The sequence below is a fragment of the Streptomyces melanosporofaciens genome (assembly GCF_900105695.1).
Taxonomy (GTDB): domain Bacteria; phylum Actinomycetota; class Actinomycetes; order Streptomycetales; family Streptomycetaceae; genus Streptomyces; species Streptomyces antimycoticus.
The window spans coordinates 3715280-3829791 of the sequence record NZ_FNST01000002.1 but is presented as its reverse complement, the minus strand read 5'-3'; the positions used below and the strand labels follow the sequence as shown (position 1 = coordinate 3829791).

Here is a 114512-nt window from a genome sequence, read left to right as displayed (position 1 = left end):
GACGCTGCACCTAAATGCATTTCGGGGAGAACCAGCTATCACGGAGTTTGATTGGCCTTTCACCCCTAACCACAGGTCATCCCCCAGGTTTTCAACCCTGGTGGGTTCGGTCCTCCACGAAGTCTTACCTCCGCTTCAACCTGCCCATGGCTAGATCACTCCGCTTCGGGTCTTGAGCGCGCTACTAAACCGCCCTATTCGGACTCGCTTTCGCTACGGCTTCCCCACACGGGTTAACCTCGCAACACACCGCAAACTCGCAGGCTCATTCTTCAAAAGGCACGCAGTCACGACCGTGCTCCGAAGAACACGGCGACGCTCCCACGGCTTGTAGGCACACGGTTTCAGGTACTATTTCACTCCGCTCCCGCGGTACTTTTCACCATTCCCTCACGGTACTATCCGCTATCGGTCACCAGGGAATATTTAGGCTTAGCGGGTGGTCCCGCCAGATTCACACGGGATTTCTCGGGCCCCGTGCTACTTGGGAAATGAACAAGCAAGCCACAACGATTTCAGCTACGGGGGTCTTACCCTCTACGCCGGACCTTTCGCATGTCCTTCGCCTATCGCAATGGTTTCTGACTCACCCAGCCGCCGGCAGACGACTGAAGTCCACTCCCACAACCCCGTATGCGCAACCCCTGCCGGGTATCACACACATACGGTTTAGCCTCATCCAGTTTCGCTCGCCACTACTCCCGGAATCACGGTTGTTTTCTCTTCCTGCGGGTACTGAGATGTTTCACTTCCCCGCGTTCCCTCCACATACCCTATGTGTTCAGGTATGGGTGACAGCCCATGACGACTGCCGGGTTTCCCCATTCGGACACCCCCGGATCAAAGCTCGGTTGACAGCTCCCCGGGGCCTATCGCGGCCTCCCACGTCCTTCATCGGTTCCTGGTGCCAAGGCATCCACCGTGCGCCCTTAAAAACTTGGCCACAGATGCTCGCGTCCACTGTGCAGTTCTCAAACAACGACCCGTACCCCGTCACCCACACCTTGCGATGCAGTACACCGGGACCGGCCGAAGGAACAAGCAAAAATTGCCCGTGCCCTCAGACACCCAACAGCGTGCCCGACACCGTCCCCCTGCTCCGAGCCGCGTTCCACGCCCCGAAGGGCAGTACTAGCAGTCATCACACGAAGGACTGTGCCGAATAGTCAACGTTCCACCCATGAGCAAACCGTGCGAGACATGCGCTCGCAGTCGGCTATGCGCTCCTTAGAAAGGAGGTGATCCAGCCGCACCTTCCGGTACGGCTACCTTGTTACGACTTCGTCCCAATCGCCAGTCCCACCTTCGACGGCTCCCCCCACAAGGGTTGGGCCACCGGCTTCGGGTGTTACCGACTTTCGTGACGTGACGGGCGGTGTGTACAAGGCCCGGGAACGTATTCACCGCAGCAATGCTGATCTGCGATTACTAGCGACTCCGACTTCATGGGGTCGAGTTGCAGACCCCAATCCGAACTGAGACCGGCTTTTTGAGATTCGCTCCACCTCACGGCTTCGCAGCTCATTGTACCGGCCATTGTAGCACGTGTGCAGCCCAAGACATAAGGGGCATGATGACTTGACGTCGTCCCCACCTTCCTCCGAGTTGACCCCGGCAGTCTCCTGTGAGTCCCCATCACCCCGAAAGGCATGCTGGCAACACAGAACAAGGGTTGCGCTCGTTGCGGGACTTAACCCAACATCTCACGACACGAGCTGACGACAGCCATGCACCACCTGTACACCGACCACAAGGGGGCCCCTGTCTCCAGAGGTTTCCGGTGTATGTCAAGCCTTGGTAAGGTTCTTCGCGTTGCGTCGAATTAAGCCACATGCTCCGCCGCTTGTGCGGGCCCCCGTCAATTCCTTTGAGTTTTAGCCTTGCGGCCGTACTCCCCAGGCGGGGAACTTAATGCGTTAGCTGCGGCGCGGACGACGTGGAATGTCGCCCACACCTAGTTCCCAACGTTTACGGCGTGGACTACCAGGGTATCTAATCCTGTTCGCTCCCCACGCTTTCGCTCCTCAGCGTCAGTATCGGCCCAGAGATCCGCCTTCGCCACCGGTGTTCCTCCTGATATCTGCGCATTTCACCGCTACACCAGGAATTCCGATCTCCCCTACCGAACTCTAGCCTGCCCGTATCGAATGCAGACCCGGAGTTAAGCCCCGGGCTTTCACATCCGACGCGACAAGCCGCCTACGAGCTCTTTACGCCCAATAATTCCGGACAACGCTTGCGCCCTACGTATTACCGCGGCTGCTGGCACGTAGTTAGCCGGCGCTTCTTCTGCAGGTACCGTCACTCTCGCTTCTTCCCTGCTGAAAGAGGTTTACAACCCGAAGGCCGTCATCCCTCACGCGGCGTCGCTGCATCAGGCTTTCGCCCATTGTGCAATATTCCCCACTGCTGCCTCCCGTAGGAGTCTGGGCCGTGTCTCAGTCCCAGTGTGGCCGGTCGCCCTCTCAGGCCGGCTACCCGTCGTCGCCTTGGTAGGCCATCACCCCACCAACAAGCTGATAGGCCGCGGGCTCATCCTGCACCGCCGGAGCTTTCCACACGCATCCCATGCGGGAGCGTGTCATATCCGGTATTAGACCCCGTTTCCAGGGCTTGTCCCAGAGTGCAGGGCAGATTGCCCACGTGTTACTCACCCGTTCGCCACTAATCCCCGGCCGAAACCGGTTCATCGTTCGACTTGCATGTGTTAAGCACGCCGCCAGCGTTCGTCCTGAGCCAGGATCAAACTCTCCGTGAATGCTTCCGGGATATCCCGGTCACACAGTCACGAGAGCGGAGCAGACCGGAGGAATAATCCAGTCCGCTCACAGCGTCCTCGCTGTGTATTTTTCCAAAGGAACCTCGTCCGAGATGGACGGGGTATCAACATATCTGGCGTTGACTTTTGGCACGCTGTTGAGTTCTCAAGGAACGGACGCTTCCTTCGAAACCGTTTCACCGGTTTCTCCGGGCGCTTCCCTTCGGTGTTTCCAACCTTACCAGATCCGTTTTCCGTTCCGTTTCCGGTCCGAATTCCGTTTCCGGCCCCCTGCTGGAGCGGGGTCTTTCGCGCCTTCCGGCGTGATCACTACTTTAGCGGATTCCCTCGGATGCTCATAATCGAGCTTCCCGATCCGAATTCCGGCATGCCGAAATCCATCCCGATGAGGGGCCGTGCAGAAGTGGTTTGCCGCCGGTGCGGCTCGAGTGGCTGCCGCGTTTCCCCGCAGGGCTCCGTGGCAACTCGGTGAACAGTACACGACGCCCCGAGGACCATCAAACTCATGGCCGGACGCCCCGTCAGGGCGTACCGTCTAAGGCATGACGAGCGCATGTGTACACCCACGGTGGTGGGCCGCCTGACGGCGGCCGCCTCTATCAACACATGCGCAACCACGGCCGCCGCTCCGGCGGCCGTTCGCGTATCTCCTCCCCGCGAAGCCCGGCCGGCCGGGTCGGCGGTCCCGACACAGCGGGAGATGGCAAAGAGATGACGGAGACGAAGACGGCACGGCGTCGGATCTTCAGTGGGATCAAACCGAGTGGACATCTGACCCTCGGCAACTACCTCGGGGCCGTACGCCGGTGGGTTCAGGAGGATCAGCACCGTGCCGACGCGCTGTTCTGCGTCGTCGATCTGCACGCGCTCACGGTCGAACACGACCCGGCGCGGGTGCGGCGGCTCACCCGGCAGGCCGCCACGCTGCTGCTGGCCTCGGGGCTCGACCCCGAGCAGTGCACGCTGTTCGTCCAGAGCCAGGTGGATGAGCACGCACGGCTGTCCTATCTCATGGAGTGCACGGCCACCGACGGCGAGATGCGTCGGATGATCCAGTACAAGGAGAAGGCCGTGCGGGAGCAGGCGAGAGGCCGGAGCGTACGGCTGTCGCTGCTCACCTATCCGGCGCTGATGGCGGCCGACATCCTCGCCTATGGCACGCATGAGGTGCCCGTCGGCGAGGACCAGACGCAACATGTCGAGCTGGCCCGGGATCTGGCGCAGCGGTTCAACCAGCGGTACGGACCGGTCTTCACCGTGCCCCGGGCCACTCGGCCGCGGGTTTCGGCGCGGGTGATGGATCTGCAGGACCCCACCTCGAAGATGGGGAAGTCGCATGCGGAGACGGCGGGCATCGTCTATCTGCTCGATGAGCCGGATGTGGTGCGGAAGAAGATCATGCGGGCCGTCACGGACAGCGGAACCGAGGTGCGGTATGACCGGACGGAGCAGCCGGGGGTGGCGAATCTGCTGGATGTGCTCGCGTCGTGCACCGATGGAAAGCCGGAGGTGCTGGCCGAGGAGTTCAGCTCGTACGGGGCGCTGAAGGGTGCCACGGCGGAGGCGGTGCTGGAGGTGCTGCGGCCGCTTCAGGCCCGGCACGCGGAGCTGTGCGCCGACCCCTCTTATATGGACGGGGTGCTGCGGGCCGGGGCCGAGCGGGCGCGCGGGCTGGCCCGGCCCCAGGTGGACGAGGCGTATGCGGCGGTCGGGCTGCTGCCGCCCGCCTGACCGAAGCGACTGGGCACCGGCCCCTGACCGAAGCGGCGGGGCGCCGGTCGCCTGATCGGAGCGGCGGGGCGCCGGTCGCCTGATCGGAGCGGCGGGGCGCCGGTCGCCTGATCGGAGCGGCGGGGCGCCGGTCGCCTGATCGGAGCGGCGGGGCGCCGGTCGCCTGATCGGAGCGGCGGGCGCCCGGCCGGTCGGCGTCAGCCGTTGCCGGAGGCGAGCTCGCGGCTGCGGTCGCGGGCCGCCTCCAGCGCGGCGATCAGCGCGGCGCGCACACCGTGGCTCTCGAGCTCGCGGATGGCGTTGATCGTGGTGCCCGCCGGGGAGGTCACGGCCTCCCGGAGCTTGACCGGGTGCTGATCGCTGTCGCGCAGCATCACCGCCGCGCCGATGGCCGCCTGGACGATCAGGTCATGGGCCTTGTCGCGGGGCAGGCCCAGCAGGATGCCCGCGTCGGTCATGGCCTCGACGAGGAAGTAGAAGTAGGCCGGGCCGGAGCCGGAGAGGGCGGTCGCGGCGTCCTGCTGGGATTCGGGGACGCGCAGCGTCTTGCCGACGCCGCCGAAGATCGCCTCGGTGTGGGCGAGGTGCTCCTCGGTGGCGTGGCTGCCCGCCGAGATGACGGACATGGCCTCGTCGACCAGTGCGGGGGTGTTGGTCATCACACGGACGACCGGGGTGCCGGCGGCCAGACGCGCCTCGAAGAAGGAGGTGGGGATGCCGGCCGCGCCGGAGATCACCAGCCGGTCGGCGGGGATGTGCGGGGCGAGCTCATCGAGCAGGGCGCCCATGTCCTGCGGCTTGACGGTGAGGATGAGGGTGTCGGCGGACTTGGCGGCCTCGGCGTTGGAGACGGCTTCGACGCCGTGGCGCGAGCGGAGCTCCTCGGCGCGCTCGGGGCGGCGGGCCGTCACCAGGAGGTCGGACGGCGACCAGCCACCTCGGATCATTCCGCTGAGAAGGGCTTCGCCAATCTTCCCCGTGCCGAGCACGGCGACCTTCTCCGTCATAGTGCGGCTCTCCTCATACCTGAGCGGGTCGTGCTGTGCTGCATGTGTGTTCTCCGCCATCTTCCCACGGGTGGCCTATTCCCTACGGCCCTTATGAATTACTTATTCGTCGTTCGATGAATAAAAATTTTCGCGCCATCCGGTGTGACCCGGAGGCCGCTTTGCGCCCGCGCCCATGGGGGCGCCCGGAACCGAGCAGTCCTGTTCGATGCCTCCGAGTTCACAAGTCGGTTACATATCGACTTGCAAATGGTCACAGTCTCATGGACACAATGGGGGCCGGTGTCTATACGTACGGGAAGGGGGCGATGGTGAGGAGCATTCGGCATACCGCTCACGCACTGGTAACGGCGGTAGCCGTGTTGCTTGCCCTCTTCATCGCGGCTGATTGCGCGTCCGCGCAGGTCATCCATCCCGAGACGAGCAGCGTCACCGCTTCGGCCGATCCGCGGCAGGCCACAGAATCATGGGTCTCCGCGCACGGCGACCACGGAACAGCAGACTGCAAGGGGCTTCGCGGACGAGCCCCGCTGACCGCTCCCACGCCGAGCGGCAAATACGGATGTGTGTGCGGTTGCGACACCGGTGTTCCGGTGCCACGTACCGCCATCTCCTCATCGGTCACCGAACGGCAAGCCGTTCCGGTGTCGAGATCGGGCGAGCTGCCCGTCATCCTCCAGACCTTCCGCTGCTGAGAGCTACACCGCCGTAGCCCGGCGGTTCGTCTCGCACCATTTCCACGCTTTTCACGCTTCTCGCGCAAGCGATCTCAACCGCCAGCGACCGATTCCATCGATCCCACTGACGTAGCGCTATGCCGTGCCCCCGCCTGCCCATGAGCCGGTGACGGGGCGCACAGGAGGCAACCCTCATGCGAAACTCTCTCCTTGACCGTTTCCGTGGTGCCGGAGGCACCTCAGGCTCATCCGGCGCCGGAACATTCCGCGCCGACTTCACCGCTTCTCTCGTCGTCTTCCTCGTCGCCGTGCCCCTGTGCGTGGGGGTGGCGGTGGCCTCGGGTGTTCCGGCCGAGCTCGGCCTGATCACCGGCATCGTCGGCGGGCTGGTCACCGGTTTCCTGCCGGGCAGCAGCCTGCAGGTCTCCGGCCCGGCCGCCGGTCTGACCGTGTTGGTGTACGAGGCCGTGGAGCAATACGGCGTCGCCGCACTCGGCGTCCTCGTCCTGATCTCCGGACTGCTGCAGCTGACCATGGGCGCGCTCGGCCTCGGCCGCTGGTTCCGGGCGATCTCCGTCGCCGTGGTGCAGGGCATGCTCGCGGGCATCGGCCTGGTGCTGATCGCCGGGCAGCTCTACGCGCTCGCCGACGCCAAGGCGCCGACCAGCGGGCTCGACAAGATCTTCGGCATTCCGGAGCTCATCGGGGACGTGGCCGGTTCCGGCGACGCCCTGCAGGCCGTCGCCGTGGGCGTCGGCACCATCGCCGTCCTGGTGCTGTGGCCGCGTTTCCGCAAGGGCGCCAAGGTGCTGCCCGCGCCGCTGGTGGCCGTCGCGCTCGCCACCGCCTCGACCGTGATCTTCGACCTGCCGATCGCGCGGGTCGAGGTCAAGGGTCTGCTGGACGCCATCCAGCCGCCCGGCGGCGGTGAGTTCCAGGCGCTCGCCGAGGTGGGCGTCATCGGCACCGTGCTCGCCTTCACGCTGATCGCCTCGGCCGAGAGCCTGTTCAGCGCCGCGGCCGTGGACCGGCTGCACGACGGTCCGCGCACCAACTACGACAAGGAGCTCATGGCGCAGGGCGCGGGCAACGCGGTGTGCGGTGTCCTCGGCGCCCTGCCGATGACCGCGGTGATCGTGCGGAGCGCGGCCAATGTGCACGCCGGCGCCAAGACGAAGGCGTCACGGGTGCTGCACGGTGTGTGGCTGCTGATCTTCGCGGTCCTCTTCCCCTCGGCCCTGGGCATCATCCCGGTGGCGACTCTCGCCGGTGTGCTGGTGTACTCGGGCTGGAAGCTGATCCCGACCAAGGACCTGGTGCCGTTGTGGCGTGCCCACCGCGGTGAGGCGATCATCCTGATCGTCACCGCCGGCGCGATCGTGATCACCAATATGTTCGAGGGCGTGATCATCGGTCTGCTGATGGCCGTGGCCAAGACGGCCTGGGAGACCTCGCATGTGCATGTCGAGGTCAGCGGGCACGAGGACGGCGACGGTGCCGAGGACAAGCCCCTGCACGTCCGGGTGCGCGGTCACGCGACCTTCCTGCGGCTGCCCAAGCTGCTGGACGAGCTGGAGGCGCTGCCCCGTGAGCGGGAGGTCGAGCTCGACCTGACCGGGCTGCGCCATGTGGACCACGCCTGTGAGATGGCGCTGGCCACCTGGACCGAGCGGCACAACGCGGTGGTCAAGCGGGACGCCGCCGTCGAGGAGCGGGTCCCGGCGTAACGGCCCGCTCGGGGCACACGCCCCCTTCCGTCAACTGGCCCCCGGCGCCGCCCTCGCGGCTCCGGGGCCGGCCGCGCTCCGGCCGTGGGTCAGCCGCAGGGCACGGTGACGAAGCCGTCGCTGCCGGTCCGCACATACGCGTCGGACACGTACTGGCCCGGGGCGATGCTGTCCCAGATGTCCGTGGTGCCATACGGGCCGGACACCTTCTCGCCGTGCCGCTGGCAGCGGATGGGGACCCGGGTGTTGTACGGCAGCACCTTGACGACTCTGTGGTTGGTGCCGGGCCCGCTGCGGACGTTGACCTGGTAGCCGGGCGCGGTCGGATAGGTGATCGCTCCGGCGGTGGCCGTGACGTCGGCGGCCTCGGTGGCGTTTGCGGCGTCGGTGGTGGCGACGGTTTCCGCGGTCTCTTCCATGGCCATGACGGCCCCTCCCCCGTTGAACTTCTTTCCGAAGTTGTGCACATGTCGTGTGAAGTGACACGACATGCGGAGGCTAACAAGGCTCGCACGTGTCATCGACTAGGCTCGCCGAGTCGCGAATGCGGCCGAATTCACGGGGGTGGGGCATGCCGCCGGTGCACAGAGCCGGGACGGGCGCGGAATCCAAGGATCCGGAATACGCCGGGCAGTACCGGCTCGAGGCACGCCTCGGAGCGGGTGGCATGGGCGTGGTCCATCTGGCCCGCTCGGCCTCGGGACGGCGCCTCGCGGTGAAGGTCGTCCATGCCGAGTATGCCGAAGACCCCGAGTTCCGGGCGCGGTTCCGGCAGGAGGTGGCGGCCGCCCGGCGGGTCAGCGGCGCGTTCACGGCGCCCGTGGTGGACGCCGACCCGGAGGGGTCGAGGCCCTGGATGGCCACCCTCTACATCCCCGGCCCGACCATCGCCGAACACGTCAAGCGGAGCGGCCCGTTGCCGCCGGACGAGACGGTGCAACTGGCCGCGGGGCTCGCGGAGGCGCTGCGGGACATCCATCGGGTGGGCGTGGTGCACCGCGATCTCAAGCCGAGCAATGTGCTGCTCGCGGCGGACGGCCCGAAGGTCATCGACTTCGGCATCTCGCGGCCGTCCGACAGCGAACTGCGCACCGAGACGGGGCAGTTGATCGGCACCCCGCCGTTCATGGCGCCGGAGCAGTTCCAGCGACCGCGTGCGGTGGGCCCGGCGGCGGATGTGTTCGCGCTGGGCTCGCTGCTGGTGCACGCGTCCACCGGGCGGGGGCCGTTCGAGTCCGAGAGCCCCTACATCGTGGCGTACCAGGTGGTGCACGACGAGGCGGATCTGGCGGGGGTACCGGATGAGCTGTTGCCGCTGATCCAGCGGTGTCTGGCCAAGAACCCCGAGGATCGCCCCACGCCCGACGCCCTGATGACGGTCCTGCGCGCCGTCCGCGGCCCCCATCCGCCGGCGCCGCGCGGCCCCGTCCCGCTGGTGCCGCAGCAGCGGACGCCGGAGCCCCACTCCCTGCCGGGCGGGCGCGGGGAGCAGGCCGGCGGCGTCACGGATACGCATGTGAAGGCGGGCTCCGAGCCCGCGCCCCGGCTCATCGAGGGCATGAAGGCCGAGCCGGAGCGGGTGGGGGACGAGGCCGAGTCGGTGCTGGGCGGGTCGGTGGCGGGCGGGTCGGTGGCGGATGGGTTCGTGGCGGACGGACCGATGGCGGGCGAGTCCAGGGCCGACCGGCCGGTGGTGCGGCGCCGGGGGATGCGGGGGTGGGCCCTGTCCGGGCTCGCGGCCCTCGTGCTGCTGGCCGCGGGCACGGTCGTCGCGCTGCGCCCGTTCGGCGACGCGGACGCGTCCGGCGGGCGGCAGCCGCGGAACAGCGCGGCCACCGCGGAGGCATGGCGCCCCTGGGCCACGGGGCTGGACGTCGGAAAGGCCGCGGGCTCGGGGGTGCGACCCGCGTTCTGCTCGTACGGTGCGGGCGCGCTGTACTGCGCTCGGCGCGGTATCGAGGCCGCCCGGGTCGATCCGGACGACGGCCGGGTGGTCTGGTCTCGGCCGTCCGCGGCGGGGAGCCCGGGCGACGGCGAGGCGATCTCCCCTCCCGTGTTCTCCGGCGGTCTGGTGCGGACGGTGTCCCCGGACGGCGCGCGGCTGCGGGCGCTCGACCCCACGACCCACGACGTCCGCTGGAGCCGCGAAGTGTCCCGTTACGACGGCGGGGTCTACGCCTCGGGCGACACCGTGCTGCTGGCCGCGCCGGACGGCACGGTCACGGCGGTGAACGGCGCGACGAACAAGGAACGTTGGAGTCACCGGCTGCCCGGCCACGCCCGGCCCGCCTTCTTCTCGTACGGCGACGGCCACACGGCGTACGCCGTGACCACCGCGGACGATGGCGCGCACACGCTGGTCACGGCGGTGGACACGATGCGCGGTGCCACGCGCTGGCACGCCTCGCTCAGCGGCAACCTGACCCCGGCCGGGAGCGGCCCCGGCGGAGTGCTGCTGCTGACCGAGACGGACACCCAGACCCGTACCACCGCCGTCGTCCGCTATGACCCGGAGCGGCGTACGGCGCGGCGGGTCGCGCTGTCCGCGCCGGTGTCCGCGACCAGCGCCGTCAGCAGCGGCGACCGGGTGTATGTGCTGGGCGCGGACGGCGGGTTGGTGGGCGTCGACACCGGGCGCGAGGGCGGCGCGGCGCGGGCGCGGCTCTGGCGTCTGGAGACCTCGGTGGCCAACGCGTCGCCGCTGGTGGCGGCGGACGGACGGCTGTACTTCTCGGCGGCGGACGGACGGTTGCTGGCCGTGGACGCCGAGCGGGGCGAGGTGATCGGCGAGACGCGTCGCTCGCGTGGGGGCGCGGCCGGACGTGGCTTTCTGGATCTGATGCCTGCGCCGGTGGTGGTGGGTGGCAAGGTGTTCGCGACATCCTCGGACGGGACGGTGTTCGCGGTGGATGGGCGGGATCCGGCTGGGTGGTGAGGGTGTTCGGCGGAACAGGTGGCGGAGCCGCGTGTCGTTGCCTTCCCCTACCCGCCCCTTCCCGCTGCCAGGGGCTCCGCCCCGGACCCGGCTCCTCAAACGCCGGAGGGGCTGGATTGCGCGCCTCAAACGCCGGAGGGGCTGGATTACGTTGATCGCCGGATCGTGGGTCGTTGGGGGGAAGAACAGGAATGGCACTGCGCGCCGGGGACCCGGAGTCCATCGGAGGCTACGCACTCGAACGGCGGCTCGGCCGCGGCGGGATGGGCACCGTCTATCTGGCCCAGTCCCAGTCGGGGCGGCGGCTGGCGCTGAAGGTGGTGCATCAGCAGTTCGCCGATGACGACGAGTTCCGGGTGCGGTTCCGGCAGGAGGTCGCGGCCGCCCGGCGAGTCAGCGGCGCGTTCACCGCGGCCGTCGTGGACGCCGACCCCCACGCCGTACTGCCGTGGATGGCGACCTCGTACGTCCCCGGCCGCACCCTCGCCGAGCGGGTCGCGGCGGACGGTCCGCTGCGCGGCGCCGAGCTGCGGCGGCTGGCGATCGGGCTGGTGGAGGCTCTGCGGGACATCCATCGGGCGGGCGTGGTGCACCGGGACCTGAAACCGGCCAACATCGTGCTGTCCGAAGAGGGCCCCCGCGTCATCGACTTCGGCATCTCCCGGGCGGCGGACCACCAGACCCTGACCATGACGGGCCGGGTCATGGGCACGCCCCCGTTCATGTCCCCGGAGCAGCTGCGCGATCCGCGGGAGGTCGGACCGGAGTCCGATGTGTTCTCGCTGGCGACGGTGGTGGTGTTCGCGGCGACCGGCCAGAGCCCGTTCGACGCGGACAGCCCGTATATGACCGCCTATCACGTGGTGTACGAGCCGCCTGAACTGGACGCGGTGACCGGGCCGTTGCGCGACGCGGTCGCGGACTGCCTCAGGAAGGAACCGTCCGCGCGTCCCGGACTTGACGAGCTGCTGGAGCGGCTGCGGACGTTGCCCGACGAGGACGCCGACGAGGACGGTACGGACGATCGCGGCACAGGTGCCGTCGATTCCGAGGGCACCGCCGTGCCCACGGAGGTCGGCCGCGCACCCCGCCGCCCCCGTCTCCCGCGCCGCCGCGCCCTGGCGGTCGCCGGAGCGGCCGCGGGCCTGGTCGCCGCGGTCGCGGGAGGGGGCGTCGTCCTCAAGGCCGGGCCCGGATCCGGCGACCGGCCGGACGCCCGCCCCGCCACCGGCACATCGCGGGACGCCTCGCTCCCGTCCGGATGGCGCCCCTGGCAGCGCACGCTCACCGAACCCGGCGACGACGACGTCGTGACCCGCCTCGAAGGCACTCCGCAGACGGTCAACGGGCTGAGCGGCCGACGCTGTCTCGCCTCGGGCACCGAGCTGTACTGCGGCGGTTCCGGGGTCGCCCTCACCCGGCTGGACCCCCGGGGGCGCGTGAGCTGGCATCGGCCGACGAAGCCGGACGCGCTGATCGGTGTGGTCGACGGTCTCGTCCTGGGCACCGTCGGGCTCTCGGACGGAACGGCCCGGCTTGAGGGCTACCGCACCAGCGACGGTGAGCGGGTCTGGAAGACCGATATCGGCGGCGCGGACCAGGGCGCGGTGTTCCGGCGGGGACGTCACCCCGCCGTGCTCACCCAGAGCTGGGACGAGGAGACCTTCCAGGCCGTGGACGCGCGTACCGGCGACACGCTCTGGTCGCGCCGGGTCGGCCGCGGGCTGACCTGCTCCCCCGATGTGGTGGCCGGACGCCCCCTCGCCGACTGCAGACCGATGGAAGATCGCGCCGACCCGGACACTCCGAGCCGGCTCTACGCCCTCTCCCCCACCACCGGAGCGCCCCGGCAGATCGGCACGCCGGACGCGGGCGTATCCCTGGCCGAGCGCTCGGGCGACCTTCTCTATCTGGAGCAGGGCGCCCACGACAGCTTCGACTACACCGATCTGCTCTTCCTCTCCCCGGACGGCGGACCGGCGCGCCGGGTGAAGCTGCCCGAGGGGCTCTCCGCCCAGCAGACCAGGCCCACCCTGGTGGGCGACACGCTCTACTTCGTCCGGCAGAACGGCGAGGTCACCGCCGTCACCACGGCCGGAAAGCGGCTGTGGAGCGAGGCGACGGAGGTGGAGTGGCTGGGCTCACCGGTGGTGTCCGGGCGCCGGAACGCCCTGTATCTGGCCACCGCCGCGGGCCGGGTGGTCGCGCTGGACCGCGGGGACGGCCGGGTGCTGTGGCGGGGCAAGGCGCGTACGGACCCCGGTGGCGTCCCCGCCGAGCTGACGCTCAGCGGTGACGCCCTCACCACGGTCTATGGATACGACACCGTGGAGGCGGCCGGGATCGACGTCAGCCGCGTCAGCCGAGGCGGCTGACGTCGCGGACCGCGCCCTTGTCGGCGCTGGTGGCCATCGCCGCGTAGGCGCGCAGTGCGGTGGACACCTTGCGCTCGCGGTTCTTCGGGGCGTAGACGCCGCCGAGCGCCTCGCGCCGGGCCGCCAACTCCTCCTCGCTCACCAGGAGTTCGATGGTGCGGCCGGGGATGTCGATGCGGATCCGGTCGCCGTCCTGGACCAGGGCGATGGTGCCGCCGGACGCCGCCTCCGGCGAGGCGTGGCCGATGGACAGGCCCGAGGTGCCGCCGGAGAAGCGGCCGTCGGTGACCAGCGCGCAGGCCTTGCCCAGGCCCCGGCCCTTGAGGAAGGAGGTGGGGTAGAGCATTTCCTGCATACCCGGGCCGCCCTTGGGGCCCTCGTAGCGGATGACGACCACGTCGCCCTCCTTGACCTGCTTGCCCAGGATCCGCTCGACGGCCTCCTCCTGGGATTCGCAGACCACGGCGGGCCCCTCGAAGGTCCAGATCGACTCGTCCACGCCCGCGGTCTTCACCACGCAGCCGTCGACGGCCAGATTGCCCTTGAGGACGGCGAGTCCGCCGTCCTTGGAGTAGGCGTGCTCCAGGTCGCGGATGCAGCCGCCGGCGGCGTCCGTATCCAGCGTGTCCCAGCGCTCGGACTGCGAGAAGGCGGTGGCGGAGCGCTTGCAGCCGGGGGCCGCGTGCCACAGCTCGACGGCCTCGGCGGACGGCGAACCGCCGCGCACGTCCCAGGTTTTGAGCCAGTCGGCGAGCGAGGAGCTGTGCACGGAGTGGACGTCCTCGTTCAGCAGCCCGGCGCGGAACAGCTCGCCGAGGATCGCCGGGATGCCGCCCGCGCGGTGCACGTCCTCCATGTAGTACGTGCCGCCGGGGGCCACGTTCGGCGCGACCTTGGCCAGGCAGGGCACCCGGCGGGAGACCTCGTTGATGTCGTTGAGGTCGTAGTCGAGACCGGCTTCCTGGGCGGCGGCCAGCAGATGCAGGATCGTGTTGGTCGAGCCGCCCATGGCGATGTCGAGCGCCATGGCGTTGTCGAAGGCGGCGCGGGTGCCGATGGCGCGCGGCAGAACGGTCTCGTCGTCCTGCTCGTAGTGGCGCTTGGTGATGTCCACGACCGTACGGCCGGCGGTCTCGTAGAGCGCCCGGCGGGCGGTGTGGGTGGCCAGCACCGAGCCGTTGCCCGGCAGGGAGAGGCCGATCGCCTCGGTCAGGCAGTTCATCGAGTTGGCGGTGAACATGCCGGAACAGGAGCCGCAGGTCGGGCAGGCGTTGTTCTCGATGCGGAGGATGTCCTCGTCCGAGACGTTCTCGTTGACCGCGTCCGAGATCGCGTTGATCAGGTCCAGCTTGCGGACGGTGCCGTCGACGAGCGTGGCCCGGCCGGCCTCCATGGGGCCGCCGGAGACGAAGACGGTCGGGATGTTGAGCCGCATCGCGGCCATCAGCATCCCGGGCGTGATCTTGTCGCAGTTGGAGATGCAGATCAGCGCGTCGGCGCAGTGCGCCTCGACCATGTACTCCACGGAGTCGGCGATCAGGTCGCGGGAGGGGAGGCTGTAGAGCATCCCGCCGTGGCCCATGGCGATGCCGTCGTCCACCGCGATGGTGTTGAACTCGCGCGGAATGCCACCCGCCGCGTGGATCGCCTCACTGACGATCCGGCCGACCGGCTGGAGGTGGGTGTGCCCGGGCACGAACTCGGTGAAGCTGTTGGCCACGGCGATGATCGGCTTGCCGAAGTCCTCGCGCGCTACGCCGGACGCCTGCATAAGGGCGCGGGCGCCCGCCATGTTGCGGCCATGGGTGACGGTGCGAGACCTCAGCTCGGGCACGGTGCTCGGCTCCCTACGTGATACGTGCGTCCGGTGAATGGGACGCCCGGCAATGCGGATCGGAGTCTTCTGAGCCTACGCCTGTGTCCATGGATCCGGATGGTCCGTCCGGATCCAGAGACGGTGGGGTCACTGTGTGGAAGGACCCGGTCAGCTCTCGGTCAACGCCGCGCGGTCGGGGCCGACCGGTCCGCGATCAGCTCTCGGTCAGATAGCGCTGCAGGGTGGGCCCCACCATGGCCACGATGTCATCGACCTCCGCCGAGGCCATCGGCTCCATCCGGATCACATAGCGCAACATCGCGATCCCGATGAGGTGCCCGGCCGCGAGCTGGGCGCGGAACTCGGGGTTCGGGACGTCCAGCTCACCCGCCATCCGGAGCAGCACCCGGCGCTCGATCATGCCGCGCAGCACCGCGGCGGCGGTCTCATTGGTCAGCGCCGAGCGCATCACGGCGAGCAGCGGCAGCCGGCTGACGGGGTTCTCCCAGATGCCGAACATGAAGCGGGCCATCCGCTCGCCCGCGCCCTCCCGGCTGCCGTGCACCGCGTCCGGGGCGGCCATGGCGGGCGCGAAGATCAGCTCGATGGCCGCCTCGAAGACCTGCTCCTTGGTGCCGAAGTAGTGGTGGACCAGCGCCGGGTCCACCTCCGCGGCCTTGGCGATGCCGCGGATCGAGGTCTTGTCGTAGCCGCGCTCGGCGAACTCGTTGCGCGCCGCGGCCAGGATCCGGTCGCGGGCGCCGGGGCCGTCGGAGACGCTCGTACGGGCCGGGCGGCCACGCTTGCGCGGGCCCGTGGCGGGCCCGGATGAGGCGGGGGTCACGACCCGGGCACCACCCTGCTGGGCCGATTGGCCGAGGTCGGCGAGGCGAGATGCAGCCGGGTGAAGGCCAGGGCCTCCGCCAGGTCGGCCTCGCGCTCGGCGGTGGACATGGCCCGCCGGGTGTTGACCTCGACGACCACATTGCCGTCGAAACCGGTGGCCGCGAGCCGTTCCAGCAGCTCGGCGCAGGGCTGGGTGCCGCGCCCCGGCACCAGGTGCTCGTCCTTGTTGGAGCCCTGGCCGTCGGCGAGGTGGAGATGGGCCAGCCGGTCGCCCATGCGGTCCACCATCTCCATCGCGTCCGTACGGGCGGTGGCGGTGTGCGAGAGATCGATCGTGAAGTGGCGGTAGTCGTGCTGGGTGACGTCCCAGTCCGGGGCGTACGCGAGCATCTCGCGATCGCGATAGCGCCACGGGTACATGTTCTCGACCGCGAACCGCACATCGGTCTCATCGGCCATCCGCCAGATTCCGCTGACGAACTCGCGGGCGTAGGACCGCTGCCATCGAAACGGCGGGTGGACCACGACGGTGGACGCGTCGAGCTTCTCCGCTGCCGCTCTCGCCCGCTGCAGCTTGACCCAGGGGTCGGTCGACCAGACCCGCTGGGTGATCAGCAGACAGGGAGCGTGCACGGCGAGGATCGGCACCTGGTGGTAGTCCGAGAGCCGACGCAGCGCCTCGATGTCCTGGCTGACCGGATCGGTCCACACCATGACCTCGACGCCGTCGTAGCCCAGCCGTGCCGCGATCTCGAAGGCCGTCGCCGTCGACTCCGGATAGACCGAGGCTGTGGACAGCGCGACCTTCGCATCCGGGATGCGCACCACTGGCTCTGTCACGAGGGACAGCGTACGGCGGCTGCTCTCCGCAGCCGAACCGCGGCGGCGCTTGCGGCTGAACCACCACCGCTTTCCGGCCCGGCCACCTGCGCTCTCCGGCCCGGCCACCAGGGCTTTCCGGGCCGGTCACCGCGGCTTTCCGGGCCGACGGCCGGGGCTTTCCGGGCCGGCTGCCTGCTTTGGGGCCTGGTCGCCGGGGCTTTCCAACCGTCCGCCGCCGCTTTCCAACCCAGCCGCCGCCGCTTTCCAGCCCGGTCACCGGGGCTTACCGGCCCGTCCGCCGCCGCTTTCCAGCCCGGTCACCGCCGCTTTCCAGCCCGGTCACCGGGGCTTACCGGCCCGGCCGCCGTCGCTTTCCGGGCCGGCCGCAGTCGCTCCCGCCCCGGTGACGCTGCGTGGTTACGTGGGCAGGTGATCCAGGCGGCGCAGGATGACGCCCTCGCGCAGCGCCCACGGGCAGATCTCCAGCTGCTCCACGCCGAACAGATCCAGCGCGGCCTCCGCCACCAGCGCCCCGGCCGGAAGCTGTCCGGCCCGGCCCTCGGAGACGCCGGGCAGATCGGCCCGTTCCTCGGTGGTCATGGCGGCCAGTTTCGGCACCCACTCCCCCAGCGCCCGGCGGGTGAGACGGCGCTCCACGTACGGCCCCTCGGCGGAGCGCGCGGCGCCGGTGATCCTGGCCAGCTGCTTGAAGGTCTTGGAGGTGGCCACCACATGGTCCGGCGCCCCATGACGGCTGAAATCGCCGACGCTCCGGGCGATCTCGGCCCGCACATGGCGCCGCAGGGCCCGGACCTCCGCCGGGTCGGGCGGGTCGCCGAGCAGCCAGGAACCGGTCAGTCGGCCGGCCCCAAGGGGCAGCGAGACCGCCGCGTCGGGCTCCTCGTCCATGCCGTACGCGATCTCCAGCGAACCGCCGCCGATGTCCAGGACCAGCAGCTTCCCCGCGGACCAGCCGAACCAGCGGCGGGCGGCCAGAAAGGTGAGCCGAGCCTCGTCCGCGCCGCTGAGCACCTGGAGCCGCACGCCGGTCGCCTCGGTGACCCGGGCCAGGACCTCATCGGCGTTGGACGCCTCGCGGACGGCGGAGGTCGCGAACGGCAGGACGTCCTCGACACCCTTGTCCTCGGCCGCCTCCAGCGCCTCCTTGACCACCGCTATCAGGCGGTCGACGCCTTCGGGGCCGATGGCCCCGGCGCCGTCGAGGAGTTCGGCCAGCCGCAGCTCGGCCTTGTGCGAGTGCGCGGGCAGCGGGCGCGCGCCGGGGTGGGCGTCCATCACAAGGAGATGAACCGTATTCGAACCCACGTCGAGGACACCGAGTCTCATAGCGTGAACGCTACTGCTCCCCCTCTCGGTGTCATGCACAGGTCCCCCACCGATCGCGTGCGATCGCGCACCCGGGCGGCCGGTCGGCGGCCGATCTGCGGCCGGTCGGCGGCCGATCCCGGGCCCGCGCCGCGCCGCCGGGCCGTGTGCGGTCCCCACCTCCGTGTTTTGGCCGAGGGGCCTACCCTTGCACCGTGGCAAAGACGAAAAAGGCGAAGCAGGACAAAGGCCGGAAGACCGACCCGGAGTGGGCGGCCGAGGAGCCGATGCCGTCCGGGGCCGAGGATGCCGGGGCCGCCGGGGCTGCCGGGGCCGCCGAGGACGAGGTCGGTCTGGACTTCGCCCGCGCATGGGTCGAATTCCCCGATCCGGCCGACGACGAGCAGTTCTTCCGATGCGATCTGACCTGGCTGACCTCCCGGTGGACCTGCATCTTCGGCCAGGGCTGCCAGGGCATCCAGGCGGGGCGGGCCAGCGATGGCTGCTGCACGCTGGGCGCGCACTTCTCCGACGAGGAGGACGAGGAGCGGGTCGGCCGCCATATGGCCCGGCTGACCCCCGAGATCTGGCAGTTCCATGATGTGGGGCACGCCTCGGGGTGGGTGCAGGAGGACGACGACGGCGAGCGGCAGACCCGACGCCACAAGGGCTCGTGCATCTTCCAGAACCGGCCGGGCTTCGCGGGCGGCGCGGGCTGCGCCCTGCACATCCTGGCGCTGCGGGAGGGGCGCGAGCCGCTGGAGACCAAGCCGGATGTGTGCTGGCAGCTCCCGGTGCGCAGGTCCTACGACTGGATCGACCGGCCGGACGACACAAGGGTGCTGCGGGTCACCATCGCCGAGTACGACCGGCGCGGCTGGGGGCCGGGCGGCCACGATCTGCACTGGTGGTGCACGTCGGCCACGTCGGCGCATGGGGCCGGGGAGCCGGTGTACCGGTCGTACCGGCCGGAGCTCACGGAGCTGATGGGCAAGGCGGGATACGACCGGCTGGCCGAGCTGTGCGAGCAGCGGCTGGCGTCGTCGCTGCCGCTGGTGGCTCCGCATCCGGCGGATCCGGCGGGCTGACGCGGGCGGTACGGCGGGCTGACGCAGGTGGTACGGCGGGCTGACGCGGGTGGTACGGCGGGCTGACGCGGGTGGCCCGGCGGGCTGACGCGGGTGGCCCGGCCGATCCGGCCCACCTGGGCGGTCCGCCCACCTGTGCCGTCCGGCCCGACTGACGTGGCGGTGGCGGTGCCGATCCTGGGCGGTCCGGCGGATCTTTCCCCTACCCGCCCCTTCCCGAAACCGGGGCCCGGCCCCGGCCCCCGCTCCTCAAACGCCGGAGGGGCTGGAGTCACATCGCCATGCGGCTCCACCGCGTGGCGCCCGGCCCCCGCCGGGGCACCGCCCCTAAGCCCTGCACCTCAAACGCCGGAGGGGCTGGAGTCACATCGCCATGCGGCTCCACCGCGTGGGTCCCGGCCCCCGCCGGGGCACCGCCCCTAAGCCCCGCTCCTCAAACGCCGGAGGGGCTGGAGTCGCATCGCCATGCAGCTCCACCGCGTGGCGCCCGGCCCCGCCGGGGCACCGCCCCGGACCCCGCTCCTCAATCGCCGGAGGGGCTGGATTGGCTCCCCGCGGCCCTTACCGCAGCATCGATATGAGGCTCCGCCGCGTGGCAAGGCTCCGCCCGCGTGACTGCGGCTCCGCCGCGTGGCTGGGGCTCCGCCCCTGGACCCGGGGTCTGGGGCGGAGCCCCAGTTTCGGGAAGGGGCGGGGAGGGGAACAGCCCGCCGCAGGCGCCACGCCCCGCCGGACACCCCCTGGCCCGCCAGTTGGCGTGTCCGGGCCCGCCGGTCCACGTGACCTGGCCCACCGGTCGGCGCGTCCGGGCCCGCCGGTCCACGTGACCTGGCCCGCCAGTGGGCGCGTCCGGACCCGCCGGTCCAGGTGGCCAGTCCACCGGGCGGCACGTCCGCGGCCGCCAGTCGACCTGGCCGGGCCCCGGTCGACGCCTCCGGGGCCGCCAGTCGGCTGATGTGGCCGGGGCCTGTGTCAGCGCCTCGCGGCGGCCGGGCCGGAGGGGGTGGGGGACGGGTCGGTCGGGGTGGGGGTCGGGTTGCCGGAGGGGCCGGTGGGGGTGGGGGTGGGCTCGGGGGAGGCACCGCGGCCCTCGATCAGCACCACCGCGCCCGCCGGATCCACCGAGACCCGCGCGCTCCAGTGACCGGCCGGCTCCCGGCCGTGGTCCACCGAGACCGTGATGGTCGTGGAGTCGCCGGGCCGCAGCACCCCGCCCGTGTGGTTCAGCTGGAGCCAGGACGCCCCGGCGGAGGCCGACCAGTGCACCGGTGAGCCGCCGGAGGCGGTGAGGGTGATGACCGTCACCTCGCCCTCGGGGTGTGCCGTGACCGTGAGCCGCCCCGGGCCGGGGGCCGGTCGGGACGGTCCTGAGCCGTCGCCGGGGCGGCCGCCGCCGGCCCGGGAGCCGTCCGGGCGGGACGCTTCGCCGCCCTTGCCCTTGTGCCCCGGCCGCTCCACCGCACCGTCCACGCCGATGACCTCGACCGACACATCCGACGCCCCGCGGCCCGCCTTGGCGCTCCGCGGGCCGGAGCCGATCTGGGTGCCGGAACGGTCCTGCGCGCTGCCGCCGCGCTCGTACGAGCCTCGGGCGGGCCGGTCCTGACCGGCCGGGGCCTGGTCCGTGCCGTCCGCCTCGGCGGCGGCCACCGAGTCCGTATCGCGCTCGTCACCGGCGAGCGGGGCGCCCCGGTAGGCGGCCCACAGCGCCAGCACCGGGGCCGCGACGACCGTCGCCACCACCGTCGTCGTCAGCGCGCGGCTGCGCATCCGGCTGCGGCGGGCGGCCCGGTCCTGAGGCTCCAGCGGGAAGCCGCGCCGGTCGAACCGCGGCCCGGAGCCCGCGCGGGCGGGGCGTCCGCTGAGCGCGCTCAGCAGCGCGGCATGCACGGCGGCGCGGGGGGCCTCCACCACCGGCAGCGCGGCGGGCGCGGCCGCCGTACCGGGCCAGGGTCCATCGGCCGTGGCCCGCTCGGCCATCCGGCGGCACTCGCGGCAGTCGTCCACATGGCGCACCAGCTCGCGGCGGAGGGCGGCGGAGAGCAGCACCTGGGTGTCGCCCGCGAGCCGCGCGACCACCGGGCAGTGCCCCAGCTCGACGACGGCGAGGGCGGCACGCGTGCGCTCCACCTCGCAGGCGGCGCTGGAGAGCAGGGCGCGGGTCTCCTCCTGGTCCTTGCCGAGCACGGCGGCCACCTCGGAGGGGCCCAGCCGATGGCGCACCGCGAGCTCGAGCGCCTCGCGCTGCTCGGCGGTGGTCCCGGCGGCCTCCGGCCAGGCCAGCGCGGCGAGTTCGCGACGGCGCTGGGCGGCGATGGGCTCGGGCAGCTCGGCCCCGGCGCCGTCGCCCGGGGTGTCCGTCCCCGTACGGCCGCGGCGCTCGGCCAGCTTGCGCAGACAGGCCCAGCGGGCGACCGCGTAGAGCCAGGGGCGGGACAGCTCGCCCTCCGCGGTGACCCGGCCCCGCCCCCGGCCGGGGCGGCGCTCGGCCACCGCCAGCACATCGCCCACCGCGACGGCCGCCGCGTCGTGCTCGCACAGCGCCGACAGGCAGTAGGTGAACAGGCCGTCGAGATACGGCTCATAGCGTTCGGGCGGGCGCTGGGGGCGGGTGGTCGTGGAGCGCGCCGCACGGCGCCGCACCCGCTGTGCGCCGGTGGTCTGTGTCGAGTGCTCGGACCTGCTGCTCATCACCCGGCGACGGTAGGCGGATGATGCAGACTTCCTCGCGCCACTTGCACTGTTTTAACCCTTACGGGTGACCATCTCCCTCATAAGGGGACAGGTGTCCCCCTCCGGTGGCCGTAACCTGCTATGCGCCCGGCGCCCTCCGGCAAGGCCGGGGAAGGACCACTGAGAGGGCCACCGGGAGGGCCGCGAAAGGGCCCGTGAAGGGCCCTTCACCACCGCCGTTCGGCTCTGTCGGTGGCCGACGCTAGCGTTACGGCATGGCTGCCCGTAGCTCCTCCCGCTCATCCGCCAAGGACCGCCCCTCCTACCGCTGTACGGAGTGCGGCTGGACCACCGCCAAGTGGCTCGGCCGCTGCCCGAGTGCCAGGCATGGGGCACGGTCGAGGAGTACGGCACGCCCGCGGTGCGCACCACCGCGCCCGGCCGGGTCACCTCGGCCGCCCTGCCCATCGGCCAGGTCGACGGCCGTCAGGCCACCGCGCGCGGCACGGGCGTGGACGAGCTGGACCGGGTGCTCGGCGGCGGGCTGGTCCCCGGCGCGGTCGTGCTGCTCGCCGGGGAGCCCGGGGTCGGCAAGTCCACGCTGCTGCTGGACGTGGCGGCCAAGGCCGCCTCCGAGGAGCACCGCACGCTCTACATCACCGGTGAGGAGTCGGCGAGTCAGGTGCGGCTGCGCGCCGACCGCATCGGCGCGCTGAGCGAGCATCTCTATCTCGCCGCCGAGACCGACCTCTCCGCGGTCCTCGGCCATCTCGACTCGGTCAAGCCCTCGCTGCTCGTCCTGGACTCGGTGCAGACCGTCGCCTCGCCCGAGATCGACGGCGCGCCGGGCGGGATGGCGCAGGTGCGCGAGGTGGCCGGGGCGCTCATCCGCGCGTCCAAGGAGCGCGGTATGTCCACGCTGCTGGTGGGCCATGTCACCAAGGACGGCGCCATCGCGGGGCCCCGGCTGCTGGAGCATCTGGTCGATGTCGTCCTGCAGTTCGAGGGCGACAGGCACGCTCGGCTGCGGCTGGTCCGCGGGGTGAAGAACCGCTACGGGGCGACGGACGAGGTCGGCTGCTTCGAGCTGCACGACGAGGGCATCACCGGGCTGGCCGACCCCTCCGGGCTGTTCCTCACCCGCCGCGACGAGCCGGTGCCGGGCACCTGTCTGACGGTCACCCTGGAGGGCCGCCGGCCGCTGGTGGCCGAGGTGCAGGCGCTCACCGTCGACTCCCAGATCCCCTCCCCGCGCCGCACCACCTCCGGTCTGGAGACCTCCCGGGTCTCGATGATGCTGGCCGTTCTGGAGCAGCGCGGCCGGATCAGCGCGCTGGGCAAGCGGGATATCTACAGCGCCACGGTGGGCGGGGTGAAGCTGTCCGAGCCGGCCGCCGACCTCGCCGTGGCGCTCGCGCTGGCCAGCGCCGCCAGTGACACCCCGCTGCCCAAGAACCTGGTGGCGATCGGCGAGGTGGGGCTCGCGGGTGAGGTCCGGCGGGTCACCGGAGTGCAGCGGCGGCTGGCGGAGGCGGCCCGGCTCGGCTTCACCCACGCCCTGGTGCCGACCGACCCGGGCCGGATCCCGGACGGAATGCGGGTGCTGGAGGTGGCGGACATCGGGGACGCGCTGCGGGTGCTGCCGCGGCGCCGGGAGCGGGGCGAAAAGGCGCGGGCGGACGCGGAGGACCGCGGCTGAGGCGCGGAGGACCGCGGCTGAGGTGACGGGCCGTGGGCGCGGTGTGTGCTGGTGAGGGCGTACGCAAGGGGGCCGTGAGCCGGGTGGTGCGCGGCACAGGGGGAGCAGCACTCCGTTTCACACCTACGGGCGTACGCCGGGAGACCCCACGGGAGGCCGGTGGCCGCCGGTAGACTTTGCCCTGGTCTCGCCCATACGTGGCCTCGCACACCGGCATGGCAGGGCGACTGGCGGCACCGACAGACCTTGCGACGGAGGAGTGCAGTGGCAGCAGGCGACCGGGCAACGGCACCCGGCAAGGCCGACGGTCTGATGCGTGCCTCCCTGAGCGCGGTCGCGCCCGGCACGGCGTTGCGCGACGGCCTCGAGCGCGTCCTCCGGGGAAACACCGGCGGGCTGATCGTGCTCGGCACCGACAAGACCGTCGAGTCGCTGTGCACCGGCGGCTTCGTGATCGACGTCGAGTTCACCGCGACCCGGCTGCGCGAGCTGTGCAAGCTGGACGGCGCGCTGGTCCTCGACAAGGACATCACCAAGATCGTGCGGGCGGGGGTGCAGCTCGTTCCGGACGCGGCGATCGCCACCGAGGAGACCGGCACCCGGCACCGCACCGCGCAGCGGGTTTCCATCCAGACCGGGTTCCCGGTGGTCTCCGTCAGCCAGTCGATGCGGCTGATCGCGCTGTATGTGGACGGCCAGCGGCGGGTCCTGGAGGACTCGGCGGCGATCCTCTCCCGCGCCAACCAGGCGCTGGCCACCCTGGAGCGGTACAAGCTCCGCCTCGACGAGGTCGCGGGCACGCTCTCGGCCCTGGAGATCGAGGACCTGGTCACCGTCCGGGATGTGAGCGCGGTCGCACAGCGGCTGGAGATGGTCCGCCGCATCGCCACCGAGATCGCGGAGTACGTGGTCGAGCTGGGTACGGACGGCCGGCTGCTCTCCCTCCAGCTCGACGAGCTGATCGCGGGCGTGGAGCCCGAGCGTGAGCTGGTGGTGCGTGACTACGTGCCCGAGCCGACCGCCAAGCGCACCCGTACGGTGGCCGACGCGCTCGCCGAGCTGGACCGGCTGACCCACACCGAGCTGCTCGAACTGCCCATCGTGGCCCGGGCGCTGGGGTACACCGGCTCGCCCGAGACCCTCGACTCGGCGGTCTCGCCGCGCGGTTTCCGGCTGCTGGCGAAGGTGCCGCGGCTTCCGGGGGCCATCATCGAGCGGCTGGTGGAGCATTTCGGGGGTCTGCAGAAGCTGTTGGCGGCGAGCGTGGACGATCTGCAGATGGTGGACGGTGTGGGCGAGGCACGGGCGCGATCTGTCCGCGAGGGCCTGTCGCGGCTGGCCGAGTCGTCCATCCTGGAGCGGTACGTCTAGGGTCTGTCGTTTGGGTCCTGGCGCCTGCGGCGGGCTGGTCCCCTACCCGCCCCTTCCCGAAACCGGGGCCGGCCCCGGCCCCCGCTCCTCAAGCGCCGGAGAGGCTGGGTTGTGGGGCCCCGCCCCCGGACCCCAGGGCCCGGGCCGGAGCCCTGCCACGCGGCGGAGCCGCATATCGATGCCGCAGGAAGGGGCGAAGCCCGAGTTTCGGGGTCTGGGGCGAAGCCCCGGCACGGGGTCTGGGGCGGAGCCCCAGTTTCGGGAAGGGGCGGGGAGGGGAACAGCCCACCGCAGGCCCCTGGTCAGTCCTTCTCGAGGACGAACGACACCTTGGCCGTGCCGAGGCCGTCCACCTTCACCTCGACCAGATACGTGCCGGGCTTGGCCGACGCGCTGCCCGACGGGGTGGCGCAGTGCTCGGCGCTGCGCTTGCGGTCCCACTCCACGGTGCGCTTGGTCTCGCCGGAGCCCTTCACCTCGACCAGCGCACTGGCGCTGCCCTCCGGGCAGTCACCGGAGGCCCAGACGTGGGCGTTCTTGGCGTCCGTGATGGTCAGCGAGGCCGCCGAGCGGCCGAAGTCGACCTTGCAGGAGCTCGACTTGGAGTTCTTCACGACGATCTCGAAGGTGGGCTTCTCCCCCGGCGCCCAGGTGTTCTTGACCTTGGAGTCCTTGACGCTGCGCACCGTCAACTCCGCGTCGCCCGGGCGGCAGTCCGGCAGGCTCGACCCGGCCGGCAGACCCGGTCCGGCCCCGGTGCCGAGGCCGCCACCCGCGCCGCCGCCCGCGCCTCCACCAGAGGAGCCGCCGGAGCCGCTGCCGCCGCCCGCGCCACCGCCGCTCGCGCCGCCGGTCCCGCCGTCGTCCGAGCCGCCACCACTGCCGCCGGAGTCGCCGGAGCCCGAGCCGCCGTTGTCCGACTCGTCGCGCCCGCCCGGCCGTTCGCTGTTCACCGGCCCGGATGAGGAGGGCCCCGGGGTGATCGTGCCGGCGGGTCCCCCGCCGCCCGATCCCTTGCCCTCGTCACTTCCGCCACCGCCCGAACCACCCCAGCCGAAGGCCCAGATGACCAGGAGCACGATGACGACGAGCAGGGCCAGCGCAACGATCCTCCGCCGCCAGTAAATGGAGGAGGGAAGCGGCCCGATCGGATTGCGCAGAGATCCCACGCGGAAACTCTACGAGAGATCGGGAGCTCTACCGGCCAATAACCCCCGCCCCGTTCCCTTCTTTTCTCATGATCCGACCGGATCCCGCACATGAGACCGCCATAAGTCCGCCACCAGGCCGCCACGAGTCGCCCCAAGACGCCCCCCGGACGCCCCCCCGGACGCCCCCGAGTCGCCCCGCGGCCACCCTGAGGGGGCAGGGATACCGCACCCGGGCGCGGTAGGCGGCCATCCGTTCCCGCACGGACGCCCGTATTGCACGATTTGGCAACGACTGGCGCGGCTCGACCCGAACGCCAGCGCCCAGCGCGCCCGCAAACCGTCCCGTCGTGCCAGGATCGAGAGCGATGACTGCCATTTCCGCTTCCGCCGTCCCGGCCGCCGCATCCCCCGACCCCGACGGAGCCGTCCTGCACCGGCCCGTCATCGACTGGTTCGACGCGCACGCGCGCGACCTCCCCTGGCGTCGCCCCGAGGCCGGTGCCTGGGGCGTGATGGTGAGCGAGTTCATGCTCCAGCAGACCCCGGTGAACCGGGTGCTGCCGGTGTACGAGCAGTGGCTCGCCCGCTGGCCGCGCCCGGCCGACCTGGCCGCGGAACCGCCCGGTGAGGCGGTCCGCGCCTGGGGCCGGCTCGGCTATCCGCGCCGGGCGCTGCGGCTGCACGGCGCCGCGGCCGCCATAAGGGAGCGGCACGGCGGTGACGTACCGCGCGACCACGCTCAGTTGCTGGCGCTACCGGGGGTGGGCGAGTACACGGCGGCGGCCGTGGCCTCGTTCGCGTACGGCCAGCGCCATCCGGTCCTGGACACCAATGTCCGCCGGGTGTTCGCGCGCGCGGTCGGCGGTGCGCAGTACCCGCCGAACGCCACCACCGCCGCCGAGCGCAAGCTGGCCCGCACCCTGCTCCCCGACGACGAGCCGACCGCGGCGCGCTGGGCGGCCGCCACGATGGAGCTGGGCGCGCTGGTCTGCACGGCCCGCACCCCCGACTGCGCCCGCTGTCCGATCGCCGCGCTCTGCGCCTGGCGCCAGGCCGGTTCTCCGGAGCACGACGGCCCGCCGCGGCGCGGCCAGACCTACGCCGGTACGGACCGTCAGGTGCGCGGCAAGCTGCTCGCGGTGTTGCGCGGGACGGTGACACCCGTACCGCAGGCGACGCTGGACCAGGTGTGGGACGAGCCGGTGCAGCGGGCCCGCGCGCTCGACGGACTGGTCTCCGACGGGCTGGTGGAACCGCTTTCGGGCGGCCTGTACCGACTGCCGCTGACCTGAGAAGCGACCGCCGCCGAGCTGAGAAAATTCCTCGTCACGGCCCTGTCTGTGACAGACCTGTGACACGCCCAGGACCCGGTTCCGACACTCGGTCGAACCGGGTTCCGTTGTTACACAACCTATGGGTAGCTGTGCATTCGCCGAGGCCCGGATGCGCATCGCGCCGCAACAGCGCCTCCGTAGCGTCCTTCTCGCGCCGACCGACAGGGCGGCACATCAACGGCGGGGAATCAGCGGGATGGAGGCTGCATCATGGGCAGCAATGTTCTGGACTTTGAGGAGTACGTGCGGAATCGGCAGGACGCGCTGCTGCGCAGCGCCCGTCGGCTGATTCCGGACCCGGTCGAGGCACAGGATCTGCTCCAGACCGCCTTGGTGCGCACCTACGGCCGCTGGGACGGCATAGCCGACAAATCGCTTGCCGATGCCTATCTCCGGCGCGTGATGATCAACACCCGTACCGAGTGGTGGCGCGCCCGCAAGCTGGACGAGGTGCCCACCGAGCAGCTTCCCGAGGCGAGTGTCGAGGACGGCACCGAGCAGCACGCGGACCGCGCCCTGCTGATGGACATCCTCTCGGTGCTGGCTCCCAAGCAGCGCAGTGTCGTGGTGCTGCGACACTGGGAGCAGATGACGACGGAAGAGACCGCGGAGGCGCTCGGAATGTCGACCGGAACGGTCAAGAGCACGCTGCACCGGGCGCTGGCCCGGCTGCGGCAGGAGCTGGAGAGCCGCGATCTGGACGCCCGCGCGCTCGGCCGTCGGGACGAGGAAGGCAAGCGGGCCGGGAACGTCCGGCAGCACACGGGTCGGGTCCGGCGCGGCCGCCAGGAGCGGGGGCAGGGCCGGTGCGCGGCCTGACCAGGGCCTCTCCCAGCAGGACAGCCATGATCACCGGCGGTGCGGTCGTGGGCCTCGCGGCCGCCGGCGGCTGGATGCTGGCCGGATGCGGCGCCGCGAGCGAGGGTGTCCGCAAGGAGGGACCGGCGCGCACCGAGTGGGCCTCGGCCGCCGCGGACTCGGGCGCGTACGCGAGTGGCCACGCCTCGGGTCGGCCGAAACCGGCCGGGCAGAAGGTCGACGCGATCAAGCTGGTCGAGACGGATCCGAACGTCAGCGATGATCTGAAGGCGAGCCTCAAGCCCTGCCCCAAGGGCAAGGTGCCCGAGGGCAAGCAGCAGATCGAGGGCTACCCGGTGGACGTGACGTACGGCAAGCTGACCGGCTCCAGCGCCTCCGACCTGGTGATCAACGTGATGAGCTGCGGCGATGGCTTCGGCATCGGCTCGTATGTGTACCGCAAGGCGGGCGACCGGTACGAGAACGTGTTCAGCGACGAGCAGCCGCCCGTCTACGCCGACATCGCCAAGGACGAGCTGCGGGTGACCAAGCTCGCCTACACCTCCGGTGACTCGGTCTGCTGCCCTTCGAGCGAGGCCGTGATCACCTACCGCTGGACCGAGGCGGACAAGACGTTCGACGTGCTGTCCCGCAAGCGCACCGACTACAGCAAGAATGTGCCCACGGAAGAGGCGACCCCGGCGCCGTCCATGAGCGCCGACGACGGAACGGAAGGCTGAACCGAGGCTGTGGCCGAGACCCATGTGCTCTTCGTCGAGGACGACGATGTGATCCGTGAAGCCACGCAGCTCGCCCTGGAGCGCGATGGCTTTCTCGTGACGGCCGCACCCGACGGGTTGACCGGTCTCGAGCGCTTCCGCGCCGACCGCCCCGATATCGCGCTGCTCGATGTGATGGTTCCGGGCCTGGACGGGGTCAGCCTGTGCCGCCGGATCCGCGATGAGTCCACCGTGCCCGTGATCATGCTCTCCGCGCGCGCCGACTCCATCGATGTGGTGCTCGGCCTCGAAGCCGGCGCCGACGACTATGTGACCAAGCCCTTCGACGGCGCCGTGCTGGTCGCCCGCATCCGGGCCGTGCTGCGCCGCTTCGGCCATGCCAGCGGCCCCGGCGGGCGGGGCTCGGAGCCCGTTCCCGAGGAGCCCGACGGCGGGTTGCTGTGCTTCGGCGATCTGGAGGTCGACCCGGAGGGCATGGAGGTCCGCAAGGGCGGTCGGCGGGTCGCGCTCACCCCGACCGAGATGCGGCTGCTGCTGGAGTTCTCGGCCGCGCCCGGCACCGTGCTCTCCCGTGACCGGCTGCTGGAGCGGGTCTGGGAGTACGGCTGGGGCGGGGACACCCGGGTCGTGGACGTCCATGTGCAGCGGCTGCGCGGCAAGATAGGCCAGGACCGGATCGAGACGGTCCGCGGCTTCGGCTACAAGCTCAAGGGCTGACCGGCGTTGGGGCGATTCGCGCTGCGCAGCGGCCTGCGGTGGAAGGTCAGTCTCGCCATCGCGGCGGTGAGCACGCTCGTCGCGGTCGTGCTGAGCCTCGTCGTCCACAACGCGGCCCGCGTCTCGATGCTCGACAACAGCCGCACCGTGATGGACGAGCGGGTGAAGGTCGCCCAGCGGTGGTACGAGCAGTCCCGGGTGCTGGGCTTCGGCGCCAAGCTGGACGACCCCAAGCTGCCCGAGCAGCTCAAGAAGGAGGCGTGGCGCGGCCAGCGCGCCACCTATCTGGAGGACTCCGGCACCGGCACCCCCGAGGTGTGGGCCTCGGTGCCGCTGCGGAACGGCAAGGTGCTGTCCGTCCACACCAAGTTCCAGGACCGCTTCGCCGTCCTCAACGACCTCGACCGGGTGCTGCTCATCGGCTCGGTGGCGGTGGTGATGGGCGGTATCGCACTCGGTGTGCTCATCGGCGATCAGCTCTCCCGGCGGCTGCGCAAGGCGGCCACCGCCGCCCGCAAGCTGGCCGAGGGCGACTCCGAGGTCCGGGTGCGCGAGGCGATCGGCGGCCGGGTGCGCGATGAGACCGACGATCTGGCGCGTGCGGTCGACGGCATGGCCGAGGCGCTGCAGCAGCGGCTGGAGGCGGAGCGCCGGGTCACCGCCGATATCGCGCATGAGCTGCGTACCCCGGTGACCGGGCTGCTCACAGCGGCCGAGCTGCTGCCGCCGGGCCGCCCCACCGAGCTGGTACGGGACCGGGCGCAGGCGATGCGCACCCTGGTCGAGGACGTGCTGGAGGTCGCGCGGCTGGACGGCTTCGCGGAGCGCGCGGAGCTCCAGGAGATAGCCGTGGCCGAGTTCATCGCCCGCCGGGTGCGGGCGGTGGCCCCCGACGCGGTGATCAACGTGGCGCGTGACGCCCATGTCTCCACCGACCCCAGGCGGCTGGAGCGGATCTTGGGCAATCTGCTCGCCAACGCCGCCCGGCACGGCAAGCCGCCCTTCGAGGTCACGGTCGAGGGACGGGTGCTGCGCGTCCGCGACCACGGCCCCGGATTCCCGGAGGAGCTGCTGAAGGACGGGCCGAGCCGGTTCCGCACCGGCAGCAAGGACCGCGCGGGCACCGGGCACGGCCTCGGGCTGACGATAGCCGCGGGCCAGGCGCGGGTGCTGGGCGCCCGGCTGACATTCCGCAACGCCGATCCGGTGCTCGACGGGACGGATGGGATGAACGGCACGGACGGCGAGTGCCGGGGCGCGGTCGCCGTGCTCTGGCTGCCGGAGTCCGCGCCCACCAACACCGGCAGCTTCCCGATCATCGAGGTGCCGGACTGAGCGCTCAGTCCGCGACGCAGCCGTCCCAGGGCTTGCTGAAGTCCATCTCCTCGCGGGGCTGGGTGAACGAGAACCAGTTGCCGGAGTCGTCGCGGAAAAGGGCCTCGGTGCCGTACGGACGCTCCTGGGGCTCCTGGACGAACTCCACGCCCTTGGCCTTGAGCGCCTCGTAGTCCCGGTGGATGTCATCGGTGGTGAACACCCCGGCGCCGAGCACGCCCTTGGCGACCAGCGTCCGCAGGGCCTCGGCGGACTCCGGGTCGAGCCCCGGCGAGCTGGGCACCATCAGGGTGAGCTGCACATCCGGCTGGTCCTTGGCGCCGACCGTCAGCCAGCGCATCCCGCCGCCCTCGCCGTCCCCGCCGATGCTCATGTCGGTGCGGACCTCGAGGCCCAGCTTCTCGGTGTAGAACGCCTTGGCCCGGTCCTGGTCGAGGACCCAGACGGTGACGATGGACATCCCCTTGATCATTGCTGCCTCCGGAGGTATCGGGATGGATCGCGCGTCGTCGCGACATCGCCACCGTAGGCAGCAGCAGGTCCGGCCCGCTTCTCAAGAATTGCTGTCCTCGGCGCCACCGATGTGGGCGGGGTGGGCAGGTGCGTCGCGCCCGCCGTACCAGAGCATGGCGTAACACCCCGGTATGACCCCCGCGGCCCGGCCGACGTACCGGTCCCGGTAGGCGCTGGGGGTGAGCCCGGTCTGCTTCTTGAAGCTCGTCGAGAACGTGCCGAGGCTGCTGAAGCCGACGAGCGAGCAGATCTCGGTGACCGAGAGATTGGCCGAGCGCAGCAGCTCCTCGGCCCGCTCGATGCGGCGCCGGGTCAGATACTGGCCGGGCGTGGATCCGTAGGCGCCCTTGAAGGCGCGGATGAAGTGATAGCGCGAATAACCGGCATGCGCGGCGACCGCGTCCAGGTCGAGCGGCTCGGCCCAGTCGCGGTCCATCACGTCCTTCGCGAGGCGCAGCCGGCGCAGATGCGCCAGCCGCGCCTCGTCCGGCGAGGTCACCATGGGGCCGATGCTGTCATGCCCCACTGACAGGGAGGTGGTCCCTCAGGGTCCCCCAGAGTCCGTTGGTCAGACGGGCTCGGCGACCGGCGCCGCGTCGGCCGGGGCCTCGTCGCCGTCGGCGGACTTGCCGGGCCCCCCGCGCAGCGGGACCTCCTTGACGAACCAGGCCGCGAGGAAGCCGATGATGCTGATCAGCGCGCCCCACAGGAACACCTGGTGGGCACCGCTGGCCACCGCGTGGGTGTACGCGTCCCGGATGCCCGGGGGCAGCTTCTTCAGGCTGGCCGGGTCGAGCTGAGCGCTCCCGGAGGTGACGGCCGCCGCCTTCCCGCCGGCCCGCTCGGCCATGGTGTCCCGCACCTGGCTGGTGAACAGGGCACCGAGGATGGCGACACCGAAGGAGCCGCCCAGGGTGCGGAAGAGGGTGGCGGAGGAGCTGCCGACGCCCATGTCCTTCATCTCGACGCTGTTCTGCGCCACGAGCATGGTCGTCTGCATGAGGCAGCCCATGCCCATGCCGAGCACGGCCATGTAGAGGCCGGAGCTGAAGCGGGTGGTCTCGGTGTCCATGGTGGACAGCAGGAACATCCCGACGGTGATCAGGAGGCCGCCGATGATCGGGAAGATCTTGTACTTGCCGGTCTGGGTGGTGACCCGGCCCGCGACCAGCGAGACGACCAGCATGCCCAGCAGCATCGGGAGCAGCAGCAGCCCGGAGTTGGTGGCCGTGGCGCCCTGGACGGTCTGCTGGTAGAGCGGCAGGAAGGTGGTCGAGCCGAACATCACGAAGCCGACGAGGAAGCCGATGGCGGTGACCAGCGTGAAGTTGGCGTTACGGAAGATGTGCAGCGGCAGCACGGGCTCGGCGACCCGCTGCTCGACGAAGACGAACGCGACGAGCGCGAGGACACCGAGCGCCCCGAGCCCGAGGATCTGCGCCGAGCCCCAGGCGTACTCGTTGCCGCCCCAGGTGGTGATCAGCACGAGCGCGGTGATGCCCACGGTCAGCAGGGCCGCGCCGGTGTAGTCGATCCGCCCCTGGGAGCGCTTCTTCGGCAGGTGCAGCACGGCGGTGATCGCCGCGAGGGCGACGGCGCCGAGCGGAAGGTTGATGTAGAAGATCCAGCGCCAGCCGAGGTGGTCGGTGAGGGTGCCGCCGACCAGCGGGCCACCGATCATGGCCACGGCCATCACACCGGCCATGATGCCCTGGTAGCGGCCACGCTCCCGGGGCGGCACCAGGTCACCGATGATCGCCATCACGCCGACCATCAGGCCGCCCGCGCCCAGGCCCTGGATGGCCCGGAAGCCGATGAGCTCCCCCATGCTCTGTGCCATACCGGACAGCGCCGAGCCACCGAGGAAGACCGCGATGGAGGTCAGGAAGATGCCCTTACGGCCGTACATGTCGCCGAGCTTGCCCCAGATGGGGGTCGAGGCGGCGGTGGCCAAGGTGTACGCGGTCACCACCCAGGAGAGGTGGTCGAGTCCCCCCAGCTCGCCGACGATGGTCGGCATCGCGGTGCCCACGATCATGTTGTCGAGCATCGCGAGCAGCATCGCGATCATCAGCGCGAAGATCACCACACTGGTGCTGCGCTGCTTCGGCTCGGCCTTGCCCTTGGGCTCCTTGGGTATCTGGGCCTCCTGGGCGGCCTGAGCCGATGTCGAAGCGGATGACGCTTCGTCTTCTGATGGTTTCCGGAACATGTTCTCCGTCTCCCCCTGGGTGATGAGAGCCCTGACGCCCACTTACTTGCCGCCCGGCTAGTTCAGTACAGTGGAGACGGTAAGGCGCCAACTAGCCGGGCGTCAAGTAAGTTACGTTCGGCCTGCCAACGGCAGCCAGACCACCAGCACAGGAGAGCACCATGGGCGGCACACCGCGGCGGGGAGACACCCGTCAGCGCATCCAGGACGTGGCCCTGGAACTCTTCGCGGAGCGGGGTTACGAGAAAACGTCACTGCGCGAGATCGCCGAGCATCTTGAGGTCACCAAGGCAGCGCTCTACTACCACTTCAAGACCAAGGAAGACATCGTCCTCAGCCTGTTCCAGGACCTGGGCCGGCCGCTCGACGAGCTGATCACCTGGGGCGAGCAGCAGCCGCGCACGCTGGAGACCAAGCTGGAGCTGCTGCGCCGCTACAGCGAGTCCCTGGACATCGCCGAGCCGCTGATGCGCTTCATGCAGGAGAACCAGGCGACGGTGCGCGAGCTGAGCATCGGTCAGATCTTCAAGAACCGGATGCTCGCCATGTCCGCCCTGATCCGGGACCCGGAGGCCCCCATGGTCGACCAGGTCCGGAGCGTCACGGCCCTGTTCAGCATGCATGCGCGGATGTTCGCGCTGCAGGCGATCGAGGGCGACGCCGAGGACAAGCGCAAGGCCGTCCTCGAGGTCGCCCTCGATCTGGTGAAGCAGGCGCATGCGTCATCGACGCATGGCTGACATGCGCGCGGAGCGCATGGGGGGCGTCAGACCCTGACGCCGTGGTCGCGTCAGAGCTTGACGCCGTGGTCGCGGAGGAACTTGAGCGGCTCGACCGCGGTGCCGTAGTTCGGCGTCGTACGGATCTCGAAGTGCAGGTGCGGGCCGGTCGAGTTGCCGGTGCTGCCGGACAGGCCGATCTGCTGGCCCTCGGTCACGGTCTGGCCGATCCGCACATCGATGCGGGACAGGTGGGCGTACTGCGAGTACGTCGCGTTGTCGTGCTTGATCACGATCGCGTTGCCGTACGCGGGGCCGTCACCGCCGCCGTTCGGGCCCGCCTTGACGACGACGCCCTCGTGGGCCGCGTGCACCGGGGTGCCGGTCGGCACGACGAAGTCCTGACCGCTGTGGTTGTGCGACCACAGGTTGCCGGCCAGGCCGAAGGCGGCGCCTATCGAGAACTTGTCGACCGGGGTCTGCCAGTCCTTGGGGGCCTTCTTGGCCGGAGCCTTCTTGGCAGGGGCCTTCGCGGCGGCCTGCTTGACGGACGGGGCGGCGGGGGCCTCGCCCGCACCCACGGCGAACGCCGTTCCGGCACCCAGCGCGAGCGAGGCGCCCAGGCCGACGGCGACCACAGCGGCGCGCCCCTTGGATACGGACGTGAGCGAGAAACGGCGGTTTGTGGCGCGCGGGGCCATGGAAGTACCTCCAGAAGCGTCTTTGGACGCCTCTTGTTATCCCGTTCTCGTGAATAGGCCAAGGCGTTCTTCTACTAAGTGGCTACGTAGCCAATTGGTTATGGGATGCGTTTCCCGCGCGAAATTCCCGGAAACCCCCATCACACCTCTGACCTGCGAGATCCCCTATTTACCGTAGTAGACGCCGAAGGGCCTGTGCGGGAAGTCACCTTCGCAGGGACTTTCGGATGTCCGATTCGGGACCAACGTCCTTACCCCGCTGTACGCTGTCCGGTCAGGGACACACAACGTACCGGGGGGAATGGACGTGGATCCCGCAGTCATCGGCGCGCGCCTGGCGTCGAGCGTCGTCGCACCGCTCATCAAGAAGCTGTTCGTCAAGGAGGGTCCGGGCGCCGGGCTGGTCAACCAGCCGGTCCGCATTTCCTCCCTCGTCTCGTTCCGCGGCGAGAAGCGCACGCTGACCGAGAAGGACCTCGACAAGCTCGCCGCCGAACTGGTCGCCCAGGCCACCCGGCACGCCGGCCCCGGCGAGCGGCCGTGCCCCGCCGACGAGGACGAGCTGGTCGCCGAGCAACTGGCCACCACGCTGTACGCGCTCGGCGACCTCGATATGAGCGACGTCCAGGCGGTGCAGCTCGGCCACCAGGGACTGGCCTACGAGCTGGCCCACGCCACCCGCACGCGGGGCAGGACCACGCCGCGCCTCAGCCAGGGCGGCACGCTGCTCCACGAGCGCCTGCTGGACACCGCCTGCCTGCACATCCTGCACTTCTTCACCCAACGCTCGGCGTTCGTCCCGCGCACCCTCGTCGACCAGAGCGGCCGGCTCAGCGAGCTGATCACCAAGATCGACATCCTGATCGAGCGGATTCCGTCCCAGACCGCGCAGGACGCGGGCTTTGAGCGCCGGTACGCGGAGTACATGATCGGCAAGCACTCCACGCTGACCATCGTGGGGATCGACCTCAGCCACGCGGAGGCCACGTGGCCGCTGGACGCGGCGTATCTCAGCCTGGAGGCGGTCTCCTCCTCCGGCGAGGAGCGGCCGCTGGGCGCGTTCGCCGGGGAGCCCGGTGGGTCCGGTGAGTCACCCGCCGCCGCCCTTCCCACGGCCCTGCCCGCCGACCGGGCGCTCTCCGGCCATCAGCGGGTGCTGCTGCGAGGCGTCGCGGGCTCCGGCAAGACCACGCTCGTCCAGTGGCTCGCCGTGTGCACCGCCCGGCAGGAGTCGCTGCGCGGCCTGGAGCAGCTCATCGGCCGCGTCCCCTTTGTTCTCCCGCTGCGCACGATCGCCCGCCAGGAATCCCTGCCCTCCCCGGCCGCGTTCCTGGCCTCGGTCCACAACCCGCTGGACGGTGCCCAGCCGCCCGGCTGGGCCGACCGCGTCCTGACCGCCGGGCGCGGGCTGCTGCTGATCGACGGCATCGACGAGATCCCCGAGCGCGACCGCGAGCGCACCCGGGCCTGGCTGTCGGATCTCCTCATCGCCTATCCGGACAATCTGTGGCTGGTCACCTCCCGCCCCTCGGCCGTCGACGACGACTGGCTGGGGGCGCAGCGCTTCTCCGAGTTCACGCTGTCCCCGATGAGCCGCGAGGACATGGCCGCGTTCATCGACCGCTGGCACGATGCGGCGCGCCAGAGCTGCCGCACGGAGGAGGAGCGGGCGACGCTGGGCGCGTACCAGTCGGCCCTGCACACCGCCGTCCGCACCAAGCAAGATCTCAGCCGCCTCGCCACGAACCCGCTGATGTGCGGGCTGATCTGCGCCCTGCACCGCGCCCGGCGCGGCTATCTGCCGCCGGGCCGCAAGGCGCTGTACGACGCGGCGCTGTCGATGCTGCTGACGCGGCGCGACACCGAGCGCCATATCTACGCGCCGGGTGACGTCCAGCTCGACGAGGAGCCCCAGATCCAGCTCCTCCAGCGGGTCGCCTACTACCTGATCCGCAACGGCGAGGCCGAGCTGGACCGCGACCGCGCGGAGCGCCTCATCGAGGAGGCCCTCCCCTCCGTCCCCGCCGCCCGGGCGCTGGGCGACGCCCCGGCCATCCTGCGCCATCTGCTCCTGCGGAGTGGGCTCTTGCGCGAGCCGTCCGTGAGCACGGTGGACTTCATCCACCGCACCTTCCAGGACTACCTGGGCGCGAAGGCGGCGGTGGAGGCGTGGGATGTGGGCCTGCTGATCCGCAATGCGCATGACGCGCAGTGGGAGGACGTCATCCGCATGGCCGTCGCGCATGCGCGGCCGCGTGAGCGGGCGGAGTTGCTGAACAAACTGCTGGAGCTGGCCCGGCACAAGGACAGCGCCGACTCGGCACTCCGTCTGTTCCTGCTGGCCATGGCCTGCCTGGAGCACGCGCCGGACCTCGACCCGGCGACACGGGACGGGGTCACGCGGCACGCGATGGAGTTCGTCCCACCCATGACCATCCCCCGAGCCCGGGAGCTGGCCACGGTGGGCCCCCTGGTACTGGAGCTCCTTCCGGGGCCGGAGGGGCTGACGGACGAGGTGGCGGAATGCTGCGTGGTGACGGCCTCACGCATACCAGTGGACGCGGCGATCCCCTATCTGGCGAGGTTCGCCGACCACCCGGCGGTCGGGGTGCGCGCGCAACTGGCGTCGAGCTGGGGGCGGTACGACACCGAGCGGTACTTCCATGAGGTGATCCTCCGCCTGGACCGGGACGACCTGTACTTCGTGGCCGAGACCATGGAGCATCTGCGGCTGCTCCTGGACACGGGTCCGCGTCCGTGGCTGATCCTGCGCGGGGATTTCACGGAGGACGAGATCAGGGACGGCCTCGACGGGGAAGAGGTGACCCGGCTGCAGCTGAACCGTAACGGCGTGGTCGACAACCTCGGCGCCGCGATCGGCCACCTGGTAAACCTCGAAACGCTCTATCTGACCGACTGTCTCAGGGCCGTCTCCCTCACCGGCCTGTCCGACCTCCCTCTCCGCACCTTGGTCTTCGAAACGCCGGGCCTGTCAGGCGTGGGCGTCGTGCCCTGGCGCATGGAGAAGCTCACAGCGCTGGAGCGGCTGAAGGTCACGATCGGACACGCAAGTATGGAGCGCGACTTCCCACCCAACATCACCTGGTTGGATCTGCATGTTGTGCACGAGTTCCTGGACACCGCCTGGTTGTCCTCGGCATTCCCCCGCCTTCGCCACCTGAACATCCTCTTTCCCAGTGGCGCCGACCGCTCCATCGACCTGTCCCCGCTCGCTGCTCTCCCCGACCTGGAGACGGTCACAATCAACGTGGAGGTCAGCGGTGCCGCATCACTGCCCGGCGTCACGGTGACGGCTTCTTCCGCCTTCGCTCGGCCTTCAGCAGGCGCTGGTAGTCCGTGAGTACGCGCAGCAGCGCGAACCCCGTGCCGAGGGGGATGGTGCCAAGCTCCAGCCGGGGTTGCCGGGGGTCACTGAGGTCGGCCCGTACGTCGGGGAGCCGTACGCCGTGGGCGGCGAAGTCGTCGCGCAGGGTCTCGGCGACCCGCTCGGCGGGGGTGGCGTTCATGCGGTGCTTTTCGTGTGCGCGGGCGGGACGTTGAACTCGAACCAGACCGCCTTGCCGGTGCCGTTGGCCGGTTCGTCGGGCGTCATGCCGCAGCCGTCGGAGAGGACGGTGACCAGGAAGAGGCCGCGCCCGTTGGTGTCATCGCCGACCGCGCGGCGGGGCGAGGGCAGTTCGGGGCTGTCGTCGTGGACGGTCACGCGGACGCGGTCGTGCTGGATGGTGGCGGCCATCCGTACGTCGCCCTTGCCATGCCGGTGGACATTGGTCACCAACTCCGAGGTGCACAGGGCTGCCGCTTCGGCGAGTTGGGGTAACCCCGAGGCCGCGAAGATCCCGCGCACGAAGTCGCGGCACAAGCGGGGTGACGTGGGGAGGGCGGGGGCGGAGAGGGTGTAGCGGTGCGGATGTTCCGGGTGTGTGGGTGCTCCCATGCGACGCCTCCGTGGCGCTTCGTAAACGGGCATCGTGCGGCACTCCACAGCTCCGCTGTGTGACTGCCACCACACACACGGTAGAGATAGGGGATGCCAAGTTCAACCTAGTCACGAGAATGAGTGGACCGGCCCATGCCCTGACGGCAGACTGTGGCCCACACCCTGAGGAGAGACCCCGTTGGCACTGCGAACCAACCCCACGGAGAGACAGCGCCGCCTCGGCGCAGAGCTGCGAAGGTTGCGCGAGCAAGCTGGGTTGACGCTGAACGAGGCGGGCGCGCTCATCGACATGGGTCGTGTGCACCTGACGCATGTCGAGGGTGGCCGCACGGCGATCCCGAGTGAGCGACTGCGTCGGCTTTGCGAGGGTTATGGGTGCACAAGTGTACCCCTGGTCGAGGCGTTGGTCAGCCTCGGGGAAGACAAGGGCAAGGGCTGGTGGAGCGGCTACAAGGGCCGCCTTGTGCCGTCAGCCCTGGATTTGGCCGAGTTCGAGTCGCATGCGAATGAGCTTCACTCGTACGAATCGCTGTTCATCCCGGGGTTGTTCCAGACCGAGGACTACACGGCCTCGATCTTCCGAGCGGACGACGAAGCCAACACTCCGGATCACGTCGACACGGCGGTGGGCTTTCGCATGCAGCGGCAGAGGATCCTTCACGGCGAGAGGCCACCCGAGGTCCATGCGGTGATCCATGAGGCGGCGTTGCACATGCGGTTCGGCGGGGCCAAGGTGATGCGCAAGCAACTCCTCCGCCTCATCGAACTCGCCGATCTGCCGCATGTGAGCATCCAGATCCTGCCCTTCACCGCCGAGGGGATTTCGACCCTGAGCACGCCGTTCTTCATGCTCGCCTCGCACGGCCGAGCGCTCGAGACGGTACTGCTGGAAAGCCCCAGCCAGTCATCGTTCCTGCACGACGAGCCCTCGCTCACGAAGTACCGGCGTCAGTTCCACCGCCTGAGCACAGCGGCACTGCGGCCCGTCGACACGACGGTCGCGCCGTTCGCACACGACTCGCGGGATTCGCTCGGCCTGATCCAGTACGTCCTCTACACACTCTAGGAAGGCGGTCATGTCCCAGCTCAACTGGCGCAAGTCCACGTTCAGCGAGAACCAGGCCAACTGCGTCGAACTCGCCGCCGCCCCCGACGGCATCCACATACGCGAGAGCGACGAGCCCGAAGCGGTGCTCCGCACCAGCCCAGCCGTGCTGGGTGCCCTCATACGTTCCGTGAAGGCCGGTCGCCTCGACCACACCCTCTGACAGCGGGGGGATTCAGCTGAACGCGGGTTCGGCGTCCAGGAACCGCGTCGTGTGTTCGACGAACAATCCCGGGTACTGGAACAGGGAACCGTGTCCCGAATCCGGGTAGAGAATAAGCTGGGCGTGCGGAATGTGCTGCGCCAGAAGATAAGAGTTGACCGTGGGCACCATGATGTCCCGGCGGCCATTGACGACAAGCGTCGGCCGGCCGATCCCCTTGAGGTCCGCATACCGTTCCCCGCGGTCCCGCGCACTTCGCGCCAGTCCGCGATGACCCTGCCCTGGGCCTTCATGGTCTGCTCCGACGTGGGCGGGTCGACATCGGCGGTGCGCCGATGCCGGCGCTCCCAGTACGCCTTTCCTGCCGCCTGGCTGGTCTCCGACTGGTCGAAGAACAGGAAGAGAATGTCCTCGATGGCGAGTACACGATTGCGTGTCGCCACCGTCGTGGCGTCGGGGTGCCTCCCCTCGCCCTCGCCTCCCCGGGGACCCGTTCCGACCAGGACGAGGCGGCGTACCAGTTCAGGATGGCGCACGGCGAGTGCCTGGGCCGTATAACCGCCGATGGAGAATCCCAGGACGTCCACCTGCGGAAGGTTCAGCGAGCTGATGAAGGCCGCCACATCGTCGCCGAGTTCCTCGGCGGTGTCCGGAGTCTCGCCGCTGGAGCTTGCCACACCCGCATTGTTGAACAGGATGACGGGTCGGCCCGCCGCAAGGCCGTCCGTTACCAATGGATCCCAGTTGTCCATCCCTCCCCGGAAATGCTGCAGAAGGATCAGCGGTGTCCTGCCCTCCCTGCCGAACCGGCGATAGGCGTGGCGAATACCGCGCGACTCCAAGAATTGCGTGGGGGCGGTTGCGTGCAGTGAACCGGACATGGCTCACCTCCTCAGCCGATCACTTCGCAGTCGTCGGAACACTCGGATCGGAGGAAATCCCCCAGGGCGGGTGGCGGCGCGGCGATTTTACGGACTCGGAGGTCGATCCAGGTGCCGAGGGAACGGACGACAGCAGCGGTCCCTTTGTCCTCCCGCAGCACCGTGTGCTGCATGCGCCACCGCGAAGCATCCGCACTCAGTCCCACAACTTCGCAGCTCACATCCACGGTTTCAGCCAGGAAGACTTCGTGCACGTACTGGACCTCTTCACCGAGCAGTACGGGCGCGAATCCTTCCTTCCGAAGTGCACGGGCACTCCAACCCGCCGCCGTCAGATAACTGTGACGTGCGGTGCTCGCATACTCCACATACCGCGTATTGCGCAGATGGCCATTGAGGTCCACATCGTCCCAGCGGACTTCGAATGGCTTCTGGAAGGTGTGAGACATGGTGACCTCTGTTCGCGTCGGGGTCAGGTCAGGTGCACGATCACGAGGGCGGCGTCATCGGTGACGCCGCCGGGTGGGAGCAGGTCGGCCAGCAGGGCGTCGGCGAGGGTTTCGGGGCCGGCTCCCTGGTGGCCGGTGAGGGAGCAGGCGAGCCGGTCAAGGCCAGTGTCGATGTCCTCGCAGCGGCGTTCGACCAGGCCGTCGGTGTACAGCACGAGGAATGCGCCCTCGGCGAAGGGCATGGTGGCCTGCGGCCGGGGAGCGGGTTGAGGGCGGGCACCGAGTGGGGGGTCGGTGGCCCGGTCCAGGTACTCGACGGTGCCGTCGCTCCGCAGAAGGGCCGGCGGGGGGTGTCCGGCGCTGCTGTAGGTGATGTCATGGGTGTCCCAGTCGACGAACGCGTGAGCCACGGTGGCGTTCTCGGCGCCGGAGACGGAGAGGGCGTACAGCTCCAGGACTTCCAGTGCCTGAGCGGGACCCACGGCGACGCGGGAGGCGGCGCTGAGCGCGCTGCGAAGTTGGCCCATGACGCCGGCCGCGGACACCCCGTGACCGACCACATCGCCCACGGCGACCCCGAGTCGTTCACCGGGCAGCTCGACCAGGTCGTACCAGTCACCGCCAACGGCGAGCGCGTCGACGGCGGGCCGGTAGCGCACGGCCACCGGATGGCGTCCGATCGGGCGAGGAGCGGGCAGCATCGCGTGTTGCAGGCTCAGCGCGACTTCGCGGGCGCTGATGAGTTCGGTGACCTCCTCCACCCGGTGCAGCAGCATCACCACCCGCCCGTCCGCACCGAAGATCGGCACGTTTGTCATGCTCCAGTAGCGCTCTTCTCCTCCCCCGGACCCCTCGGGGTCCTCCGGGTTGAAGCGTTGCAGTGCCATGGTTTCGCGTCGGCCGGTTTCCGCTACCCGGCGTAGTGAGGCCACGACATTGCGCACCAGAACCGCGCCGGGGTGGTAGCGCGGGCTGTCGGCGTAGTCGTCGGGCATAAAGCTGCCGATCTTCTGCTCACGAGTGCGACCGAGCAGGCGCAGCCACTCGTCATTGACCTCCGCATAGACGAGCTGCGGGGTCAGGACCGCCACCGCCCCGGGAAGGGCCTGGACCAACGCCGCGCAGTCGATCTCCGGGTTCACCATGGCTGTCTCACCTCGACGCACTGACCGCTCTTCTCACGGTAGGCGCGCGCTTCGCGCGACGGCTCACCGGAGGTGGCCTCCGGTATTTGACCCTCACGCCGACGTCAGGTTTTAGCTTGGCCGGGCAGCGCGATTCCGCGCTGTGACGACCCCTGGTCAAGGAGTATCGACGTGTCCATAAACGGGAGTGCCGAGCGTGCGGCCCAGGTTCTGTCCCGGCCGTTCACCGTGGGCGGGATGACCGTGCCCAACCGGATCGCCATGGCGCCGATGACCCGCATGTTCTCGCCCGGGGGCGTGCCCAATGCCGATGTGGTGGCGTACTACGGGCGCCGCGCGGCCGGTGGGGTGGGGCTGATCATCACGGAGGGGACCTATATCGAGCACCCCTCGGCGGGGCTGAGCGACAGCGTGCCGCGCTTCTACGGGGAGGACGCCCTGGCGGGGTGGGCCGAGGTCGTGCGGCAGGTGCATCTCGCGGGTGGGCTGATCGCGCCGCAGATCTGGCATGTGGGGGTGTCGCGGCAGGAGGGCGCGCCGCCGTACCCGGAGGCGCCCGTGCTGAGCCCGTCCGGGATCGGGCTGAACGGTGAGCCGGCCGGGCGGGCGATGACGCAGGACGACGTGGACGCGGTGATCGCGGCCTTCGCGGAGGCGGCGGCCAACGCGGAGCGGATCGGGTTCGACGGGGTCGAACTGCATGGCGCGCATGGCTATTTGATCGACCAGTTCCTGTGGAGCGCGACCAACCGGCGCGGTGATGCCTATGGCGGCGACCCGGCCTCGCGGGTCCGGTTCGCCACCGAAATCGTCGCCGCCTGCCGTAAGGCCGTCTCCGCCGAGTTCCCGATCATCTTCCGGATGTCCCAGTGGAAGCAGGACCACTACGACGCGCGGATGGCCGAGACCCCGCGGGAGCTGGAGGCGCTGCTCACCCCGCTGGTGGAGGCGGGAGTGGATGTCTTCCACTCCTCCACCCGGCGTTACTGGACACCGGAGTTCGAGGGCTCGGATCTGAACTTCGCGGGGTGGACGAAGAAGCTCACCGGGAAGTCCACGATCACGGTCGGCTCGATCGGGCTCGACCAGGACTTCCTGCCGACGTTCGTCCCCGGGACCGGCAGTGAGCAGGCACGGGTGGCGGACATCGAGAATCTGCTGGACCGGCTGGAGCGGGACGAGTTCGATCTCGTCGCCGTCGGCCGCGCCCTGCTCGCCGACCCCGAGTGGGCCGCGAAGGTGCTCAGCGGGCGTACGGCGGATCTGGTGCCCTTCTCCAAGGATCAGCTCGGCACGCTGCACTGAGCCGTATGACCGGTTCAGCCCATGCGGATGGCCCGTTTCGTACCTCGCTGAGAGGATTGACACGGTTCGCTGCACTGGGGACCACGGAGAACAAGGAGAGCCGGTCATGTCCAAACGACTGCATGTGGGCAACTTGAGCTACCAGACGACGACAAGGGACCTGGCGACCCTGTTCGGGCAGTTCGGCGAGGTGCTGGACGCCACCGTGATCACCGACCGGGAGAGCGGCCGCTCGCGGGGGTTCGGGTTCGTGGAGATGGACGAGATGGCCGCGGAGAAGGCGATGGCCCAGCTCGACGGCACGGAGATGGACGGCAGGGCGGTCACCGTCACCGAGGCGAGGGCGGTCTCACGCGGCACGCGCTGAGAAACGGCACGTGTACGGAGGGCGAAATCGGAACGTGCGGTTCGCCACGTATCGCCGCTAGGACTTGCGGGTGGAGCAGTGTGCCGTGGTGATATGGATCAATGCGATCCCCCACACGCATATCTTCACCCCAGCCCTCGCATCCTCACAGCGGTTCACCTGCTGTTCATTACAGCAATCCCTATGAGGAACTCGCCGAGCTCGCCGATCCGTACGATCCGGACGACCCCCTGGGCCTCGGCCTGGCGTCGGATGACGACGACGCCGATGGCGGCGGGCGCAGGGGTGAGCCGGTCGGTTCCGGCTCGGGTTCGGGCTCGGGTTCGGGCTCCGGAGGCGACGGCGCGGCGTGGTCACCGCCCAACCACCGCCGTTCGTCCCGGCGCCGGCGCGGCCGCTTCCGGGGGATCCCGCGCACCGCGAAGGCGCTGATCGGGCTGCTCGTGCTGGGCCTGCTGCTGGTGCTGGGCGACCGCTGTGCCGTGATGTACAGCGAGCGCAAGGCCGAGCTGGAGCTGCAGAAGAAGCTGGATCTGGCCACGGCGCCGAATGTGACGATCCACGGCTTCCCGTTCCTCACCCAGGTGCTCGGCAAGGATCTGCAGCAGGTCGACATCGCCGTCCCGGACGTGGCGGCCGACCGGGTCTCGCTCGCCGAGGTACGCGCCCAGGCCCAGGACATCCGGATCGTGGGGGATCTGCCCAGCTCCTTCAGGGGCGCGACGGTGGGCCGGATGAAGGGCGATGTGCTGCTGTCCTTCGAGGACCTCAGCCGTGAACTGGGCGCCTCCCAGGTGCGGTTCAAGGCGCTGGGGCCCAGCTCGGTGCGCGCGGACGGGAAGCTCCCGGTCGCCGGCCAGCAGGTGTCGCTGCACGCCCAGGCACATATCCAGCGCCAGGGAGACCGTGGGATCTCCACCAGCGTCACCGATATGCGGCTGGACATCCCCGGGATCGCCACCTACCGGCCAGGACCCGAGCCGCGTGCCGGGCTGTATCTGCACAAGAAGGCGGCGCGGCAGATCAGTGAGGACTCCGAGAAGGCGCAGGCGCTGCTCTCGATCCCCTCGGTGGCGGAGAAGCTCGGGGTGTCCCCGGCGGAGGCGGGGCAGGCGCGGAACGACGACCAGGTGCTGGACCGGATCACGGGGTCGCCGCGCTTCGTCCCGGCGCTGCTCGCGGTCAACCTCGTCCAGGCGGCCAACGACCATCCCCAGCTCGCCAGGAAGCTCGGCATCGACCCGACGGTGGCCGCGGCGCTGACGCGGATGAAGGTGCCGGAGCTGACGGACAAGCTGGAGCTCTCCTTCCAGCTCCCCCAAAAGGCCAAGGGCATCAAGCTGGCGAACATCGGCGTCTCCCCGGAAGGGATTCGGGCCGATCTGACCGGCGCGGGGCTGACCTTCGGAAAGACCCGCTAGCCACCGCCGTGCGTCACCGCGTCACCGCGTCGTCGGCAGTTGTACCTCGACGCGGAGACCGCCCGCGGGGCCGGGGGCGGCGGTGACCGTGCCGCCGTGGGCGGTGGCGATGGAGCGGACGATGGACAGGCCCAGGCCGTGGCCGTGAACGGCGGTGCGATCGCGGTCGAGGCGGCGGAAGGGTTCGAACAGTCCGTCCACGCGGGTGGGGTCGATACGGGGGCCGGTGTTGGTCACGGTCAGTCGGCGGGCATCGTCGATGCGCACGGTGACCGTGCCCTGTGGGTGGTTGTACTGGATGGCGTTTCGGACCAGGTTGGACGCCAGATGCTTGAGGAGCACCGGGTCTCCGTTCACGGCCAGGGGCGTGGTGTGCACCGCCGTGACGACGGTGTGCTCGGCGGCGAGGGAGCTGAGTTCGTCGGCGGCCTGCCGGGTGAGTTCGGCGAGGTCGGTGTCCTTGGTCTCGTCGAGGCCGCGGTCGCTGCGGGCGAGCAGCAGGAGTGCGGCGATGAGGTGTTCGGCCTCGCGGTTGGTGATGAGCAGGTCCTCGCGGACCGGGATCAGATGGGCGGGCAGCGGGTCGGCGAGGCCGACTTCGATGCTGGTGCGCTGGGCGGCCAGGGGGGTGCGCAGCTCGTGGGAGGCGTTGGCGACGAACCGGCGCTGGCTGGTGAAGGACCTCTCCAGGCGGTCCAGCATGGTGTCGTAGGTGTCGCCCAGTTCCCGCAGCTCGTCTCGCGGTCCGGTGAGTTGCAGGCGTTCGTGGAGGTTCTCCTCGCTCATCCGGCGGGCCGCGAGGATCACTTTGCGTACCGGGCGCAGGGCCCGGCCGGCCAGCCACCAGCCCATGGCGCCGGACAGTACGGCCATGACGGCCAGGCCGACCGCCGACCACAGCACCATCTGCCGTACGGCGGTCTCCTGGAGCCTGTTGGTGACTTCCACCCTGGCCAGGCGGGCGTCCTCGGCCTGTTGTCGGGACCACGTTGAGTCGGCGGGGCCGGGACGCGTCGGGCCCGAGGGGGCCGACGAGGTCGAGGAGGTGGGTTGGGGAGCGGTCGGCCCGGCGGTGTGGTCCGTCGTGATGCTGGCGAACTGCTCCATGGTTCCCTGCCGGGCCAGCACCGTGACGAAGATCAGCAGGGCGGCTCCGGCGCAGAAGAACAGCGCGGTGAACGCGGCGGCGAGTTTGGCGCGGAAGGTCAGACGGTCGCGCAGCGCGGCCCGCAGGGCCCGCGGGCTGACGAGGGACAGGGGATTCAGCACAGCCGGTAACCTTTGCCATCGTCCATGGAGATCGCGTCGGAGCGGCCGAGTTTGCCACGCAGCCGGCTGACGGTGGCACGTACGGCGCTGGTGCGCGCGTCCATGTGCTCGTCCCACGCACGGTCCAGAAGGGCACGGTGGGTCACGGCTTCGCCACGCGCCTCCATCAGAAGCTGAAGGACGGCGAATTCCTTCGGGCTCAGCTCCACCGGCCGCCCCTCGATACGGACTTCGCGACGGCCCCGGTCCAGCTCGATGCCGCCGTGCCGCAAGATCATCAGCGGAGGTGCGGGGACGCGTCGGCTCAACGCCCTCATCCGTGCGAGGAGTTCGGCGAAGTCGAAGGGCTTGGCCAGATAGTCGTCGGCGCCGAGATCGAGCCCGGCCACCCGGTCCTCCACCGAACCGGCGGCGGTGAGCATGAGGATGCGGGGCGGGTCCTTCAGCGCGCGCAGACGCAGGCACACCTCGTCGCCGCTCATGACGGGCAGGTCCCGGTCCAGGACGATGATGTCGTAGGCGTTGAGCAGGCACATCCGCTCGGCCACGTCCCCGGAGCCGGCCAGGTCGACCGCGATGGCCTCGCGGCGCAGGCCGGTGGCGATCGTACGGGCCAGGATGTGGTGGTCTTCGGCGATCAGGACCCTCATGGGGGAGCTTCCTCGGGGTGGTACGCGGCAGTTACTGAAGGTAACAAACCGGGTGGATCGGACCCCGGCCCAGCCATGCAAGCAGGGAGCCGATTGCAGAGGGATAAGCGTGGCAGGGCATGACGGCCTCCCGCGCTTACCTCCCTGCGCACGGCCGGCTGGTTCTCTCATGGCGCAAGCACCGGCTCCAACCCCACCCGTGAGGTCCCCATGCCTGTCCTCTCTCCGCGTCAGCACTGTGCCCTGGCCTCGGCCGCCCTGGGCATGGTCCTCGTCCTGTCGGCCTGTGGCGGAGGCGGCGGTGATAACGATGTCGCCAGCGCCGGTGGCGACAAGAAGCCGTCCGCGAGCGCTTCCCAGAAGGCGAAGAGCCCGGAGGAGGTGCAGAAGGCCCGGCTGAAGTACGCGGCATGCATGCGCGAACAGGGCATCGACATGCCCGACCCGGACCCTGACAAGGCGGAAATCGTCCAGCCCACCGACCCGAAGAAGTTCCAGGCGGCGCTCGACCAGTGCAAGCAGTTCATGCCGAACGCGGACGGCCAGGCCCCGGAGTACACCCCGGAGCAGAAGGCGAAGGACGTGAAGCTGGCCAAGTGCCTGCGCGACAAGGGAGTCGAGGCCGAGGACCCGACCGACGAGGGGAGGATGAACATCCCGGACGGTGAATCGAAGAAGACACAGGACGCCCTCAAGGCATGCGGCGCCATGTCCAGCGGTAAGACCGGCCGGTGACCGCCGCCACGGAGAGCGGCGCCGTGCCGCAGAGCGAAGCGAGCGGGAACGACTCCCCCGACGCCGCCCCGCGCCACCGGCCACGCGGCCGTCGGCGCCGCGGCCGCTGGATCATCGCGGCCGTCCTGGTCGCGGCGGCCGGGGGCGGCGTGTACTACGCGACCGCCGGCACCGGCACCGCCCCGGCGGCGGGCTCGGACAAGCCGACGCGGCACACGGACAAGGTCACCCGCCAGACGCTCATCAACAGCAAACAGGTCGACGGAACGCTCGGCTTCAAGGGCAGCACCTCGGTCATGGGCCGGCTGGCCGGAACCGTCACCGGCCTGCCGGGCATCGGCAGCACCGTCTCGCGCGGCGAGCGGCTCTACGGCGTGGACGGAAAACCCGTGGTCCTGCTGTACGGGAAGTCGCCCGCGTACCGGGACATGAAGAGTGGCGACAAGGGCGAGGACGTACGCCAGTTGGAGGAGAACCTCCAGGCCCTCGGCTACCGCGGCTTCACCCCCGACAGCGAATTCACCGACCTCACCGAGCAGGTGGTCAAGCGCTGGCAGAAGGCCCTCGGCCTTTCGCAGACGGGGACGGTGGAGGACGGCCGGGTCGTGTTCGCCTCCGGAGCCTTGAGGATCGGCGCGCACAAGGCCCCGGTCGGCTCGGACGTCCGGCTGGGCGGACCCGTGCTGACCGGCACCTCGTCCAAGCGCCAGGTCCATGTCGACCTGGACATCGGTGACCGGTCGCTGGCGAAGAAGGACGGCACGGCCACCGTCACCCTCCCGGACGGCAAATCGGTCAAGGGCACGATCACCAGTGTCGGTACGACGGTGAAGAAGACGCCGGGCGAGAACGGCGCCGCGGACAAATCCACCATCGGCGTCGACATCGAGCTGGACGACGACGTCGCGGACATCACCGAGGCGCCGGTCACCGTCGGGCTCCAGAGCGAGAGGAAGGAGAACGTCCTGACCGTGCCGATCACCGCACTGCTCGCGCTCCGTGAGGGCGGCTACGGCGTCGAGGTCATCGGTGCCGACGGTAAGGGCACCGTCAGCGCCGTGAAGCTCGGCATGTTCGCGAACGGCAGGGTCGAGGTCAGCGGCAGCGGCCTTACGGCCGGCACCACGGTGGGGGTCGCCGCATGACGCCGGCCCCGGCGGGGGCCCCGGCGGGGCCCGCGCCGACCGGACCCGCGCCGGCCGGACCCGCGCCGCTGGTGGAGCTCGAAGCCGTCGACCATGTGTATCCGGGCGGGGTACAGGTGCTCCATCAGGTGTCCTTCCGCGTCGATCGGGGCGAACTCCTCGCCGTCGTCGGCCCGTCGGGCTCCGGAAAATCCACCCTGCTCAACCTGATCGGCACGCTGGACGTGGCGACGTCCGGCACCGTACGCATCGACGGTCACGACATCGCAGGGCTGGGCGAGAACAGGCTGTCCGCGCTGCGGGCCCGGTCCATCGGCTTCGTCTTCCAGCAGTTCTTCCTGGCCGACGGGGTCAGCGCGTTGGACAACGTCGCCGACGGACTCCTCTACCTGGGCGTCCCCCGCAAGCAGCGCCGCGCGCGGGCCGAAAGGGTCCTGCGCCGGGTCGGCCTCGGGCACCGCCTCGACCACCGCCCGAGCGAACTGTCGGGCGGCGAGAAACAGCGCGTCGCCATCGCCCGCGCGGTGGTCGGAGACCCGCCGCTGCTGCTGGCCGACGAGCCCACCGGCGCGCTCGACACCACGTCCGGAGCGTCCGTGGTGGAACTTCTGCGGGAACTCAACGCGGCCGGCACGACCGTCCTGATCATCACCCACGACCAGGAACTGGCCGCCGCACTGCCCCGCCGTATCCGCGTGCGCGACGGCCGGATCACCGAAGGGGTCCTGCGGTGAGCCGCCGCCCCGACCCGCGGCGTCACACCGCGGCCCGTCTCACCGCGGCCCGTCTCACCCCCCGCAGGCTCAGCCCGGCCGACACCTTGCGGGTGGGCAGCGTGGGGCTGCGCACCCGCCCCACCCGGGTGCTGCTGTCGGCGCTGGGTATCGCGATCGGTATCGCCGCGATGGTCGCGGTGGTCGCCGTATCCGCTTCCAGCCAGGCCGCGTTCAACGCGCAACTCGCCTCGGTGGGGACGAACATGCTCACCGTGACGCCCGGCAAGGACTTCGTCGGCGACCCCGCGCCACTGCCCGAAAACGCCGCCGACATGGTCGGGCATATCGCCCCGGTCGAGAACGCCGCGGCCACCGGCAGCGTCAAGGGCGCCAAGGTCTACCGCAACGACCGCATTCCCAAGGCCGCCAGCAGAGGCATCGGTGTCCTCGGGGCCGGACTCGGCCTGCCCAGGACCGTGGGGCTCCACATGGCCGCCGGAACGTGGCTCAACGGCGCCCAGAGCCGCTACCCGGCCGTCGTCCTCGGCACCACCGCGGCCGAGAACCTGGGCATCACCACCCCCGGTGCCCAAATCTGGCTCGGGGAGCAGTGGTTCACGGTCACCGGAATCCTCCAGAAGGCGCCGCTCGCCCCCGAGCTGGACTCGGCGGCGCTCATCGGCTGGGACGCGGCCAAGACCCACCTGGGTTTCGACGGCCGCCCCACGATGATCTACACCCGCACCGCCGACAGCAAGGTCGACCAGGTACGCGGGGTCCTCGCCGCCACCGTCAACCCCGAGGCGCCCAACGAGGTCACGGTCTCCCGGCCCTCCGACGCGCTGAGCGCCAAGCAGGCCGCCAACCGGGCCTTCACCGGCCTGCTCGTCGGCATCGGCGCCATCGCCCTGCTGGTCGGTGGTGTCGGCGTGGCCAACACCATGGTCATCGCCGTTCTCGAACGGCGTGGCGAGATCGGCCTGCGCCGGGCGCTCGGCGCCACCCGTGGCCAGATCCGCACCCAGTTCCTCACCGAGTCGGTCATGCTCTCCGCCCTCGGCGGCATCAGCGGCGCCGCCCTCGGCGCGGGAGCGTCGGCGGGATACGCACTCTCCCAGAACTGGCAGGTGGTCGTCCCGCCCTGGGCACTGGGCGTCGGAGTCGGCGCCACCATGGCGATCGGCGCGCTCGCCGGTCTGTGGCCCGCTGTACGCGCGGCCCGGCTCGCACCCCGGGCCGCACTCTCCGGTCCGTAGGCGGTGCGGTTCCCCATTCGGCATGAGAATTTCTTGAAACCGTTCGAGAAGAAGCACCACGCCCCGAAGCCGGACCCGAAGAAGGGCCCGAAGAAGCCCCACCGTCGTCCCATCGGCGGCTGACCCACATCCCGGAGGCGGGTCCGCGGCACCGCGCCGCGGGCCCGCCTCGGCCATGTCCGGAGCCGAGCGGGAGAGAGCGACCGTGATCTCGTACGAAGACCAGCCCACCATGCGGCTCCGCACGCTCGGGGCCGACCCGGCCACCGGCCCCGGCCGGCATCGGCGCACCGGGCGGCCGCGCCCTTACGGTCGTCATCAGCCGAAGGCGGCCCCGCGGCTCCCCGAGGAATACCTGGCCGTCGACGCGGACGCGGGGGACGGCGAGCATGGCGAACTCGACGAACTCGACGAACTCGACGAACTCGACGAACTCGACGGCGAAGGGGCCGTTCCGCGGCTGCCGGCGCGGCAGGCGTTCCGCCGGTTCTGGCCACTCACGAAGGGCGACCGGCGCTGGCTGGTGCTCATCTGCGCCTGTGTCATCGCCGCGGCGCTCGCCGAGACCGCCGCGATCCTCCTCTTCTCCGATCTGACCGACAACGCCCTGCGGCAGGGCTCGCTCGGCGCCTTTTGGGTGCCCGCCGCGCAGTGGCTCGCGGTGGCGGTGCTCGGCGCGGCCGTCGGCTATACGGGCAACTCGCTCGCCGTATGGACCGCCGAGCGGTTCGTCCTGCGGCTGCGCGCCCGGGTCTTCGCGCATGTGCAGGATCTGCCGCCGCACTTCTTCCAGCGCCACCGCCAGGGCGATCTGGTCGAACACCTCACCGGGGACGTGGAGTCCATCGAGCAGATGGTGGTCTCCGGGGTGGTGAGCACCGTCTCCGCCCTCTTCAGCACGGTCTTCTTCTCCGTCGCCGCCTTCCAGTTGCGCTGGGATCTGGCGCTGGTCACCTTCGTCCTGGCACCGCTCTTCTGGCTGGCCGCACGGCGCTTCTCGGGGCGGATCGGCTCGGTCGCGCGGGACGAGCGGGTCGCCGACGGCGCGATCACCTCCGTTGTCGAGGAGTCGCTCGGCAACGTCGTGCTGACGCAGGCTGCTGACGCGCTTCTACGACCCCGGGGAGGGGTTCGTACGGCTCGACGGCGTGCCCCTGTACGTGATGCCGCTGGGCTTTCTGCGGGCGAACGTGACGCTGCTGCCGCAGGAGACCCTGATCCTGCACGACACCATCCGCGAGAACATCGCCTGCGGCCGCCCCGGGGCCGCCGAGCACGAGATCGTCCGGGCGGCGCGGGACGCCGCCGCGCACGACTTCATCACGGCCCTGCCCGAGGGCTACGACACCCGGATCGACCCGCATACGGCGCGGCTGTCCGGCGGCCAGTTGCAGCGCATCGCCATCGCCCGCGCCATGCTGCGCGACGCGCCCGTCCTCGTCCTGGACGAGCCCACCACCGGCCTGGACGCGCTGGCGGCGCGGCGGGTCGTCCGGCCGCTGCGGAAGCTGATGTCCGGCCGCACCACGCTCATGATCACCCACGATCTGCACCTGGCCCCGGACGCGGACCGCATCCTGGTGCTGGACCACGGGCGGGTGGTGGAGATGGGCACGCATCGCGAACTGCTGGCGCTGGAGGGCACGTACGCCCGGCTGCACGGCTCCGGGAGCGGCGCTCTGGAGGGCCCCCTGGAGGGCCACTCGTCGGACGGCCCCCTGGACGGCTCCTCGACGGGCACCGGCCCCCAGCCGACGCTCCGGCTCGGACCGATCTGATGGGGGGCGGGCTGGGCTCGTCCGGGCTCAGCCGGACCGAGCGGACCGGGCTGAACGGACCGGGCTGAACGGGCCGGGCTGAACGGGCCGGGCTGAACGGGCCGGACTGAACGGGCCGGACCGGACCCGCGCCGGGCCACGCCCGGCCGCGCTCAGTCGACGTCGATCCCCGGCGGAGCCGTCGGCGCGCCCGGGAGCCTGATCCAGGCGACCGTGCCGCCGCCCGGGGCCGCCTCCAGCCCCACCTGGCCGCCCGCCTGCTGGACCGTACGGGCCACGATCGACAGGCCGAGGCCCGAGCCGGGCATGCTGCGGGCGGACGGGGAGCGCCAGAAGCGCTCGAAGACATGCGGGAGTTCCTCGGCGGGGATGCCGGGGCCGTGGTCCCGCACCCTTACCTCTCCGCTTCTGAGGACGACGTCGATCACACCACCCGAAGGGCTGAACTTCACGGCGTTGTCGAGGAGATTGACCAGCGACCGCTCCAGCGTGGCCACCTCGCCACGGACGTACCAGGGCTCGATCGAGGCGTTGATGGTGAGATGCGCACCGCGCAGCCGGGCCCGCTCCAGGGCCGTCCGCGCCACCTCGTGCAGGGCGATCACCTGCGGGGGGCCGCTGCCGGGCAGGGCGTCGGGCCGGGACAGCTCCTGCAGATCGCCGATCAGCGCGGCCAGCTCGGTCATCTGCGCCTTGACGCTCCCCATGAGCGCCTTACGGTCGGCGGGCGGCAGCGCGCGGCCGGTCTCCTCGCTGCGGGCGAGCAGTTCGATATTGGTCCGCAGCGAGGTGAGCGGCGTGCGCAGCTCATGTCCGGCGTCCGCGATGAGCTGCTGCTGACGGTCGCGGGAGGAGGCGAGGGCCGCCGTCATGGAGTTGAACGACCGGGACAGCCGGGCGATCTCGTCATCGCCGTCCGCCGGGATGCGCACGGCCAGATCCTCGGTGCGGGCCACATGCTCGACCGCCTCGGTCAGCCGGTCCACGGGTTTGAGCCCGGTCCTGGCGATCCACAGGCCCGCGGCGCCCGCGCCGACGACGCCGACCCCGGCGACGACGGCGAGGACGAGGGTGAGCGTGCCCAGCGGATGCTCGACCTCGCTCAGCGGGCGGGCCATGGAGACGGCGATCCCCCGCGGCAGCGGGCTGCCCGGGCCCTCGGTCGGCCGGTAGGTGTACACCCGCATGTCCCCGCCGCCCGCGCCCGTCGCGTCATGCAGCGCGCTCGGCCGCTGCCCGACGGCCACCTCCACATCGGCGGTGGTCACCGGGAGCTGGGTGGCCCCGGGCTGGGTGCAGCGGCTCCCGTCGGCCAGCACGATCTGCACGGAGTACGAGCCGAGGGCGCGCGGGGTGTGGCCGTCGGCGCCCCCGGGGCTCTGGCACGCCTCCAGGATGCTCAGCACATTGCGCTCGTCCACCTTGACGTTCCGCAGGGACGAGTCGAGTTGGGCGCTGAGCTGTTCCCGGACGATCAGCCAGCACGCGAACGCCGACACCGCCACCGCCACCGCGACGGCCACCGCGGTCAGCAGGGCCAGCCGCGAACGCAGCGGCAGTCTGTGGAACCTCACGAGGGATCGCCCTCCGCGGGCCGCAGCACATAGCCCACCCCGCGCACGGTGTGCACGAGCCGCTGCTCGCCGCCCGCCTCGGTCTTACGGCGCAGATACATCACGTACACATCCAGCGAGTTGGACGACGGCTCGAAGTCGAAGCCCCACACCGCCTTGAGGATCTGCTCACGGGTGAGCACCTGACGGGGATGGGCCAGGAACATCTCCAGCAGGGTGAACTCGGTACGCGTCAGCTCCACGCGGCGCCCGCCCCGGGTGACCTCGCGGGTGATCAGGTCCATCCGCAGATCGCCGAAGACCATCACGTCGCCTTCGGGGAGCGCCGTGCCCTGCTGCCCCGCGTAGGAGCTGCGGCGCAGCAGGGCGCGGATGCGGGCCAGCAGTTCGTCCAGTTCGAAGGGTTTGACGAGGTAGTCGTCGGCGCCCGCGTCGAGCCCGGTGACCCGGTCGCCGACCGTGTCCCGCGCGGTGAGCATGAGGATGGGCAGCGTCACCCCGGTGGCGCGCAGCCGCCGCGCGGCGGTCAACCCGTCCATCCGGGGCATCAGCACATCGAGCACGATCAGCTCGGGGTCGTAGGAGCCGACCTTGTCCAGCGCGTCCAGTCCGTCCACGGCGGTCTCGGTCGCGTAGCCCTCGAAGACGAGGCTGCGCTGCAGGGCTTCCCGGACGGCCGGCTCGTCGTCGACGATCAGGATGCGGGCGGGCTGATCGCCGTGGTCGGCGGGGCTCATGGGTCGGTTTCCTTCACGATCACGATGACGGTGGGCGGGGAGGTGGCCGCGCTGCCGAGCGAGCCGCTCCGCGGGAATGGCTCCGTCGCTGCTCCGCCGCGCTGCTGCCAGCCTCGCACGTGGGTCGGTCAGACGTTGCCGTCGCTGCCGCCCGAGCGCAGGGAGGCGAGATCGGACTTGACCGTGTTGATCGGGATCGAGAAGCCGAGGCCGACGCTGCCCGCGCTGCTTGAGCTCTGGCCCGAGGCCGCGGAGTACATCGCGGAGTTGATGCCGATGACCTGGCCGCTCATGTTGATCAGCGCGCCGCCGGAGTTGCCGGGGTTGAGCGAGGCGTCGGTCTGGAGGGCCTTGTAGGTGGTGGTCGACTCGCCGACGTCGCCGTTGTACCGGCCGCCGCCGAACTCGAAGGGCCACTGACCGCCGCCACCCTGACCCTGACCGCCCTGGCCCTGCCCCTGGCTCTGGTCCGTGGAGACGGTGACCTCACGGTCGAGCGCGGAGACGATGCCACTGGTGACGGTGCCGGTAAGGCCCTCCGGCGAGCCGATGGCCACGACCTGATCGCCCACGGTGACCTTGCTGGAGTCACCGAGGGCCGCGGCCTTGAGCCCGCTCGCGCCCTCCACCTTGATCAGCGCGAGGTCCTTCTTGCTGTCGGTGCCGACGACCGTCGCGGTCTTCTTACTGCCGTCGCTGAAGGTCACCTTGATCGAGTCGGCGCCGGAGACCACATGGTTGTTGGTGATGACCTCGCCGCCGCCGGTGATGACCACGCCGGAGCCGGTGGACTGACCGCTGGTGCCACTCGCGCTGACCTCCACGATGCTGGGGCTGACGGCCGCCGCGACGGCCGAAACCCCGCTGCTGCTGGTGGATTTGGCGTTGACCACGGGGGTGGAGACCGTGGTGTCAGACTTCTGGGTGGCGTTGGTGACCAGTGCGGCCGCCCCGCCGCCCACGAGCGCCGCGACCGCCGCCACGGCCGCGATCAGGGCGACCGGACGCGGCGCCCGCGCCCTGCGCCGCCCTCCACCACCCTGCGCCCCCTGACCCGCGCCCGCGCCGCCGTCCTCCCCGACCCCGCCTCCGCCACCGCTGCCACCACTCGGCCACACGGTGACCCCGGACGGCGTGGTGACCGCCTGCTGAGGCTCGTACGCGGGCGGATCGGGATACCCCGCACCACCGCCGTACGAGAAGGGATAGGGCTCGTCTGCGCCGCTACGGCGTGTGCTGTCCGTCATGTCTATGACTGTGCGACCGAAGTATGAGAGTCCCCTGAGTGCCCGCTGAGAACCCCACCAGAAGTCGGTATGCCCGACATAAGGCGGCGAGCGGGGGCGTGTCCGCCGGGCGCCGAGGGCCGCCGTAACCTCGGCCCCCGCCGCCCCCGAACCCCCTCGGTCGCACCGCAGGTCAGCGAGGTCCAACCGCAGAACGTGGGCGTCGCGCCCCGCCAGCACGCCGCCGTAAGGCGGACGCTGCACCCCGGGAGGAGCACGCCGCCCGCAGGACACGAGCCTCCGCGCGCATCGGGGCCCAGCCACCGAACGCCGGGATCACAAGCCTCGCCAGGCGCGGAATCTCCCCGCAGGGGAGGCCACTGGGCGGGCGCGCGCCGCGCATGGCATCCGTTCGCGGGGCCGCGGGGCCCCCAACGCGCGTTCGTCGCCCGCCGGGAAAGGAGCCCGCACAGCGCGGCGGACGCCGACGCCAGAACAGGCAGGCGCCCCCCGCCCACCACAACGGGCCCGCAGGGCCCATCCCGCCGGACGGCGCAGACAACAGGGGGCCGTCGGGGCCTCCGGGGCCCCGACCCCGACAGAAGCGCTCCGCGCTACGCGCAGCCGCAGGAGTGGCGGACCACCAGTGCCGACGGGAACTGCTTGACCCGCTCGCGGCGGGAGCTCGCCAGGCGGACGCCGTCGTCCAGCACCAGGTCGACCGCGGCACGCGCCATCGCGGGGCGGTCGGAGCCGACCGTGGTCAGCGGGGGGTCGGTGAGGTGGGCTTCCTTGACGTCGTCGAAGCCGGCCACCGCCAGCTCCCCGGGGACCTCGATCCGCAGCTCACGCGCCGCCCGCAGCACCCCGAACGCCTGGTCGTCGGTGGCGCAGAAGATGGCCGGGGGCCGGTCGGGGCCGGCCAGCAGGTCGAGGGCGACCTTGTAGGCGTCGTACCGGTTGTACGGGGCCTGGAAGAGCCGCCCCTCCGTGGGGCGGCCCGCCTCGTGCATCGCGCGGCGCCAGCCCTCGACGTGGTCGGTGACGGGGTCGCCGACGGTCGGGGTTATCTCGGTGCCGCCGAGGCACGCCACGTAGTCATGGCCGTGCTCCAGCAGATGCCGCACCGCGAGCTGCGCGCCGCCGACGTCGTCCAGCACCACCGCCACGTCGTCGATCGCCTCGGGCCGCTCGTGCAGCAGCACCACCCGGGCGTCCCACGCCTCGATCTCGGCCGCCGCGTTCTCGCTCGGGCCCTGGCTGATGAGGATCAGCCCGGACACCCGCATCCCCAGGAAGGCGCGCAGATAGTGCACTTCGCGCTCGTCGAGGTAGTCGGAGTTGCCGACCAGCACCATCTTTCCGCGCTCGGCGGCCGCCTGCTCGACGGCGTGTGCCATCTCCGCGAAGAACGGCTGCCGGGCGTCCGGCACGATCAGCCCTATGAGATCGGTCCGGCGGCTCGCCATCGCCTGCGCGACGCGGTCCGGCCGGTAGCCGAGCTCCTTGATCGCGGCAAGCACCCGCTCGCGCGTGGCCGGGGCGACCGGCCGGGGTCCGTTATTGATGACGTAACTGACGACCGCGGTCGACGTCCCCGCAAGCCTTGCCACATCATCCCGCGTCACCTTGGCCACGCGCGAAGTCTACGCGGGTCCAGCTAGCTGTTGGCCGGTCGTGCGGCAGCGGCCCTCGCCGCGGAGCCGGGCGCCCCGCCGGGGCGCTCGCCCCGCGCCGTGTCGCCCGCCGCGGAGCCCCGCGTCGCGGCCTTGGCCCGGGCCTCCTCGGCGGCGCGCTCGACCTTCTCCGGCGCGACGAAGCGGTAGCCCACGTTCCGCACGGTGCCGATCAAGGACTCGTGCTCCGGGCCCAGTTTGGCGCGCAGCCGCCGGACATGGACGTCCACGGTGCGGGTGCCGCCGAAGTAGTCGTAGCCCCAGACCTCCTGCAGCAACTGCGCCCGGGTGAAGACCCGGCCGGGGTGCTGGGCGAGATACTTCAGCAGCTCGAACTCCTTGAATGTGAGATCGAGCACACGGCCCTTGAGCTTGGCGCTGTAGGTGGCCTCGTCGACCGACAGATCGCCGTTGCGGATCTCCATCGGGCTGTCGTCGGTGGTGATCTGCTGGCGGCCCATGGCCAGCCGCAGCCGGGCCTCGACCTCCGCCGGGCCCGCGGTGTCCAGCAGGACGTCGTCGACGCCCCAGTCGGCGGTGACGGCGGCCAGCCCGCCCTCGGTGACCACCAGGATCAGCGGACAGCCGGGGCCGGTGGACCGCAGCAGCTGGCACAGGCTGCGCACCTGCGGCAGATCGCGACGGCCGTCGATCAGGATGACATCGGCGCCCGGCGTGTCCACCAGGGCCGGGCCTTCGGCGGGAGCCACCCGCACGCTGTGCAGCAGGAGGCCGAGGGCGGGGAGCACCTCCGTCGAGGGCTGGAGTGCGTTGGTCAGCAGCAGGAGGGAACTCATCGTCCACCACCCGCCCCGGCCTTGTTCTCGAGGTTGTGCACGCTTCGCTCGCCCATTACGTCGGTTCCTCCTCGGTCCCTTGCGAGAGGGGCACCTCCCGGGCAGCGCCCGGGGGAGTCTGCGGCTACTACTTCGTACGGTCACGCTCCGCACCCTTGGAGCGACGGTGCGCTCAAACGCGCATCACGCCCCGAAAGCACAAAAGGACCCGGGGGCTACGTTGCCCGGATCCTCTTCACAGCAGAATAACCCACATGACATGTGCCCGAGAGGCTCAATCTGCTCCCCGTTGTCCTTCCAAGGTCATCACGAGGGAGCTGCGGGCCACGCTGCTGACCGATGACGCCGTCTCCATCGAGGCGCTGTACGAGCCTTCCCCGGCATCCGGCGCCGAACCCTCCGACCATCTCGCGCTGGTGGTCGGGCACGGGTTCACCGGCGCCCTGGAGCGCCCCGCGCTGCGGCGGGTGGCTTCGGCGTTTGCCCAGCGTACGGCCGTGATCACGTTCTCGTTCCGGGGGCATGGCCGGTCCGGCGGACGGTCCACGGTCGGCGACCGCGAGGTGCTGGATCTGGCCGCCGCGGTGCGCTGGGCACGTCGCCTCGGGCATCGGCGGGTCGCCACGGTCGGCTTCTCGATGGGCGGGTCGGTGGTGATCCGGCAGGCGGCGCTGTACGGGAAGAACGACGAAATCGAGCCGGTGCATGTCGCACACGATGGGGAGCGCACGGGGCGCTCGCCGGGGCGCACGGCCCCCGCGGCCGGGGCGATGAAAGGGCGGGCGCCGGGCACGCCCGGCGAGGCGGCCGACGGTGCCGCGCCCGATGCCGTGATCGCGGTGAGCGCACCCGCCCGCTGGTACTACCGGGGCACCGCGCCCATGCGGCGAGTCCACTGGGCGGTCACCCGGCCCGCGGGCCGGCTGGTCTCCCGCTACGGGCTGCGCACCCGGATCGACCCGCGCGGCTGGGACGTCGATCCGCTGTCCCCGGTGGCCGCGGCGCCGCTGATCGCGCCGACGCCGCTGCTGATCGTGCACGGCGACCGGGATCCGTACTTCCCGCTGGACCATCCGCGGATGCTGGCGTCGGCGGCGGACCCGTCCGCCTCGGAGCTGTGGATCGAACCGGGCTTCGGCCACGCCGAGACCGCCGCCTCCCCCGTCCTGCTGACGCGGATCGCCGACTGGGCGGCGGCCCACGCCTGAGGCGGCGGCCCACGCTATTCGGCCTCCGCCACCGGCTCGGCGAACTGGGACGCGTACAGCCGGGCATACGCACCGCCCGCCGCGAGCAGCGCGTCATGCGAGCCCTGCTCCACGATCCGCCCCGACTCCATCACCAGGATCACGTCCGCGTCCCGGATGGTCGACAGCCGGTGCGCGATCACGAAGCTGGTACGGCCGCTGCGCAGCGAGGCCATCGCCCGCTGGATGAGGACCTCGGTACGGGTGTCGACCGAGCTGGTTGCCTCGTCCAGCACCAGGATCGACGGCTCGGAGAGGAACGCCCGGGCGATCGTGATCAGCTGCTTCTCCCCCGCGCTGACGTTGGAGCCCTCCTCGTCGATCACCGAGTCGTAGCCGTCCGGCAGGGTCCGTACGAAGCGGTCCACATAGGTGGCCTTCGCCGCCTCGACGATCTCCTCGAAGCTCGCCCCCTGCGCGCCGTACGCGATGTTCTCGGCGATCGTCCCGCCGAACAGCCAGGTGTCCTGCAGCACCATCCCGATATGGGAGCGCAGCTCCTCCCGTGACATCTCGGCGATGTCCACCCCGTCCAGCGTGATCCGCCCGCCGCTGACCTCGTAGAACCGCATCAGCAGATTGACCAGCGTGGTCTTTCCGGCGCCGGTCGGGCCGACGATGGCCACGGTCTGCCCGGGCCGCACCGACAGCGACAGACCGTCGATGAGCGGCGTGTCCGGCTGGTAGCGGAAGGAGACCTCCTCGAACGCGACCTGCCCCCGCACCGCCTCCGGCCGCCGCGCGTCCACCGGCTCCGCGCTCTGCTCCGGCGCGTCCAGCAGCTCGAAGACCCGCTCGGCGGAGGCCACGCCCGACTGCACCATGTTGGCCATTGAAGCCACCTGGGTGAGCGGCTGGCTGAACTGCCGGGAGTACTGGACGAACGCCTGGACATCGCCGATCGACAGCGCGCCGGAGGCCACCCGGAGCCCGCCGACCACGGCCACCAGCACATAGTTGAGGTTCCCGATGAACATCATCGAGGGCTGGATCAGCCCGGAGATGGACTGGGCCCGGAAGCCCGCGGCGTAGAGCTTGTCGTTCTGCTCCCGGAACAGCTCGGCGGACTCCTTCTCCCGCCCGAAGACCTTCACCAGCGAGTGGCCGGTGTACATCTCCTCGATATGGGCGTTGAGCTTGCCCGTGGTCTTCCACTGGGCGACGAACTGCGGCTGGGCGCGCTTGCCGATGCGCGTCGTCACCCACACCGAGACCGGGACGGTGATCAGCGCCACCAGCGCCAGCAGCGGCGAGATCCAGAACATCATCGCCAGCACGCCCACGATCGTCAGCAGCGAGGCCAGGATCTGGCTGAGGGTCTGCTGCAGCGTCTGCTGGATGTTGTCGATGTCGTTGGTGGCGCGGGAGAGCACCTCACCGCGCGACTGCTTGTCGAAGTACGACAGCGGCAGCCGCGCCAGCTTGTGCTCCACGTCCTCGCGCAGCCGGAAGACGGCGCGCTGGACGATGGCCGTGGCAACCCGCGCCTGCACCAGACCCAGGAGCGCGGCGACGACATACAGCGCCGTGGCCCACAGCAGCACGATGCCGACCGCGTGGAAGTCGATGCCCTGGCCGGGGGTGACGTCCATCGAGGCCACCATGTCGGCGACCGTGCCCTGGTCCCTGTCGCGCAGCCACTGGACGGCCTGCTCCTTGGTGGCCCCGTCGGGCAGCTGCCGTCCGATGAGGCCCGCGAAGATCAGGTCGGTCGCCTCACCGAGGATCTTCGGACCCGCCACCGCGAGCGCGACGCTGCACGTGCCCAGCGCGAGCACCAGCAGCGCGACCCCGCGCTCGGGGCGGAGCCGGGCCAGCAGCCGGCGGCCGGAGCCGCGGAAGTCCAGGGACCGCTCGGTCGGCTGCCCGCCCATGAAGCGGCCGGGCCCGGCGGCGGGCGCCGGGCCCCTGCGGGGCGCCGAGGTGCCGCTCATGCCGCCTCCTCTTCGGTGAGCTGGGAGAGCACGATCTCGCGGTACGTCTCGTTCCCGGCCATCAGCTCGCCGTGGGTACCGGCGCCGACGATCCGCCCCGCGTCGAGCACCACGATCAGATCGGCGCCCCGGATGGTGGACACCCGCTGGGCGACGATGACGACCGTCGCGTTCTCCGTCTCGTCCACGAGCGCCGCCCGCAGCCGGGCGTCGGTGGCGTAGTCGAGCGCGGAGAAGGAGTCGTCGAAGAGATAGACGGACGGCTTGCGGACCAGGGCCCGGGCGATCGCCAGCCGCTGCCGCTGCCCGCCGGAGACATTGGTCCCGCCCTGGGCGATCGGGGCGTCGAGCCCGGCCTCCATGGACTCCACGAACTCCCGTGCCTGGGCGGTCTCCAGGGCTTGCCACAGCTCCTCGTCGGTGGCGTCGGGATTGCCGTACCGCAGGTTCGAGGCGACGGTGCCGGCGAAGAGATACGGCTTCTGCGGAACGAGCCCGATGGTCCGGGTCATCACCTCCGGATCGAGGTCGCGCACATCCACCCCGTCGATGTGGACACTGCCGTCGGTCGCGTCGAACAGCCGCGGCACCAGCCCGAGCAGGGTGGACTTGCCGCTGCCGGTGGAGCCGATGACGGCGGTGGTCCGGCCGGGCCGGGCGATCAGCGAGATGTCACGCAGCACCGGCTCGTCGGCGCCGGGGAAGCGGAACTCCACGCCCCGCAGCTCCAGCAGCCCCCGTCCGGCGTCGGCGGGCGCGGCCGCGACGGGCACGAGCGGCGGTACGACACTGGTCTCGGTGTCCAGCACCTCCTGTACGCGCTCGGCGCACACCTCGGCCCTCGGCACCATCATGAACATGAAGGTGGCCATCATCACCGACGACAGAATCTGCGCCAGATAGCTGAGGAACGCGGTCAGCGCGCCGATCTGCATCCCGCCGCTGTCGATCCGGTGCCCGCCGAACCAGACGACGGCCACGCTGGAGACGTTCACCACCAGCATCACGGCGGGGAACATCAGCGACATCAGCCGTCCGGCGCGCAGCGAGACATCCATCAGCCCGGTGTTGGCGGCGGTGAAGCGGTCGCGCTCATGGGTGTCGCGAACGAAGGCGCGGATGACCCGGATACCGGTGATCTGCTCGCGCAGCACCCGGTTGACCGTGTCGATGCGCTCCTGGACATGGCGGAACAGCGGCCGCATCCGGCGGACGATGAACGTGACGACCACGCCCAGAGTCGGAACGATGAGCAGGAGCAGCCCCGACAGCGGAACGTCCTGGTTGAGCGCCATGACCACACCGCCGACGCACATGATCGGCGCCGAGACCATCAGCGTGAACGCCATCAGGCACAGCATCTGCACCTGCTGGACATCGTTGGTGGTGCGGGTGATCAGGGACGGCGCCCCGAAGTGCCCCATCTCACGGGCGGAGAAGGACTGCACCCGGTCGAAGACGGCGGCGCGCACATCGCGGCCGAGCGCCATGGACGTACGGGCGCTGAAGTAGACGGCTCCCGCGGCGCACACGATCTGAACAAACGTGACGGCGATCATCAGCCCGCCGACACGGACGATGTAGCCGGTGTCGCCCTTCACCACTCCGCCGTCGATGATGTCCGCGTTCAGCGCGGGGAGGTAGAGGGTGGCCAGGGTCTGCACCAGCTGCAATAAAACGATCAGCGTGATCGTTCGGGTATGGGGCCTCAGATACGCCCGTATCAGTCGTACCAGCACACCGAAACCTTAAGTGACGCACGCCCCGAACCGGCCGTATTTTCGACGAACCGCGCGTGGTCCATGGCGCGGCCCCGCACCCGTCATCATGGAGGCGGCAGATGACGGGAAAGGGATCGCGATGGCGATGAAGAACACGCCCGCCGGGACCATCCGGTACTGGGCCGCGGCCCGCGCCGCGGCCGGCACCGCGGAGGAGCCGTACACCGCGCGGACACTGGCGGAAGCGCTCGATGCGGCCCGGGAGCGGCACACCGCTCGGCCGGAGTTCGCGCGGGTCCTGCTGCGCTGTTCGTTCCTGGTCGACGGAACCCCGGTCGGCACCCGCGACCACAAGACGATCCAACTCGCCGAGGGCGGCACGGTCGAGGTGCTCCCGCCGTTCGCAGGAGGGTGAACCCCGAGCTCATGAGCAACCAGCCGCACCAGCCCAACGAGCCCCACGAGCCTCACCAACAGAACCCGCAGCAGCCGCAGAACCAGCAGCAGCCGTATCCCCCGTACGGGTCGTACGAGACTCCTTACGGCGGCTACGACCAGAGCGCGCATCCTTACGGCGGCGACGGCGGCCAGGGTCAGGGCGCCCAGCAGCCGACCGACTGGCCGGGGTACGAGGGCTATCCGCAGCAGCAGGGGTACGCCGCCCAGGCCCAGCCGCAGCAGTACCAGCACCCGCAGCAGCAGTACCAGCAGCAGCCGTACGCGGACCCCTACGCCGCCCAGCAGGCGCACCAGGGCCGGCACCCGCAGCAGGGTCACCGGGCGCACCAGGGCAACCAGGGGCAGTACGCACAGGGCTGGGATCAGCAGCAGCACCCGTACCGGCCCGCCGCCCAGCACCCGGCCCAGCCCCAGCGCCCGGCACAAGCCCAGGCGCAGGCCCAGCACGCGCAGGCCCAGCACGCCCACCCCCAGCAGCCGCGGCCCGCGCCCCCCGCCGCGACGGCAGGCGCAACCGCGACCGCGACCGCCGAGCCGCCCGCCCCGCAGCCGGACCGGCCGCTCACCGCCGCCGAGAAGGCCCGCGCCGAGGGCCGTCCGCAGATCCTGCCCCCGGGGTTCGTGCCCGCCGCCCTGACCGCCGTGCTCGCCGGCCTTCTCGCGGCCACCGCACCGCTGGGCCGCCCGGCGGTCGCGGTGGTGGTGGCGGTGCTGCAGGCGGTCACGGCCGCCGGCTGGTTCCGGCTGAACGGCATGTGGCCCGCCCGGCAGGGCATCGCGCTCGCCTACGCGGGCGGTCTGGCCGCCAGCATCGGTCTGCTCGCCACCGAGCCCGCACACGCCCCGACGGTCCTCATCGGCACCGTCGGCGTCTGGCTGCTGCTCGTGGTGATCCTCCAGCTCCGCAGCCACGCCTCCGCGGACGAGCGGTTGTACGGGCTCACGGCCGCTGTGGCGTCCACGGCCCTTACGGTGCTCGCGGCCGGCCATCTGGCCGCGGTCGCCGAGTCCTCGGACGCCGTCGTGGTGGGGGCGGCCGCCGTCGCCGTGGCCGTGCTCGTCCGGGCACTGCCGCTGCCGACCGCCGCCGCCGTCGTGGTCGCGCTGGCGGCCGCCACGGGCGCCGGGGTCGGGGCCGGGCAGCTCACCGGAACGGGCACCTCCACCGCCGCCCTGCTCGGGTTCGCGGCCGGGGCGTGCGCGCTGATCGGCCACCGGGTCGCCAGCTACGACTACCCCTCGCGTTTCGTCCATATGACGGCCGGCGTGGCGCTGCCGCTCGCGGCCGCGGCCCCCGTGGTCTATGTGATCGGCCGCGCACTGGGCTGACTCCCCGGCTCGCGTTCGGCCGCTCCGGATAGGCTCGCAGCCTCAGGCGAGGGCCTGAGCAAGAGCCTGGGGACCCACGCACATGCGCGCACTACGTATCACCTTGATCGTCGTCGTGATACTCGGCGGCCTCTTCGTGGCCGCCGACCGCATCGCGGTGTACATCGCGGAGTCGAAGGCCGCAGACAAGATCAAGAGTTCACAGGGCCTGACCACCACGCCCAATGTCTCGATCAAGGGCTTCCCCTTCCTCACCCAGGTCGCGGGCAAGGAGCTGGACGAGGTCGACGTCGGTGTGGACGGGCTGACCACGGCCACGGGGGACGGCCGTAGCGTCCGGGTCACCGAGCTCGACGCGAAGCTGCACGACGTCCGCATCTCGGGCAGCTTCTCCTCGGCCAGCGCCGACCGCGCCACCGGCTCGGCCCACATCAGCTACGCGGACCTCTCGCAGGCCGCCGGTCCGGGGTGACCGTCGGCTACGACCCGTCGGGGTCCAACAAGGTCAAGATCACCGGCAGTCTGCTGGGCCTCAGCCTCACCGCCCACTCCCAGGTCACCATCGTGAACGGGACCACCATCCGGCTGCACGCCGAGTCCATCCCGGGCGGCAGCATCCCCAGTGGGAGGACAAGGTGCGCGAGAAGGCCGACATCGAGCGGAAGATCGAGGGACTGCCCACCGGTATGCGGCTCGACAAGGTGGAGACCACCAAGGACGGCATAGACGTCTCGGTCACGGGTAATAACGTCCAACTGACGGGCTGACGCGATCAGCACCAGGGGCGTCCGATCATGCTCCGGGTCCATTCACTGAGACGATCTCGTCCGCATCCATGACCGTCCGTGGCCTTCGCCTGCCCGGACGGCCCCGCCTCCGGGGCGTGCACCACTCTCCCATCTCACTCTCCGGACGATATCGTCTCATCATTCGACACGCCGGTGACATGCCCGCCTGTCCGTCCCTACGATCGGACGCATGAAGCGACAGGCGGATCTCACGAAGCGGCGGGCAGTCGACCTGTGCCGTGTCGCCGCCATGCTCTGTCGCACCGTCTGAACGGGACGCGGTCCGGCACGCCTCGGACCGGCCCCCTCTTCGGCCCGTCAGCCGGGCCTTCCCGCACTTTCGCTCGTACGCTCGCCGCACGCCCCGCGCGGCGCCGCGTCGCGAGCGTGCCCGTACCGCCGCAACTGCCCCGGAGGAGAGAACATGAGCCGCAGCGACGTCCTGGTGGACGCCGAGTGGGTCCAGGCCCGGATCGACGACCCCAAGACGGTCATCGTCGAGGTGGACGAGGACACGTCGGCCTACGACAAGAACCACATCAAGAACGCCGTCCGGATCGACTGGAAGCAGGACCTCCAGGACCCGGTGCGCCGTGACTTCGTCGACCAGGCCGGCTTCGAGAAGCTCCTGTCGGAGAAGGGCATCGCCAACGACGACACGGTCGTCCTCTACGGCGGCAACAACAACTGGTTCGCGGCGTACGCCTACTGGTACTTCAAGCTCTACGGCCACCAGGACGTCAAGCTGCTCGACGGCGGCCGCAAGAAGTGGGAGCTCGACTCCCGCGACCTGGTCGCCGAGGTCCCGACCCGCGCGGCGACCGAGTACAAGGCCAAGCCGCAGGACGCCTCCATTCGCGCCTTCCGCGACGAGGTCGTCGACGCCATCGGCTCGCTGAACCTCGTCGACGTGCGCTCCCCCGACGAGTTCTCCGGCAAGCTGCTCGCCCCGGCCCACCTCCCCCAGGAGCAGTCGCAGCGTCCCGGCCACGTGCCGAGCGCCCGCAACATCCCCTGGTCGAAGTCGGCCAACGACGACGGCACCTTCAAGAGCGACGACGAGCTCAAGGAGATCTACGAGGGCGCGGGCGTCGACCTGGCGAAGGACACCATCGCCTACTGCCGCATCGGTGAGCGCTCCGCTCACACCTGGTTCGTCCTGCACGAGCTCCTGGGCCAGACCAACGTCAAGAACTACGACGGCTCCTGGACCGAGTACGGCTCGCTGGTCGGCGTGCCGGTCGAGCTCGGCGCCGACAGCTGACCCCTCTCCCCGAACGCGCCCCCGAACGTAAGGACAGACATCCATGTGTGGAGCCAAGGCCGGCGGCCCCGACGCCTCGACGATCAAGCCCGGTGAGACCACCATCCAGGGTTCGGTGACCCGCGACGGCGAGCCCGTCACCGGCTACGTCCGGCTGCTGGACAGCACCGGCGAGTTCACCGCCGAGGTCCCCACCTCCGCGACCGGACAGTTCCGTTTCTACGCCGCGGAGGGCACCTGGACGCTGCGTGCCCTGGTTCCCGGCGGCACCGCGGACCGCACTGTCGTCGCCCAGAAGGGCGGGCTGGCGGAGGTCGCCATCGCCGTCTGACGCGTGACGGCGCGTCGTGAGACACGGCCGGAGGGCCGCACCCCGGGGTTGGACGCCTCGGCGGGGTGCGGCCCTCCGTCTGTCCCGCCGGTCGGTGCCGGTTTCCTTCGTCTGTCGGCGCGGCGGCCTGGGACGTACGCTGGAGATATGTACGCGCGACGCCGCCACGCATATTTTTTCCTGATGGGCGCGTGTCTGACGCTCTTCATCTCGGCGTGGGCCTTTGTGCGCCTGTGGTCCGTACCCGCCGCGGTCGCGATGTGCATCGTCGCCATGGTGATCCCGCCCTTGGCCGCCATAGTGGCCAATCGCCGGGGCCCGGACGACCGGTGGTGGGATGAGTCGGGGGACGAGGAATCCGACCGGTGGTGGCGGGAGCTGGACGAGCACAACCACCGGCATTGACCACCAGCACAACCGCCCCGGCCGATCGGGGCCCGGCAGGGGCCACTGACCGGGCCCCGGCCGAGGCGCAGAGGTCCGCCCTGGTGGCCCGCGGTGCCCAGGACCGCCCTGGTCGCCCGGGCGACGAGGACCGCCCTAGTACACGAGCGCCTGGACGCCGTCCGGCATGATCTCGCTCACGAAGACCTGAGCACCCGCGATCCGGGCCCCCTCGATCAGATCCTTCTCCTCGATCTCCCGGCGCGCCGCGCACTGGGTGCACACCGTGATCGTGCCGCCGCCCGTAAGGATGCCGTCGATCAGATCCGGCAGCGGCGCCGCATGCGGTAGCTCGAATTCCGCCGCCCGCCCCGGCAGCGCGAACCACGTCGACTCCCCGGTCAGCCAGAGCGAGACCTCGACCCCGCTCGCCGCGGCCACCGCCGCCACCGTGAACGCCTGGGAGCACCGCTCGGGAGCGTCCGTGCCCGCCGTCACCTTGATCACCAGCTTCTTCGCCATACGCCAACCTTAGGGTCGGCACGGTGGGCCGGGCGCGGCACGGCGACCTGTCTCCACCGGCCGCCCCGGCGCCGACTAGACTCGGTGCCGTCCGTCATCTGTTCCGAGGAGCGCGCTCGTGCTTGAGGCAGTCTTCACCACCCTGATGATCCTGGTCGCCGTGGCCACGCTCGGCTTCGCCGCACTGACCTGGAAGAAGCTGTACCAGGGCCAGCGCTGAACCCCTCCCGCCCGGCCGTCACGGCTCGACTCTCGACAGATCGCCTGAATTCATGATCCAGATTCCCTCCGACCTCCACCCGGACCTCGTGCCGCTCGCCTTCCTCCTGGGCAACTGGGAAGGCGCGGGCGTATCGGACTTCCCCGGGGCCGAGAAGTGCAACTTCGGCCAGGAGGCGACCTTCACGCACGACGGCCGCGACTTCATCGAGTACGTCTCGCACACCTGGGTGCTGGACTCCGAGGGCAAGAAGGTGCGCCCCCTGGAGACCGAGTCCGGCTACTGGCGGATCGACAAGGACCGCAAGGTCGAGGTCGTGATGAGCCGGGACCAGGGCATCGTCGAGGTCTGGTACGGCGAGCTCGCGGAGGGCAAGCCGCAGATCGACCTGGCGACGGACGCGGTGGCGCGCACCGCGCACGCGGCCCCGTACGCGGGCGGCAAGCGGCTCTACGGCTACGTCAACAGCGATCTGATGTGGGTCGGCGAGAAGGCCACCCCCGAGGTCGAGCTGCGCCCGTACATGTCCGCGCATCTGAAGAAGGTCGTCGACCCCCGGGAGTGGGCCAAGGACCTCAAGGACCTGCCGGACGACGGGATCGCCTTCTTCCGCTGAGTGCTTGAGCTCCTGGGCTCGTGCGCTCTCGAGCGGGCCGGTCCGCCTGCCGCCGAGCCCGGCTCTTCCGTGCCGCGGCCGGTTCTGCCCCTGTGCGTCCGGCCGGTAACCGCGTGCCCGCCTACACTTGCACCGTGGCGACCACCGACTGGAAGAGCGATCTGCGGGAGCGCGGCTACCGGCTGACCCCGCAGCGCCAGCTCGTGCTCGAAGCCGTCGATCATCTGGAGCACGCCACTCCGGACGAGATCCTCACCGAGGTGCGCCGCACCGCGAGCGGCGTCAACATCTCCACGGTCTACCGCACGCTGGAGCTGCTGGAGGAGCTGGGCCTGGTCAGCCATGCCCACCTCGGCCACGGCGCCCCCACGTACCACTTGGCCGACCGGCACCATCACATCCATATGGTGTGCCGCGACTGCACGGATGTGATCGAGGCCGATGTCTCCGTGGCCGACTCCTTCACCCGGCAGCTCCGGGCGGACTTCGGCTTCGAGACCGATCTGAAACACTTCGCGATCTTCGGCCGGTGTGCCGCGTGCTCCACCCGGCAGCGCGGTGGAGACGACGGCCAAAACGGCTCCGGTGAGGGCCGGGCCCGCAGGTCGTAGGCTGAGTTCATGAAGAGCCCTTTGCTGTCGTTGCCCGGCGCCGTCCCCGGCGAAGGCCCCGACGAAGGCGTCGCCGCCCACTATGGCGACCTGTTCCGCGAGCAGCGCGCGCTCGCCGACGGCACCGGCTTCGTGGACCTCTCGCACCGCGGAGTGGTCACCGTCACCGGTGCCGACCGGCTGAGCTGGCTGCATCTGCTGATCACCCAGCACGTCAGCGAACTCCCGCCGGGCCAGGCCACCGAAGCCCTGATCCTCTCCGCCCACGGCCATATCGAACACGCGCTCTATCTCGTCGACGACGGCGAAACGACCTGGGCCCATGTCGAGCCCGACAGCCAGCGCGATCTGATCGCCTACCTGGAGAGCATGAAGTTCTTCTACCGGGTCGACATCGCGGACCGCACCGACGACTACGCGGTCGTCCACCTCCCGGCGGGCAGCATCACCGAGGCCCCCGAGGACACCGTCGTCCGCGAGACCCCGCACGGTCGGGATCTCTTCCTGCCGCGTGCCCGGCTCACCGACTTCGCCGAGGCGAGCGGGCCGGCGATCGGGGTGCTGGCGTACGAGGCGCTGCGGGTCGAGGCCCACCGGCCGCGGGTCGGCCTGGAGACCGACCACCGCACCATCCCGCATGAGCTGGGGTGGATCGGCTCCGCCGTCCATCTGCAGAAGGGCTGCTACCGCGGCCAGGAGACCGTCGCCCGGGTGCAGAACCTGGGGAAGCCACCGCGCCGGCTGGTCTTCCTCCACCTCGACGGCAGCGAGGTGACGCTGCCCTCCCACGGCGCGCCCATACGGCTGGCCTCGGAGGGCGAGGAGGGCCGCCAACTGGGGTTCATCACCTCCTCGGCCCGCCACCACGAGCTGGGACCGATCGCGCTCGCGCTGGTCAAGCGCAATGTGCCGGTGGACGCGGAGCTGATCGCCGACTCCACGGCCGCCGCTCAGGAGACGGTCGTGGAGCCGTGAGCCCGGGGCGGTCGCTCCAGACCACGAGGTGAGGTCGCGCCAGACCACGAGGTGAGGTCGCGCTAGACCTCGATCAACACCGTGAACGGGCCGTCGTTCGTGAGTGAGACCTTCATGTCCGCTCCGAACCGGCCAGTCTCCACGTGCGCGCCCAGCTTCCGAAGCTGGGCCACCACCTCGTCGACGAGCGGTTCGGCGACCCCGCCGGGCGCCGCCGCGTTCCAGGTGGGACGGCGCCCCTTACGGGCGTCGCCGTAGAGCGTGAACTGGCTGATGACCAGCAGCGGGGCGGCCGTGTCCGAGCAGGACTTCTCGCCCTGGAGGATCCTTACGGACCACAGCTTGCGGGCGAGCTGAGCCGCCTTCTCCGGAGTGTCGTCATGCGTCACCCCGACCAGCACGCACAGCCCCTGGCCGACGATCTCGCCGACCGTCTCGCCGTCCACGACGACGTTTGCCCCGTTCACTCTCTGTACCACAGCACGCATACCGACCATCATGCCGTGCGTCCATCCGGGGCCGATCGGGTGGAGAGCCGCTGCACAGGGAGCATGACTGGTGGCACGATGCGTGCAGGCGGTGCAAGCGGGCAGGAACTGCGGGAATGACGCATCGCTGGAGGGGACGGACACCAATGACCACACCGGGCACCGGCCAGCCCATGGCCACCGAGGGCCTGCTGCCGCCACGGCCGCCGAGCCAGCGCGGCGGGCGGCTGGCCGATTCGGCCGCCGTGACGGCGCCGACCATGGCTCCCGCGTCCGCTGCGGCGAGCGGACTGCACGCACTGCGGCTTCCGGAGCTGCGGGCGCTGCGCCGCGCGGCACAGGGCGAGGAGGCGGATCTGAGCTATCTGCGCAGACTGCTGCAGGGCCGGATCGACATCCTCCGCGCCGAGCTGGGCCATCGTCGTGACCCGGCACCCGCGGCCGCCGCGGCACAGCCGTCCGCCGCGCTGGTGGACCGGCTGCCGGAGATCCTCGCGGACCTCCCCTCACGGCACCGCTCCTCGGCCCGCCATGTCACGCTCGGGACGCCGCAGGGCGCCGAGTACGAGCGGCTGGCCGAGGAGATGCTTGCCGAGGTGGGCCTCTCCGATCTGCGGGCCCGTACGGACGAGGAGCTGCGCGGCGCGATGGCCCGCCTCGTCGGCCATGAGCAGCAGGTGTCGCGGCGGCGGCAGGAGCTGCAGCGGACGGCGGACGGCTGCAGTGCGGAGATCGCGCGCCGGTACCGCGAGGGAGAGGCGCAGGTGGACGACCTGTTGGCGTAGGCGTCCGCGGGGTGCTCGCCCGGCCGTCTCTCGGGGGTCCCATCGGGGACTGGCCCAGCGGTCCATCGGGGCTCGCCGAGCCGTCCACAGGGTGCGGTGTGATGAAAGGACCTGGTCCACAGGCTGGGGAAATCGGCGTGCGGCCGGTGGCGGCTCACGCCTAGCGTGTGGGCATGGCCGTCGAACTCCGCACCCCGCTCTCCGATTCCGATCTGACCAGCTGGACCATCGCGCTCAACACCGGCTTTCTGCGTCCCCCGGAGGCGCCGAAGGAGGAGGTGGAGCTGCGGCGGGAGCAGATTGACCTGTCCCGTACGCAGGGGGTCTTCGACGGGGACCGCTGCGTCGCCACCTTCCGCAGCTTCGCGCAGCGGCTGACGGCGGTCGGCGGGGCGGACGTCCCCGCCGACGCGATCAGCAATGTCGCGGTGTCGCCCACGCACCGCCGCCGGGGGCTGCTCAGCCGGATGATGGAGCACGATCTGCGCGCCGCCAAGGAGCGGGGCGACGCGGCGGCCACCCTGATCGCGGCCGAGTACCCGATCTATGGGCGGTACGGCTTCGGCCCCGCCACCTGGATCACCGAATGGCAGGTGGACGTTCCCCGCGCCGGGCTCGACCCGCGCCACTCGGCTCCGGTGGACGGCGGCCGGGTCGACTTCGCCGACGCCGACGAGGTGCGGAAGCTGGGCCCCGCACTGCATGAGCGGCTGCGCGCCCAGCAGCACGGCGTCATCGACCGCCCGGACAGCTGGTGGCGGATCGGCACCGGCCAGCAGCGATTCCCCAACCGCCCCTGGACCGAGCCGTTCTATGTCCTCTACCGCTCCCCCGACGGCTCGGTGGACGGACTGCTCGCCTATACGGCGGACGACCGCTGGGAGGGCAACAAGCGGCCGCACAACACCGCCACCGTGCTCGAGCTGATGGGAGTCACCCCGGCCGCCGAGCGGGCGCTGTGGCACTTCCTGCTCTCGGTCGACTGGGTGACCCGGGTCAACACCGGTAGGCGCGCCCCGGACGATCTGCTTCCGCTGCTGCTCGGCGACCCCCGCGCCGCCCAGGTCAGCACGCACGCCGACTGGCTGTGGCTGCGCCCGCTGGATGTGCCCCAGCTGCTGGAGACCCGTACGTACCCGGTCGAGGGCTCGCTGGTGCTCGAGCTGCACGACAGCGCCGGGCTGGCCGGTGGCCGCTATTCCCTGGAGGCGGGCCCCGACGGCGCGGCGTGTGCGACCACGGCCCGCCCGGCCGACCTGACCATGCAGATCGGCGAGTTGGGCACCCTGTGGCTGGGCGACGAGTCGGCGGCCCGGCTCGCCTCGCTGGGCCGGATCGCCGAGGAGCGCCCGGGCGCGGCGGCACTGGCGGACCGGCTGCTGCGGACACCGCGACGCCCGTGGTGCCCCGACAGCTTCTGAGGTGGCGGGGTGCCCGGGCACGGTGGTGGGCGCCCGCCCGATCGGCACCGGGCGGCCGACGCTGAGCTATCGGCACCGGGCGGCCGACGCTGAGCTATCGGCGCTGGGCGGTCGGCGCTCAGCAGCAGGATTTGAGCAGCCGGCGCGCGCCCGCGCCCTGCTCACCGAGCCGGTCGTACGGGTTGGCCAGCGCGCATTTGTCGATCGACAGACAGCCACAGCCGATGCAGTCGGTGAGGTGGTCGCGGAGGTTCTCCAGCTGTTCGATGCGCTCGGTGATGTCCGCGTGCCAGCACTCCGAGATCCGGGCCCAGTCCTCCTTGGTGAGGACATGGTCCTCGGGGAAGAGCCCCAGCACCTCTCGGATTCTCCCCAGCGGGATGCCGACGCGCTGCGAGGAGCGGACGAAGGCGACCCGGCGGAGCGTATCGCGGGTATAGCGGCGCTGATTGCCGGAGGTGCGGCGGCTGTGGATCAGCCCCTCGCGCTCATAGAAGCGCAGTGCGGAGGCGGGCACTCCGCTCCGCTGGGAGAGCTCGCCGACCGTGAGCTCATGGGTTTTCCAGGTCAATTGCGTCATAGGGCCGAGGGTAGCTTGACTTCAACCTTTGTTTAAGTCCGAGGCTCTTCCCATGGCTACTGACACCGCCGTCTCCACGGCCCCAGCCCCTACCGACACCGACTCCCCCATCCGGCTCGCCGTCATCGTCGGCAGCACTCGCGACGGCCGCTTCGGGCCGAAGGTCGCCGAATGGTTCGCCGGTCATGCGACGCTCCGCTCCGATATGACCGTCGATGTCGTCGACCTTGCCGAGACCCCGCTGCCCATGGACCTCACCCACCGGCCCGGCCCCGATGACCTCGCGGCCCTGGAGGCCGTGACGCCCCGGCTGGACGCGGCCGACGCGTTCGCCGTGGTCACGCCCGAGTACAACCACAGCTACCCCGCCGCCCTGAAGAACGCGATCGACTGGCACTTCACCCAGTGGCAGGCCAAGCCGATCGGCTTCGTCTCCTACGGCGGCATCTCCGGGGGCCTGCGCGCGGTCGAGCATCTGCGGCCGGTCTTCGCCGAGGTCCACGCCGTAACCGTCCGGGACACGGTCAGCTTCCACAACGCGCACGGGCTCTTCGAGGAGGACGGCCGGCTGAAGGACTCCGAGGGTCCGGACACCGCCGCCGGGGCGATGCTCAACCAGCTCGCCTGGTGGGCGCGGGCCCTGCGCACGGCCCGCACCACCCACCCGTACGGCACCTGAGGCCCCCGGCGGCGCCGACCCCGTCGACTCCCGTCGACCGGCGCCGCCGCAAGCGTGGCTCAGGCGGTGCGGCGGCGGAAGAGCACCCCCGACAGCCCGGCCGCCACGGCCAGGATTCCGCCGCACCACACCAGGGCCTGCCAGGCGCTGTCGCCGACCGGCCGGTCCAGCAGCAGCCCCCGCAGCGCCTCGATGACCGGGGTCACCGGCTGGTGCTCCGCGAATCCGTGCAGCCAGCCCGGCATGGTGTCGATCGGCACGAACGCGCTGCTGGGATACGGCAGGAACATCATCAGGAAGGTGAACCCGCCCGCCGCCTCCGGTGACCTGGCGATCAGGCCGAAGCAGGCCGACAGCCAGGAGATCGCGAGGATGAACATCAGCAGGATGCCGGCCACGGCCAGCCAGTCGAGCGGACCGGCGTCCGGCCGGAAGCCGATGAGGAAGGCCACCCCGAAGACGATCGCGGTCGCGACCGTGTTGCGCAGCACGCTCGCGGCCACATGGCCCGCCAGGATCGGGGTGCCGCCGATGTCCAGCGACCGGAAGCGGTCGACGATGCCGCCGGTCATGTCATGGGTGACGGTGACCGCCGTATTGGCCGAGCCGAAGCCCGCGCACAGCAGCATCACCCCGGGGACGACATAGGTGACGTACTCGGTGCCGGTGTGGATGGCGCCGCCGAAGAAGTAGACGAAGACCAGCATCAGCATGATCGGCAGCAGCATGGCGGTGAGCACCGCGTCCAGGTTGCGCCTGGTCAGCCGGATCGTGCGGCCGGTCAGAACGATCGCGTCAGACACCGGCCGTCTCCTTCTCGCCCGTGGCGTCGCGGCTGTCGCCCTCACCGTCACGGCTGTCGCCCTCACCGTCACGACTCTCGCCCTCCGCGGTGTGGCCGGTCAGGGCCATGAAGACGTCGTCGAGCGTGGCGCTGTGCACGGTGAAGCGGTCCACGGCGCGGCGCTCGGGGTCGATCTCGTCGAGCAGGGCCCGCACTTGGGCGGCGCTGCCGTCCGTCGCGACACCCAGCGTCAACCGGTCGGCGTCGCTCCATACGAGCCGTACGCCGAGTTGGCGCGCGACCCCCTCGTAGTCGGCGATGTCGCCGAGCACCAGGTCCAGCCGCTGCCCGGCCACCCGCTCCTTGAGTTCGGCCGAGGTGCCCTCGGCCACCACCCGGCCGCCGTCCACCACGGCGATGCGATCGGCGAGTTGGTCGGCCTCCTCCAGGTACTGGGTGGTGAGGAAGACCGTCACCCCGTCCGTCACCAGCCCCTTGACCACGTCCCACATGGCCTGTCGGCTGCGCGGGTCGAGTCCGGTGGTCGGCTCGTCGAGGAAGATCACCTCGGGGTGGCCGACCAGGCCCGCGGCGAGGTCGAGCCGACGGCGCATCCCGCCGGAGTAGGTGCCCACGGTGCGGCGGGCGGCGCCGGTGAGGTCGAAGCGCTCCAGCAGTTCCCGTGCGCGGCTACGGGCCTCGGTGCGGCCGAGCCGGGTCAGCCGCGCCATCATCCGCAGGTTCTCCTCGCCGGTCTGCATCTCGTCCACCGCGGCGTACTGGCCGGTGAGGCTGATGAGTCGGCGGACGCGGCGGCGGTCGGCGACGACGTCGAAGCCCGCGACACGGGCCCGCCCGGCGTCCGGCGGCGTCAGCGTGGACAGGATCCGCACGGTCGTGGTCTTGCCCGCCCCGTTGGGGCCGAGCAGCGCGAAGACGCTGCCGGGCGCGACCGACAGATCGACGCCCCTGAGCACCTTCACCGTTCCGTAGGACTTCTCGAGGCCGCTTGCCTCAATGGCTGGTCGATGGGCCATGATTCCCCCGCTCCCTCTTCTGCGTATGCCATACGCGCTACTGCGTAGGGTATACACATCTCTAGGATGGCGGTCAATCGAGCACATCTGAGCACCACGCACGTACGGAGGTCCCGAGGCCATGGCCAGCGAGGAGAGCGGCACCGGCCTGCCGACTAGCATCGAGGCCGCCTGGGGACTGCGGGAACGCCCGGGCAAGGGACCTCGCCCCGGGCTGACCCTGGGCCGGATCGTCGACGCCGCCGTGGGCATCGCCTCGGCGGACGGCCTCGGCGCGGTCTCCATGAGCCGGGTCGCGGCCGAGCTCGGCGTCTCCACGATGTCCCTGTACCGCTATGTCTCGGCCAAGGACGAACTGCTGACGCTGATGGAGGACGCGGCCTACGGCACCCCGCCGCCCGGCGACCCGGCGAAGGACTGGCGGGCCGGGTTCACCGACTGGGCGTGGTCGCTGCGCACCGCCCTCGGCCGTCACCCGTGGGTGGTGAACGTCCCGATCAGCGGCCCGCCCTCGACGCCCAACTCGGTGGCCTGGATGGAGCGCGGACTGGCCTGCCTCCGCCACACACACCTCAGCGAGAACGAGAAGATCTCCGTGCTGATGCTGGTCAGCGGCTTCGTCCGCAACGAGGCCCGGCTGACCTTCGACATCCTGGCGGCCAGCCGGCGCAGCGGGGACAGCCTGGAAACCTCCATGGCGGCCTGGGCGAGGCTGCTGGGGAAGCTGACCGACGCCGAGCGCTTCCCGGCGGTGACGGCGGCGCTTCGGGCAGGGGAGCTGGAGACGCCGGGCGGCCCTGACGACGAGTTCGTCTTCGGCCTGGAGCGGATTCTCGACGGTGTGGAGGCGCTGGTCAGCGCGCGGAGCTGACCGTCTGACGCCGCTGACCGTCGGCCGGCCCTGGCCAGATATTTGCACATCCTGGCCATCCGGCCACTCGTCGGTCCCGGGCCCGTTTCGCAGCATGGTGGTCATGAATGTGCTGTGGATTTTCGCCCACCCCGAACAGCGGTCCCTCAGCGGGGCGTTGCGCGACGAGGGTCTGCGCGCCCTGCGGGAGGCGGGCCATGACCACCGGCTGTCCGATCTCTACGCGATGCGCTGGAATCCCGTGGTCGACGGCGCCGACTTCCGCCATGACGCGAGCGAACGCCTCATCGTCGGAGCCGCCTCGCAGCGCGCCTATGACGCGGGGACGCTGAGCGAGGACATCCGCGCCGAACAGGAGAAGATCGCCTGGGCCGACGCGCTGATCGTGCAGTTTCCGCTCTGGTGGTACGGCATGCCCGCCATCCTCAAGGGCTGGTTCGACCGCGTCTTCGTCAAGGGCTTCGCCTACGGGGTCAGGGGGCCGGACGGACGCACCCTGCGCTACGGGGACGGCAAACTGGCCGGTAAGCGCGCCATGGTGGTCCTGACCGCGGGGGCGCCCGAGGACACCATGGGGCCGCGCGGCGTCAACGGCGCCATCGGGGATCTGCTCTTCCCGCTGCACCACGGCACGTTCTGGTACAGCGGTATGTCCGTGCTGCCGCCGCATGTGGTCTACGGCGCGGACCGGGTACCGGCCGAGGCGTACGAGGCCCATGCCGCGGCGCTGCGGAAGCGGCTGGCCGACCTGCCGACGGAGGAGCCGATCCCGTTCCGCCGCCAGAACGGCGGGGACTACGACGAGCGCCTGGTGCTCCGGCCCGACGTACTGCCGGGCCGGACCGGTCTCTCCGTGCACTACGCATGGCCCCAGGCCCCGCGCGCCCAGGGCGCCTTGAGCGACGAGGACCAAGGCTCTCGGGGCGCCCTGAACGGCTAGGAGGGCGAGCGCAGCTCCAGCCGCCAGTCGTTGCACCGCATCATCGTCCCCAGCGGGTACTCGACCTCGCACTCCCCGACCAGGGTGAACCCGGCCTTGCGGCACACCCCGTTCGACGCGGGATGGCCGACGGACGGATAGGCGTGCAGATACCGATGGGTCCGCTGCGCCGCGGCCGCCCGGGCGACCTCCCCCGCGGCCGCGGCGGCGATCCCCCGCCCCTGGAACGGCGGCAGCACGGCCCAGCCGGTCTCGTACACCGACTCACCCCGCCACTCCCGCTCCCAGTACCCGACGCTGCCGACCGTCTCCTCCCCCGGCAGCAGCACGATCCGGTACATCCGCCCGGCGCCCGGCGCCGTCAGCTCCGCATACCGGCGGTGGCGGACCAGGGGTCTGCTCCTCGCTCTCCGGTCCGCCCAGGTGGCTCGTCATCTCCGGACTGTTGACGCCACGCAGCAGCACCAGGCAGGACGCGCTGTCCTCCCACGGCTCGAGCCGCACCCGCGCCCCGCTCGCCCCATTGGACATCCGCCGCCTCCCGCCGTCAGCCCACCCTGCGCCCCCGTTCCGTTCATTCGACCACGGGGGTACGACAACGGCGCCGCGCCCAAATCCGGCCCCAGCCCCGCATCAGTCCTTCACCGGCTCCAGCAGCGCCAGGTCGTCCTCGTCGAGGGCGATCCGCGCCGCCGCCATGTTCTCCTCCAAGTGGGCCAGTGAGCTGGTGCCGGGGATCTGGATGATCGCGGGCGAGCGGGCGAGCCCCCAGGCGAGGGCGACCTGATGCGCGGTCACGCCGTGCCGCTCCGCGACCGTCCGCAGGTTCCCGCTCTCCAGGGCGGTATGACCGCCGCCCAGCGCGAAGAACGGCATATAGGCGATCCCGGCCCCGGCGCACTCGTCCACCAGCGCCCCATCGGCCTGATCGAGCACCCCGAACCGGTTCTGCACCGCCGCCACGGGCGCGATCGCGCGGGCCTCGGCAAGCTGCTCGGCGCTCACATTGCTCACCCCGAGCCGCCGCACCAGCCCTTCCTCCCGCAGCGCGGCCAGCGCGGCGAACCGCTCGCCGAGCGGCACCCCGCCCACCGCCTTGAGCCGCCCCACCCGCAGGTAGACCAGGTCGAGGGCGTCGACGCCGAGCTGCCGCAGGTTCTCCTCGACCAGACCCCGCAGCTGCTCCGGCCGCGCCTCCGCGTACATCTCGCCGGTCGCGGTGCGCAGCGGCCCGACCTTGGTGGCGATGGTGACGTCCGCGGGGTACGGATGCAGGGCCTCGCGCAGGATGTCGTTGGCCCGCGCGGTGGCGGAGAAGTAGAAGGCGGCGGTGTCGATATGACGGGCGCCCAGCTCCACGGCCCGCCGTGCGACCCCCACGGCCGTCGCGCGCTCGACGGCGGGACCGGCCCACCGCCCGGGTAGCTGCATCGCGCCGAAGCCGAGCCGATCGGCCGGTGACGAGAGGTGAGAGAAAAAGGACGAAGAGGAGGAAGACGCGGAGGATGAGTTCATGGGGCAGCATGCGCACCTTTTCGCCCCGACCACAAGATCGGATCAGCCCGACGACCGCTCCAGCAGCAGCGCCCGCTCACGGGCGTTACGGGTCAGGTCCGCCGCCCGGGCGAACTCCGCCCGGGCCTCCTCGTGCCGGCCCAGGCGCTCCAGCAGATCCCCGCGGACGCTCGGCAGCAGGTGGTAGTCCCTGAGGGCCGGTTCCTCCGCCAGCGCCTCGACCAGCTTCAGACCCGCCGCGGGCCCCTCCGCCATCGCGACGGCGACCGCCCGGTTGAGCTCCACCACCGGGGACGGGGCCAGCGCCATCAGCCGGCCGTAAAGGGCGGCGATCGCCGTCCAGTCGGTGTCCTCGTAGCGGATCGCCCGTGCGTGACAGGCGGCGATGGCGGCCTGGAGGGAGTACGGGCCGTGGCCCGCGCGCTGTAGGGCGTCGGCGCCCCGGCGGATGAGCAGGCGGTTCCACTTGGTGCGGTTCTGGTCGGCGAGCAGCACCGGCTCACCGCCGGGGCCGGTGCGCGCCGCGATACGGGAGGACTGGAACTCCAGCAGCGCGGCCAACCCGTGGACTTCCGGCTCCTGGGCCAGCAGCCCGGCCAGGACCCGGGCCAGGCGCAGCGCGTCCTCGCACAGGGCCGGGCGCACCAGATCGTCGCCCGTGGTCGCGGAGTAGCCCTCGTTGAAGATCAGGTAGATGACCTCCAGCACCGAGGAGAGCCGGGCGGTCCGGTCGTCGCCGTAGGGCACTTCGAAGGGGACGTCGGCCTGCGCGAGCGTCCGTTTGGCCCGGACGATGCGCTGGGCGACCGTGGGCTCCGGCACCAGGAACGCGCGGGCGATCTCCTCCGTCGTCAGCCCGCCCAGCAGCCGCAGGGTGAGCGCGACCCGGGCCTGGGTCGACAGCACGGGATGGCAGGCGGTGAAGATCAGCCGCAGCAGATCGTCGTCGATGTCCTCGGCGGTGCGGGCGAGATCCGCCGGGTCGGGCGGTGAGACGTCCTCAAGGGCCCGCCCGACCTCCGCCAGCTTGCGTGCGTAGGTCTCCTTACGGCGGACGAGATCGATCGCACGGTGCTTGGCGGTGGCCATGAGCCAGGCGCCCGGATTATCCGGCACGCCCGACTCCGGCCACCGCTCCAGCGCGGTGACCAGGGCGTCCTGCGCGAGTTCCTCGGCCAGCCCGACGTCCCGCACGATGCGGGCGACGCCTGCGATGATCCGCGCGGACTCGATCCTGAAGACCGTTTCGACCGTCTCGGCGATGTCGGCGGTTTCAGCCGTTTCGACTGTTGCAGCCGCTTTCGCCCCATCAGCCGGGCTTGCTGCCGTCACGGCCCCTATCAGAGCAGCCGTAAGGGGACGGAGCAAGCACTGCCGGCTCAGCCCCCGACGATCTCGCGGACCTCGACGGTGATGGTCCAGAACTCCTCATGGGTCCGCAGGAACCGCTTGGTCCACTCCACGGCCTCGGCCTTGTCCTTGGCCTGGACGATGGAGTAGCCGCCGATGACCTCCTTGCTCTCGGTGAAGGGGCCGTCGGTGCAGCTGATCTTCCCGCCGGACCAGGTGACCCGGGTGCCCTCGGAGGTCGGGGCGAGCCCGGCCGTGTCCAGCATGACCCCGGCCTTGGTCATCTCCTCGATCAGCGCACCCATCCGCTCCATGAGCTCGGGGCTGGGGCCCTCGGCGGGGGCGTTCTGCTCATCGACGCGGATCATCGACAGATAGCGCGGCATGGTGACTCCTCATTCGGCAGACGAAGCGAGATTCGGTACGGAGGCCGGGGGCTTCCCCGCCTCTCACCCCTGCGTCGAACGGGCGCCGCCCCGGATCGACAGACCCCATGAGATTTTTTTCGCCGAGACCGCGCCGCCCCGGCCCCGTCATGACACGCGCCACTATTGCAAGCAAATGCTTGCAATAGTTAGCACACCTGTTGCAGCATCGAGGCATGGCATCACTCAACGTCGGCAACCTCGGCGGGTTCCTGCGCGAGCAGCGGCGCAGTGCGCAGCTGTCGCTGCGGCAGCTGGCCGATGCGGCCGGGGTGTCCAATCCGTACCTCAGCCAGATCGAGCGCGGGCTGCGCAAGCCGAGCGCCGAGATCCTGCAGCAGCTGGCGAAGGCGCTGCGGATATCCGCCGAGACCCTGTACGTACAGGCGGGGATCCTCGACGAGCGGGACCGCGAAGAGACCGAGGTGCGCGGCGTGATACTCGCCGACCCCTCGATCAACGAGCGGCAGAAGCAGGTACTGCTTCAGATCTACGAGTCCTTCCGCAAGGAGAACGGGCTCCAGACCGCCTCGGACGACATCTCCGACCCCTCCGACACCTTCGGCACCGGCGCCGACGTCGCCACACCCTCGAACTGATCCGGGAGGACCATCACCATGGCCATCACCGACGACGTACGCAAGACCCTGACCGACCCGACCCCGCTGTACTTCATGGCGGGCACCGCCGACCTGGCCGCCCAGAAGCTCAAGGAGGTGCCGTCGTTCGTCGAGAAGATCGTCGCCGAGGCCCCGGAGCGCCTGAACGCGGTGCGCAACACCGACCCCAAGGTCGTGCAGGAGCGGGTCTCCCAGCAGGCCAAGGAGGCCCAGGGCAAGCTCAACGAGATGCTGGGCACGATCGACACCGACATCAAGCGGCTGCGCGACACGGCGCAGGACCTCGCCCTGCAGGGTGTGGGCCGGGCCGCCGAGCTCGCCGTGAAGGCGCGGGAGCGGTACGACGAGGTGGCCGAGCACGGCCAGGAGGTCGTGCGGACCTGGCGCGGTGAGGCGGCCGACGAGGTCGTCGACATCGCCGGTGCGATCGAGCCCCACGAGGGGCGCGACGGCAACGCGGCGGCCCGTTCGAAGGCCCCGTCGCAGTCGGTCGCCATGGACTCGTCCAAGGAGGCCCCGAAGTCGGCGGCCAAGCCGGCCACCCCGGCCCCGTCGAGCAACTCCGGCCACTCCGGTCACTCCGGTCAGGCCGGTCAGGCCGGTCACTCGGGCGCGCAGACGTCCGCGGCCTCTTCGTCCTCCCAGGCCAAGAAGGCCCCGGCGCGCGGCACCAAGCCCGCCACCCCCGCCAAGCGGCCGGAGCCGAAGTCGGCCGGCTGACGAGCGCACGTCCACGACCGGGCCGGGTACGCCGGGTACGCCCTGCGTGCCCGGCCCGGTGGGCGGGTACGGTGGCCCGCAGAGACGCGTCCCATACATATCTTCTAGGCGGTGGATGGCGTGCTGGTTGAAGGCTTCGGCAAGCTGATGTACTGGGTCTCCTGGGCCCTGCTCCTCTTCAGCCTCTTCGCCTTCGTCGACTCGGCGATCCGCCGGGATGACGCGTACCGGGCGGCGGACAAGCAGACCAAGGCGTTCTGGCTGATCATCCTCGGCCTCGCCGCCGCGGTGAACTTCTTCATGGGCATCCTGGACTTCCTGCCGATCATCGGGCTGATCGCGACGATCGTGTACATCGTCGACGTCCGGCCCGCGCTGCGGCAGGTCTCCGGCGGTGGCCGCCGCTGGCCGCGCGGCCGCGGCTCCAGCTCCGACGGTCCTTACGGACCCTTCAACGGCCGGTAGGACGCGTCGAGCGTCCGGCAGCGGGCGCGGGCGGCATACAGCGCACGCCGGGGGACAGACAGCGGAAACGACCGGGCCGCGGCCGATCAGCCGCGGTCCAGCAGCAGCACCGCGAGATCGTCGGTCAGCTCCCCGCCGTTCAGCGACCGCACCTCGGTGACGGTCGCGTCCAGCAGCTCCTCGCCGCGCCGTCCCTCCGCGACCTGGCGGGCGACGATCTCGACCATCCCCTCCTGGCCGAGCCGCTGTACCCCAGTTCCGACGCGGCCCTCGATCAGCCCGTCGGTGTACATCATCAGGCTCCATGCCCCGCCGAGCTCGACCTCGCGGCGCGGCCAGCGGGCGTTCGGCAGCAGGCCGAGCGCCGGGCCGTTCTCGTCGGTGGGCAGCAGCCGGGGCGCCATGCTCGGGCGGATCGCCAGCGGCGAGGGGTGCCCGGCCAGACAGACCCCGGCCCGGCGGCCGTCCGGTGCGATGTCGACCGTGCACAGTGTGGCGAAGATCTCATCGTCGGCGCGTTCGTTCTCCAGCACCTGCTGAAGGGTGCCGAGCAGCTGATCGCCGCAGAGCCCGGCGAAGGTCAGGGCGCGCCAGGCGATGCGCAGCTCCACCCCGAGGGCGGCCTCGTCCGGGCCGTGGCCGCAGACGTCGCCGATCATCGCGTGGACCGTGCCGTCCGGGGTGCGGACGGTGTCGTAGAAGTCGCCGCCGAGCAGGGCCCGGCTGCGGCCGGGCCGGTAGCGGGCGGCGAAGCGCAGCCCCGAGCCGTCCAGCAGCGGGGTGGGCAGCAGTCCGCGCTCCAGCCGGGCGTTCTCCTGGGCACGCAGCCGCGACTCGGTGAGCTGGCGCTGGGCGAGGTCGGAGCGTTTGCGCTCGACGGCGTAGCGGATGGCGCGGCTGAGGATCCGGCCGTCCAGCTCGCCGCGGAAGAGGAAGTCCTGGGCGCCCACCCGCACCGCCTCGGCGGCGCGCTCGGCGTCGTCCTCCGCGGTCAGGACGAGGACGGCGTGCAGGGGCGCGAGCCGCAGCACCTCGTGCAGCGCGGCCAGCGAGTCCGCGCCGTCGTGGTCCGGGCCCGGGAGGGCGAGGAGGATGCACTGCACCCCGTCGGTGAGCAGCCGGCTGGCCTCGGTGAGGTTGCGCGCCGTACGGATGCGGACTCGGTTACCCTCGGTATCCAGCATCTCGGGAACGTTGAAGGCACCGGACGGATCGTCCTCGATCACCAGCAGGGTGAGCCCGTTGTCGGGCAGGGCGGCGGGACCGGCCTCCGGGGCCGGTGCCTCCCGTTGCCTCGGCACGGGTACGGACATCGCTCGATTCCTTCCCTCCCCCCGAGGGCGCGCACCGCCGACCGGTGGAGCGCAGTGGGATTCCGGTACGCACACCGACTGGTCGGTTTCAGCGACCCCAGAGCGCGGGTACCGGATATTGCCAGGCGACCTTAGCGCTAGGCGGCCGTTTCATGGAATGACCTCCAGGCACCGACTTTTGTCATATGCCGCACGTCATGCGGCACTTGGCGGCCCGGGAGACAATCCCGGGATGACGAACATCACGCTGGCGCTGGGGGATATCACGGAGCAGAGCGTGGACGCGGTCGTGAATGCGGCCAACTCCTCCCTGTTGGGAGGGGGTGGCGTCGATGGAGCCATCCACCGAAAGGGCGGATCCGACATACTGGATGAATGCCGCGATTTGCGTGCGTCCCGCTATGGCAAGGGCCTTCCGGCCGGGCAGGCGGTCGCCACCACGGCCGGCCGGCTGCCCGCCCGCTGGGTGATCCATACGGTCGGCCCGGTCTTCTCCACGACCGAGGACCGCTCGGCCACGCTCGCCTCCTGCTACCGCGCGTCACTGCGGGTCGCCGATGAGCTGGGCGCCCTTACGGTCGCCTTCCCGGCCGTATCCACCGGCGTCTACCGCTGGCCCCTGGACGACGCGGCCCGGATCGCGCTCACCACCGTCCGCGATGCGGACACCGCGGTCACCGAGGCCCGCTTCGTCCTCTTCGACCAGCGCGCGTACGACGCCTTCGAGACGGCCCTGAACGGGCTCCCGCCGGCCTGAGGCGGCCGGGCGGGCCCTCGCGGCCCCCGGGGCACCAGGTCCCGCCGTACTACCGCGCGTCCGGCCGGACCACGCCCAGGATCGGCATCGAGCCCGCGCCCGCGAACGTGACCTGGCGGCCGGGGCGGGGGGCATGGATCATCGCGCCGCCGCCCACGTACATCCCCACATGGCTCGCGTCCCTGAAGTAGATGATCAGATCACCCGGGCGCATGTCCTTCGCACTCACCTTGGGCAGCAGCCTCCACTGCTCCTGCGAGGTCCGCGGGATCGCCCGGCCGGCCGTCGCCCACGCCCGCTGGGTCAGCCCCGAGCAGTCATAGGTGTCCGGGCCCACCGCGCCCCACACATAGTTCTTGCCGAGCTGGGCCCGCGCGAAGTCGACCGCGCGCCCGCCCATCGCGGTGGCGCCGCTGCCGAGCTCCCGCAGTATCCCGGTGTCCAGCCACTTCGCCTGCGCACCACGGGCCTTGTCCTCCTCCAGTTGACGCAGCCGCTCCCGTTCGCCCTTCGCCAGCCGGGACTCCAGCCGCTGCGCCCGGGCCAGCTTGCGCAGGATCTCCTTCTTCGCCGCCGCCTTCTTCGCCCGGCTCCGGTCCAGCCGCTCCCACTCCTGGGAGGCCGAGTCGGCGTAGCGGTCGAGCGCCACCTGGGTGCGCTCCAGACGGCCGATCAGGCCGTGGGTGGCCTGTTCACCCTTGCGGGCGAGCGTGACACCGTCGAGGAAGTCGCCCGGATCGCCGTTGAGGAACAACCGTGCCTCCGCCGGCATCCCGCCACCCCGGTACTGCGCCCGGGCCATCGCCCCGGCCCGCTTGCGCAGCCCGGCCATCTCCTTCTGGGCCTTCACCACGGCTCGGGCGATCTTCAGGATGGCCTTCTCCTGACGGGTCTGTTTCTCCCGCGCCAGGTTGTACGCGTCCGTGGCGGACTCCGCCTTGCGATAGAGCCCGTCGACCTCCTGGTGGACCTGCTCCAGGCTCTGGCCCCCACTCGCGCCGCCACCGGACCCGCCGCCCGGCCCCGGAGCCGGTCCCGGCTCGCCGGGCGCGGCGTACGCCGTCTCCGGCACGGCCGACAGTCCCAGCGCGCAGACCAGCGCGGTGGCCGCGGCGACGCTCACACCCCTCCCTCTCCCGTCCCGCCTCACCCGCGGTCTCCTCTCGTTCCGTTCCGGCCGTGCGCGCTCCTGTCCCTCTCGCGCGCCAGACCTGACGTACCGGCACGTAGGGACGGATAGTGACATGCCGTACCGCAATTCGACAGAGACACGCGGCGGTTACTCCAGCAGCCACCCCGAACCGGTTCACCGGACGGGTGTCGCACAGGTGTCGGACGGGCCTGGCGCGACCTCTGCAACGACGTCATCCGGCTCGGGATCAGGCCGTGACCTGGCCGTGACATGGCCACCACACTGACGGCCGAGGTTCACCATCCGTTAACTCGCCCCCTCAGGCCGCTTCACCTGATCTGCCTACTTTCGGCCCTACTGAGCGTGAGCCGCGTACGGCTCCGGCCCACGCCGCACGAAGTGCGCTCCACCCCATCTCGCGCGCCGTCCCCCAACCGGCGGCTCCTGGAAGGAACTCCTGAAAGTGAAGCTTCAGCGCAAGAACCGGCTTCGCGCCATCACCGCCGGTGCCCTTGCTGTCTCCGGCGTCCTGGTCCTCACGGCGTGCGGCTCCGACAACAACAGCGACTCGGGCGGCGGCGGCTCCAAGGCCGCCTCCAACATCAAGTGCGACGGCAAGGGGCAGCTGCTGGCCTCGGGCTCGTCCGCGCAGAAGAACGCCATGGACCTGTGGATCAAGACCTACGGCGCCGCCTGCAAGGACACCAAGCTCAACTACAAGGCCACCGGCTCGGGCGCGGGCATCCAGGAGTTCCTGCAGGGCAAGACCGCCTTCGCGGGCTCCGACTCGGCGCTGAAGCCCGAGGAGGTCAAGTCCTCCGAGAAGATCTGCAAGGGCGGCAAGGCCATTGACCTGCCGATGGTCGGTGGCCCGATCGCCGTCGGCTTCAACGTGCCCGGCGTCGACAAGCTGACGCTGAACGCCGATGTCCTCGGCAAGATCTTCAACTCCGAGATCAAGAAGTGGGACGACCCCGCGATCAAGGCGCTGAACAAGGACGCGAACCTCCCGAGCCTCAAGATCCAGGCGTTCCACCGCTCCGACGAGTCGGGCACCACGGACAACTTCACCAAGTACCTCAAGGCCGCCGCCCCGAAGGCGTGGCCGCACGAGCCGGGCAAGGCGTGGGAGGGCGAGGGCGGCCAGTCGGCCGACGGCTCCTCCGGTGTCTCCTCGCAGGTCAAGCAGGTCTCGGGCGCGATCTCGTACTTCGAGCTGTCCTACGCGACCGCGAACAGCATCAAGACCGTCGACCTGGACACCGGCGCCTCCGCCCCGGTCCAGGCCACCGTCGAGAACGCCTCCAAGGCCATCTCCGAGGCCAAGATCAAGGGCACCGGCAGCGACCTGGCCCTCGACCTGGCGTACGACACCAAGGCGGACGGCGCTTACCCGATCACCCTGGTCACCTACGAGATCGCCTGTGACAAGGGCAACAAGGCGAGCACCCTCGCCGCGACCAAGTCCTTCCTGACCTACGTCGCCAGCGAGGACGGCCAGACCTCCCTCAAGGAGCTCGGCTACGCCCCGCTCCCGACCGAGATCGCCAACAAGGTCCGCGAGAGCGTCAAGAGCCTCTCCTGACCCGAGTGCGGCTGACTCCGCCGCGGCAATCGCCGCGGCGGAGTCAGCCGCATCGTCCGGTGCACCGCCGCACCAGGAGCCTCATCCGCATCGGGCTCCGCAGACCGGAGAACTCATGAAAACGGATATAGAACCCACATCATCAGTCGCCGGGTCCCCACCCAAGGTCAAGACCCGCTCCACCGGCCGCGTCGGTGACAAGATCTTCCTCGGCCTCTCCCGGGGTTCCGGGATCGCTCTGCTGGTGATCATGGCGGCCATCGCGGCCTTCCTCACCTACCGCGCCGCCATCGCGATCTCCAAGGACGAGGCCAACTTCCTCACGTACTTCGAGTGGAACACCGGCTCCTCGCCGATGCGGTTCGGCATCGCCGTCCTCGCCTACGGCACGGTTGTCAGCTCGATCATCGCCATGGTCATCGCGGTGCCGATCGCGGTGGGCATCGCGCTGTTCATCTCGCACTACGCCCCGCGCCGGCTGGCCACTCCGGTCGCCTACGTCATCGACCTGCTCGCCGCGGTCCCCAGCATCGTCTACGGCCTGTGGGGCGCGCTCTTCCTCGTCCCGCATCTGACCGGGCTCTACACCTGGTTCGACGACTACCTGGGCTGGACCGGGATCTTCAGCTACCAGGGCGGCGCCGCGCGCTCCCTGTTCACGGTCGGCATCCTGCTGGCGATCATGATCCTGCCGATCGTCACCAGCGTGAGCCGCGAGGTGTTCCGGCAGGTCCCGAAGATGCACGAGGAGGCGGCGCTGGCGCTCGGCGCGACCCGCTGGGAGGTCATCCGGATGTCGGTCCTCCCCTTCGGCCGCTCCGGCATCATCAGCGCCTCGATGCTGGGCCTGGGCCGCGCGCTGGGCGAGACCATGGCGGTCGCCACCGTGCTGTCCCCCAACTTCCTGATCGAGACCAGCCTGCTGGACCCGGGCGGCGGCACCTTCGCCCAGAACATCGCCAGCCGCTTCAAGGAAGCCGGTAACGACGGCCGCGACGCGCTGATCGCCTCCGGTCTCGTGCTGTTCGTCATCACCCTGCTGGTGAACGGCGCCGCGCGAATGATCATCGCCCGCCGCAAGGAGTACTCGGGGACCGCGGCATGAGCGACGCAGGCGCGGCCACCGGGCCGCAGAAGAAGACGAAGGCCGCACCTCTGCGCCGCGCGGGCGACAGTCACATCAGCTGCCGGCGCAGCGGAGCGAATGTAAGGGGCACGGCATGAGCACTGTTGTTGATAAGGGCGCGCACCGCGCTTCCAGCCTCAAGCAGGCCCGTCTGCCGCGGTGGACCCCGTACGCCCTGGTCGTCGGCTCGGCGGCGGTGGGTGCGGGCATCGGCGTCGCCCTGGGAACGGGCAATCCGCTCCAGTGGGGCCTGTTCGCCGCCCTGGTGTTCATCATCGCCTCGTACGTCCTCGGCGCCGTGGTCGAGGGGGGCCGGCAGGCCAGGGACCGGCTGGCCACCAGCTTGGTCTGGGTCTGCTTCCTGCTCGCCGTCATCCCGCTGCTCTCCCTGCTCTGGGAGACCATCGACCGGGGCCGGACGGTGCTCGACGGCTACTTCCTGGGCCACTCCATGGAGGGTGTGCAGACGATCCTGCCCGGTGGTGGCGCGTACCACGCGATCATCGGCACCCTGGAGCAGGTCGGCCTCGCCGCACTCATCGCCGTTCCGATCGGCCTGCTGACCGCGATCTACCTGGTGGAGTACGGCCGCGGCCGGCTCGCCAAGGCCGTCACCTTCTTCGTCGACGTGATGACGGGTATCCCCTCGATCGTCGCCGGTCTGTTCATCCTCAGCTTCTGGATCATCATTCTCGGCTTCAGCTACTCGGGCTTCGCCGGTGCCATGGCGCTGGCCATCCTGATGATGCCGATCGTCGTCCGCTCGACCGAGGAAATGCTCAAGCTGGTCCCGGACGAGCTGCGTGAGGCGTCCCTCGCGCTCGGCGTGCCCAAGTGGCGCACCATCCTCAAGGTGGTGCTGCCCACCGCGATCGGCGGAATCACCACGGGTGTGATGCTGGCGGTCGCCCGTATCGCCGGCGAGTCCGCCCCCATCGTGCTGCTGGTCTTCGGTGCCACGGGGATCAACAACAACCCGTTCGAAGGCGCCCAGTCGTCGCTGCCGTACTACATCTACGAGCAGTGGCAGCTCGGCAACGACGCCTCCTTCAACCGGGCCTGGGCCGCGGCGCTCGTGCTCATCGCCTTCGTCATGATCCTGAACCTGGTGGCCCGCGGCATCGCCCGCTGGAAGGCCCCGAAGTCCGGCCGCTGAGGCCAAGAAGAAGAGAAGTGATTCACATGGCCAAGCGCATCGACGTCAGCGGGCTGACGGCCTACTACGGCACCCACAAAGCCATCGAGGACATCTCGATGACGGTCGAGCCCCGCTCGGTGACCGCCTTCATCGGCCCCTCGGGCTGCGGCAAGTCGACCTTCCTGCGCACCCTCAACCGGATGCACGAGGTCACACCCGGTGGCCGGGTCGAGGGCAAGGTGATGCTCGACGACGAGAACCTCTACGGCTCGGGCGTGGACCCGGTCTCCGTGCGCCGCACGGTCGGCATGGTCTTCCAGCGCCCCAACCCGTTCCCGACGATGTCCATCTTCGAGAACGTCGCCGCCGGGCTGAAGCTCAACGGCTCGTACCGGAAGAGCGAGCTCGAGGCCGTCGTCGAGAAGTCCCTCAAGGGCGCCAACCTGTGGAACGAGGTCAAGGACCGGCTGAACAAGCCGGGCGCCGGCCTCTCCGGTGGTCAGCAGCAGCGGCTGTGCATCGCCCGCGCCATCGCGGTCGAGCCCGATGTGCTGCTGATGGACGAGCCCTGCTCGGCGCTCGACCCGATATCGACGCTCGCCATCGAGGACCTGATCGGTGAGCTCAAGGAGCGCTTCACGATCGTCATCGTGACGCACAACATGCAGCAGGCGGCGCGCGTCTCGGACCGTACGGCCTTCTTCAACCTGGCCGGCGTCGGCCAGCCCGGCAAGCTCATCGAGATCGACGAGACCGAGCGGATCTTCTCCAACCCGTCGGTGCAGGCGACCGAGGACTACATCTCGGGCCGCTTCGGCTGATCAGGCTCCTCGCCGCACTACTGGCGAGGACAGAACGTCCTGCGGTGCTGCATGGCGGTGCCACCGCAAGACGAAGGGCCCGCCCCTGGCTCCCGGGGGCGGGCCCGCTTTTGTGTATCCGCGCTTCGTGTATCTGCGTACGGGTCGGCCGGAGCGGTTACGACGACCGCACGGGCCGAACGTACGGCGGTCAGCCGAAGGCCAGATTGACGATCCAGTAGCTGAGCGCGGCGACTCCGGCCGCGGCGGGCATGGTGATGAACCAGCCGAGGATGATGTTCTTCGCGACCCCCCAGCGGACCGCGCTCACCCGCTTGGTCGCCCCCACCCCCATGATCGCCGAGGTGATGACATGGGTGGTCGAGATGGGCGCCTGGAACATGAACGACGCCGTGTACATGACTCCGGCCGCCGTGGTCTCCGCCGCGAACCCCTGCGGCGGGTCCAGCTCGATGATCCGCCGTCCCAGCGTGCGCATGATGCGCCAGCCGCCCGCGTAGGTGCCGAGCGACAGCATCGCGGCGCAGGAGATCTTCACCCACACCGGAATCGCGTCGCCTTCGTCCTCGACACCCCCGATGACCAGGGCCATCACCACGACTCCCATGGTCTTCTGGGCGTCCTGGAGGCCGTGGCCGAGCGCCATGGCCGCCGCCGAGACGGTCTGGGCTATCCGGAAGCCGCGCTTGGCCTTGTGCGGGTTCGCGTCACGGAACAGCCAGAGGATGATCACCATCACGAAGTAGCCCAGCACCAGGCCGACGATGGGAGAGAGGATCATCGGGATGACGACCTTCTCCAGCACCCCGTCCCAGTGGACCGTGCTCGCCCCCGCCAGCGCCGCGCCGACCAGCCCGCCGAACAGCGCGTGCGAGGAGGAGGACGGCAGACCGTAGTACCAGGTCACCATGTTCCAGGTGATCGCCCCGATCAGCCCGGCGAACAAGATCATCATGCCTTGGTCGCCGGTGGGGGTGGCGATCAGGCCCTCACTGACGGTCTTGGCGACGCCACTGCCGAGGAAGGCACCCGCGAGGTTCATCACGGCGGCCATGGCGAGCGCCGCCCTGGGGGTCAGCGCCCGGGTGGAGACCGAGGTCGCGATGGCGTTGGCCGAGTCGTGGAAGCCGTTGGTATAGGTGAAGAAGAGCGCGACCGCGATGGTCACGACAAGCGCGAAGGTGTCCATGCCCGGGCTCAGGACTCCTTGACGGCGATGGTCTCGACCGTGTTGGCCACGTGTTCGAAGGCGTCGGCCGCTTCCTCCAGCACATCGACGATCTGCTTGAGCTTGAGCACCTCTATCGCGTCGTACTTACCGTTGAAGAGGTGGGCCAGGAGTTTGCGGTGGATCTGGTCCGCCTGGTTCTCCAAGCGGTTGACCTCGATCCAGTACTCGGTGAGGTTGGTCATGGTGCGCAGATTCGGCATCGCCTCGGCGGTCAGCTCGGCCGCCCGCGCCAGCACCTCGATCTGCTGCTCGACCCCCTTGGGCAGCTCCTCGACCTGGTAGAGGACGACCAGGTCGACGGCCTCCTCCATGAAGTCCATGATGTCGTCGAGGGAGGAGGCCAGGCGGTAGATGTCCTCACGGTCGAACGGCGTGATGAAGGAGGAGTTCAGCTGGTGGAAGATCGCGTGTGTGGCGTCGTCCCCCGCGTGCTCCGCGGCCCTCATCCGCTCCGCGATCTCGGCACGAGCGGAGGAGTCCGCCCCGAGCAGTTCCATCAGGAGCTTGGAGCCGGTCACGATGTTGTCCGCGGACGCGGCGAACATGTCGTAAAAGCTCGTCTCCCTGGGGGTCAGACGAAAGCGCACTGGGGATCCTCGGATGCAGCGGATGGGGACTCGTCGATGCTAGGCGCATCTTCCGGCCACGGTAACCGGCGATCCCAGTGTCGCCCATCGGGCAGAGTGCTCAGCACGGGGGCCCGGTTCGACCAGAAAAGCCGGTACCATATACCCACTGGGGGTATATGCGGACATTGCGTAATCAACGGGAGGACGCCATGACGACCACGGCAGCCGACACCACCGCGCCCACCGACGGCGACGAGCGGGGCCAGACGTCCGGGCATACTTCCGCCCAGGAGTCCGTACCCCACGGTGGCCATGGATACGCCAAACAAAAGGATCAGCACCTGAAGCGGCTGCGCCGGATCGAGGGCCAGATCAGGGGACTGCAGCGGATGGTCGAGGAAGACGTCTACTGCATCGACATACTCACCCAGGTCTCGGCCGGCACCAAGGCGCTCCAGTCCTTCGCCCTCCAGCTGCTCGAGGAGCATCTGCGCCACTGCGTCGCCAGCGCGGCCGTGGAGAGTGCCGCCCAGGGCGAGACGGAGGGCACGAGCGAGGTCGACGCCAAGGTGGCCGAGGCCACGGCGGCCATCGCCCGGCTGCTGCGGACCTGAGCTCGCACCGGCCCGGCCCGACCCGGGCCGTCCCGGGCCGTCCCGGGCGTGGACATGACCGCAGCCGGGTGTGGATATGGCTACCGCCTCGCCGGACGAGCCGCTCGCCGGACGGGGCCGCCGGGCACCCGCCGGCGAGACGGCGACTCGGCTACGGGGTGTCCGGACCCCCGCCCTCCGGGGCGCCCGTCGATTCGTCGGCACCCCTTGCTTCCTCGGCGCTATCAGCGTTATGAGCACCCTTGGTCCGCTTGACGCCATTGGCGCCCTTGGCACCATGAGCGCCCTTGGCACTCTTGGTCCCCTCGGCCGAATCTGATCGGTCGGCCTGCACCCGGAGCACCTCGTCGATACGGTCCGTACTGAGCCTGTCCTCGTCCGCGCTCGACGCAGCGATCATCAAGTCACCATAGAGATCGATTTCGACGAGGGCCACGGGGTCCGGGCCCGACGAGCCGCGACGCGCAACCACGTGTTTCACCTCCTCCAGCGAGCACCTGCGAGCACTTTCGAGCAGCGGCTTCCCAGCGTAGGGATCGGTACACACTCCGCGCATGGCACGGATGGGCCATTTCGAAGGGCAAAGCGGGCCCCTCCGACTACTTCTGAGGTGATCCGACCTTTCCTGTGTAGATATCCGTGGGCTTGGGGAGCTCGACCACGGCCGGCGCCCCGAAGTCGTACAGCTCCGTCGTCGAGGCGACCCCCACCACACCGCGCCGCCGGGCGGCGTCCGGGCCCGCCGTCGCCTCCTGGCCGTCGGTCCGGCTGGTCACCGTGAACCGGTGCCGCACCTCGCGCAGCCGGCCGAGCCCGTCGAGATACGCGTCGAAGGTCACCGTGCTCTCGTCGAACCCCCGCGCCGCGGCCACCAGTGAGCCCCGCGCGCCCTCCGACGCGAGCCGGGCCGCCCGGCCGATGTCGGTGGTGCCGCGATAGTGGCGCACCAGATCCCCGTCGAGCCCCTCCTCGCCGACCAGGCTGGCCTTCCGTACCCCGCGCAGCAGTTCGGCGGCGGTCAGCGGATCCGTGGCCCCGCCCGTGACGAGATTGCCATCGGGAATGTCCGTCGTATCCACCCGAACCCACTTATCGCGGGGAATGCCCGCTCCGCGATTGCGCATGAAAAGCGCTCCCGAGGCCAGGAGTTCGGTGATCGGCGCATGCTCGGCGGCCCCCATCGCGTCCCTCGGCAGCAGCAGCCGCAGCCGACCCCGCCGCTTCTCGAAGTCGTACGCACCGCTGCCGCGGATGGACACGCGGGTGCCGCCGGTCGCCGTCTCCATGGTGGTGCGGACCCGTGAACTGCCCGATCGGACCAGCACGTCCGCGGCCCGGTGCAGCACCGTGACCGCGCTCTCCCGCGCCGTGCCGCCGGGGCGTTCATCGGCCGCCGTCTCGGTGGAACAGCCGCTGACGGTCGCCAGCGACACGGCCAGCAGGCCGCCCGACACGAGACCGGCGACCGCTCTCAGCCGTCTCCGTACGCCGAGCCCGCGCTGCTGGAACTCCATCGACCGCCGACCCCCTGGCCACGCTCGTCCACGCTTGATACTTGTTCGTTTAACGATCAGCACCGGCGGCTCGTCACGGCCCGGTAGCGTGGTCATGTGCTCGACTCAGGCGACATAGGCCACGGCCAGGACCGCACCACCACCGTGGAGAAGGGCTCCTTCTCCACCGCCCGCTGCACCTGCGGCTGGTACGGCCCGGCCCGTCGCGCCAGAGGCGTCGCCCGCGACGACGCGGCGGCTCATGCGACGGCCCGTCACTCCCCGTCCGACACAAGCGATTCATCGGACTCGTCCGATTAGTGGGGCTTGTCCGTCCCCCGACAACACTTCGGCAACGAGCGGAACCACATCCCCCGGTCCCTCCCTCTGACCCAGGGACCGGGCCGGCCTCGCAGTGGCCCGGTCGACGGTTGAGAACAGCGTCGACAGGGAGGGGACACCGCCATGAACCGGCGGACATTGCTGGCAGCGGGCACAGGGCTGACGGCCACCGCCACATGGGCCACCGCGTGCGACGACAACGCGGGAAAGGCCGGCGGTGACGGAACCTCCGCCGACTCCGCCTCCTCCTCGGCGCCGGACGCCCATTCGGCCTCCGCGAGCGGCAGGCGCGGCGCCGTCGACGGCAAGCCGAAGTCCGCCGACTGGAGCGCGCTCGGCAAGGACCTGCAGGGCGGCCTGGTGCGCCCCGGCGACTCCGACTACACCTCCGCCAGCCGGCTCTACAACACTCGCTTCGACCATCTGCGGCCCGCCGCTGTCGCCTATATAGAGAACACCTCGGACATCTCCGCCTGTCTGGACTTCGCCCGCCGCCATGGCGCCCCCGTCGCCATCCGCAACGGCGGTCACTCCTACGCCGGGTGGTCGAGCGGCGACGGCCGGCTCGTCATCGACGTCTCCGCGCTCTCGTCGATCCGTCACTCCTCCGGCGAGGCGCGAATAGGCGGCGGCGCCAAGCTCATCGACGTCTACACCTCGCTCGGCACCCGTGGGGTCACCGTCCCCGGCGGTTCCTGCCCGAGCGTCGGCATATCGGGGCTGACCCTCGGCGGCGGCCACGGTGTGGTCTCCCGGGCGTACGGGCTGACCGCCGACAGCCTTACGGGTGCGACGATCGTCACCGCGGACGGTAAGGCCCTCGAGGTCTCCAAGAACCGCGAGGCCGATCTGTTCTGGGCGCTGCGCGGTGCGGGCAACGGCAACTTCGGCATCGTCACCGAACTGCGGTTCCGTACGCATGAGGCGGCCGACGGCGTGACGTGTTATATGTCATGGCCATGGTCTAAGGCCGCGAAGGTGCTGAGCGCCTGGCAGAAGTGGGGCCCGGACCAGCCCGACGAGATCTGGTCGGCGCTGCATCTGTCGGCCGCCCCGGGAAGCACCCCCACCGTCTCCATCAGCTGCTTCTCGCTCGGCACCTACGGCGCGCTGCAGAACGCGGTGGACCGGCTCGCCGACGGACCGGGCGGCCCCGGCCCGGCCACCCAGGTCAGCCTGCGCCGCCGCGGCTACGTCGACGCCATGCGGATGTACGCGGGCTGCGGCGACACCTCGACGACCAACTGTCATCTGCCGGGCGACAAGCCAGGTCACAGCGCCTCCGGGGTGCTGAATCGCGAGACCTACGCGGCGCGCTCGGACTTCTACGACCGCTCGCTGAGCCAGGCGGGCGTACGGGCGATGCTCGACCAGATGGAGCGCTACGGGCGGCGCACCGGCGGCGGGGGCGCGGTGAGCATCGCGCTGACCGCGCTCGGCGGGGCGGTCAACCGGGTCTCGCCCACGACCACGTCCTTCGTCCACCGCCGCTCGCGGTTCCTCGCCCAGTACACCGCGTCCTGGGCGGCGAGCGGCTCGGGCACCGCGGGCAACGCCTGGCTGGACGGGGCCCATACGGCGATGCGGCGCCACGCCTCCGGGGCGGCGTACCAGAACTACACGGACGCGTCGCTGAAGGACTGGCGCTCGGCCTACTACGGCTCGGCCGCCGACAAGCTGACGCGGCTGAAGGAGCGTTACGACCCGGACCGGCTCTTCGACTTCCCGCAGGCGCTGTGAGGCCGTTCGCGGGCGAGGGGAGCAGGAGATGACAGAAGGCCCGGCAGCCGCCGGGCCTTCGTCGCATCCGTAAGGAGGCCGTCAGGCGTATCCGCCAGGGGGCCGCTAAGCCGCCAGGTCCTTGTTCCCGTGGTCGCCGCCCGCCGAGCGGGACTCGGAGAGTTCCGCACACGCCTCGTCCGCGCCCTGGTCCGCGGCGGTGGGCTCGGCCCGTATCAGCCGGCCGACGCGCGAACTCGCGAGCGCCGTGGTCAGCGGTGTCAGCAGCATCATCGCGAGCGGTGCCAGCAGCAGCGTGACCGCCGTCCCCAGGGCGAACCCGCCGATCACATCGGTCGGGTAGTGGACCCCCATATAGACGCGGCAGAACCCTTCCAGCAGCGCGAGCCCTATCGCGGCCACCCCGTACGCGCGGTGGGCCATGAAGACGCCGACGGCGACCGCCATGGTCAGCGTCGCGTGGTCGCTGACGAACGAGAAGTCGGTCTTGCCCGCCACCAGGACGTCGAGCCCCTGGTGGTCCTTGAAGGGCCTGGGCCGCTCGACGAAGCCGCGGATCGGGATGTTGGCGAACAGCGCCAGCCCGGCGGCCAGCGGGGCCCACACCAGCCCGGCGACGGCGGAGGGCGCCTCCTGCGGCCGCTTCCGCACGCTCCACCAGGCGGCCAGGGTCACCAGGGCGAGCCCGATGATGATCCCGTATTCGCCGACGAACTCCATGACGCGGTCGAACCAGTGGGGGGCGTCCTTCGCCAGCCCATTGATGTCGTAGAGAAGGCTGACATCGGGGTTCGACCCGTCCAGTGCGAGTCCAGCCATGTGCCGTAGCCCCTTATCTCTTGCCTGTCACTACGTGCAGCTGCCGACCCCCCGTAATGCCTTGCGATCCGTGGCATCGCGACCGGCGCCGGAGAGTCCGCCGTCGATCCACGCTGATCCACGCTCCGATCCACCTCCAGGGAACTCCCTCTTCTCGCCGGGGGTTCCGTACTCCACCCAACGATCACCGGGACGTTATCGAAGGGTGACCGATCGTCGCAGCTCAGGGGGAATCCTTACGCGGAGTTCGCCCGCGGCAGCGCTTTCGCGCCATCTTGAGTCACCCGTGTAGCACCGATGTAGTCCGGCGAGTCGATCTTGTCAAAACGGATCACCGCACCGGTGTAGGGCGCGTTGATCATGTAACCGCCGCCCACATACATCCCCACGTGGTGGATCGATCTCGGGTCGTCGAGGTCATAGGCGAAGAAGACCAGGTCCCCGGGGAGCAGCTCGTCCCGCTTGGGGTGGGGTCCGGCGTTCCACTGGTCGTTGGCGACGCGCGGCAGGTCGATCCCGACCGTCTTGTACGCCGCCTTCGTCAGCCCCGAGCAGTCGAACCGCCCGCCCTGCTCCGGCGTGCCGTTCCCGCCCCATAGATAGGGCTTGCCGAGCTGCTTCTGCGCGAAGTAGATCGCCCCGGCCGACTGCTGGGAGGGCTGGACCTTCTGGATCGGCGCCTCGAAGCTCTTGGCGAGGGTGGTGATGGTCTTCACGTAGTTCTGGGTCTCGCGGTAAGGCGGCACCCCGCCGTACTTGATCACGGCATAGGCGCCCGCGTTGTACGAGGCCAGCATGTTGTGCGTCTGATTGCCCGGCACGTCCTTGACGTACTTGGCGAGCGAGCAGTCATAGGCGGCCGCCGACGGGATCGCGTCCTGCGGGTCCCAGATGTCCCTGACGCCGTCCTTATTGCCGTCGACCCCGTGCGAGGCCCAGGTGGCCGGGATGAACTGCGCTATCCCCTTGGCGTTGGCCGGGCTCTGCGCCTTCGCGTTCCAGCCGCTCTCCTGGTAGAGCTGCGCGGCGAGGAGCGCGGGATTGATGGCGGGGCAGGAGTTCCCGTACTGCTGGATCAGCGGCTCGTACGAGGAGGGAACGGAGCCCTTCGCCAGCCCGACGGCCTTACCGCCCGCACCGCCGATGAGATCCGCCGCGACCATATAGGTGCCGACGACGAGCAGCGCGACGAAGGAAAAGGAGACTCCGATACCGACACTGACACCCAGCCAGACCTTACGCACCCGGCCATCCTCCCCCATCCACCCGCGATGCGAACGCGTTTACGTCCGCACGGCGAAAATCAGCCGCTCCCCAGCCGAAACCATACGGTGGGCCTCCGACGCGCGCCCCCTTGTGCGCCGCCCATCCGCCCCGCGCGCCTCACCGCTCCGCCTCGGCCGCCTCTCGCGGGGCCGCGCAACGCGTAGAGTCCAGCCGTCCGAGCACCACGACCCTGGGGACCGCAGATGACACGGCGCGACTGGCAAGAGCTCGACTGGCAGCGGGCCGCACCCGACGACAGCGAGGAGGGCCGCGCCTACCTCGAGGTGGCCGTGGGCCCCGACGACCAGATCATGATGCGCGAGAGCAACGACCCGGAGACCGTGGTCGTCACGACCCGGACGAAGTGGGAGGCGTTCATCAAGGGCGTCAAGGCGGGCGAGTTCGACGACTTCGCCGACCTCGCGGAGGCCGACGAGCCCGCGGGGAAGTGAACGGCTGACGGCCGTTCACCGATGACCCTCCGACTCTCGCTGACGCCCTTCGCCGAGACCCCCACCAACGACCCCCAGCGTCGGTCCTCACCGACGGCCCTACCGCCGGTCCTCACCGCCGGTCCTCACCGATCGTTGCCCGATGCTCACCCGCGTGATACACAGAGTGACCATACGACACTCCGTTGACACGCCTCGCACGTCCGCCAGACGGCCGTGTCCCACAACACGCACGAGATCCGCCAAGAAATGCCGCCAAGTCGACATGCGGAAGCGGATTCATCAGCGAAGATAGAGGCTGACCCACGCCATGCCGGCGGGGGACACAACAACCCACAAGGGGCGGTGAGTTCATCATGTTCCTAGCGGCCGAAAAGGGCGACATCAACACCATCATCGGTGGAATCGCCCCAGACTGGGGCCCGTTCGGCAGTCTGGGCAGCGAGGCCCGCGTCATGATCGAGGTCGTGATGGCGGTCGCACTGCTGCTGTGCTTCGGCATCGCCATCTGGGGCGCGGCCAAGCAGCGGATCGGCGCGACGGCCCTGCGGGACACCTTCAGCGCGGAACAGGGCAAGGGGCTGATCGTCGCCGGCCTGACCGGTGTGTTCATCATCGGATCACTGGGCACCCTCTTCACGATCGTGTACGGCATGGCCATCTAGCCGCGCCCCCGCCCGCCCCCCAGCCGCTCCCCCGCGCGGGGCGCACACCCCTGGCCGCAAGCCCCGCTCCCGATTCCCCCTACCGGCCCCCCACCCCGTACCCGAGGCTGCTTCCTGATGCCCGCTCCCGCTCACCACGCTGAGGACGTGTCAGCTTGATGTCCACTCACACCAGCGCGCCCGAGCGTCAGTCCTCACCGTTACCGTCGTATGCGGGTGACGGAAGAGGGACCATGGATGACGCGGCCGGCACGACCGGCAGGCTCGGCGGGATCAGCAGGCTCGGCAGGCTCGGCACGGGTGAAGGGGCGTACGCAGGATGAGTCTCGGCGGCGACGACGGATACGGCGGTGACTACGAGGGCCATGAGGCGCGCCGCGGCCGCGGCGCGGCCCCTGGAGATCACCTGACGCGCACCCGCCTGCCCGAGGGCGACGGCGACCCCTACGGCCCGCCCCGCCGAGCCCCCGGCCGCGCCGGCAAGCCCAGCCGTAACCTGATCACCGTGGTCAGCGTCGTCGTCCTCCTCCTCGCGGCCATCGCCTTCGTCAACCGCGGCGGCGGCAAGGACGGCGACTCCAGCAGCGACGACACCGGCGGCACCGGCACCGAAGCCCGCCCCACCGCCCCCACGGGCGAGCGCCCGGTCGACGGCAAGAACGACACCACGGGCATCGCCTCGGGCTTCGCCAAGTCGGAACAGGGCGCCCAGAGCGCGGCGGCGAACTACGCGGTGGCACTTGGGTCTGACGGCATGTTCAAAGCGGACCGTCGCAAAGCGATTGTGCACACGGTCTATGCCCCTGACGTAGCTGGTACGCGGCTCAGCGAACTCAATAAGGCGTTCTCCAACAGCAAGATCCTTTCGAACGCCGGCCTCGATGCCAATGGCGATCCTCCGGACGGCATGACCTTCGTCTCCCGGGCCAACCCGGTAGGCGCCAAGGTGGAGAAGTTCGAGGACGACGAGGCCCAGGTTGCCGTCTGGCACTCACTGCTCTTCGGCCTAGCAGGGGAAGGGTCCAAGAACCCGGTCGCCGAGGGCTGGTACACGGATACCTTCAAGCTGAAATGGACCAAGGGCGACTGGAAGGTGATCCGGTACACCCAGAAGAACGGCCCGGCACCTGTCGGCCGCGACCAAGCCGCTTCCTCGGCTGAGGACATGGCCAATGCCGTACAAGGGTTCGGAGGGTTCACGTATGCCCGCTAATCGCCGTCGTGCCCTTTCGATCAGCGCCGCACTCGCATGCGTCCAAGCCGCTGGTGTGCTGCTGGCAACGCGTGCTGCCGCTGCCCCGTCGCCGACCCCCACTCCGTCCGACACCAGTGACGGCTGCGACGGCATCCAGGACGGCCAGCTCAAGGATCTATGCAAGGGCAGCGGAGGCGATTCTCCGGGCTCCGACCCCGCCAACCCCCTGGACCCCGCCGCCTCCCTCGCCCGCGGCTGCGCCGACGCCGCCTCCTGGCTCGTCGGCAAGCTCTCCAAGCTGGTCAAGGAGACGGCCACCGTCGACTTCACCAACGAGGCCTTCCTCCGCCAGTACGCCGTCGTCTTCGCCGCCTCCACCGTCCTCACCCTCATCCTCTGGCTCCTCGCCGTCGCCAAGCGCGCCATCCGCGGCGTCCCCCTCGGCGAGGCGCTCTCCGAAGCCATAGGCTTCCTCTGGCTGACGGTCCTGGCCTCCGCCTTCACCCCCCTCATCCTCTATACGGTCGTCACCGCGACCGACGCCGTCACCGAAGCCATCGCCTCCGGCACCGGTGCGGACAACGACGCCTTCTTCGGCTCCTTCGCCCAGGCGCTCAAGCGGGACGAGGACATCGGCGGCGGCCCGATCATGCTCATCGTCGTCTCGCTCGTGACAATCCTCGCCGCCGGCGTCCTCTGCCTCGAGCTCGTCATCCGCGCCGCCCTCCTCTACGTGGGCGCGCTGCTCGGCACCGCCGTCTATTCGGGCCTCGTCGACAAGAACATGTGGGGGCATGTGCGCCGCTGGGCGGGAATCATGATCGCCGTGATCCTCGTCAAGCCGGTGATCATGATCGTGCTGGCCCTCGCCGGCGCGCTCTCCACCTCCGGTGACAAGCCCGACGCCTTCTCGGCCGTCGTCTCCGGCCTGTCCATCATCATCCTCGCCATCTTCGCCAGCGCGATGATCTACCGCTTCGTACCCGGCTTCGGCGATGAGATCGTCAAGGCCCGCAGCGCCAGCTCCGACCCCGCGTCCCGCCAGGCCGCCGCCGTCATCACATCCCCCGCCGCCCTGGTGAAGCAGGGCATCAACGCCCACAGCGCCCGCGGCGGAGGCGAGACCGGTGGGGGCGGCGGCGCCCCGGGGCAGGCCAGGCCCGCCAATCCCGTCTCCGGCGGCGTGGCGGCCCACAGCACCCGCACCAGCGGCGGAGGCGGAGCCTCGGGCGGCGGGGGCGGCGCGCCCGCCAGCCGCACCGGCCACACCGGAGGCTCCCGCGGCGGCTCCGCCACAAACCGCAGCTCCGGCAACAACTCGGGAGGTGACCGGCGGTGACGATCGACGCCCAGTCGCACCCCATCGCGCCCCGTCGCACATATCTGATCGGGCGCCCCCGCCCGAACGCGATCGTCGGCAAGAACCGCGAGACCGGCGAGATCGCGCTGATCGTCGGGGGAGCCTTCATCGGAATGATGTGCGGCCTGCTGGTGCAGGTGCTGATGTTCCGCATCGTCGCCCTGGTCGGCTTCCCCACCCTCGCCCTCGCCGCCGTGTACGTCCCGTACAACGGGCGGACGTTCTACCGGTGGTTCGAGATCAACCGCTCCTACAAGCGCAGCGTCCGTAAGGGCACCACCGCCTACCGCTCCGGCGCCGCGGAGGCCGGCACCCGCCTCGACGGCCGGGAGATCGAGGTCGGCCCGCCCCCCGGCATCGGCCGGATCAACTGGCTGGCGGCCCCCTTCGGCCCCGACGAGATCGCCGTGCTCCTGCACGCCGACCGCCGCACCGTCACCGCCGCCATCGAGATCGAGGGCCCCGGCGTCGGCCTGCGCGACAGCGAGGACCAGGAAGCCCTCGTGGACCGGTTCGGCACCCTGCTCAAGCATGTGGCCAACGGCGACGGCTTCGTGACCCGTCTGCAGATCCTGGCCCGCACCCTTCCCGCCGACCCCGACGCGCACGCCAAGGACGTCGAGCGGCGCGGCGACCACCAGGCCCCCCACTGGCTCAAGGACTCCTACGACCAGCTGCAGTCCATGGTCTCCACCTCCTCCGAGCAGCACCGCGCCTATCTCGTCGCCTGTATGCACTACACCCGTGACCTCGCCGCCGAGGCCCAGGCCATCGCGCGCGCCACCCGCCACAGCGGCGGCGGCCGCCGCCTCGACAAGGACGCGGGCCTCGCCGTGGTAATGGCCCGTGAGCTCACCGACATCTGTGCCCGCCTCGCCGAGGCCGACATCCGGGTGCGGCAGCCCCTGGGGCAGGGGCGGCTGGCGTCGCTCATCCACTCCATGTACGACCCGGACCACCCCATCGATCACATCCAGGCGATGACCAAGCGGAACGCCTGGCCCGCCGAGCTGGACGCCATGGAGCCCACCTACCTCCAGGCCAAGACGCGGGAGTCGAGCACCCGCGAGCCCTGGTGCCACTCCACGGCCTGGGTGAAGGAGTGGCCGATGACGCCGGTCGGGGTCAACTTCCTGGCCCCGCTGCTCGTCCACACCCCCGATGTCATCCGTACGGTCGCCGTCTGTATGGACCTCGAGCCCACCGAGGTCGCCATCGAGCGGATGCTCACCGAGAAGACCAACGACGAGGCCGAGGCCAGCCGCGCGGCGAAGATGAACCGCACCGTCGACCCGCGCGACATCGCCGCCCACGGCCGGCTCGACCAGCGCGGCGAGGATCTCGCCAGCGGCGCCGCGGGCGTCAACCTCGTCGGCTACATCACCGTGTCCTCCCGGTCCCCGGAGGCCCTCGCGCGCGACAAGCGGACCATCCGGGCCTCGGCGGGGAAGAGCTATCTCAAGCTGGAGTGGTGCGACCGCGAGCACCACCGGGCCTTTGTGAACACGTTGCCGTTCGCGACCGGCATCCGCCGATAGAGACGACTGGGACGACAGGGACGATAGGGGCTCCGCAGTGGCCGATCCGATGAGCGCCGTCACCGATGCGTTCACCAGCTTTCTGTTCGGAAAGGTGGAGACGACACGGCTGCCCGTGCGCACCTCCACCGGCCAGGCACAGGCCGTCTATCTGCCCACCGCGGCCCCCGGCCTCGGCGACTCCGGCGTGATCATCGGCCGCGAGGTCTACTCCGGCAAGGGCTATATCTACGACCCCTTCCAGCTCTACGGCCAGCAGCTGCCGGCCCCCCACTGGCTGGTGCTCGGCGAGTCCGGCAACGGAAAGTCGGCCCTGGAGAAGACCTACGTCCTGCGCCAGCTGCGGTTCCGCGACCGCCAGGTGGTGGTGCTGGACGCCCAGGGCGAGGACGGGGTCGGCGAATGGAACCTCATCGCCCAGGAGCTGGGACTGACGCCCATCCGGCTCGACCCCATGGCGGCCCTGGACGGCGGAATCCGTCTGAACCCCCTGGACCCGGCGATCACCACGACCGGTCAGCTCGCCCTGCTCCGCACGATCATCGAGGTCGCGATGGGGCACGGGCTCGACGAGCGCTCCGGGTTCGCCCTGAAGGTCGCGCACGCCTACGTCAACGAGACCATCGTCGACCGTCAGCCGGTGCTGACCGACATCGTGGAGCAGCTGCGCCACCCCGAGGCGGATTCGGCGGCGGCGATGAACGTCGATATAGACGACGTACGGGCCTGGGGCCTCGATGTCGCCCTGGTGCTGGACCGGCTGGTCGACGGCGATCTGCGCGGGATGTTCGACGGCCCCACCACGGCCGGAATCGATCTGGACTCACCCCTGATCGTCTTCGACCTGTCCCATATCGATCGCAACTCGATCGCGATGCCGATCCTCATGGCCATCGTGGGCGTCTGGCTCGAGCACACCTGGATCCGTCCCGACCGTAAGAAGCGCATCTTCCTGGTCGAAGAGGCGTGGCACATCATCAACTCCCCCTTCGTCGCCCAGCTCTTCCAGCGGCTGCTGAAGTTCGGGCGACGGCTCGGCCTGTCCTTCGTCGCCGTCGTCCACCATCTCTCCGACGTGGTCGACGGCGCGGCGGCCCGGGAAGCCGCGGCCATCCTCAAGATGGCCTCCACACGGACGATCTACGCCCAGAAGGCGGACGAGGCACGGGCCACCGGCCGCGTCCTGGGCCTGCCCCGCTGGGCCGTCGAGATCATCCCCACGCTCTCCCCCGGTATCGCCGTATGGGACGTCAACGGCAACGTACAGGTCGTCAAACACCTGATCACCGAGGCCGAGCGGCCCCTGGTCTACACCGACCGGGCGATGACGGAGGACGGGCTGGCCGTCCAGATGGCGGCCGAGGCGGAGGCCGAGGAGCGAGCCGCCGCGGCGGTCGAGGCGGAAACCTACGGCGGGCCGTCGTACGGATCCACGGTGGCGTGAGATGGCAGCGGGACAGAACCACGGCGGGCCCGCGGAGCACGGAAGACCTCCGTCCGCGCAAGGCGGCATTCCGGACGGCCTGCTGATCGGCGCCATCGGCCTCCTGCTGGGCACGCTCGGCCTGATGTGGTCGGCGACCGGTCTGGCCGGGCTCTTCGCCCGCGGCGCCTGGCCGGACAACCTGACCTTCATGCGGACACCGATGGCGCTGCGCCATCTGGTGCAGGAGCCCCAGGACCTGGCGGCGGCATGGCCCAGCACCCCGAAGGAGCAGCTGTCGGGGTACGGGCTATTCTGGGGCGTCTTCATCAGTGAGCTGATGGTGCTGATCGTGCTGACGATCTTCGTGATCGGCACGCTGGCCCGCTACCGGACGGTCCGCATCCAGCGCCGCGCCGACCGCGCGGACGCCCGCGAGAAGGCGGCGGAGGCGAAACGACTCGGCCTTACGGGCGCGAGGGCCGCCGAGAAGGGCTCCGGGACCGGCAGCGGTACGAGGCCGGAGCCGACCCCTGGCACCGAGGCGCCATCTCCGCCCGCACCAAACCCCGGAAGCGGCCCAGCGGCCCCAGGAGCCGCCTCCGGCCCGGCCGGACCTTCTGCTGAGGGCTCCCCCGCCTCCTGGCCCGAGAGCGCCGCTCCAGGCCACCCCGCCGGGCCCCCGGCCCCGACCGAGGCGGTTCCCGGCAACGGCCTCGTCGCACCCGTCGCCGGTCATCCGCACGAGGGCAAGGCCATGGCCGCTGAAGCCGCCACCGGGACGGGCCACCAGCCGCATCCCCATATCGCCGAGCAGAGAGCCCGCACACAGGACGCCCCCACGGAGGGCGCGTCCACACCGCCCGCCCACGACGGCCTGTACGCCCCGCTCGACCCCGACCCGGCGTCCGCACAGCCGCTCCCCGCCCCCCGCACCGACCCGCTGACAGCGGCCGGGCTTCCCGACGGCGAATTGGCCCAGTCCCGCGTCCTCTTCGGTGCCCAGCGCGGCGAGTCCGCGGCCCACACCGTCCTGGAGGCCGTCGGCCCCGTCCTCGTCGTCACCAGCGATCCCGAGCTCTGGTCCACGACCAAGGACGCCCGCGCCAAACTCGGCCCCACTCACGTCTTCGACCCGTCCCATCTGCTCGACACCCCCGCCCGGCTGCGCTGGAACCCGGCGTCGGACTGCGGCTCCCGCGATATCGCGGCCGCCCGCGCCACCGCCCTCCTCGCCCCCGTAAGGCCCATGCACGCCATGGACCGGCCCATGGCGGAAGCCGCCGAGACGATGCTCCGCTGCTGGCTGCACGCCGCCGCGGTGGACGGCCGGCCGTTCCGCCATGTGCACCGCTGGGCGCAGGGCAGTTCGGCCCACGAGCCCGTGAAGATCCTCCGTACGCATCCCAAGGCGGCGGGCGGCGCGGCCGGCGAGCTGGAGGCCACGCTCACCGCACACCGCGAACGCCGCGATATGGCCCAAGAGCTGACCGCCCGTGCCCTCGGCGCGCTGTCCTCGATCCATATCCGGGACGCCTGCAATCCGGGACGTGCCGACACGCTCGCGCTGGAGTCATTCGTCGCCGAAGGGGGAACGCTGTATCTGATGGGTGAGTCCATCGAGGACCCCCGAACCCATCCGGGTGCGATGCCCCTTTTGACCGCACTCGCCTCAGACGTGGTCGAGCACGGCCGGCGCATGGCCGAACGGTCATCCTCCGGTCGGCTCGACCCACCACTGACCCTCGTCCTGGACGACATCGCCGCTGTAGCCCCGCTCCCGGCGCTCCCCGATCTCCTCACCCAGGGCGCGGCCCAGGGCCTGCCCACACTGGCCCTGATGCGCTCCCAGGAACAAGCACGAGCCCGCTGGCCCCACCGCTCCCTGGTCGGCCAATAGGCAGTCGGGCTGGCGGGGCAGGGCGTTCCGGTAGGGGTCCCTGTCAGAGCCGTCCCCGGACGCCGTCGCGAGGCCAGGGGGAGCCATATCGTCCGATGGTGCTTACCAGGGCGTATCTTTCGCACACAGCCGGGGACGGATATCGCGACGAATATCGAGGCGAACGCAAAAAAGCCTCGGTCCCGAGTACATGTACTCGGGACCGAGGCTAAAGATTGTTCGGCGGTGTCCTACTCTCCCACAGGGTCCCCCCTGCAGTACCATCGGCGCTGAAAGGCTTAGCTTCCGGGTTCGAAATGTAACCGGGCGTTTCCCTAACGCTATGACCACCGAAACACTATGAAACCAAAACCGGAACCACACCCCAAAAAGGGGGGCTCAATACGGTTCATTACTTCAGAACCAACACAGTGGACGCGAGCACCTGAGGACAAGCCCTCGGCCTATTAGTACCAGTCAACTCCACCAGTTACCCGGCTTCCATATCTGGCCTATCAACCCAGTCGTCTACTGGGAGCCTTAACCCATCAAGTGGGTGGGAGTCCTCATCTCGAAGCAGGCTTCCCGCTTAGATGCTTTCAGCGGTTATCCCTCCCGAACGTAGCCAACCAGCCATGCCCTTGGCAGAACAACTGGCACACCAGAGGTTCGTCCGTCCCGGTCCTCTCGTACTAGGGACAGCCCTTCTCAAGACTCCTACGCGCACAGCGGATAGGGACCGAACTGTCTCACGACGTTCTAAACCCAGCTCGCGTACCGCTTTAATGGGCGAACAGCCCAACCCTTGGGACCGACTCCAGCCCCAGGATGCGACGAGCCGACATCGAGGTGCCAAACCATCCCGTCGATATGGACTCTTGGGGAAGATCAGCCTGTTATCCCCGGGGTACCTTTTATCCGTTGAGCGACGGCGCTTCCACAAGCCACCGCCGGATCACTAGTCCCGACTTTCGTCCCTGCTCGACCCGTCGGTCTCACAGTCAAGCTCCCTTGTGCACTTACACTCAACACCTGATTGCCAACCAGGCTGAGGGAACCTTTGGGCGCCTCCGTTACCCTTTAGGAGGCAACCGCCCCAGTTAAACTACCCACCAGACACTGTCCCTGATCCGGATCACGGACCCAGGTTAGACATCCAGCACGACCAGAGTGGTATTTCAACAATGACTCCACACTGACTGGCGTCAATGCTTCACAGTCTCCCACCTATCCTACACAAGCCGAACCGAACACCAATATCAAGCTATAGTAAAGGTCCCGGGGTCTTTCCGTCCTGCTGCGCGAAACGAGCATCTTTACTCGTAGTGCAATTTCACCGGGCCTATGGTTGAGACAGTCGAGAAGTCGTTACGCCATTCGTGCAGGTCGGAACTTACCCGACAAGGAATTTCGCTACCTTAGGATGGTTATAGTTACCACCGCCGTTTACTGGCGCTTAAGTTCTCAGCTTCGCCACACCGAAATGTGACTAACCGGTCCCCTTAACGTTCCAGCACCGGGCAGGCGTCAGTCCGTATACATCGCCTTACGGCTTCGCACGGACCTGTGTTTTTAGTAAACAGTCGCTTCTCGCTGGTCTCTGCGGCCACCACCAGCTCACCAAGAAAATCGGATCACCAGCAATGGCCCCCCTTCTCCCGAAGTTACGGGGGCATTTTGCCGAGTTCCTTAACCATAGTTCACCCGAACGCCTCGGTATTCTCTACCTGACCACCTGAGTCGGTTTAGGGTACGGGCCGCCATGAAACTCGCTAGAGGCTTTTCTCGACAGCATAGGATCATCCACTTCACCACAATCGGCTCGGCATCAGGTCTCACCCCTCATGAGGAACGGATTTACCTACTCCTCGGGCTACACCCTTACCCCGGGACAACCACCGCCCGGGCTGGACTACCTTCCTGCGTCACCCCATCACTCACCTACTACAGGTCTGGACCGTCGGCTCCACCACTCCCCTTCACCCGAAGGCTCCAGGGCGGCTTCACGGACTTAGCATCGCCTGGTTCGACGTTGGCGCTTCAAAGCGGGTACCGGAATATCAACCGGTTGTCCATCGACTACGCCTGTCGGCCTCGCCTTAGGTCCCGACTTACCCTGGGCAGATCAGCTTGACCCAGGAACCCTTAGTCAATCGGCGCACACGTTTCCCACGTGTGTATCGCTACTCATGCCTGCATTCTCACTCGTGAACCATCCACAACTCGCTTACACGGCTGCTTCACCCGGCACACGACGCTCCCCTACCCATCACAGCGATCGTTGGACCACATGCTGCAATGACACGACTTCGGCGGTACGCTTGAGCCCCGCTACATTGTCGGCGCGGAATCACTTGACCAGTGAGCTATTACGCACTCTTTCAAGGATGGCTGCTTCTAAGCCAACCTCCTGGTTGTCTCTGCGACTCCACATCCTTTCCCACTTAGCGTACGCTTAGGGGCCTTAGTCGATGCTCTGGGCTGTTTCCCTCTCGACCATGGAGCTTATCCCCCACAGTCTCACTGCCGCGCTCTCACTTACCGGCATTCGGAGTTTGGCTAAGGTCAGTAACCCGGTAGGGCCCATCGCCTATCCAGTGCTCTACCTCCGGCAAGAAACACACGACGCTGCACCTAAATGCATTTCGGGGAGAACCAGCTATCACGGAGTTTGATTGGCCTTTCACCCCTAACCACAGGTCATCCCCCAGGTTTTCAACCCTGGTGGGTTCGGTCCTCCACGAAGTCTTACCTCCGCTTCAACCTGCCCATGGCTAGATCACTCCGCTTCGGGTCTTGAGCGCGCTACTAAACCGCCCTATTCGGACTCGCTTTCGCTACGGCTTCCCCACACGGGTTAACCTCGCAACACACCGCAAACTCGCAGGCTCATTCTTCAAAAGGCACGCAGTCACGACCGTGCTCCGAAGAACACGGCGACGCTCCCACGGCTTGTAGGCACACGGTTTCAGGTACTATTTCACTCCGCTCCCGCGGTACTTTTCACCATTCCCTCACGGTACTATCCGCTATCGGTCACCAGGGAATATTTAGGCTTAGCGGGTGGTCCCGCCAGATTCACACGGGATTTCTCGGGCCCCGTGCTACTTGGGAAATGAACAAGCAAGCCACAACGATTTCAGCTACGGGGGTCTTACCCTCTACGCCGGACCTTTCGCATGTCCTTCGCCTATCGCAATGGTTTCTGACTCACCCAGCCGCCGGCAGACGACTGAAGTCCACTCCCACAACCCCGTATGCGCAACCCCTGCCGGGTATCACACACATACGGTTTAGCCTCATCCAGTTTCGCTCGCCACTACTCCCGGAATCACGGTTGTTTTCTCTTCCTGCGGGTACTGAGATGTTTCACTTCCCCGCGTTCCCTCCACATACCCTATGTGTTCAGGTATGGGTGACAGCCCATGACGACTGCCGGGTTTCCCCATTCGGACACCCCCGGATCAAAGCTCGGTTGACAGCTCCCCGGGGCCTATCGCGGCCTCCCACGTCCTTCATCGGTTCCTGGTGCCAAGGCATCCACCGTGCGCCCTTAAAAACTTGGCCACAGATGCTCGCGTCCACTGTGCAGTTCTCAAACAACGACCCGTACCCCGTCACCCACACCTTGCGATGCAGTACACCGGGACCGGCCGAAGGAACAAGCAAAAATTGCCCGTGCCCTCAGACACCCAACAGCGTGCCCGACACCGTCCCCCTGCTCCGAGCCGCGTTCCACGCCCCGAAGGGCAGTACTAGCAGTCATCACACGAAGGACTGTGCCGAATAGTCAACGTTCCACCCATGAGCAAACCGTGCGAGACATGCGCTCGCAGTCGGCTATGCGCTCCTTAGAAAGGAGGTGATCCAGCCGCACCTTCCGGTACGGCTACCTTGTTACGACTTCGTCCCAATCGCCAGTCCCACCTTCGACGGCTCCCCCCACAAGGGTTGGGCCACCGGCTTCGGGTGTTACCGACTTTCGTGACGTGACGGGCGGTGTGTACAAGGCCCGGGAACGTATTCACCGCAGCAATGCTGATCTGCGATTACTAGCGACTCCGACTTCATGGGGTCGAGTTGCAGACCCCAATCCGAACTGAGACCGGCTTTTTGAGATTCGCTCCACCTCACGGCTTCGCAGCTCATTGTACCGGCCATTGTAGCACGTGTGCAGCCCAAGACATAAGGGGCATGATGACTTGACGTCGTCCCCACCTTCCTCCGAGTTGACCCCGGCAGTCTCCTGTGAGTCCCCATCACCCCGAAAGGCATGCTGGCAACACAGAACAAGGGTTGCGCTCGTTGCGGGACTTAACCCAACATCTCACGACACGAGCTGACGACAGCCATGCACCACCTGTACACCGACCACAAGGGGGCCCCTGTCTCCAGAGGTTTCCGGTGTATGTCAAGCCTTGGTAAGGTTCTTCGCGTTGCGTCGAATTAAGCCACATGCTCCGCCGCTTGTGCGGGCCCCCGTCAATTCCTTTGAGTTTTAGCCTTGCGGCCGTACTCCCCAGGCGGGGAACTTAATGCGTTAGCTGCGGCACGGACGACGTGGAATGTCGCCCACACCTAGTTCCCAACGTTTACGGCGTGGACTACCAGGGTATCTAATCCTGTTCGCTCCCCACGCTTTCGCTCCTCAGCGTCAGTATCGGCCCAGAGATCCGCCTTCGCCACCGGTGTTCCTCCTGATATCTGCGCATTTCACCGCTACACCAGGAATTCCGATCTCCCCTACCGAACTCTAGCCTGCCCGTATCGAATGCAGACCCGGAGTTAAGCCCCGGGCTTTCACATCCGACGCGACAAGCCGCCTACGAGCTCTTTACGCCCAATAATTCCGGACAACGCTTGCGCCCTACGTATTACCGCGGCTGCTGGCACGTAGTTAGCCGGCGCTTCTTCTGCAGGTACCGTCACTCTCGCTTCTTCCCTGCTGAAAGAGGTTTACAACCCGAAGGCCGTCATCCCTCACGCGGCGTCGCTGCATCAGGCTTTCGCCCATTGTGCAATATTCCCCACTGCTGCCTCCCGTAGGAGTCTGGGCCGTGTCTCAGTCCCAGTGTGGCCGGTCGCCCTCTCAGGCCGGCTACCCGTCGTCGCCTTGGTAGGCCATCACCCCACCAACAAGCTGATAGGCCGCGGGCTCATCCTGCACCGCCGGAGCTTTCCACACACATCCCATGCGGGAGCGTGTCATATCCGGTATTAGACCCCGTTTCCAGGGCTTGTCCCAGAGTGCAGGGCAGATTGCCCACGTGTTACTCACCCGTTCGCCACTAATCCCCGGCCGAAACCGGTTCATCGTTCGACTTGCATGTGTTAAGCACGCCGCCAGCGTTCGTCCTGAGCCAGGATCAAACTCTCCGTGAATGCTTCCGGGATATCCCGGCAACACATCACGAGAGCGGAGCAGACCAGAGGAATAATCCAGTCCGCTCACAGCGTCCTCGCTGTGTATTTTTCCAAAGGAACCTCGTCCGAGATGGACGGGGTATCAACATATCTGGCGTTGA

Annotated in this window: 98 protein-coding genes, 5 rRNA genes and 5 pseudogenes (1 of these 108 cut by a window edge); 58 read left to right on the top strand and 50 right to left on the bottom strand. The window is 69.9% G+C overall.

Annotated features, from left to right (window positions below; translation table 11 throughout):
* A 23S ribosomal RNA gene (locus BLV72_RS19095) occupies positions 1–943 on the bottom strand (it extends 2177 nt beyond the left edge of the window).
* A gap of 288 nt (positions 944–1231) precedes the next feature.
* A 16S ribosomal RNA gene (locus BLV72_RS19090) occupies positions 1232–2758 on the bottom strand.
* Together the 16S and 23S rRNA genes form the textbook arrangement of a ribosomal RNA operon.
* A gap of 732 nt (positions 2759–3490) precedes the next feature.
* On the opposite strand from BLV72_RS19090, the gene trpS reads away from it, so the two are divergent.
* Positions 3491–4510, top strand: a complete 1020-nt coding sequence (gene trpS / locus BLV72_RS19080) for a tryptophan--tRNA ligase (protein WP_093463680.1) — start codon at positions 3491–3493, stop codon at positions 4508–4510.
* 197 nt (positions 4511–4707) lie between these two features.
* Here trpS and proC read toward each other — a convergent pair whose 3' ends face one another.
* The gene (gene proC, locus BLV72_RS19075; RefSeq protein ID WP_093463678.1) at positions 4708–5517 is read right to left on the bottom strand and encodes a pyrroline-5-carboxylate reductase; all 810 of its coding nucleotides are present in this window, start codon (positions 5515–5517) and stop codon (positions 4708–4710) included.
* A 334-nt stretch (positions 5518–5851) separates the two neighbouring features.
* Positions 5852–6190 (bottom strand): hypothetical protein, encoded by a 339-nt coding sequence (locus BLV72_RS48800; protein WP_208905671.1) that lies wholly within the window; start codon positions 6188–6190, stop codon positions 5852–5854.
* A 198-nt stretch (positions 6191–6388) separates the two neighbouring features.
* Here BLV72_RS48800 and BLV72_RS19065 point away from each other — a divergent pair, with 198 nt between their 5' ends.
* Positions 6389–7921, top strand: a complete 1533-nt coding sequence (locus BLV72_RS19065) for a SulP family inorganic anion transporter (RefSeq protein ID WP_093463677.1) — start codon at positions 6389–6391, stop codon at positions 7919–7921.
* Positions 7922–8010: 89 nt separating this feature from the next.
* Here BLV72_RS19065 and BLV72_RS19060 read toward each other — a convergent pair whose 3' ends face one another.
* Positions 8011–8346, bottom strand: coding sequence for an SH3 domain-containing protein (locus BLV72_RS19060; protein ID WP_093470432.1), 336 nt, complete (start codon positions 8344–8346; stop codon positions 8011–8013).
* Between the two features lie 146 nt (positions 8347–8492).
* Between BLV72_RS19060 and BLV72_RS19055 the strand changes: the two genes are divergently transcribed.
* Both BLV72_RS19055 and BLV72_RS19050 read left to right on the top strand, forming a co-directional pair.
* Positions 8493–10856 (top strand): protein kinase domain-containing protein, encoded by a 2364-nt coding sequence (locus BLV72_RS19055; RefSeq protein WP_167746379.1) that lies wholly within the window; start codon positions 8493–8495, stop codon positions 10854–10856.
* Positions 10857–11047: 191 nt separating this feature from the next.
* Complete coding sequence (locus BLV72_RS19050; protein WP_093463674.1) at positions 11048–13231, top strand: protein kinase domain-containing protein; 2184 nt, start codon at positions 11048–11050, stop codon at positions 13229–13231.
* Here BLV72_RS19050 and ilvD read toward each other — a convergent pair.
* The 4 genes from ilvD to BLV72_RS19030 all read right to left on the bottom strand — a co-directional run bounded on the left by ilvD (position 13215) and on the right by BLV72_RS19030 (position 18062).
* Positions 13215–15065, bottom strand: a complete 1851-nt coding sequence (gene ilvD / locus BLV72_RS19045) for a dihydroxy-acid dehydratase (RefSeq protein WP_093463672.1) — start codon at positions 15063–15065, stop codon at positions 13215–13217. The genes BLV72_RS19050 and ilvD overlap by 17 nt on opposite strands.
* Before the next feature lie 196 nt (positions 15066–15261).
* On the bottom strand, positions 15262–15891 hold the full coding sequence (locus tag BLV72_RS19040; protein ID WP_093463671.1) for a TetR/AcrR family transcriptional regulator: 630 nt from the start codon (positions 15889–15891) through the stop codon (positions 15262–15264).
* Complete coding sequence (locus BLV72_RS19035; RefSeq protein ID WP_093463669.1) at positions 15888–16733, bottom strand: sugar phosphate isomerase/epimerase family protein; 846 nt, start codon at positions 16731–16733, stop codon at positions 15888–15890. Before BLV72_RS19035 ends, BLV72_RS19040 begins: the two co-directional genes overlap by 4 nt.
* A gap of 399 nt (positions 16734–17132) precedes the next feature.
* Positions 17133–18062, bottom strand: a complete 930-nt coding sequence (locus BLV72_RS19030) for a Ppx/GppA family phosphatase (protein WP_093463668.1) — start codon at positions 18060–18062, stop codon at positions 17133–17135.
* A 266-nt stretch (positions 18063–18328) separates the two neighbouring features.
* Here BLV72_RS19030 and BLV72_RS19025 point away from each other — a divergent pair, with 266 nt between their 5' ends.
* Complete coding sequence (locus BLV72_RS19025; RefSeq protein ID WP_425288527.1) at positions 18329–19129, top strand: DUF3109 family protein; 801 nt, start codon at positions 18329–18331, stop codon at positions 19127–19129.
* A gap of 972 nt (positions 19130–20101) precedes the next feature.
* On the opposite strand, the gene BLV72_RS19020 is transcribed toward BLV72_RS19025, so the two are convergent.
* Entirely contained in the window at positions 20102–21820 is a 1719-nt protein-coding gene (locus BLV72_RS19020; protein ID WP_093463665.1) for a BACON domain-containing protein, read from the bottom strand.
* Positions 21821–22077: 257 nt separating this feature from the next.
* On the opposite strand from BLV72_RS19020, the pseudogene radA reads away from it, so the two are divergent.
* Both radA and disA read left to right on the top strand, forming a co-directional pair.
* Positions 22078–23501 (top strand): annotated as a pseudogene (gene radA, locus BLV72_RS19015) (DNA repair protein RadA).
* A gap of 312 nt (positions 23502–23813) precedes the next feature.
* The gene (gene disA / locus BLV72_RS19010; protein ID WP_050993876.1) at positions 23814–24872 is read left to right on the top strand and encodes a DNA integrity scanning diadenylate cyclase DisA; all 1059 of its coding nucleotides are present in this window, start codon (positions 23814–23816) and stop codon (positions 24870–24872) included.
* A gap of 302 nt (positions 24873–25174) precedes the next feature.
* Here disA and BLV72_RS19005 read toward each other — a convergent pair whose 3' ends face one another.
* Complete coding sequence (locus BLV72_RS19005; protein WP_093463663.1) at positions 25175–26041, bottom strand: hypothetical protein; 867 nt, start codon at positions 26039–26041, stop codon at positions 25175–25177.
* A 347-nt stretch (positions 26042–26388) separates the two neighbouring features.
* Here BLV72_RS19005 and BLV72_RS19000 point away from each other — a divergent pair, with 347 nt between their 5' ends.
* The 5 genes from BLV72_RS19000 to cseC all read left to right on the top strand — a co-directional run bounded on the left by BLV72_RS19000 (position 26389) and on the right by cseC (position 30947).
* Positions 26389–27315 carry an HhH-GPD family protein gene (locus BLV72_RS19000; protein ID WP_093463662.1) on the top strand — a complete coding sequence of 309 codons (927 nt, stop codon included), beginning with the start codon at positions 26389–26391 and terminating at the stop codon, positions 27313–27315.
* A 252-nt stretch (positions 27316–27567) separates the two neighbouring features.
* On the top strand, positions 27568–28176 hold the full coding sequence (locus tag BLV72_RS18995) for a SigE family RNA polymerase sigma factor (protein ID WP_093463660.1): 609 nt from the start codon (positions 27568–27570) through the stop codon (positions 28174–28176).
* A gap of 26 nt (positions 28177–28202) precedes the next feature.
* The gene (locus BLV72_RS18990) at positions 28203–28895 is read left to right on the top strand and encodes a hypothetical protein (RefSeq protein ID WP_093463659.1); all 693 of its coding nucleotides are present in this window, start codon (positions 28203–28205) and stop codon (positions 28893–28895) included.
* Between the two features lie 9 nt (positions 28896–28904).
* Positions 28905–29612 carry a two-component system response regulator CseB gene (cseB, locus tag BLV72_RS18985; RefSeq protein WP_093463657.1) on the top strand — a complete coding sequence of 236 codons (708 nt, stop codon included), beginning with the start codon at positions 28905–28907 and terminating at the stop codon, positions 29610–29612.
* A 6-nt stretch (positions 29613–29618) separates the two neighbouring features.
* Positions 29619–30947, top strand: a complete 1329-nt coding sequence (cseC, locus tag BLV72_RS18980; RefSeq protein ID WP_093463656.1) for a two-component system sensor histidine kinase CseC — start codon at positions 29619–29621, stop codon at positions 30945–30947.
* Between the two features lie 4 nt (positions 30948–30951).
* Here cseC and BLV72_RS18975 read toward each other — a convergent pair whose 3' ends face one another.
* From BLV72_RS18975 to BLV72_RS18965, 3 genes are all read right to left on the bottom strand, one after another.
* Positions 30952–31419: a VOC family protein gene (locus tag BLV72_RS18975; RefSeq protein ID WP_093463654.1), complete on the bottom strand. Its 468-nt coding sequence runs from the start codon at positions 31417–31419 to the stop codon at positions 30952–30954.
* An 81-nt stretch (positions 31420–31500) separates the two neighbouring features.
* Positions 31501–31962: a helix-turn-helix transcriptional regulator gene (locus BLV72_RS18970; protein WP_093463653.1), complete on the bottom strand. Its 462-nt coding sequence runs from the start codon at positions 31960–31962 to the stop codon at positions 31501–31503.
* 66 nt (positions 31963–32028) lie between these two features.
* Positions 32029–33672 carry an MDR family MFS transporter gene (locus BLV72_RS18965; RefSeq protein ID WP_425288384.1) on the bottom strand — a complete coding sequence of 548 codons (1644 nt, stop codon included), beginning with the start codon at positions 33670–33672 and terminating at the stop codon, positions 32029–32031.
* 161 nt (positions 33673–33833) lie between these two features.
* Between BLV72_RS18965 and BLV72_RS18960 the strand changes: the two genes are divergently transcribed.
* On the top strand, positions 33834–34412 hold the full coding sequence (locus BLV72_RS18960) for a TetR/AcrR family transcriptional regulator (protein WP_093463651.1): 579 nt from the start codon (positions 33834–33836) through the stop codon (positions 34410–34412).
* A gap of 50 nt (positions 34413–34462) precedes the next feature.
* On the opposite strand, the gene BLV72_RS18955 is transcribed toward BLV72_RS18960, so the two are convergent.
* On the bottom strand, positions 34463–35092 hold the full coding sequence (locus tag BLV72_RS18955) for a M23 family metallopeptidase (RefSeq protein WP_093463650.1): 630 nt from the start codon (positions 35090–35092) through the stop codon (positions 34463–34465).
* A gap of 307 nt (positions 35093–35399) precedes the next feature.
* On the opposite strand from BLV72_RS18955, the gene BLV72_RS18950 reads away from it, so the two are divergent.
* Positions 35400–38453: an NACHT domain-containing protein gene (locus BLV72_RS18950; RefSeq protein ID WP_093470430.1), complete on the top strand. Its 3054-nt coding sequence runs from the start codon at positions 35400–35402 to the stop codon at positions 38451–38453.
* Here the strand turns inward: BLV72_RS18950 and BLV72_RS18945 are convergent.
* Together BLV72_RS18945 and BLV72_RS18940 are read right to left on the bottom strand one after the other, a co-directional pair.
* On the bottom strand, positions 38395–38619 hold the full coding sequence (locus tag BLV72_RS18945) for a hypothetical protein (protein WP_093463648.1): 225 nt from the start codon (positions 38617–38619) through the stop codon (positions 38395–38397). The two genes, BLV72_RS18950 and BLV72_RS18945, sit on opposite strands and share 59 nt — an antisense overlap.
* The gene (locus tag BLV72_RS18940) at positions 38616–39050 is read right to left on the bottom strand and encodes an ATP-binding protein (RefSeq protein WP_093463647.1); all 435 of its coding nucleotides are present in this window, start codon (positions 39048–39050) and stop codon (positions 38616–38618) included. Before BLV72_RS18940 ends, BLV72_RS18945 begins: the two co-directional genes overlap by 4 nt.
* A gap of 181 nt (positions 39051–39231) precedes the next feature.
* Here BLV72_RS18940 and BLV72_RS18935 point away from each other — a divergent pair, with 181 nt between their 5' ends.
* Together BLV72_RS18935 and BLV72_RS18930 are read left to right on the top strand one after the other, a co-directional pair.
* The gene (locus BLV72_RS18935) at positions 39232–40119 is read left to right on the top strand and encodes a helix-turn-helix domain-containing protein (protein ID WP_093463645.1); all 888 of its coding nucleotides are present in this window, start codon (positions 39232–39234) and stop codon (positions 40117–40119) included.
* A gap of 10 nt (positions 40120–40129) precedes the next feature.
* Positions 40130–40321 (top strand): DUF397 domain-containing protein, encoded by a 192-nt coding sequence (locus BLV72_RS18930; RefSeq protein ID WP_093463644.1) that lies wholly within the window; start codon positions 40130–40132, stop codon positions 40319–40321.
* Positions 40322–40333: 12 nt separating this feature from the next.
* On the opposite strand, the gene BLV72_RS49965 is transcribed toward BLV72_RS18930, so the two are convergent.
* The 4 genes and pseudogenes from BLV72_RS49965 to BLV72_RS18915 all read right to left on the bottom strand — a co-directional run bounded on the left by BLV72_RS49965 (position 40334) and on the right by BLV72_RS18915 (position 42796).
* Positions 40334–40534, bottom strand: coding sequence for an alpha/beta fold hydrolase (locus tag BLV72_RS49965; protein ID WP_244321415.1), 201 nt, complete (start codon positions 40532–40534; stop codon positions 40334–40336).
* Between the two features lie 95 nt (positions 40535–40629).
* Positions 40630–41073 (bottom strand): annotated as a pseudogene (locus BLV72_RS51540) (alpha/beta fold hydrolase); the annotation flags it as partial.
* A 140-nt stretch (positions 41074–41213) separates the two neighbouring features.
* Positions 41214–41651: an acyl-CoA thioesterase gene (locus BLV72_RS18920; protein WP_093463642.1), complete on the bottom strand. Its 438-nt coding sequence runs from the start codon at positions 41649–41651 to the stop codon at positions 41214–41216.
* Positions 41652–41674: 23 nt separating this feature from the next.
* A complete protein-coding gene (locus BLV72_RS18915; protein ID WP_093463640.1) occupies positions 41675–42796 on the bottom strand; it encodes a PP2C family protein-serine/threonine phosphatase in 1122 nt (373 codons plus the stop codon).
* A 171-nt stretch (positions 42797–42967) separates the two neighbouring features.
* Between BLV72_RS18915 and BLV72_RS18910 the strand changes: the two genes are divergently transcribed.
* The 3 genes from BLV72_RS18910 to BLV72_RS18900 all read left to right on the top strand — a co-directional run bounded on the left by BLV72_RS18910 (position 42968) and on the right by BLV72_RS18900 (position 45889).
* Entirely contained in the window at positions 42968–44101 is a 1134-nt protein-coding gene (locus BLV72_RS18910) for an NADH:flavin oxidoreductase (protein WP_093463639.1), read from the top strand.
* Positions 44102–44207: 106 nt separating this feature from the next.
* On the top strand, positions 44208–44468 hold the full coding sequence (locus tag BLV72_RS18905) for an RNA recognition motif domain-containing protein (protein WP_093463638.1): 261 nt from the start codon (positions 44208–44210) through the stop codon (positions 44466–44468).
* A gap of 101 nt (positions 44469–44569) precedes the next feature.
* Positions 44570–45889 carry an LmeA family phospholipid-binding protein gene (locus BLV72_RS18900; protein WP_093463637.1) on the top strand — a complete coding sequence of 440 codons (1320 nt, stop codon included), beginning with the start codon at positions 44570–44572 and terminating at the stop codon, positions 45887–45889.
* A gap of 21 nt (positions 45890–45910) precedes the next feature.
* On the opposite strand, the gene BLV72_RS18895 is transcribed toward BLV72_RS18900, so the two are convergent.
* A complete protein-coding gene (locus BLV72_RS18895; RefSeq protein WP_093463636.1) occupies positions 45911–47158 on the bottom strand; it encodes a sensor histidine kinase in 1248 nt (415 codons plus the stop codon).
* Positions 47152–47808, bottom strand: coding sequence for a response regulator transcription factor (locus BLV72_RS18890; RefSeq protein WP_093463634.1), 657 nt, complete (start codon positions 47806–47808; stop codon positions 47152–47154). The genes BLV72_RS18895 and BLV72_RS18890 overlap by 7 nt, the downstream gene beginning before the upstream one ends.
* 210 nt (positions 47809–48018) lie before the next feature.
* On the opposite strand from BLV72_RS18890, the gene BLV72_RS18885 reads away from it, so the two are divergent.
* From BLV72_RS18885 to BLV72_RS18865, 5 genes and pseudogenes are all read left to right on the top strand, one after another.
* Positions 48019–48543, top strand: a complete 525-nt coding sequence (locus BLV72_RS18885) for a hypothetical protein (protein ID WP_093463633.1) — start codon at positions 48019–48021, stop codon at positions 48541–48543.
* Positions 48540–49688 carry a peptidoglycan-binding protein gene (locus BLV72_RS18880; protein WP_093463631.1) on the top strand — a complete coding sequence of 383 codons (1149 nt, stop codon included), beginning with the start codon at positions 48540–48542 and terminating at the stop codon, positions 49686–49688. Before BLV72_RS18885 ends, BLV72_RS18880 begins: the two co-directional genes overlap by 4 nt.
* Positions 49685–50422, top strand: a complete 738-nt coding sequence (locus BLV72_RS18875; protein WP_093463630.1) for an ABC transporter ATP-binding protein — start codon at positions 49685–49687, stop codon at positions 50420–50422. Before BLV72_RS18880 ends, BLV72_RS18875 begins: the two co-directional genes overlap by 4 nt.
* Positions 50419–51660 carry an ABC transporter permease gene (locus BLV72_RS18870; RefSeq protein WP_093463628.1) on the top strand — a complete coding sequence of 414 codons (1242 nt, stop codon included), beginning with the start codon at positions 50419–50421 and terminating at the stop codon, positions 51658–51660. Before BLV72_RS18875 ends, BLV72_RS18870 begins: the two co-directional genes overlap by 4 nt.
* A 232-nt stretch (positions 51661–51892) precedes the next feature.
* Positions 51893–53438 (top strand): annotated as a pseudogene (locus BLV72_RS18865) (ABC transporter ATP-binding protein).
* Between the two features lie 152 nt (positions 53439–53590).
* On the opposite strand, the gene BLV72_RS18860 reads toward BLV72_RS18865, so the two are convergent.
* From BLV72_RS18860 to BLV72_RS18840, 5 genes are all read right to left on the bottom strand, one after another.
* The gene (locus BLV72_RS18860; RefSeq protein WP_093463627.1) at positions 53591–55012 is read right to left on the bottom strand and encodes a sensor histidine kinase; all 1422 of its coding nucleotides are present in this window, start codon (positions 55010–55012) and stop codon (positions 53591–53593) included.
* A complete protein-coding gene (locus BLV72_RS18855; protein ID WP_093463626.1) occupies positions 55009–55749 on the bottom strand; it encodes a response regulator transcription factor in 741 nt (246 codons plus the stop codon). Before BLV72_RS18855 ends, BLV72_RS18860 begins: the two co-directional genes overlap by 4 nt.
* 128 nt (positions 55750–55877) lie before the next feature.
* A complete protein-coding gene (locus BLV72_RS18850; protein ID WP_093463624.1) occupies positions 55878–56996 on the bottom strand; it encodes a S1C family serine protease in 1119 nt (372 codons plus the stop codon).
* Between the two features lie 593 nt (positions 56997–57589).
* Entirely contained in the window at positions 57590–58612 is a 1023-nt protein-coding gene (locus BLV72_RS18845) for a LacI family DNA-binding transcriptional regulator (protein WP_093463623.1), read from the bottom strand.
* A 23-nt stretch (positions 58613–58635) separates the two neighbouring features.
* Positions 58636–59448 (bottom strand): response regulator transcription factor, encoded by an 813-nt coding sequence (locus BLV72_RS18840; protein ID WP_093463621.1) that lies wholly within the window; start codon positions 59446–59448, stop codon positions 58636–58638.
* Between the two features lie 254 nt (positions 59449–59702).
* Between BLV72_RS18840 and BLV72_RS18835 the strand changes: the two genes are divergently transcribed.
* The gene (locus BLV72_RS18835; RefSeq protein ID WP_244320845.1) at positions 59703–60656 is read left to right on the top strand and encodes an alpha/beta hydrolase; all 954 of its coding nucleotides are present in this window, start codon (positions 59703–59705) and stop codon (positions 60654–60656) included.
* 14 nt (positions 60657–60670) lie between these two features.
* Here the strand turns inward: BLV72_RS18835 and BLV72_RS18830 are convergent, their stop codons facing one another.
* Positions 60671–62629: an ABC transporter ATP-binding protein gene (locus tag BLV72_RS18830; protein ID WP_093463620.1), complete on the bottom strand. Its 1959-nt coding sequence runs from the start codon at positions 62627–62629 to the stop codon at positions 60671–60673.
* Positions 62626–64368 (bottom strand): ABC transporter ATP-binding protein, encoded by a 1743-nt coding sequence (locus tag BLV72_RS18825; RefSeq protein ID WP_167746378.1) that lies wholly within the window; start codon positions 64366–64368, stop codon positions 62626–62628. Before BLV72_RS18825 ends, BLV72_RS18830 begins: the two co-directional genes overlap by 4 nt.
* A 121-nt stretch (positions 64369–64489) precedes the next feature.
* Here BLV72_RS18825 and BLV72_RS18820 point away from each other — a divergent pair, with 121 nt between their 5' ends.
* From BLV72_RS18820 to BLV72_RS18795, 7 genes and pseudogenes are all read left to right on the top strand, one after another.
* Positions 64490–64765, top strand: coding sequence for a MoaD/ThiS family protein (locus BLV72_RS18820; RefSeq protein ID WP_208905670.1), 276 nt, complete (start codon positions 64490–64492; stop codon positions 64763–64765).
* 11 nt (positions 64766–64776) lie between these two features.
* Complete coding sequence (locus tag BLV72_RS18815) at positions 64777–66138, top strand: hypothetical protein (RefSeq protein WP_093470426.1); 1362 nt, start codon at positions 64777–64779, stop codon at positions 66136–66138.
* Positions 66139–66220: 82 nt separating this feature from the next.
* Positions 66221–66905: pseudogene (locus BLV72_RS18810) on the top strand (LmeA family phospholipid-binding protein).
* A 211-nt stretch (positions 66906–67116) separates the two neighbouring features.
* A complete protein-coding gene (locus tag BLV72_RS52040) occupies positions 67117–67197 on the top strand; it encodes a putative leader peptide (RefSeq protein ID WP_350203226.1) in 81 nt (26 codons plus the stop codon).
* 153 nt (positions 67198–67350) lie between these two features.
* Positions 67351–68190: a sulfurtransferase gene (locus BLV72_RS18805; RefSeq protein ID WP_093463618.1), complete on the top strand. Its 840-nt coding sequence runs from the start codon at positions 67351–67353 to the stop codon at positions 68188–68190.
* Positions 68191–68233: 43 nt separating this feature from the next.
* Positions 68234–68521, top strand: coding sequence for a DUF1416 domain-containing protein (locus tag BLV72_RS18800; RefSeq protein ID WP_028814639.1), 288 nt, complete (start codon positions 68234–68236; stop codon positions 68519–68521).
* 147 nt (positions 68522–68668) lie between these two features.
* Entirely contained in the window at positions 68669–68926 is a 258-nt protein-coding gene (locus tag BLV72_RS18795) for a DUF3099 domain-containing protein (RefSeq protein WP_014053929.1), read from the top strand.
* A gap of 135 nt (positions 68927–69061) precedes the next feature.
* On the opposite strand, the gene BLV72_RS18790 is transcribed toward BLV72_RS18795, so the two are convergent.
* The gene (locus BLV72_RS18790; protein ID WP_093463617.1) at positions 69062–69427 is read right to left on the bottom strand and encodes a DsrE family protein; all 366 of its coding nucleotides are present in this window, start codon (positions 69425–69427) and stop codon (positions 69062–69064) included.
* Between the two features lie 272 nt (positions 69428–69699).
* Here BLV72_RS18790 and BLV72_RS18785 point away from each other — a divergent pair, with 272 nt between their 5' ends.
* The 3 genes from BLV72_RS18785 (at position 69700) to ygfZ (ending at position 71849) form a co-directional block, all read left to right on the top strand.
* Complete coding sequence (locus BLV72_RS18785) at positions 69700–70263, top strand: heme-binding beta-barrel domain-containing protein (RefSeq protein WP_078642748.1); 564 nt, start codon at positions 69700–69702, stop codon at positions 70261–70263.
* 134 nt (positions 70264–70397) lie between these two features.
* Positions 70398–70874 (top strand): Fur family transcriptional regulator, encoded by a 477-nt coding sequence (locus BLV72_RS18780; protein WP_093470425.1) that lies wholly within the window; start codon positions 70398–70400, stop codon positions 70872–70874.
* A gap of 9 nt (positions 70875–70883) precedes the next feature.
* Entirely contained in the window at positions 70884–71849 is a 966-nt protein-coding gene (ygfZ, locus tag BLV72_RS18775; RefSeq protein ID WP_059145928.1) for a CAF17-like 4Fe-4S cluster assembly/insertion protein YgfZ, read from the top strand.
* Positions 71850–71911: 62 nt separating this feature from the next.
* On the opposite strand, the gene dtd is transcribed toward ygfZ, so the two are convergent.
* Positions 71912–72337, bottom strand: a complete 426-nt coding sequence (gene dtd / locus BLV72_RS18770; protein WP_093470424.1) for a D-aminoacyl-tRNA deacylase — start codon at positions 72335–72337, stop codon at positions 71912–71914.
* A gap of 146 nt (positions 72338–72483) precedes the next feature.
* On the opposite strand from dtd, the gene BLV72_RS18765 reads away from it, so the two are divergent.
* On the top strand, positions 72484–73122 hold the full coding sequence (locus BLV72_RS18765; protein ID WP_093463615.1) for an RsiG family protein: 639 nt from the start codon (positions 72484–72486) through the stop codon (positions 73120–73122).
* A 173-nt stretch (positions 73123–73295) separates the two neighbouring features.
* Positions 73296–74543, top strand: coding sequence for a GNAT family N-acetyltransferase (locus tag BLV72_RS18760; RefSeq protein ID WP_093463614.1), 1248 nt, complete (start codon positions 73296–73298; stop codon positions 74541–74543).
* Between the two features lie 118 nt (positions 74544–74661).
* On the opposite strand, the gene soxR is transcribed toward BLV72_RS18760, so the two are convergent.
* Entirely contained in the window at positions 74662–75123 is a 462-nt protein-coding gene (soxR, locus tag BLV72_RS18755) for a redox-sensitive transcriptional activator SoxR (protein WP_059145925.1), read from the bottom strand.
* A gap of 52 nt (positions 75124–75175) precedes the next feature.
* On the opposite strand from soxR, the gene BLV72_RS18750 reads away from it, so the two are divergent.
* On the top strand, positions 75176–75802 hold the full coding sequence (locus BLV72_RS18750; RefSeq protein ID WP_093463612.1) for an NADPH-dependent FMN reductase: 627 nt from the start codon (positions 75176–75178) through the stop codon (positions 75800–75802).
* Between the two features lie 59 nt (positions 75803–75861).
* Here BLV72_RS18750 and BLV72_RS18745 read toward each other — a convergent pair whose 3' ends face one another.
* Positions 75862–76605: an ABC transporter permease gene (locus BLV72_RS18745; protein WP_093463611.1), complete on the bottom strand. Its 744-nt coding sequence runs from the start codon at positions 76603–76605 to the stop codon at positions 75862–75864.
* Positions 76598–77623 carry an ATP-binding cassette domain-containing protein gene (locus tag BLV72_RS18740; RefSeq protein WP_093463609.1) on the bottom strand — a complete coding sequence of 342 codons (1026 nt, stop codon included), beginning with the start codon at positions 77621–77623 and terminating at the stop codon, positions 76598–76600. Before BLV72_RS18740 ends, BLV72_RS18745 begins: the two co-directional genes overlap by 8 nt.
* A gap of 121 nt (positions 77624–77744) precedes the next feature.
* Between BLV72_RS18740 and BLV72_RS18735 the strand changes: the two genes are divergently transcribed.
* Together BLV72_RS18735 and BLV72_RS18730 are read left to right on the top strand one after the other, a co-directional pair.
* Positions 77745–78494 (top strand): TetR/AcrR family transcriptional regulator, encoded by a 750-nt coding sequence (locus tag BLV72_RS18735; protein WP_093463608.1) that lies wholly within the window; start codon positions 77745–77747, stop codon positions 78492–78494.
* Positions 78495–78597: 103 nt separating this feature from the next.
* Positions 78598–79434 (top strand): NAD(P)H-dependent oxidoreductase, encoded by an 837-nt coding sequence (locus BLV72_RS18730; RefSeq protein ID WP_167746377.1) that lies wholly within the window; start codon positions 78598–78600, stop codon positions 79432–79434.
* Here the strand turns inward: BLV72_RS18730 and BLV72_RS18725 are convergent.
* The 4 genes and pseudogenes from BLV72_RS18725 to BLV72_RS18710 all read right to left on the bottom strand — a co-directional run bounded on the left by BLV72_RS18725 (position 79431) and on the right by BLV72_RS18710 (position 82685).
* A pseudogene (locus BLV72_RS18725) lies at positions 79431–79965 on the bottom strand (GNAT family N-acetyltransferase). The gene BLV72_RS18730 and the pseudogene BLV72_RS18725 overlap by 4 nt on opposite strands.
* A gap of 102 nt (positions 79966–80067) precedes the next feature.
* Positions 80068–80949 carry an aldo/keto reductase gene (locus tag BLV72_RS18720; protein WP_093463605.1) on the bottom strand — a complete coding sequence of 294 codons (882 nt, stop codon included), beginning with the start codon at positions 80947–80949 and terminating at the stop codon, positions 80068–80070.
* 42 nt (positions 80950–80991) lie between these two features.
* On the bottom strand, positions 80992–82281 hold the full coding sequence (locus BLV72_RS18715; RefSeq protein ID WP_425288383.1) for an RNA polymerase sigma factor: 1290 nt from the start codon (positions 82279–82281) through the stop codon (positions 80992–80994).
* Positions 82282–82328: 47 nt separating this feature from the next.
* Positions 82329–82685 carry a YciI family protein gene (locus BLV72_RS18710; protein WP_093463603.1) on the bottom strand — a complete coding sequence of 119 codons (357 nt, stop codon included), beginning with the start codon at positions 82683–82685 and terminating at the stop codon, positions 82329–82331.
* A gap of 215 nt (positions 82686–82900) precedes the next feature.
* On the opposite strand from BLV72_RS18710, the gene BLV72_RS18705 reads away from it, so the two are divergent.
* From BLV72_RS18705 to BLV72_RS18695, 3 genes are all read left to right on the top strand, one after another.
* On the top strand, positions 82901–83323 hold the full coding sequence (locus BLV72_RS18705; RefSeq protein WP_093463602.1) for a helix-turn-helix domain-containing protein: 423 nt from the start codon (positions 82901–82903) through the stop codon (positions 83321–83323).
* A gap of 18 nt (positions 83324–83341) precedes the next feature.
* Positions 83342–84064 (top strand): hypothetical protein, encoded by a 723-nt coding sequence (locus BLV72_RS18700; RefSeq protein ID WP_093463600.1) that lies wholly within the window; start codon positions 83342–83344, stop codon positions 84062–84064.
* 120 nt (positions 84065–84184) lie between these two features.
* A complete protein-coding gene (locus BLV72_RS18695) occupies positions 84185–84529 on the top strand; it encodes a DUF2516 family protein (protein ID WP_014053906.1) in 345 nt (114 codons plus the stop codon).
* A gap of 86 nt (positions 84530–84615) precedes the next feature.
* Here BLV72_RS18695 and BLV72_RS18690 read toward each other — a convergent pair whose 3' ends face one another.
* A complete protein-coding gene (locus BLV72_RS18690; RefSeq protein WP_093463599.1) occupies positions 84616–85842 on the bottom strand; it encodes a PP2C family protein-serine/threonine phosphatase in 1227 nt (408 codons plus the stop codon).
* A gap of 232 nt (positions 85843–86074) precedes the next feature.
* Here BLV72_RS18690 and BLV72_RS18685 point away from each other — a divergent pair, with 232 nt between their 5' ends.
* Entirely contained in the window at positions 86075–86599 is a 525-nt protein-coding gene (locus BLV72_RS18685; RefSeq protein ID WP_093463597.1) for an O-acetyl-ADP-ribose deacetylase, read from the top strand.
* 49 nt (positions 86600–86648) lie between these two features.
* On the opposite strand, the gene BLV72_RS18680 is transcribed toward BLV72_RS18685, so the two are convergent.
* Positions 86649–87749, bottom strand: coding sequence for a C40 family peptidase (locus BLV72_RS18680; protein ID WP_093463596.1), 1101 nt, complete (start codon positions 87747–87749; stop codon positions 86649–86651).
* Between the two features lie 445 nt (positions 87750–88194).
* On the opposite strand from BLV72_RS18680, the gene pstS reads away from it, so the two are divergent.
* The 4 genes from pstS to pstB all read left to right on the top strand — a co-directional run bounded on the left by pstS (position 88195) and on the right by pstB (position 92401).
* Positions 88195–89316 (top strand): phosphate ABC transporter substrate-binding protein PstS, encoded by a 1122-nt coding sequence (gene pstS, locus BLV72_RS18675; RefSeq protein WP_093463594.1) that lies wholly within the window; start codon positions 88195–88197, stop codon positions 89314–89316.
* Positions 89317–89431: 115 nt separating this feature from the next.
* The gene (gene pstC, locus BLV72_RS18670) at positions 89432–90421 is read left to right on the top strand and encodes a phosphate ABC transporter permease subunit PstC (protein ID WP_093463593.1); all 990 of its coding nucleotides are present in this window, start codon (positions 89432–89434) and stop codon (positions 90419–90421) included.
* Between the two features lie 115 nt (positions 90422–90536).
* Positions 90537–91598 carry a phosphate ABC transporter permease PstA gene (pstA, locus tag BLV72_RS18665; protein ID WP_093463591.1) on the top strand — a complete coding sequence of 354 codons (1062 nt, stop codon included), beginning with the start codon at positions 90537–90539 and terminating at the stop codon, positions 91596–91598.
* 26 nt (positions 91599–91624) lie between these two features.
* The gene (pstB, locus tag BLV72_RS18660) at positions 91625–92401 is read left to right on the top strand and encodes a phosphate ABC transporter ATP-binding protein PstB (protein ID WP_093463590.1); all 777 of its coding nucleotides are present in this window, start codon (positions 91625–91627) and stop codon (positions 92399–92401) included.
* 190 nt (positions 92402–92591) lie between these two features.
* Here pstB and BLV72_RS18655 read toward each other — a convergent pair whose 3' ends face one another.
* Both BLV72_RS18655 and BLV72_RS18650 read right to left on the bottom strand, forming a co-directional pair.
* Positions 92592–93590: an inorganic phosphate transporter gene (locus BLV72_RS18655; protein ID WP_093463588.1), complete on the bottom strand. Its 999-nt coding sequence runs from the start codon at positions 93588–93590 to the stop codon at positions 92592–92594.
* An 8-nt stretch (positions 93591–93598) separates the two neighbouring features.
* Complete coding sequence (locus BLV72_RS18650; protein WP_093463587.1) at positions 93599–94219, bottom strand: DUF47 domain-containing protein; 621 nt, start codon at positions 94217–94219, stop codon at positions 93599–93601.
* Positions 94220–94410: 191 nt separating this feature from the next.
* On the opposite strand from BLV72_RS18650, the gene BLV72_RS18645 reads away from it, so the two are divergent.
* Positions 94411–94815 carry a metal-sensitive transcriptional regulator gene (locus BLV72_RS18645; RefSeq protein ID WP_059145907.1) on the top strand — a complete coding sequence of 135 codons (405 nt, stop codon included), beginning with the start codon at positions 94411–94413 and terminating at the stop codon, positions 94813–94815.
* 151 nt (positions 94816–94966) lie between these two features.
* On the opposite strand, the gene BLV72_RS18640 is transcribed toward BLV72_RS18645, so the two are convergent.
* Positions 94967–95296 (bottom strand): hypothetical protein, encoded by a 330-nt coding sequence (locus tag BLV72_RS18640; RefSeq protein ID WP_143059790.1) that lies wholly within the window; start codon positions 95294–95296, stop codon positions 94967–94969.
* Positions 95297–95414: 118 nt separating this feature from the next.
* Positions 95415–96329, bottom strand: a complete 915-nt coding sequence (locus BLV72_RS18635) for a hypothetical protein (RefSeq protein WP_093463584.1) — start codon at positions 96327–96329, stop codon at positions 95415–95417.
* A gap of 96 nt (positions 96330–96425) precedes the next feature.
* Between BLV72_RS18635 and BLV72_RS18630 the strand changes: the two genes are divergently transcribed.
* Both BLV72_RS18630 and BLV72_RS18625 read left to right on the top strand, forming a co-directional pair.
* On the top strand, positions 96426–96629 hold the full coding sequence (locus BLV72_RS18630; RefSeq protein WP_093463582.1) for a hypothetical protein: 204 nt from the start codon (positions 96426–96428) through the stop codon (positions 96627–96629).
* A gap of 144 nt (positions 96630–96773) precedes the next feature.
* Positions 96774–98390 carry an FAD-binding oxidoreductase gene (locus BLV72_RS18625; protein ID WP_093463581.1) on the top strand — a complete coding sequence of 539 codons (1617 nt, stop codon included), beginning with the start codon at positions 96774–96776 and terminating at the stop codon, positions 98388–98390.
* Between the two features lie 105 nt (positions 98391–98495).
* Here BLV72_RS18625 and BLV72_RS18620 read toward each other — a convergent pair whose 3' ends face one another.
* Both BLV72_RS18620 and BLV72_RS18615 read right to left on the bottom strand, forming a co-directional pair.
* On the bottom strand, positions 98496–99209 hold the full coding sequence (locus BLV72_RS18620; protein ID WP_093463579.1) for a phosphatase PAP2 family protein: 714 nt from the start codon (positions 99207–99209) through the stop codon (positions 98496–98498).
* Positions 99210–99445: 236 nt separating this feature from the next.
* Positions 99446–100453: a C40 family peptidase gene (locus BLV72_RS18615; protein ID WP_093463578.1), complete on the bottom strand. Its 1008-nt coding sequence runs from the start codon at positions 100451–100453 to the stop codon at positions 99446–99448.
* A gap of 225 nt (positions 100454–100678) precedes the next feature.
* Here BLV72_RS18615 and BLV72_RS18610 point away from each other — a divergent pair, with 225 nt between their 5' ends.
* The 7 genes from BLV72_RS18610 to BLV72_RS18580 all read left to right on the top strand — a co-directional run bounded on the left by BLV72_RS18610 (position 100679) and on the right by BLV72_RS18580 (position 109008).
* Positions 100679–100927: a DUF397 domain-containing protein gene (locus BLV72_RS18610; protein ID WP_093463576.1), complete on the top strand. Its 249-nt coding sequence runs from the start codon at positions 100679–100681 to the stop codon at positions 100925–100927.
* 356 nt (positions 100928–101283) lie between these two features.
* Positions 101284–101592: a hypothetical protein gene (locus tag BLV72_RS18605; RefSeq protein ID WP_009716148.1), complete on the top strand. Its 309-nt coding sequence runs from the start codon at positions 101284–101286 to the stop codon at positions 101590–101592.
* A gap of 319 nt (positions 101593–101911) precedes the next feature.
* Complete coding sequence (locus BLV72_RS18600; protein ID WP_093463575.1) at positions 101912–102805, top strand: DUF8175 domain-containg protein; 894 nt, start codon at positions 101912–101914, stop codon at positions 102803–102805.
* A complete protein-coding gene (locus BLV72_RS18595) occupies positions 102795–104126 on the top strand; it encodes a hypothetical protein (RefSeq protein ID WP_093463573.1) in 1332 nt (443 codons plus the stop codon). Before BLV72_RS18600 ends, BLV72_RS18595 begins: the two co-directional genes overlap by 11 nt.
* 2 nt (positions 104127–104128) lie before the next feature.
* A complete protein-coding gene (locus BLV72_RS18590; RefSeq protein WP_093470422.1) occupies positions 104129–105685 on the top strand; it encodes an SCO6880 family protein in 1557 nt (518 codons plus the stop codon).
* 49 nt (positions 105686–105734) lie between these two features.
* The gene (locus tag BLV72_RS18585) at positions 105735–107129 is read left to right on the top strand and encodes an ATP-binding protein (protein ID WP_425288526.1); all 1395 of its coding nucleotides are present in this window, start codon (positions 105735–105737) and stop codon (positions 107127–107129) included.
* Between the two features lies 1 nt (position 107130).
* On the top strand, positions 107131–109008 hold the full coding sequence (locus BLV72_RS18580) for a type IV secretory system conjugative DNA transfer family protein (protein ID WP_093463570.1): 1878 nt from the start codon (positions 107131–107133) through the stop codon (positions 109006–109008).
* Positions 109009–109225: 217 nt separating this feature from the next.
* Here the strand turns inward: BLV72_RS18580 and rrf are convergent.
* From rrf to BLV72_RS18565, 3 genes are all read right to left on the bottom strand, one after another.
* Positions 109226–109342, bottom strand: a 5S ribosomal RNA gene (gene rrf, locus BLV72_RS18575).
* Between the two features lie 92 nt (positions 109343–109434).
* Positions 109435–112554 (bottom strand): 23S ribosomal RNA (locus BLV72_RS18570).
* A 288-nt stretch (positions 112555–112842) separates the two neighbouring features.
* Positions 112843–114369: ribosomal RNA gene (locus tag BLV72_RS18565) — 16S ribosomal RNA — on the bottom strand.
* Positions 114370–114512: the final 143 nt, after the last annotated feature.

Coding starts and splice junctions, on each gene's coding strand:
- BLV72_RS18855 (WP_093463626.1), bottom strand. CDS start 55,749: ATGAGCCCCGCCGACCACGGCGATCAGCCCGCCCGCATCCTGATCGTC.
- BLV72_RS18805 (WP_093463618.1), top strand. CDS start 67,351: ATGAGCCGCAGCGACGTCCTGGTGGACGCCGAGTGGGTCCAGGCCCGG.
- BLV72_RS48800 (WP_208905671.1), bottom strand. CDS start 6,190: ATGACGGGCAGCTCGCCCGATCTCGACACCGGAACGGCTTGCCGTTCG.
- BLV72_RS18930 (WP_093463644.1), top strand. CDS start 40,130: ATGTCCCAGCTCAACTGGCGCAAGTCCACGTTCAGCGAGAACCAGGCC.
- BLV72_RS18605 (WP_009716148.1), top strand. CDS start 101,284: ATGTTCCTAGCGGCCGAAAAGGGCGACATCAACACCATCATCGGTGGA.
- BLV72_RS18740 (WP_093463609.1), bottom strand. CDS start 77,623: ATGGCCCATCGACCAGCCATTGAGGCAAGCGGCCTCGAGAAGTCCTAC.
- BLV72_RS19000 (WP_093463662.1), top strand. CDS start 26,389: ATGACTGCCATTTCCGCTTCCGCCGTCCCGGCCGCCGCATCCCCCGAC.
- BLV72_RS18995 (WP_093463660.1), top strand. CDS start 27,568: ATGGGCAGCAATGTTCTGGACTTTGAGGAGTACGTGCGGAATCGGCAG.
- BLV72_RS18955 (WP_093463650.1), bottom strand. CDS start 35,092: ATGGCCCCGCGCGCCACAAACCGCCGTTTCTCGCTCACGTCCGTATCC.
- BLV72_RS18735 (WP_093463608.1), top strand. CDS start 77,745: ATGGCCAGCGAGGAGAGCGGCACCGGCCTGCCGACTAGCATCGAGGCC.
- BLV72_RS18685 (WP_093463597.1), top strand. CDS start 86,075: ATGACGAACATCACGCTGGCGCTGGGGGATATCACGGAGCAGAGCGTG.
- pstB (WP_093463590.1), top strand. CDS start 91,625: ATGGCCAAGCGCATCGACGTCAGCGGGCTGACGGCCTACTACGGCACC.
- soxR (WP_059145925.1), bottom strand. CDS start 75,123: ATGACGCAATTGACCTGGAAAACCCATGAGCTCACGGTCGGCGAGCTC.
- BLV72_RS18635 (WP_093463584.1), bottom strand. CDS start 96,329: ATGGAGTTCCAGCAGCGCGGGCTCGGCGTACGGAGACGGCTGAGAGCG.
- BLV72_RS18625 (WP_093463581.1), top strand. CDS start 96,774: ATGAACCGGCGGACATTGCTGGCAGCGGGCACAGGGCTGACGGCCACC.
- ygfZ (WP_059145928.1), top strand. CDS start 70,884: ATGAAGAGCCCTTTGCTGTCGTTGCCCGGCGCCGTCCCCGGCGAAGGC.
- BLV72_RS18920 (WP_093463642.1), bottom strand. CDS start 41,651: ATGTCTCACACCTTCCAGAAGCCATTCGAAGTCCGCTGGGACGATGTG.
- BLV72_RS18595 (WP_093463573.1), top strand. CDS start 102,795: ATGCCCGCTAATCGCCGTCGTGCCCTTTCGATCAGCGCCGCACTCGCA.
- BLV72_RS18620 (WP_093463579.1), bottom strand. CDS start 99,209: ATGGCTGGACTCGCACTGGACGGGTCGAACCCCGATGTCAGCCTTCTC.
- BLV72_RS18790 (WP_093463617.1), bottom strand. CDS start 69,427: ATGGCGAAGAAGCTGGTGATCAAGGTGACGGCGGGCACGGACGCTCCC.
- BLV72_RS18750 (WP_093463612.1), top strand. CDS start 75,176: ATGGCTACTGACACCGCCGTCTCCACGGCCCCAGCCCCTACCGACACC.
- BLV72_RS19025 (WP_425288527.1), top strand. CDS start 18,329: ATGCCGTCCGGGGCCGAGGATGCCGGGGCCGCCGGGGCTGCCGGGGCC.
- BLV72_RS18850 (WP_093463624.1), bottom strand. CDS start 56,996: ATGACGGACAGCACACGCCGTAGCGGCGCAGACGAGCCCTATCCCTTC.
- BLV72_RS18795 (WP_014053929.1), top strand. CDS start 68,669: ATGTACGCGCGACGCCGCCACGCATATTTTTTCCTGATGGGCGCGTGT.
- BLV72_RS18905 (WP_093463638.1), top strand. CDS start 44,208: ATGTCCAAACGACTGCATGTGGGCAACTTGAGCTACCAGACGACGACA.
- BLV72_RS18730 (WP_167746377.1), top strand. CDS start 78,598: ATGAATGTGCTGTGGATTTTCGCCCACCCCGAACAGCGGTCCCTCAGC.
- BLV72_RS18785 (WP_078642748.1), top strand. CDS start 69,700: ATGATCCAGATTCCCTCCGACCTCCACCCGGACCTCGTGCCGCTCGCC.
- BLV72_RS19020 (WP_093463665.1), bottom strand. CDS start 21,820: ATGAGCAGCAGGTCCGAGCACTCGACACAGACCACCGGCGCACAGCGG.
- BLV72_RS18690 (WP_093463599.1), bottom strand. CDS start 85,842: ATGTCCGTACCCGTGCCGAGGCAACGGGAGGCACCGGCCCCGGAGGCC.
- BLV72_RS18820 (WP_208905670.1), top strand. CDS start 64,490: ATGGCGATGAAGAACACGCCCGCCGGGACCATCCGGTACTGGGCCGCG.
- disA (WP_050993876.1), top strand. CDS start 23,814: ATGCGTGCCTCCCTGAGCGCGGTCGCGCCCGGCACGGCGTTGCGCGAC.
- BLV72_RS18885 (WP_093463633.1), top strand. CDS start 48,019: ATGCCTGTCCTCTCTCCGCGTCAGCACTGTGCCCTGGCCTCGGCCGCC.
- BLV72_RS18830 (WP_093463620.1), bottom strand. CDS start 62,629: ATGAGCGGCACCTCGGCGCCCCGCAGGGGCCCGGCGCCCGCCGCCGGG.
- BLV72_RS18610 (WP_093463576.1), top strand. CDS start 100,679: ATGACACGGCGCGACTGGCAAGAGCTCGACTGGCAGCGGGCCGCACCC.
- BLV72_RS18840 (WP_093463621.1), bottom strand. CDS start 59,448: ATGAGTTCCCTCCTGCTGCTGACCAACGCACTCCAGCCCTCGACGGAG.
- dtd (WP_093470424.1), bottom strand. CDS start 72,337: ATGCGTGCTGTGGTACAGAGAGTGAACGGGGCAAACGTCGTCGTGGAC.
- BLV72_RS52040 (WP_350203226.1), top strand. CDS start 67,117: ATGAAGCGACAGGCGGATCTCACGAAGCGGCGGGCAGTCGACCTGTGC.
- BLV72_RS18655 (WP_093463588.1), bottom strand. CDS start 93,590: ATGGACACCTTCGCGCTTGTCGTGACCATCGCGGTCGCGCTCTTCTTC.
- BLV72_RS18915 (WP_093463640.1), bottom strand. CDS start 42,796: ATGGTGAACCCGGAGATCGACTGCGCGGCGTTGGTCCAGGCCCTTCCC.
- BLV72_RS19050 (WP_093463674.1), top strand. CDS start 11,048: ATGGCACTGCGCGCCGGGGACCCGGAGTCCATCGGAGGCTACGCACTC.
- BLV72_RS18815 (WP_093470426.1), top strand. CDS start 64,777: ATGAGCAACCAGCCGCACCAGCCCAACGAGCCCCACGAGCCTCACCAA.
- BLV72_RS19060 (WP_093470432.1), bottom strand. CDS start 8,346: ATGGCCATGGAAGAGACCGCGGAAACCGTCGCCACCACCGACGCCGCA.
- BLV72_RS19065 (WP_093463677.1), top strand. CDS start 6,389: ATGCGAAACTCTCTCCTTGACCGTTTCCGTGGTGCCGGAGGCACCTCA.
- BLV72_RS18760 (WP_093463614.1), top strand. CDS start 73,296: ATGGCCGTCGAACTCCGCACCCCGCTCTCCGATTCCGATCTGACCAGC.
- trpS (WP_093463680.1), top strand. CDS start 3,491: ATGACGGAGACGAAGACGGCACGGCGTCGGATCTTCAGTGGGATCAAA.
- pstC (WP_093463593.1), top strand. CDS start 89,432: ATGAAAACGGATATAGAACCCACATCATCAGTCGCCGGGTCCCCACCC.
- BLV72_RS18710 (WP_093463603.1), bottom strand. CDS start 82,685: ATGCCGCGCTATCTGTCGATGATCCGCGTCGATGAGCAGAACGCCCCC.
- BLV72_RS18875 (WP_093463630.1), top strand. CDS start 49,685: ATGACGCCGGCCCCGGCGGGGGCCCCGGCGGGGCCCGCGCCGACCGGA.
- BLV72_RS18965 (WP_425288384.1), bottom strand. CDS start 33,672: ATGTTCCGGAAACCATCAGAAGACGAAGCGTCATCCGCTTCGACATCG.
- BLV72_RS19030 (WP_093463668.1), bottom strand. CDS start 18,062: ATGAGACTCGGTGTCCTCGACGTGGGTTCGAATACGGTTCATCTCCTT.
- BLV72_RS18720 (WP_093463605.1), bottom strand. CDS start 80,949: ATGAACTCATCCTCCGCGTCTTCCTCCTCTTCGTCCTTTTTCTCTCAC.
- pstA (WP_093463591.1), top strand. CDS start 90,537: ATGAGCACTGTTGTTGATAAGGGCGCGCACCGCGCTTCCAGCCTCAAG.
- BLV72_RS18705 (WP_093463602.1), top strand. CDS start 82,901: ATGGCATCACTCAACGTCGGCAACCTCGGCGGGTTCCTGCGCGAGCAG.
- BLV72_RS18970 (WP_093463653.1), bottom strand. CDS start 31,962: ATGGTGACCTCGCCGGACGAGGCGCGGCTGGCGCATCTGCGCCGGCTG.
- BLV72_RS18940 (WP_093463647.1), bottom strand. CDS start 39,050: ATGGGAGCACCCACACACCCGGAACATCCGCACCGCTACACCCTCTCC.
- proC (WP_093463678.1), bottom strand. CDS start 5,517: ATGACGGAGAAGGTCGCCGTGCTCGGCACGGGGAAGATTGGCGAAGCC.
- BLV72_RS18765 (WP_093463615.1), top strand. CDS start 72,484: ATGACCACACCGGGCACCGGCCAGCCCATGGCCACCGAGGGCCTGCTG.
- BLV72_RS18945 (WP_093463648.1), bottom strand. CDS start 38,619: ATGAACGCCACCCCCGCCGAGCGGGTCGCCGAGACCCTGCGCGACGAC.
- BLV72_RS18600 (WP_093463575.1), top strand. CDS start 101,912: ATGAGTCTCGGCGGCGACGACGGATACGGCGGTGACTACGAGGGCCAT.
- BLV72_RS19055 (WP_167746379.1), top strand. CDS start 8,493: ATGCCGCCGGTGCACAGAGCCGGGACGGGCGCGGAATCCAAGGATCCG.
- BLV72_RS18800 (WP_028814639.1), top strand. CDS start 68,234: ATGTGTGGAGCCAAGGCCGGCGGCCCCGACGCCTCGACGATCAAGCCC.
- BLV72_RS18975 (WP_093463654.1), bottom strand. CDS start 31,419: ATGATCAAGGGGATGTCCATCGTCACCGTCTGGGTCCTCGACCAGGAC.
- BLV72_RS18900 (WP_093463637.1), top strand. CDS start 44,570: ATGCGATCCCCCACACGCATATCTTCACCCCAGCCCTCGCATCCTCAC.
- BLV72_RS18580 (WP_093463570.1), top strand. CDS start 107,131: ATGGCAGCGGGACAGAACCACGGCGGGCCCGCGGAGCACGGAAGACCT.
- BLV72_RS18645 (WP_059145907.1), top strand. CDS start 94,411: ATGACGACCACGGCAGCCGACACCACCGCGCCCACCGACGGCGACGAG.
- BLV72_RS18835 (WP_244320845.1), top strand. CDS start 59,703: ATGACATGTGCCCGAGAGGCTCAATCTGCTCCCCGTTGTCCTTCCAAG.
- BLV72_RS18990 (WP_093463659.1), top strand. CDS start 28,203: ATGATCACCGGCGGTGCGGTCGTGGGCCTCGCGGCCGCCGGCGGCTGG.
- BLV72_RS18960 (WP_093463651.1), top strand. CDS start 33,834: ATGGGCGGCACACCGCGGCGGGGAGACACCCGTCAGCGCATCCAGGAC.
- BLV72_RS18585 (WP_425288526.1), top strand. CDS start 105,735: ATGAGCGCCGTCACCGATGCGTTCACCAGCTTTCTGTTCGGAAAGGTG.
- BLV72_RS18890 (WP_093463634.1), bottom strand. CDS start 47,808: ATGAGGGTCCTGATCGCCGAAGACCACCACATCCTGGCCCGTACGATC.
- BLV72_RS18700 (WP_093463600.1), top strand. CDS start 83,342: ATGGCCATCACCGACGACGTACGCAAGACCCTGACCGACCCGACCCCG.